This window comes from Saccharothrix sp. AJ9571 (assembly GCF_021725495.1).
GTDB classification, from domain to species: domain Bacteria; phylum Actinomycetota; class Actinomycetes; order Mycobacteriales; family Pseudonocardiaceae; genus Amycolatopsis; species Amycolatopsis magusensis.
On the sequence record NZ_CP091382.1, the window covers coordinates 6,581,731 to 6,693,700 of the forward strand.

The 111,970-nt window shown below is 71.4% G+C and carries 106 protein-coding genes and 1 riboswitch (2 of these 107 running past the window's edge); of the genes, 61 read left to right on the forward strand and 45 right to left on the reverse strand.

Annotation, left to right across the window (positions count from 1 at the left end; all coding sequences use genetic code 11):
• The 6 genes in view from L3Q67_RS30525 to L3Q67_RS30550 are tightly spaced (at most 58 nt apart) and all read left to right on the forward strand, a layout consistent with a single transcriptional unit that may run on beyond the window.
• On the forward strand, positions 1-176 hold the final stretch of the coding sequence (locus L3Q67_RS30525; RefSeq protein WP_499184881.1) for a FecCD family ABC transporter permease. Its footprint begins 826 nt before the window's first position; 176 of the gene's 1,002 nt are visible here — the last part of the coding sequence; its start codon lies beyond the left edge, outside the window; its stop codon occupies positions 174-176.
• Positions 173-1,195: a FecCD family ABC transporter permease gene (locus L3Q67_RS30530; protein ID WP_499184882.1), complete on the forward strand. Its 1,023-nt coding sequence runs from the start codon at positions 173-175 to the stop codon at positions 1,193-1,195. The genes L3Q67_RS30525 and L3Q67_RS30530 overlap by 4 nt, the downstream gene beginning before the upstream one ends.
• Positions 1,192-1,968, forward strand: a complete 777-nt coding sequence (locus L3Q67_RS30535; protein ID WP_499184883.1) for an ABC transporter ATP-binding protein — start codon at positions 1,192-1,194, stop codon at positions 1,966-1,968. Before L3Q67_RS30530 ends, L3Q67_RS30535 begins: the two co-directional genes overlap by 4 nt.
• A gap of 58 nt (positions 1,969-2,026) precedes the next feature.
• On the forward strand, positions 2,027-12,178 hold the full coding sequence (locus tag L3Q67_RS30540; protein WP_499184884.1) for a non-ribosomal peptide synthetase: 10,152 nt from the start codon (positions 2,027-2,029) through the stop codon (positions 12,176-12,178).
• Positions 12,175-13,581, forward strand: a complete 1,407-nt coding sequence (locus L3Q67_RS30545) for an efflux MFS transporter permease (protein WP_499184885.1) — start codon at positions 12,175-12,177, stop codon at positions 13,579-13,581. The genes L3Q67_RS30540 and L3Q67_RS30545 overlap by 4 nt, the downstream gene beginning before the upstream one ends.
• A complete protein-coding gene (locus L3Q67_RS30550; protein ID WP_499184886.1) occupies positions 13,574-14,590 on the forward strand; it encodes a 3-deoxy-7-phosphoheptulonate synthase in 1,017 nt (338 codons plus the stop codon). Before L3Q67_RS30545 ends, L3Q67_RS30550 begins: the two co-directional genes overlap by 8 nt.
• Position 14,591: 1 nt before the next feature.
• Here the strand turns inward: L3Q67_RS30550 and L3Q67_RS30555 are convergent, their stop codons facing one another.
• Positions 14,592-16,313 carry a glycoside hydrolase family 3 protein gene (locus L3Q67_RS30555; RefSeq protein WP_499191681.1) on the reverse strand — a complete coding sequence of 574 codons (1,722 nt, stop codon included), beginning with the start codon at positions 16,311-16,313 and terminating at the stop codon, positions 14,592-14,594.
• 209 nt (positions 16,314-16,522) lie between these two features.
• The gene (locus L3Q67_RS30560) at positions 16,523-16,906 is read right to left on the reverse strand and encodes a tautomerase family protein (protein ID WP_499184887.1); all 384 of its coding nucleotides are present in this window, start codon (positions 16,904-16,906) and stop codon (positions 16,523-16,525) included.
• 125 nt (positions 16,907-17,031) lie between these two features.
• On the opposite strand from L3Q67_RS30560, the gene L3Q67_RS30565 reads away from it, so the two are divergent.
• The 7 genes from L3Q67_RS30565 to L3Q67_RS30595 are packed head-to-tail and all read left to right on the forward strand — an operon-like array spanning position 17,032 to position 23,716.
• Positions 17,032-19,884, forward strand: coding sequence for an AfsR/SARP family transcriptional regulator (locus L3Q67_RS30565; RefSeq protein WP_499184888.1), 2,853 nt, complete (start codon positions 17,032-17,034; stop codon positions 19,882-19,884).
• A 40-nt stretch (positions 19,885-19,924) separates the two neighbouring features.
• Positions 19,925-21,103 (forward strand): WXG100 family type VII secretion target, encoded by a 1,179-nt coding sequence (locus tag L3Q67_RS30570; protein ID WP_499184889.1) that lies wholly within the window; start codon positions 19,925-19,927, stop codon positions 21,101-21,103.
• Positions 21,104-21,129: 26 nt separating this feature from the next.
• Complete coding sequence (locus L3Q67_RS30575; RefSeq protein ID WP_499184890.1) at positions 21,130-21,459, forward strand: hypothetical protein; 330 nt, start codon at positions 21,130-21,132, stop codon at positions 21,457-21,459.
• On the forward strand, positions 21,456-22,244 hold the full coding sequence (locus L3Q67_RS30580; protein WP_499184891.1) for an ESX secretion-associated protein EspG: 789 nt from the start codon (positions 21,456-21,458) through the stop codon (positions 22,242-22,244). Before L3Q67_RS30575 ends, L3Q67_RS30580 begins: the two co-directional genes overlap by 4 nt.
• A gap of 10 nt (positions 22,245-22,254) precedes the next feature.
• On the forward strand, positions 22,255-22,659 hold the full coding sequence (locus tag L3Q67_RS30585) for a YbaB/EbfC family nucleoid-associated protein (protein ID WP_499184892.1): 405 nt from the start codon (positions 22,255-22,257) through the stop codon (positions 22,657-22,659).
• On the forward strand, positions 22,656-22,964 hold the full coding sequence (locus L3Q67_RS30590; RefSeq protein ID WP_499184893.1) for a type VII secretion target: 309 nt from the start codon (positions 22,656-22,658) through the stop codon (positions 22,962-22,964). The genes L3Q67_RS30585 and L3Q67_RS30590 overlap by 4 nt, the downstream gene beginning before the upstream one ends.
• Positions 22,961-23,716: a hypothetical protein gene (locus L3Q67_RS30595; protein ID WP_499184894.1), complete on the forward strand. Its 756-nt coding sequence runs from the start codon at positions 22,961-22,963 to the stop codon at positions 23,714-23,716. The genes L3Q67_RS30590 and L3Q67_RS30595 overlap by 4 nt, the downstream gene beginning before the upstream one ends.
• A 198-nt stretch (positions 23,717-23,914) precedes the next feature.
• Here the strand turns inward: L3Q67_RS30595 and L3Q67_RS30600 are convergent, their stop codons facing one another.
• Positions 23,915-25,060 carry an epoxide hydrolase family protein gene (locus L3Q67_RS30600; RefSeq protein WP_499184895.1) on the reverse strand — a complete coding sequence of 382 codons (1,146 nt, stop codon included), beginning with the start codon at positions 25,058-25,060 and terminating at the stop codon, positions 23,915-23,917.
• A gap of 63 nt (positions 25,061-25,123) precedes the next feature.
• Between L3Q67_RS30600 and L3Q67_RS30605 the strand changes: the two genes are divergently transcribed.
• Positions 25,124-26,095, forward strand: coding sequence for a helix-turn-helix transcriptional regulator (locus L3Q67_RS30605; RefSeq protein ID WP_499184896.1), 972 nt, complete (start codon positions 25,124-25,126; stop codon positions 26,093-26,095).
• Between the two features lie 3 nt (positions 26,096-26,098).
• Here L3Q67_RS30605 and L3Q67_RS30610 read toward each other — a convergent pair whose 3' ends face one another.
• From L3Q67_RS30610 to L3Q67_RS30620, 3 genes are read right to left on the reverse strand one after another with little or no spacing between them, the layout of a single operon-like run.
• The gene (locus L3Q67_RS30610) at positions 26,099-27,001 is read right to left on the reverse strand and encodes an alpha/beta hydrolase family protein (RefSeq protein WP_499184897.1); all 903 of its coding nucleotides are present in this window, start codon (positions 26,999-27,001) and stop codon (positions 26,099-26,101) included.
• A gap of 9 nt (positions 27,002-27,010) precedes the next feature.
• Positions 27,011-27,442, reverse strand: a complete 432-nt coding sequence (locus L3Q67_RS30615) for a DUF3237 domain-containing protein (protein ID WP_499184898.1) — start codon at positions 27,440-27,442, stop codon at positions 27,011-27,013.
• Between the two features lie 6 nt (positions 27,443-27,448).
• On the reverse strand, positions 27,449-28,024 hold the full coding sequence (locus L3Q67_RS30620) for a TetR/AcrR family transcriptional regulator (protein ID WP_499184899.1): 576 nt from the start codon (positions 28,022-28,024) through the stop codon (positions 27,449-27,451).
• A 173-nt stretch (positions 28,025-28,197) separates the two neighbouring features.
• Here L3Q67_RS30620 and L3Q67_RS30625 point away from each other — a divergent pair, with 173 nt between their 5' ends.
• The 7 genes from L3Q67_RS30625 (at position 28,198) to L3Q67_RS30655 (ending at position 34,807) form a co-directional block, all read left to right on the forward strand.
• Complete coding sequence (locus tag L3Q67_RS30625) at positions 28,198-28,719, forward strand: OsmC family protein (RefSeq protein WP_499184900.1); 522 nt, start codon at positions 28,198-28,200, stop codon at positions 28,717-28,719.
• Positions 28,720-28,822: 103 nt separating this feature from the next.
• On the forward strand, positions 28,823-29,788 hold the full coding sequence (locus tag L3Q67_RS30630; protein WP_499184901.1) for a fumarylacetoacetate hydrolase family protein: 966 nt from the start codon (positions 28,823-28,825) through the stop codon (positions 29,786-29,788).
• The gene (locus tag L3Q67_RS30635) at positions 29,785-30,738 is read left to right on the forward strand and encodes a cyclase family protein (protein ID WP_499184902.1); all 954 of its coding nucleotides are present in this window, start codon (positions 29,785-29,787) and stop codon (positions 30,736-30,738) included. The genes L3Q67_RS30630 and L3Q67_RS30635 overlap by 4 nt, the downstream gene beginning before the upstream one ends.
• Before the next feature lie 14 nt (positions 30,739-30,752).
• Positions 30,753-31,877 carry an FAD-dependent oxidoreductase gene (locus L3Q67_RS30640; RefSeq protein WP_499184903.1) on the forward strand — a complete coding sequence of 375 codons (1,125 nt, stop codon included), beginning with the start codon at positions 30,753-30,755 and terminating at the stop codon, positions 31,875-31,877.
• A complete protein-coding gene (locus L3Q67_RS30645; protein ID WP_499184904.1) occupies positions 31,874-32,884 on the forward strand; it encodes an amidohydrolase family protein in 1,011 nt (336 codons plus the stop codon). The genes L3Q67_RS30640 and L3Q67_RS30645 overlap by 4 nt, the downstream gene beginning before the upstream one ends.
• Positions 32,881-33,822: a VOC family protein gene (locus L3Q67_RS30650; RefSeq protein ID WP_499184905.1), complete on the forward strand. Its 942-nt coding sequence runs from the start codon at positions 32,881-32,883 to the stop codon at positions 33,820-33,822. The genes L3Q67_RS30645 and L3Q67_RS30650 overlap by 4 nt, the downstream gene beginning before the upstream one ends.
• 1 nt (position 33,823) lies before the next feature.
• The gene (locus L3Q67_RS30655) at positions 33,824-34,807 is read left to right on the forward strand and encodes a fumarylacetoacetate hydrolase family protein (protein ID WP_499184906.1); all 984 of its coding nucleotides are present in this window, start codon (positions 33,824-33,826) and stop codon (positions 34,805-34,807) included.
• Here the strand turns inward: L3Q67_RS30655 and L3Q67_RS30660 are convergent.
• Entirely contained in the window at positions 34,734-35,597 is an 864-nt protein-coding gene (locus tag L3Q67_RS30660; RefSeq protein ID WP_499184907.1) for an aldo/keto reductase, read from the reverse strand. The genes L3Q67_RS30655 and L3Q67_RS30660 overlap by 74 nt on opposite strands.
• A gap of 102 nt (positions 35,598-35,699) precedes the next feature.
• Here L3Q67_RS30660 and L3Q67_RS30665 point away from each other — a divergent pair, with 102 nt between their 5' ends.
• From L3Q67_RS30665 to L3Q67_RS30675, 3 genes are read left to right on the forward strand one after another with little or no spacing between them, the layout of a single operon-like run.
• Complete coding sequence (locus tag L3Q67_RS30665) at positions 35,700-36,572, forward strand: LysR family transcriptional regulator (protein WP_499184908.1); 873 nt, start codon at positions 35,700-35,702, stop codon at positions 36,570-36,572.
• A gap of 34 nt (positions 36,573-36,606) precedes the next feature.
• Positions 36,607-37,344 (forward strand): hypothetical protein, encoded by a 738-nt coding sequence (locus L3Q67_RS30670; protein WP_499184909.1) that lies wholly within the window; start codon positions 36,607-36,609, stop codon positions 37,342-37,344.
• A complete protein-coding gene (locus tag L3Q67_RS30675; protein WP_499184910.1) occupies positions 37,341-38,570 on the forward strand; it encodes an SGNH/GDSL hydrolase family protein in 1,230 nt (409 codons plus the stop codon). Before L3Q67_RS30670 ends, L3Q67_RS30675 begins: the two co-directional genes overlap by 4 nt.
• 6 nt (positions 38,571-38,576) lie before the next feature.
• Here L3Q67_RS30675 and fadD11 read toward each other — a convergent pair whose 3' ends face one another.
• From fadD11 to L3Q67_RS30705, 6 genes are all read right to left on the reverse strand, one after another.
• Positions 38,577-40,367 (reverse strand): fatty acid--CoA ligase FadD11, encoded by a 1,791-nt coding sequence (gene fadD11, locus L3Q67_RS30680; protein WP_499184911.1) that lies wholly within the window; start codon positions 40,365-40,367, stop codon positions 38,577-38,579.
• Positions 40,364-41,269 carry an SDR family oxidoreductase gene (locus L3Q67_RS30685; protein WP_499184912.1) on the reverse strand — a complete coding sequence of 302 codons (906 nt, stop codon included), beginning with the start codon at positions 41,267-41,269 and terminating at the stop codon, positions 40,364-40,366. The genes fadD11 and L3Q67_RS30685 overlap by 4 nt, the downstream gene beginning before the upstream one ends.
• On the reverse strand, positions 41,266-41,754 hold the full coding sequence (locus L3Q67_RS30690; protein WP_499184913.1) for an SRPBCC family protein: 489 nt from the start codon (positions 41,752-41,754) through the stop codon (positions 41,266-41,268). Before L3Q67_RS30690 ends, L3Q67_RS30685 begins: the two co-directional genes overlap by 4 nt.
• Before the next feature lie 13 nt (positions 41,755-41,767).
• Positions 41,768-42,835 carry a PDR/VanB family oxidoreductase gene (locus L3Q67_RS30695; protein ID WP_499184914.1) on the reverse strand — a complete coding sequence of 356 codons (1,068 nt, stop codon included), beginning with the start codon at positions 42,833-42,835 and terminating at the stop codon, positions 41,768-41,770.
• Positions 42,832-43,746, reverse strand: coding sequence for a metal-dependent hydrolase (locus L3Q67_RS30700; protein WP_499184915.1), 915 nt, complete (start codon positions 43,744-43,746; stop codon positions 42,832-42,834). Before L3Q67_RS30700 ends, L3Q67_RS30695 begins: the two co-directional genes overlap by 4 nt.
• Positions 43,747-43,849: 103 nt before the next feature.
• Positions 43,850-44,500 (reverse strand): TetR/AcrR family transcriptional regulator, encoded by a 651-nt coding sequence (locus L3Q67_RS30705; protein WP_499184916.1) that lies wholly within the window; start codon positions 44,498-44,500, stop codon positions 43,850-43,852.
• A gap of 42 nt (positions 44,501-44,542) precedes the next feature.
• Here L3Q67_RS30705 and L3Q67_RS30710 point away from each other — a divergent pair, with 42 nt between their 5' ends.
• On the forward strand, positions 44,543-45,112 hold the full coding sequence (locus L3Q67_RS30710; protein WP_499184917.1) for a helix-turn-helix transcriptional regulator: 570 nt from the start codon (positions 44,543-44,545) through the stop codon (positions 45,110-45,112).
• 93 nt (positions 45,113-45,205) lie between these two features.
• The gene (locus L3Q67_RS30715) at positions 45,206-46,033 is read left to right on the forward strand and encodes a class I SAM-dependent methyltransferase (RefSeq protein WP_499184918.1); all 828 of its coding nucleotides are present in this window, start codon (positions 45,206-45,208) and stop codon (positions 46,031-46,033) included.
• Here the strand turns inward: L3Q67_RS30715 and L3Q67_RS30720 are convergent.
• Positions 46,030-46,704, reverse strand: coding sequence for a TetR/AcrR family transcriptional regulator (locus L3Q67_RS30720; protein ID WP_499184919.1), 675 nt, complete (start codon positions 46,702-46,704; stop codon positions 46,030-46,032). The genes L3Q67_RS30715 and L3Q67_RS30720 overlap by 4 nt on opposite strands.
• A gap of 167 nt (positions 46,705-46,871) precedes the next feature.
• Between L3Q67_RS30720 and L3Q67_RS30725 the strand changes: the two genes are divergently transcribed.
• From L3Q67_RS30725 to L3Q67_RS30745, 5 genes are read left to right on the forward strand one after another with little or no spacing between them, the layout of a single operon-like run.
• A complete protein-coding gene (locus L3Q67_RS30725; RefSeq protein WP_499184920.1) occupies positions 46,872-48,095 on the forward strand; it encodes an oxygenase MpaB family protein in 1,224 nt (407 codons plus the stop codon).
• A gap of 24 nt (positions 48,096-48,119) precedes the next feature.
• The gene (locus L3Q67_RS30730; RefSeq protein WP_499184921.1) at positions 48,120-49,340 is read left to right on the forward strand and encodes an oxygenase MpaB family protein; all 1,221 of its coding nucleotides are present in this window, start codon (positions 48,120-48,122) and stop codon (positions 49,338-49,340) included.
• 5 nt (positions 49,341-49,345) lie between these two features.
• Complete coding sequence (locus tag L3Q67_RS30735) at positions 49,346-51,616, forward strand: molybdopterin cofactor-binding domain-containing protein (RefSeq protein WP_499191682.1); 2,271 nt, start codon at positions 49,346-49,348, stop codon at positions 51,614-51,616.
• A complete protein-coding gene (locus tag L3Q67_RS30740) occupies positions 51,609-52,085 on the forward strand; it encodes a (2Fe-2S)-binding protein (protein ID WP_499184922.1) in 477 nt (158 codons plus the stop codon). Before L3Q67_RS30735 ends, L3Q67_RS30740 begins: the two co-directional genes overlap by 8 nt.
• Before the next feature lie 23 nt (positions 52,086-52,108).
• Positions 52,109-52,711, forward strand: a complete 603-nt coding sequence (locus L3Q67_RS30745; protein WP_499184923.1) for a class I SAM-dependent methyltransferase — start codon at positions 52,109-52,111, stop codon at positions 52,709-52,711.
• A gap of 29 nt (positions 52,712-52,740) precedes the next feature.
• Here L3Q67_RS30745 and L3Q67_RS30750 read toward each other — a convergent pair whose 3' ends face one another.
• The 6 genes from L3Q67_RS30750 to L3Q67_RS30775 are packed head-to-tail and all read right to left on the reverse strand — an operon-like array spanning position 52,741 to position 60,260.
• The gene (locus L3Q67_RS30750; protein ID WP_499184924.1) at positions 52,741-53,748 is read right to left on the reverse strand and encodes a LacI family DNA-binding transcriptional regulator; all 1,008 of its coding nucleotides are present in this window, start codon (positions 53,746-53,748) and stop codon (positions 52,741-52,743) included.
• Between the two features lie 11 nt (positions 53,749-53,759).
• Positions 53,760-54,770, reverse strand: a complete 1,011-nt coding sequence (locus tag L3Q67_RS30755) for a LacI family DNA-binding transcriptional regulator (protein ID WP_499184925.1) — start codon at positions 54,768-54,770, stop codon at positions 53,760-53,762.
• 14 nt (positions 54,771-54,784) lie between these two features.
• A complete protein-coding gene (locus L3Q67_RS30760) occupies positions 54,785-57,232 on the reverse strand; it encodes a glycoside hydrolase family 2 protein (protein WP_499184926.1) in 2,448 nt (815 codons plus the stop codon).
• Positions 57,233-57,256: 24 nt separating this feature from the next.
• The gene (locus tag L3Q67_RS30765; RefSeq protein WP_499184927.1) at positions 57,257-58,078 is read right to left on the reverse strand and encodes a carbohydrate ABC transporter permease; all 822 of its coding nucleotides are present in this window, start codon (positions 58,076-58,078) and stop codon (positions 57,257-57,259) included.
• Positions 58,075-59,016 carry a carbohydrate ABC transporter permease gene (locus L3Q67_RS30770; protein WP_499184928.1) on the reverse strand — a complete coding sequence of 314 codons (942 nt, stop codon included), beginning with the start codon at positions 59,014-59,016 and terminating at the stop codon, positions 58,075-58,077. Before L3Q67_RS30770 ends, L3Q67_RS30765 begins: the two co-directional genes overlap by 4 nt.
• Positions 58,983-60,260, reverse strand: coding sequence for an ABC transporter substrate-binding protein (locus L3Q67_RS30775; RefSeq protein ID WP_499184929.1), 1,278 nt, complete (start codon positions 60,258-60,260; stop codon positions 58,983-58,985). The genes L3Q67_RS30770 and L3Q67_RS30775 overlap by 34 nt, the downstream gene beginning before the upstream one ends.
• Before the next feature lie 315 nt (positions 60,261-60,575).
• Here L3Q67_RS30775 and L3Q67_RS30780 point away from each other — a divergent pair, with 315 nt between their 5' ends.
• On the forward strand, positions 60,576-61,460 hold the full coding sequence (locus L3Q67_RS30780) for a crotonase/enoyl-CoA hydratase family protein (RefSeq protein WP_499184930.1): 885 nt from the start codon (positions 60,576-60,578) through the stop codon (positions 61,458-61,460).
• A gap of 22 nt (positions 61,461-61,482) precedes the next feature.
• On the opposite strand, the gene L3Q67_RS30785 is transcribed toward L3Q67_RS30780, so the two are convergent.
• From L3Q67_RS30785 to L3Q67_RS30800, 4 genes are read right to left on the reverse strand one after another with little or no spacing between them, the layout of a single operon-like run.
• Complete coding sequence (locus L3Q67_RS30785; RefSeq protein ID WP_499184931.1) at positions 61,483-62,475, reverse strand: alpha/beta hydrolase; 993 nt, start codon at positions 62,473-62,475, stop codon at positions 61,483-61,485.
• 45 nt (positions 62,476-62,520) lie between these two features.
• On the reverse strand, positions 62,521-63,657 hold the full coding sequence (locus L3Q67_RS30790; protein WP_499184932.1) for a mandelate racemase/muconate lactonizing enzyme family protein: 1,137 nt from the start codon (positions 63,655-63,657) through the stop codon (positions 62,521-62,523).
• The gene (locus L3Q67_RS30795; protein WP_499184933.1) at positions 63,654-64,583 is read right to left on the reverse strand and encodes a dihydrodipicolinate synthase family protein; all 930 of its coding nucleotides are present in this window, start codon (positions 64,581-64,583) and stop codon (positions 63,654-63,656) included. Before L3Q67_RS30795 ends, L3Q67_RS30790 begins: the two co-directional genes overlap by 4 nt.
• A 19-nt stretch (positions 64,584-64,602) precedes the next feature.
• The gene (locus tag L3Q67_RS30800; RefSeq protein ID WP_209667566.1) at positions 64,603-65,064 is read right to left on the reverse strand and encodes a MarR family winged helix-turn-helix transcriptional regulator; all 462 of its coding nucleotides are present in this window, start codon (positions 65,062-65,064) and stop codon (positions 64,603-64,605) included.
• Between the two features lie 92 nt (positions 65,065-65,156).
• Between L3Q67_RS30800 and L3Q67_RS30805 the strand changes: the two genes are divergently transcribed.
• Complete coding sequence (locus L3Q67_RS30805) at positions 65,157-65,573, forward strand: RidA family protein (RefSeq protein ID WP_499184934.1); 417 nt, start codon at positions 65,157-65,159, stop codon at positions 65,571-65,573.
• On the opposite strand, the gene L3Q67_RS30810 is transcribed toward L3Q67_RS30805, so the two are convergent.
• Positions 65,570-66,190, reverse strand: coding sequence for a TetR/AcrR family transcriptional regulator (locus tag L3Q67_RS30810; RefSeq protein ID WP_499184935.1), 621 nt, complete (start codon positions 66,188-66,190; stop codon positions 65,570-65,572). The two genes, L3Q67_RS30805 and L3Q67_RS30810, sit on opposite strands and share 4 nt — an antisense overlap.
• 99 nt (positions 66,191-66,289) lie before the next feature.
• On the opposite strand from L3Q67_RS30810, the gene L3Q67_RS30815 reads away from it, so the two are divergent.
• Positions 66,290-67,135, forward strand: a complete 846-nt coding sequence (locus L3Q67_RS30815) for an SGNH/GDSL hydrolase family protein (protein ID WP_499184936.1) — start codon at positions 66,290-66,292, stop codon at positions 67,133-67,135.
• 71 nt (positions 67,136-67,206) lie between these two features.
• Here L3Q67_RS30815 and L3Q67_RS30820 read toward each other — a convergent pair whose 3' ends face one another.
• A complete protein-coding gene (locus tag L3Q67_RS30820; protein ID WP_499184937.1) occupies positions 67,207-67,683 on the reverse strand; it encodes a hypothetical protein in 477 nt (158 codons plus the stop codon).
• Positions 67,684-67,795: 112 nt separating this feature from the next.
• On the reverse strand, positions 67,796-68,359 hold the full coding sequence (locus L3Q67_RS30825) for a TetR/AcrR family transcriptional regulator (RefSeq protein WP_499184938.1): 564 nt from the start codon (positions 68,357-68,359) through the stop codon (positions 67,796-67,798).
• 119 nt (positions 68,360-68,478) lie between these two features.
• Here L3Q67_RS30825 and L3Q67_RS30830 point away from each other — a divergent pair, with 119 nt between their 5' ends.
• Both L3Q67_RS30830 and L3Q67_RS30835 read left to right on the forward strand, forming a co-directional pair.
• Positions 68,479-70,047, forward strand: coding sequence for a GMC family oxidoreductase (locus L3Q67_RS30830; RefSeq protein ID WP_499184939.1), 1,569 nt, complete (start codon positions 68,479-68,481; stop codon positions 70,045-70,047).
• 29 nt (positions 70,048-70,076) lie between these two features.
• Positions 70,077-71,258: an alpha/beta hydrolase family protein gene (locus L3Q67_RS30835; RefSeq protein ID WP_499184940.1), complete on the forward strand. Its 1,182-nt coding sequence runs from the start codon at positions 70,077-70,079 to the stop codon at positions 71,256-71,258.
• Here the strand turns inward: L3Q67_RS30835 and L3Q67_RS30840 are convergent.
• Positions 71,255-71,998: a LysR family substrate-binding domain-containing protein gene (locus L3Q67_RS30840; RefSeq protein WP_499184941.1), complete on the reverse strand. Its 744-nt coding sequence runs from the start codon at positions 71,996-71,998 to the stop codon at positions 71,255-71,257. The genes L3Q67_RS30835 and L3Q67_RS30840 overlap by 4 nt on opposite strands.
• On the opposite strand from L3Q67_RS30840, the gene L3Q67_RS30845 reads away from it, so the two are divergent.
• Positions 71,997-72,371: a DUF5997 family protein gene (locus L3Q67_RS30845; RefSeq protein ID WP_499184942.1), complete on the forward strand. Its 375-nt coding sequence runs from the start codon at positions 71,997-71,999 to the stop codon at positions 72,369-72,371. The genes L3Q67_RS30840 and L3Q67_RS30845 overlap by 2 nt on opposite strands.
• A gap of 301 nt (positions 72,372-72,672) precedes the next feature.
• On the opposite strand, the gene L3Q67_RS30850 is transcribed toward L3Q67_RS30845, so the two are convergent.
• The 4 genes from L3Q67_RS30850 to L3Q67_RS30865 form a co-directional block, all read right to left on the reverse strand.
• A complete protein-coding gene (locus L3Q67_RS30850; RefSeq protein ID WP_499184943.1) occupies positions 72,673-73,965 on the reverse strand; it encodes an IS256 family transposase in 1,293 nt (430 codons plus the stop codon).
• Between the two features lie 332 nt (positions 73,966-74,297).
• Positions 74,298-74,960 (reverse strand): LexA family protein, encoded by a 663-nt coding sequence (lexA, locus tag L3Q67_RS30855; protein WP_499184944.1) that lies wholly within the window; start codon positions 74,958-74,960, stop codon positions 74,298-74,300.
• A complete protein-coding gene (locus L3Q67_RS30860; protein ID WP_499184945.1) occupies positions 74,957-75,400 on the reverse strand; it encodes a PNPOx family protein in 444 nt (147 codons plus the stop codon). Before L3Q67_RS30860 ends, lexA begins: the two co-directional genes overlap by 4 nt.
• Positions 75,401-75,466: 66 nt before the next feature.
• Positions 75,467-76,975 (reverse strand): family 43 glycosylhydrolase, encoded by a 1,509-nt coding sequence (locus tag L3Q67_RS30865; protein ID WP_499184946.1) that lies wholly within the window; start codon positions 76,973-76,975, stop codon positions 75,467-75,469.
• A gap of 100 nt (positions 76,976-77,075) precedes the next feature.
• Positions 77,076-77,262, forward strand: a riboswitch (cobalamin riboswitch).
• Positions 77,263-77,316: 54 nt separating this feature from the next.
• Here L3Q67_RS30865 and L3Q67_RS30870 point away from each other — a divergent pair.
• Together L3Q67_RS30870 and L3Q67_RS30875 are read left to right on the forward strand one after the other, a co-directional pair.
• Entirely contained in the window at positions 77,317-78,306 is a 990-nt protein-coding gene (locus L3Q67_RS30870; RefSeq protein WP_499184947.1) for a TroA family protein, read from the forward strand.
• Entirely contained in the window at positions 78,303-79,355 is a 1,053-nt protein-coding gene (locus L3Q67_RS30875) for a FecCD family ABC transporter permease (protein WP_499184948.1), read from the forward strand. The genes L3Q67_RS30870 and L3Q67_RS30875 overlap by 4 nt, the downstream gene beginning before the upstream one ends.
• On the opposite strand, the gene L3Q67_RS30880 is transcribed toward L3Q67_RS30875, so the two are convergent.
• Complete coding sequence (locus L3Q67_RS30880) at positions 79,352-80,107, reverse strand: class I SAM-dependent methyltransferase (RefSeq protein WP_499184949.1); 756 nt, start codon at positions 80,105-80,107, stop codon at positions 79,352-79,354. The genes L3Q67_RS30875 and L3Q67_RS30880 overlap by 4 nt on opposite strands.
• A 50-nt stretch (positions 80,108-80,157) precedes the next feature.
• On the opposite strand from L3Q67_RS30880, the gene L3Q67_RS30885 reads away from it, so the two are divergent.
• From L3Q67_RS30885 to L3Q67_RS30900, 4 genes are read left to right on the forward strand one after another with little or no spacing between them, the layout of a single operon-like run.
• Positions 80,158-80,757 (forward strand): TetR/AcrR family transcriptional regulator, encoded by a 600-nt coding sequence (locus L3Q67_RS30885; RefSeq protein WP_499184950.1) that lies wholly within the window; start codon positions 80,158-80,160, stop codon positions 80,755-80,757.
• 54 nt (positions 80,758-80,811) lie between these two features.
• Positions 80,812-81,459, forward strand: coding sequence for a CatB-related O-acetyltransferase (locus tag L3Q67_RS30890; protein ID WP_499184951.1), 648 nt, complete (start codon positions 80,812-80,814; stop codon positions 81,457-81,459).
• Between the two features lie 31 nt (positions 81,460-81,490).
• Positions 81,491-82,399 (forward strand): DUF5829 family protein, encoded by a 909-nt coding sequence (locus L3Q67_RS30895; RefSeq protein ID WP_499184952.1) that lies wholly within the window; start codon positions 81,491-81,493, stop codon positions 82,397-82,399.
• Between the two features lie 39 nt (positions 82,400-82,438).
• Positions 82,439-83,359: an NADP-dependent oxidoreductase gene (locus L3Q67_RS30900; RefSeq protein WP_499184953.1), complete on the forward strand. Its 921-nt coding sequence runs from the start codon at positions 82,439-82,441 to the stop codon at positions 83,357-83,359.
• 64 nt (positions 83,360-83,423) lie between these two features.
• On the opposite strand, the gene L3Q67_RS30905 is transcribed toward L3Q67_RS30900, so the two are convergent.
• Together L3Q67_RS30905 and L3Q67_RS30910 are read right to left on the reverse strand one after the other, a co-directional pair.
• Positions 83,424-84,656: a cytochrome P450 family protein gene (locus tag L3Q67_RS30905; RefSeq protein WP_499184954.1), complete on the reverse strand. Its 1,233-nt coding sequence runs from the start codon at positions 84,654-84,656 to the stop codon at positions 83,424-83,426.
• A 43-nt stretch (positions 84,657-84,699) separates the two neighbouring features.
• Entirely contained in the window at positions 84,700-85,116 is a 417-nt protein-coding gene (locus L3Q67_RS30910) for a nuclear transport factor 2 family protein (RefSeq protein ID WP_499184955.1), read from the reverse strand.
• 159 nt (positions 85,117-85,275) lie between these two features.
• On the opposite strand from L3Q67_RS30910, the gene L3Q67_RS30915 reads away from it, so the two are divergent.
• Genes L3Q67_RS30915 through L3Q67_RS30930 form a run of 4 tightly spaced genes read left to right on the forward strand, consistent with a single transcriptional unit; the run spans position 85,276 to position 90,035 of the window.
• Positions 85,276-86,676: a cytochrome P450 gene (locus tag L3Q67_RS30915; RefSeq protein WP_499184956.1), complete on the forward strand. Its 1,401-nt coding sequence runs from the start codon at positions 85,276-85,278 to the stop codon at positions 86,674-86,676.
• A complete protein-coding gene (locus tag L3Q67_RS30920) occupies positions 86,673-87,683 on the forward strand; it encodes an isoprenoid biosynthesis enzyme family protein (RefSeq protein ID WP_499184957.1) in 1,011 nt (336 codons plus the stop codon). Before L3Q67_RS30915 ends, L3Q67_RS30920 begins: the two co-directional genes overlap by 4 nt.
• Positions 87,680-88,720 carry a polyprenyl synthetase family protein gene (locus L3Q67_RS30925; protein ID WP_499184958.1) on the forward strand — a complete coding sequence of 347 codons (1,041 nt, stop codon included), beginning with the start codon at positions 87,680-87,682 and terminating at the stop codon, positions 88,718-88,720. Before L3Q67_RS30920 ends, L3Q67_RS30925 begins: the two co-directional genes overlap by 4 nt.
• Positions 88,721-88,757: 37 nt before the next feature.
• A complete protein-coding gene (locus L3Q67_RS30930; RefSeq protein WP_499184959.1) occupies positions 88,758-90,035 on the forward strand; it encodes a glycosyltransferase family protein in 1,278 nt (425 codons plus the stop codon).
• A gap of 64 nt (positions 90,036-90,099) precedes the next feature.
• On the opposite strand, the gene L3Q67_RS30935 is transcribed toward L3Q67_RS30930, so the two are convergent.
• Entirely contained in the window at positions 90,100-93,015 is a 2,916-nt protein-coding gene (locus L3Q67_RS30935; protein WP_499184960.1) for a CARDB domain-containing protein, read from the reverse strand.
• Between the two features lie 265 nt (positions 93,016-93,280).
• Between L3Q67_RS30935 and L3Q67_RS30940 the strand changes: the two genes are divergently transcribed.
• From L3Q67_RS30940 to L3Q67_RS30955, 4 genes are all read left to right on the forward strand, one after another.
• Positions 93,281-93,463 (forward strand): antitoxin, encoded by a 183-nt coding sequence (locus tag L3Q67_RS30940; protein ID WP_499184961.1) that lies wholly within the window; start codon positions 93,281-93,283, stop codon positions 93,461-93,463.
• Positions 93,464-93,534: 71 nt separating this feature from the next.
• Entirely contained in the window at positions 93,535-93,900 is a 366-nt protein-coding gene (locus L3Q67_RS30945; RefSeq protein ID WP_499184962.1) for a hypothetical protein, read from the forward strand.
• A 161-nt stretch (positions 93,901-94,061) separates the two neighbouring features.
• On the forward strand, positions 94,062-95,492 hold the full coding sequence (locus L3Q67_RS30950; RefSeq protein WP_499184963.1) for an MFS transporter: 1,431 nt from the start codon (positions 94,062-94,064) through the stop codon (positions 95,490-95,492).
• A 60-nt stretch (positions 95,493-95,552) separates the two neighbouring features.
• Positions 95,553-96,392: a hypothetical protein gene (locus L3Q67_RS30955; RefSeq protein ID WP_499184964.1), complete on the forward strand. Its 840-nt coding sequence runs from the start codon at positions 95,553-95,555 to the stop codon at positions 96,390-96,392.
• Here the strand turns inward: L3Q67_RS30955 and L3Q67_RS30960 are convergent.
• The 3 genes from L3Q67_RS30960 to L3Q67_RS30970 are packed head-to-tail and all read right to left on the reverse strand — an operon-like array spanning position 96,389 to position 98,700.
• Positions 96,389-97,039, reverse strand: coding sequence for a response regulator (locus L3Q67_RS30960; RefSeq protein ID WP_395897421.1), 651 nt, complete (start codon positions 97,037-97,039; stop codon positions 96,389-96,391). The genes L3Q67_RS30955 and L3Q67_RS30960 overlap by 4 nt on opposite strands.
• The gene (locus L3Q67_RS30965) at positions 97,039-98,229 is read right to left on the reverse strand and encodes a sensor histidine kinase (protein WP_499184965.1); all 1,191 of its coding nucleotides are present in this window, start codon (positions 98,227-98,229) and stop codon (positions 97,039-97,041) included. The genes L3Q67_RS30960 and L3Q67_RS30965 overlap by 1 nt, the downstream gene beginning before the upstream one ends.
• A gap of 24 nt (positions 98,230-98,253) precedes the next feature.
• On the reverse strand, positions 98,254-98,700 hold the full coding sequence (locus L3Q67_RS30970; RefSeq protein ID WP_499184966.1) for a hypothetical protein: 447 nt from the start codon (positions 98,698-98,700) through the stop codon (positions 98,254-98,256).
• A gap of 152 nt (positions 98,701-98,852) precedes the next feature.
• Here L3Q67_RS30970 and L3Q67_RS30975 point away from each other — a divergent pair, with 152 nt between their 5' ends.
• Both L3Q67_RS30975 and L3Q67_RS30980 read left to right on the forward strand, forming a co-directional pair.
• Positions 98,853-99,800 (forward strand): sigma-70 family RNA polymerase sigma factor, encoded by a 948-nt coding sequence (locus L3Q67_RS30975; protein ID WP_499184967.1) that lies wholly within the window; start codon positions 98,853-98,855, stop codon positions 99,798-99,800.
• 11 nt (positions 99,801-99,811) lie between these two features.
• Positions 99,812-100,318 (forward strand): hypothetical protein, encoded by a 507-nt coding sequence (locus L3Q67_RS30980; protein ID WP_499184968.1) that lies wholly within the window; start codon positions 99,812-99,814, stop codon positions 100,316-100,318.
• 10 nt (positions 100,319-100,328) lie between these two features.
• Here L3Q67_RS30980 and L3Q67_RS30985 read toward each other — a convergent pair whose 3' ends face one another.
• Entirely contained in the window at positions 100,329-101,204 is an 876-nt protein-coding gene (locus tag L3Q67_RS30985; protein WP_499184969.1) for a helix-turn-helix transcriptional regulator, read from the reverse strand.
• A gap of 127 nt (positions 101,205-101,331) precedes the next feature.
• Here L3Q67_RS30985 and L3Q67_RS30990 point away from each other — a divergent pair, with 127 nt between their 5' ends.
• Positions 101,332-102,051 carry a type 1 glutamine amidotransferase domain-containing protein gene (locus L3Q67_RS30990; protein ID WP_499184970.1) on the forward strand — a complete coding sequence of 240 codons (720 nt, stop codon included), beginning with the start codon at positions 101,332-101,334 and terminating at the stop codon, positions 102,049-102,051.
• A 13-nt stretch (positions 102,052-102,064) separates the two neighbouring features.
• Here the strand turns inward: L3Q67_RS30990 and L3Q67_RS30995 are convergent, their stop codons facing one another.
• Positions 102,065-102,754 (reverse strand): TetR/AcrR family transcriptional regulator, encoded by a 690-nt coding sequence (locus tag L3Q67_RS30995; protein ID WP_499184971.1) that lies wholly within the window; start codon positions 102,752-102,754, stop codon positions 102,065-102,067.
• Positions 102,755-102,883: 129 nt separating this feature from the next.
• Here L3Q67_RS30995 and L3Q67_RS31000 point away from each other — a divergent pair, with 129 nt between their 5' ends.
• From L3Q67_RS31000 to L3Q67_RS31020, 5 genes are read left to right on the forward strand one after another with little or no spacing between them, the layout of a single operon-like run.
• Positions 102,884-104,041, forward strand: coding sequence for a lipid-transfer protein (locus L3Q67_RS31000; RefSeq protein ID WP_499191683.1), 1,158 nt, complete (start codon positions 102,884-102,886; stop codon positions 104,039-104,041).
• Between the two features lie 33 nt (positions 104,042-104,074).
• Positions 104,075-104,506, forward strand: coding sequence for an SRPBCC family protein (locus L3Q67_RS31005; protein WP_499184972.1), 432 nt, complete (start codon positions 104,075-104,077; stop codon positions 104,504-104,506).
• Positions 104,506-105,351 carry a hotdog family protein gene (locus L3Q67_RS31010; RefSeq protein WP_499184973.1) on the forward strand — a complete coding sequence of 282 codons (846 nt, stop codon included), beginning with the start codon at positions 104,506-104,508 and terminating at the stop codon, positions 105,349-105,351. Before L3Q67_RS31005 ends, L3Q67_RS31010 begins: the two co-directional genes overlap by 1 nt.
• Before the next feature lie 13 nt (positions 105,352-105,364).
• A complete protein-coding gene (locus L3Q67_RS31015; RefSeq protein WP_499184974.1) occupies positions 105,365-106,243 on the forward strand; it encodes an SDR family oxidoreductase in 879 nt (292 codons plus the stop codon).
• A 14-nt stretch (positions 106,244-106,257) separates the two neighbouring features.
• Positions 106,258-108,456 carry an acyl-CoA dehydrogenase family protein gene (locus L3Q67_RS31020; protein WP_499184975.1) on the forward strand — a complete coding sequence of 733 codons (2,199 nt, stop codon included), beginning with the start codon at positions 106,258-106,260 and terminating at the stop codon, positions 108,454-108,456.
• Between the two features lie 16 nt (positions 108,457-108,472).
• Here L3Q67_RS31020 and L3Q67_RS31025 read toward each other — a convergent pair whose 3' ends face one another.
• Complete coding sequence (locus tag L3Q67_RS31025) at positions 108,473-108,829, reverse strand: STAS domain-containing protein (protein ID WP_499184976.1); 357 nt, start codon at positions 108,827-108,829, stop codon at positions 108,473-108,475.
• A gap of 211 nt (positions 108,830-109,040) precedes the next feature.
• Between L3Q67_RS31025 and L3Q67_RS31030 the strand changes: the two genes are divergently transcribed.
• Positions 109,041-109,343 (forward strand): hypothetical protein, encoded by a 303-nt coding sequence (locus tag L3Q67_RS31030; protein ID WP_209667505.1) that lies wholly within the window; start codon positions 109,041-109,043, stop codon positions 109,341-109,343.
• A 65-nt stretch (positions 109,344-109,408) separates the two neighbouring features.
• Here the strand turns inward: L3Q67_RS31030 and L3Q67_RS31035 are convergent, their stop codons facing one another.
• Entirely contained in the window at positions 109,409-110,569 is a 1,161-nt protein-coding gene (locus tag L3Q67_RS31035; protein WP_499184977.1) for a Rossmann-fold NAD(P)-binding domain-containing protein, read from the reverse strand.
• A gap of 100 nt (positions 110,570-110,669) precedes the next feature.
• On the opposite strand from L3Q67_RS31035, the gene L3Q67_RS31040 reads away from it, so the two are divergent.
• The gene (locus L3Q67_RS31040) at positions 110,670-111,272 is read left to right on the forward strand and encodes a TetR/AcrR family transcriptional regulator (protein WP_499184978.1); all 603 of its coding nucleotides are present in this window, start codon (positions 110,670-110,672) and stop codon (positions 111,270-111,272) included.
• Positions 111,273-111,336: 64 nt separating this feature from the next.
• Here the strand turns inward: L3Q67_RS31040 and L3Q67_RS31045 are convergent, their stop codons facing one another.
• Positions 111,337-111,657, reverse strand: a complete 321-nt coding sequence (locus L3Q67_RS31045; RefSeq protein WP_499184979.1) for an STAS domain-containing protein — start codon at positions 111,655-111,657, stop codon at positions 111,337-111,339.
• Positions 111,658-111,806: 149 nt separating this feature from the next.
• Positions 111,807-111,970: the 3' end of an MFS transporter gene (locus L3Q67_RS31050; protein WP_499184980.1), read on the reverse strand. It continues 1,336 nt past the right edge of the window; only the last 164 of its 1,500 coding nucleotides appear in the window; the start codon falls outside the window, past its right edge — the gene reads right to left on this strand; its stop codon occupies positions 111,807-111,809.

Here is a 111,970-nt window from a genome sequence, read left to right on the forward strand (position 1 = left end):
TGCCCTGGCTGACCGCGTTCTCCGCGGTGCTCGGCCCGATCGTGCTGCTGGTCTCCGACATGGGCTCGCGGGTGCTGCTGCCGACCGGTGAGGTGCCGGTCGCCATCGTCACCGCCTTCGTCGGCGGCCCGGTGCTGATCTGGGCGGTCCGCAGGTACGGGGCGGCGCCGCTGTGACCGCGCTCGTCCTGCGCCGCGGGCGCGTCTCGCTCCGGGTCGACCGCCGGATCCTCGTGCTGACCGCGGTGATGCTGCTGCTCATCGCCGGGCTCGGCCTGCTCGGGCTCTGCTACGGCGCCAACTGGGCCAGCCCGGCGAAGGTTTTCGACGCGTTGAGCGGGGCCAGGGGCGGCGCCAGCGTGGTCATCCGCGACTGGCGGCTGCCGCGCGTGCTTGCCGCGATCGTCTTCGGCGTCGCGCTCGGCGTGGCGGGGGCGATCTTCCAGAACATCACCCGCAACCCGCTGGGCAGCCCCGACGTGATCGGCCTGGACGCCGGTGCCTACACCGGCGCGCTGGTGGCGATCACCGTGCTGTCCGGCTCGCCGGGTCAGTTGGCGATCAGTTCGGTGATCGGCGGGGTGGTCACCGCGGCCGCGGTCTACCTGCTTTCCCTCGGTGGCGGGCTGTCCGGGCTGCGGCTGGTGGTCATCGGTATCGCCATCAACGCCATGCTGACCGCGTTCAACTCGTGGATCGTGCTGCGTGCCGAACTCGAGGTCGCCATCGCCGCGGTCGGGTGGAACGCCGGTTCGCTGAACGGGGTGGGCTGGGACGACCTGCGCCTGCCGTTCTCGATCATCCTCGTGCTGCTGGTGGTGCTGGCCCTGCGTGCGCAGTCGCTGCACCAGGCCTCGCTCGGCAGCTCGATGGCGGTCACCACCGGCGTCGGCCTGGAACGGCTGCGCCTGCAACTGGTGCTGATCGGCGTCGGCTGCACCGCCACGGTCACCGCGGTGGCCGGGCCGATCGCGTTCATCGCGCTGGCCGCGCCGCAGATCGGCAGGCGGCTGGCGCGCGCGCCCGGCGTCCCGCTGCTCCCGGCCGCGCTGACCGGTGCCGTGCTGCTGCTCCTCGCCGACCTGCTGGCGCAGATGCTGCTGGCCCCGGTCGCGCTGCCCGTCGGCGTGATCAGCACCGCGATCGGCGGCTGCTACCTGATCTGGCTGCTCACCAAGGAGGTGCGGCGAGCGTGACCGCGCGCCTGACCGCGAGGGATCTGACCCTCGGCTACGGGGACCGGGTCGTGTCGACCCGGCTTTCCCTCGACGTGCCCGACGGCGCGCTGACCGCGATCGTCGGGCCCAACGCCTGCGGCAAGTCCACGCTGCTGCGGGCCTTCGTCCGGCTGCTGAAGCCCGCCGAGGGCCAGGTGCTGCTCGACGACCGCGAAGTCGGCTCGTACCCGACCAAGGCGCTCGCGCGCTCGCTCGGGTTCCTGCCGCAGGACCCGGTCGCGCCGGAGGACATCCGGGTGCGGCAGCTGGTCGCGCGCGGCCGCTTCCCGCACCAGTCGTTGTTCTCCACCTGGTCGGAACAGGACGCCGAAGCCGTCGCCGAGGCGATGGAGGCGGCCGGGGTCACCGGGCTGGCCGACCGGCCGGTGCAGGAGCTCTCCGGCGGGCAGCGGCAGCGGGTGTGGGTGGCCGTGGTGCTCGCCCAGCAGACGCCCTACCTGCTGCTCGACGAGCCCACCTCGTTCCTCGACATCGCCCACCAGTACCAGCTGCTGGCGCTGCTGGCCGGCCTGCGCGACCAGGGCCGCACGGTGATCGCCGTGCTGCACGACGTCAACCAGGCCTGCCGCTACGCCGATCACCTGATCGCGATGAAGGACGGCCGCGTGGTCGCCGAGGGCGCCCCGCCCGACATCGTGGACGCGGCGCTGCTCAAGGAGGTCTTCGACCTGCCGAGCATCGTGGTGCCCGATCCGGTGACCGGCACGCCGATGGTGGTGCCCGCGCTGTGACAGCCCGCTAGTTGCGCGCGCGGCCCGACCACCCCCGAAATCCCACCAGGAGCGCGAGTTGAGCACTGCCCACGCCGATCCCGAGACCGCCGTCCTCGAGCTGACCAGCGCCCAGCTGGGCATCTGGAACGCGCAGCGGCTGGAACCGGACTCGCCGTACTACCTGGTCGGCGACGTGGTGGAGGTGGACGGGCCGGAGCCGGTCGACGCGCGGCTGATCGCCGAGGCGATCCGCCGCACCACCGAGGAGGCCGAGAGCCTGCGGCTGCGTGTCCTGGACACACCCGACGGGCCGCGGCAGACGATCTCGGCCGAACCCGTGCCGCTGCCCGAAATCGTGGACCTCAGCGGGGAAGGCGATCCGGTCGCCGCGGCGCACGCGTTCGTCGAAGCCGAGCGGCACCGCGCCGCGCTGGCGTGCCGCGAGATGACCGGGCGCCCGCTGTTTTCGCACACGGTCCTCCGGCTCGGCGACCGCCGGGTGTGGTTCACCCAGCTCGGTCACCACCTGGTGTTCGACGGCTACACCGCGGCGATGCTCGCCCGCCGCACCGGCGCGCACTACACCGCGCTGGTGCAGGGGGATCCGCCTCCGCCGCCCGCCTTCGGGCGCTTCGCCGACGTGGTCGAAGCCGACCGGGCTTACCGCGAAAGCGAGCGGGCCGAACAGGACCGGCAGTACTGGCGTGACCGTTTCACGCCACTGCCGGACCTGGACGAAGCGACCACGGCGACCGGGCTGCCGGAGCGGACGGTGACCGCGCGGGCTGTGCTCCCGGCGGCCGACGTGGAGAGGTTGCGCGTGCTCGCCGAACGCGCGGGCACCACCTGGGGCGAGGCGCTGATCGCCGGTTACGCCGCGTTCCTGCACCGCGTGCTCGGCCGCACCGACGTGGTGTTCGCGATGCCGTTGATGTGCCGCACGGGTTCGGCGCTGCGGACCCCGGCCATGGCGGTGAACGTGCTGCCGCTGCGGGTCGAGGTGCGTGGCGCGGACCGTCTCGGCGAGCTGACCGCGCGGATCGCGGGCGCGCTGCGTGAGATGCGCAAGCACCAGCGCTACCGCGGGGAGAACCTGCCGCAGGACCTGGCCGTGCCGGGCGCGGGCGCGCTGCTGCACGGGCGCGGCATCAACCTCAAGGCGTTCGACCTGGCCATCGAGTTCGCCGGTGCCACCGGGGTGATGCGCAACGTCGCGGGCGGCCCGCCGGAGGACATGGGGCTGAGCGTGCTCCCGCACGGCGACGGCGGCCTGCTGCTGGGCTTCGAGGTCGACGCGCGGACCCACGACCAGGCCGGGGTGGAGCGCCAGCTGACCGCGCTGCGGACGCTGCTCACCACGCTGACCGGGCCGGACGAGCCGAGGATCGGCCAGGTCGATCTGGTCGGACCGGCCGAGCGGCAGGAACTGCTCGACGCCTGGACCACCCCCGCGGTGCCCGGTGAACCGCTGGACGTGGCCGGGATGCTGGCCGAGCTGACGACCGTCCACTCCGGACAGACCGCGCTGGTTCACGGCGACGAACGGCTGACCACGGACGATCTGGTTTCGCGTGTGCACCGGCTCGCCAGGGCGTTGCGTGCCAGGGGAGTGGGCACCGACGACGTGGTCGCGCTCGCGCTGCCGCGCTCGGTGGACCTGGTGGTGGCGTTGCTGGCGGTGCTCGACGCCGGAGCCGCCTTCCTGCCGCTGGACACCGAACACCCGCCCGAGCGCCTGCGTGAACTGATCGCCGGGTCCGGGGCCGTGCTCGTGGTGACGAAGGAGTCGTTCGACGACTCCCTCCGGCCGGACGACCCGGAACTGGCTTCGTTCTCCGGCGAACCGCTGTCCGTGCCGAGGCACCCCGACGACCTGGCCTACGTCATCTTCACCTCCGGCTCCACGGGACGGCCGAAGGGCGTGCTCTGCCGCGCGGGCGGGCTGGCGGAACTGGTGCACCGGCACCGGCACACCACCGTCGCCGACGCGGAACGGGCCGCGGGCAGGCGGCTGCGCGTCGCGCACACCTACTCGTTCGCCTTCGACTCCGCGCTGGACCAGTTGCTGTGGTTGCTGTGCGGCCACGAACTGCACCTCTACGGCACCGAGGTGACCAAGGACGCCGACGAACTGCTGGCCGCCTGCGTCCGCGACCGGATCGACGTGCTGGACACCACGCCGTCGATGGCCGCCCCGCTGGTGGATCGCGGGCTGCTGACCCGTCATCCGCTCACCCTGCTGGTGCTGGGCGGGGAGGCGACGCCGCCCGCGTTGTGGCAGCGCGTGGTCGAGTCCGGGGTCACCGCGCGCAACATGTACGGGCCCACGGAGACCACTGTGGACAGTACGAGTGCGCTGATCACCGGTACCGCGCCGACCATCGGGTTCCCGGTGCCCGGCACGCGGATCTGCCTGCTGGACAACGCTTTGCGCCCGGTTCCCGAGGGCGCGGCCGGTGAGTTGTACGTGACCGGCCCGCACCTGGCACGCGGGTACGCGGGCCAGCCGGGGCTCACCGCGGAACGGTTCGTCGCGGATCCGCTGGGTGCTCCTGGCGCCAGGATGTACCGGACGGGTGACCTCGCGCGCTGGTCTCCGGAGCGCGGGCTCGAATACCTCGGACGGCGTGACGGTCAGCTCAAGATCCGGGGCCACCGCGTGGAACTCGGCGAGGCCGAGGCCGCGCTGGGTGCGGTGCCGGGAGTGAGCGCGGCGGCCGCGGCCGTGCACACGTCCCGGCTGATCGGGTACGTCGTGCCCGCCGCCGGTGCCACGATCACCCCGGAGCGGGTGCGCGCGGCGCTCGCCGAACGCCTGCCGGACCACCTGGTGCCCGCGGTCGTCGTGGTGCTGGACGAACTCCCGGTGACGATCAACGGCAAGCTCGACCGCGCCGCCCTGCCCGCCCCACGCGTGACGAGCAGCGGCCGCGCCCCGAGCACCGAACGCGAGCGGCTGCTGTGCGAGACCATCGCCGAGGTGGTCGGCGCGGACAGCGTCGGCGTGGACGACGACTTCTTCGCCCTCGGCGGCGACAGCATCACCGCGATCAGCGTGAGCAGCCGGTTGCGGGCCCGCGGGCTGGAACTGCGGCCCAGGGACCTGCTGGCACGCCGGAGTTTCGCCGCGCTGGCCGCCGCCATTCAGGACCTCGGCGGCACCCCGGAGCAGGTGCCCGACGAGCCGACCGGCCCGGTCCCCGCGCCGCCGATCGTCCGGGCGCTGCTCACCCCGCACCCGGATCTCGCCGCGGTGGCCGGCTACGCCCAGTGGACCGCGCTGCGGCTCGACGACCACCTGGACCTGTCCCGGCTGCACGACGGCCTCCGCACGGTCCTCGACCACCACGACGCACTGCGCTTGAAGGTGGAGCCGGGTGGACAGTTGGTCGTGCGCCCTCGCGGTAGCGCGACCCCGCTCGTGGCCGAGCTCGACGGACCGGCCGAGGTCGCCGAGGTGGCCGCAGAACTGGCCGCCGCGCTCGATCCCGAGGCGGGCGAACTGGTACGCCTGGCCCTGATCCGCACCGGCGCCGGCGAGCCGGACCGGCTGGTCGTCGTGGTGCACCACCTGGTGATGGACGGCGTGTCCTGGCGGGTGCTGCTGCCCGACCTGCACGCCGCTTGCACCGGCGGCACGCTCGAACCGGTGGGCACGTCGTGGCGGCGGCACGCGCTGCTGCTCGCCGAAGAGGGCGAAACCGGGGCCCGCCGGGGCGAACTGGACCACTGGCGCCACACGTTCGACGACTTCCGCCTCGGCGCGCGCCCGCTCGACAAGGCGGTCGACACCGCCGCCACCGCCGAGCGGTCGACCACGATCGCCTCGCCGGAGGTCACCGAAGCGGTGCTGACCACGCTGCCCGCCGCCTACCGGGCGGGTGTCGACGAAGTGCTGCTCACCGCGCTCGTGCTGGCCCTGCGGTCGTGGCGCGAGACCGACTCGCTCACCGTCACCGTGGAGGGCCACGGCCGCGAGCAGGCCGGGACCGACCTCGCCCGCACGGTCGGCTGGTTCACCAGCGAGTACCCGCTGCGCCTGCCCGCCGCCGGTGACCCGGCCACCCTGCTGCGCGCGGTCAAGGAGGCCAAGCGCGCGGTGCCCGGCGGCGGCACCGGCTACGGCGTCCTGCGTCACCTCGACCCGCTCACCTGTGAGGAGTTCGGCGCGACCCCGCCGCCGGACGTGCTGCTCAACTACCTCGGCCGCTTCTCGGCGCCGTCGGGCACGGGCTGGCGCCTGCCCGAGGAGGACGCGTTCTCGGTGGTCGAACCACCGGCGAAGGCACTGGAACAGGTGCTCGCGCTCAACTGCTTCGTGCACGAAGGCGACGAACCTCGGTTGGCCGTCGAATGGACGGCCGCGAGCCGGGTGCTGCCGCGCGCGATCGTGGCCGAATTGCAGCGTGCCTGGGAATCGGCGCTGGTGACCCTGGTCGCGCACGCCGGGCGTGGCGGGCTCACCCCGTCGGACCTGCCGTACGTCCAGCTCGACCAGTCCGCCATCGACGCGCTGGAGCGCCGGGGCCCGGTCGCCGACGTGCTGCCCGCGACCTCGCTGCAGGCCGGGCTTTCGTTCCACACGCTGGTCCGCGGCGAGCAGGACACCGATGTCTACGTCGTGCAGGCGAAAACCCTGCTCGAAGGCGAACTGGACCCGGAGCGGATGCGGGCCGCCGCCGCGGAACTCCTGCGGCGTCACCCCGCGCTGCGCGTCCACCTGCACACCACCGCCGCCGGTGAGGTCGTCCAGGTGGTGCCCGCCGACGTCAGCCTGGACTGGCGGCACGAAGACCTCTCGGCGCGGGCCGACCGCGAGGACCTCCTCGCCGCGCACTGCCGGACCGAACTGGAGCGCCCGTTCGACCCGAACGAGCCACCGCTGATCCGGTTCCTGTTGTGCACCATGGGTTCCGGGGTTCACCGCCTGGTCATCACCAATCACCACGCGCTGCTCGACGGCTGGTCGATGCCGCTGGTCGGGCGCACCCTGCTGGCCACCTACGCCGAACTCGGCGGCGGCCCGGCCGCGCCCGTCGCGCCTTCGCTCGCCGAGTACCACCGCTGGCTGGCTTCGCGCGACCAGGGCGCGGCGCTGGAGACGTGGCGGGACGCACTGTCCGGAGTGGATGAAGGAACCCACCTCGCCCCGGCCGGTGCCGAGTCCACTGTGGATCGGCCGAAACGGGTGCGGATCGGGCTGGGTGAAGAGTTCAGCGAACGGCTGCGGGCGTTCGCGCGGGTCAGGGGTGTCACGCCGACCACGGTGTTCCAGACCGCCTGGGGCGTGCTGCTGGGCAAGCTCACCGGACGGCACGACGTGCTCTTCGGCTGCCCGGTCTCCGGGCGTCCCGCCGAGGTCGACGGGGTGGAGACCACCATCGGCCAGCTGGGCACCACGATCCCGGTGCGCGTTCGGTTCGAGCCGGGCGAGACCGCGGCCGGGCTGCTCGCCAGGGTGCACGAGGACAGCGTCCGGCTCGCCGAGCACCACCACGCCGGGCTGCCGGACATCCAGCGCGCGGCCGGGATCGGCGAACTGTTCGACACCATGCTGGTGATGGAGAACTTCCCGCTCTCCAGCCGGGACCGCACCACCCTGGCACCGGGGCTGGACCTGGTGGGCGTGGACATCACCGACGCGACGCACTACCCGCTGACGGTCATCGTGATCCCCGAAAACGAGATCGTGCTCGGACTCGGTTACCAGCCGCACGCCTTCGACGAGACGACCGTGCAGTCCTATGGCCGCTGGCTGCGGAACCTGCTGCACGAGATCGTCGGCGACCCGGACCGGCCGGTGGGACGGCTGCGGGCGCTCGATGCCGAGGAACACGACCGCATGCTGCGGCTCGGCGAGGGCGACGCGCCCAGGCGTGCCCGCGGCGGCTGCCTCGAGGAGTTCGGCGTGTGGGTGGACCGCACCCCGGACGCGGAAGCGGTGGTCTGCCGCGGCAAGAGCCTGTCCTACCGCGAACTGGACCGCCGGGCGAACCAGCTCGCGCACGCCCTGATCGACCGCGGGGTGCGCCCGCAGGACGCGGTCGCCGTGCTGCTCGACCGGGACGTCGAGATGGTGGTCGCGTTGTTCGGCGTGCTCAAGGCGGGCGCGGTGTACGTGCCGATGGACCCGGACTACCCGGCCGAGCGGCTGGCGTACATGCTCGGCGACATCGCCCCGGCGGCGATGGTCTCCACCGACGAGCACGCGTTCGGCGACCTGCCGGTGGTGGACCCGGCGGCGATCGGACCGTCCACTTGGGACGAAGACCCGGTGCACGCGCGCCGGGACCAGACGCCGGACTCGCTCGCCTACGTCATCTACACCTCCGGCACCACCGGCAAGCCGAAGGGCGTGGCCGTCCCGCACCGCGGCGTGCCGAGCCTGGTGGCGCTGCAGGAGGACGTCGTCGGCATCAACACCGGGATCGGGGCGCAGGAGCGGTACCTGCACTTCGCCTCGACCAGCTTCGACGTGGCGTTCTGGCAGTTCATGCTGCCGCTGCTCTCCGGTGGCACCTCGGTGATCGCGCCCGCCGAGGTGCGCGTGCCCGGCGACGAGTTGCTGGACTACATCGTCGAGCACCGCGTGACCGGGGTGAACCTGCTGCCGTCGTTCCTGGCCGCCATGCCGGACGACCGCACGGTCGACCCGGAGGTGTTCTTCGTGGTCGGCGCCGAACGCCTCGACCCGGAACTGGCACGGCGCTGGGGTGACCGGCGGGCGCTGTTCAACGCCTACGGGCCCACCGAGGTGACGATCAACTCGGTTACCTGGCACTACGACCGCGACGACCCCGGCCCGCTGCCGATCGGCCGCCCGGATCCCGAGGTGCGGGCCTACGTGCTCGACAGCGCCCTGCAGCCGGTCGGCGTCGGGGTCACCGGCGAGCTGTACCTGGCCGGTCCCAAGCTCGCACGCGGCTATGTGAACCGTCCCGGACTGACTGCGGAACGGTTCCTGGCGGATCCGTACGGTTCCCCAGAGGATTCAGCGGCGCGAAGCGCCTCCGTGGGGGGTGGTGGCCGGGCGACGGGCGGGCGTATGTATCGGACCGGGGACCTGGTGCGCTGGCGGCCGGACGGCAATCTGGTGTTCCTCGGCCGCGCCGATCACCAGGTGAAGATCCGCGGCTTCCGGATCGAACTGGGCGAGATCGAGACCGCGCTGTCCAGGCACCCGCAGATCCGTGCGTGCGCGGTGATCGTCCGCGAAGGGCGGCTCGTCGGGTACGTCATCCCCGCCGACGGTGCCCAGCCCGACCCGGCCGAGGTGCGCGAGTTCCTGGGCGCGGAACTGCCCGAGCACATGGTGCCCGCGGCGCTGGTGACCCTGGACCGCCTGCCGCTCGGCCCCAGCGGGAAACTCGACCGGGCCGCGCTGCCCGCTCCCGAAGCCAGGGCGGTCACCCCTGCGCGGGAACCGGCCACCGAGGCGGAATCGGTGCTGCTGCGCGTGTTCCGTGAGGTGCTGGGCACCGACGAGGTCAATCTGGACGACGCGTTCCTCGATGTCGGCGGCGACAGCATCGTGTCGCTGCGCGTGGTTTCGCGGGCCCGGCGCGAGGGTTTGACGCTGACCGCGCGCGATGTCTTCGAGGGCCGGACGGTCGCCGGGATCGCCGCCCGCTGTGGTGGTTCCGCCGGGAAACCCGCCGAGGCACCGGCGGTCGGTGACGCACCGCTCACGCCGATCATGCGTGACCTGCTGCGCCGGAGCCCCGGGGCCGCCGACGGGTTCTGCCAGTGGGTCGAGGTCTGCGTGCCCGCCGGTGGTGACGTGGCGAGCTGGCAGCGGATCTTCGACGCCGTGCTCGCCCGGCACGACGTGCTCCGCGCGCACCTGGTCGAGGACGCGTTGCGCATCCCCGAAGTCGGCGCGGTCACCGGAGCCGACGTGCTCGAACACGTGCGGGCGGGGGAGTCCGGCGACCTGCGTGCGCTGACCGACACGCACATCGCCGAAGCCAGGGCCCGGATGGACCTGCGGACCGGACCACTGCTGCGTGCGGTCTGGATCGACGCGGGACCCGAGCGCCTCGGCAGGCTCGCCCTGGTCGCGCACCACATCGTGGTCGACACGGTGTCGTGGCGGATCCTGCTCGACGACCTCGAGCACCTGCACCGGACCGGCGGGCCACTCGCCCGGCACGGGCAGTCGTTCCTGGGCTGGGCAAGGGAACTGCGGGACGCGGATCGTCGTGCGGAACTGCCGCACTGGCGGGAAATCATCGAAGCCCCCGTCAAGCCGCTGGCGAAAACGCCGCTGGATCCGGCGAGGGACACCGCCGCCACAGCGGTCCACCGGTTGCTCCGACTCGATCCGGAGACCACGCGGGCCGTGCTGACCACGTTGCCGTCGGCGTACCGGACGACACCGGACACGGTGCTGCTGACCGCGCTCGCCGAGGCGGTCGGTGCCTGGCGTGGAGGCGCGCCGGAGGTGGTCGTCGCGCTGGAAAGCCACGGCCGAGCCGGTACGGGAGACCTGTCGCAGACGGTCGGCTGGTTCACCGCCGTGCACCCGGCGCGGATCGCGCTGCCCGGCGGCGGCACCGCGCGGGCGCTGAAGTCGGTGAAGGAACACCTGCGGGCCGCGGGGGACGGCCTCGGCTACGGCATCCTGCGTGACGAACTGCCCGCGGCCGGCCCGGAGATCAGCTGGAACTACCTCGGCCGGTTCCCGGACCGGACCGAGGGGGTGTGGCAGGCGCCGCCCGACGCCGATCCGCTCGGTTCGGGCGGTGGCGGCGACCTGCCGCTGCCGTACGCGCTGATGATCAATGCGCTCGCCCGCGACGAAGCACTGGGCATCCGGTTCACCTGGCCGTCGGCGTTGTTCACCGAAGCCGAGATCGCGGACCTCGCCGAGCACCTGCGCCAAGCGGTGGAACGGATCGCGGGCGATCCGCGGGTGCGCGCCGGCGCCGGGCTGACCCCGTCCGACCTGCCGCTGGTCGAGCTGGACCAGTCCGCCATCGACGCGCTCGAAGCGGAGCACGCGGTGGCCGACGTGCTGCCGCTGACCCCGATGCAGCGGGTGATGCGGGACGAGGCGGCCACCTATCCCGTGCAGGCGGCGTTCTCGCTGTCCGGGCCGCTCGACGTGGACGCGCTGCGGGCCGCCGGGGCGGAACTGCTCCGGCGGCACCCGAACCTGGGCGCGGTGTTCCCGCCCGGACTGGACGTGCAGGTGCTCCCGGCCGATCCGCGGCCGGGGTTCCGCGTGCTCGATGTGTCCTCTTCGGACAGTGTGGCCTGGTTGCTGGACGCCGAGCTGGCCGAGCCGTTCGACCTGGCGGCGGGACCGCCGCTGCGGCTGACCGTGCTCCGGCACGGCCCGCAGCGCCACGAGTTCGTGCTGACCAGCCACCACGTGCTCTCCGACGGCTGGTCCGCGCCGCGCATCCTGACCGAGCTGTTCGCCCTCTACGGCGGGGCTTCGCTGCCGGAGCCCGTGCCGTTCGCCCGGTACCTCGAGTGGCGGGCGAACCGCGACGAGGCGGCGGAACTGCGGGCGTGGCGTGCCGAACTCGACGGCCTGCCCGAGGGCGACTACCTCGTGCACGGGCGGCCCGACACCCGGGGCGCCGGCGAACCCGCGTTGTTCGAAGTCGACGCCTCCGTGGTCGAGGAGCTGACGAAGGCGGGCGCGCGGCGCGGGCTCACCGCCAACACGCTGGTGCAGGGTGCCTGGGCCGCGGTGCTGGCGAACCGTTCCGGCCGCCGTGACGTCTGCTTCGGCGCGATGGTCTCCGGGCGCACCGCCGAGGTGGCGGGCGTGGAGGAGATCATCGGGCTGCTGGCCGGGACGGTGCCGGTGCGCGCCCGCTGGCAGGGCAAGGTCGCCGACGCGCTGGCCGACCTCCAGGCCCGCCAGCAGGCGATGGTCGAGCACCACCACGCCGGCCTTCCCGAACTGGCACGGCTGACCGGGCGCACGCGGTTGTTCGACAGCCTCGTGGTGTTCGAGAACTACCCGGTCGATCCGGCGAAGCTGGCCGAACCCGCGCCGGGCCTGATCGTCACCGGCACGCGGTTCCGCGAGCGGACGCACCACCCGGTCACGCTGACCGTGGTGCCCGCGGAAGGCGGCTGGACCGGCGTGCTCGGCTACCAGGCCGGGGTGTTCGAAGCGGACGAGGTCGCGGCACTGGCGGCGGAACTCGTGCGCGTGCTGCGTGCGCTGCCCGGCCGGTTCGACGCCGACGTGGCGGAGCTGTGGTGAGCACGACGGGATCCCGGCCGGAGGTCGGCGCGGCCCTGTGGCGGACCGCCTTCGTGCTGGTGCTGGGCACGTTCATGGCGACGCTGGACAGCACCATCGTCTCGGTGGGCGTCTCGACGCTGGCCGAGGAGTTCGGCGCGCCGGTCACCGGCATCCAGTGGGTCAGCACGGCCTACCTGCTCGCGGTGGTCGCCGCGGTGCCCGCGTCGGGCTGGCTGGCCGACCGGTTCGGCGGCCGCCGGACCTGGCTGCTCGCGGTGGCCGGGTTCCTGCTCGGCTCCCTGCTGTGCGCGCTGGCGTGGTCGCTGCCGAGCCTGATCGCCTTCCGCGTGCTGCAAGGGCTCGCGGGCGGCCTGCTGCCACCGACCGGGCAGGCGCTGCTCGCCCGGGCCGCCGGGCGTGAGCGCATCGGGCGGGTGATCAGCGTCGTCGGGGTGGTCCCGCTGCTGTCGCCGGTGCTCGGCCCGCTGCTCGGCGGCTCGATCCTGGGCATCGCGGACTGGCCGTGGCTGTTCTACGTCAACCTGCCGATCGGGCTGGTGGCGATCGTGCTCGCCCGGCGGTTCGTGCCCGCGGCGCCGCCCGCGGGGGAGCGGGTCCCGTTCGACTTCCGCGGTGCCGCGCTGCTCTCGCCCGGCCTGGCCGTGCTGGTGTTCGGGCTGACCGGCATCGGTCACGAGCAGGCGGTGCCGACGGTGGTGGCGGTGCTCGCGGTGGCCGCCGGGGTGCTGATGCTCGCGGGCTTCGTCCTGCACGGGCTGCGCACCAGCCGCGTCCCGCTGATCGATCCGCGCCTGTTCACCCGTCCGCCGTTCGGCGTCGCGGCGCTGGCGCTGGTGGTGCTGGGCGCTTCGGTGTTCGGCACCATGTTCCTGCTCCCGCTGTACCTGCAGACCGGTGAAGGGCTTTCGGCCTGGGAAACCGGGCTGCTGCTCGCACCGCAGGGCGCCGGCGCGCTGGCCGGATCGCTGCTGGTGAACCGGCTGGTCGACGCGGTGGCGCCACGCACGCTGGTGCTCACCGGCATCGCGCTGGTCGCCGCGGGCACCGCCGCGTTCACCCAGCTCGGCCCGGGCCTGCCGGACTTCGTGATCGCGCTTTCCCTGCTGGTGCGCGGATTCGGCGCGGCGATGATCGGCGCGCCGGTGATGACCCTGGTCTACCGCCGGATCGCCCCGGCGCACCTGCCCCGCGCGGCCGGGGCGCTCAACCTGCTCAACACCGTCGGCGGCTCGATCGGCACCGCGGCACTGGCCGTGGTGCTGCAAAACCGCCTGACCGCCCGCGGAACCGATCTCCCGGCGGCCTTCGCCGACACCTTCTGGTGGGTGCTCGCCCTGGCGCTTCTCGCCGCGGCCGGTGCCCTCCGCCTTCCCCGAAAGAAGGATGCCCAGGATGCCTGATCAGGACACCCTGCCCACGCCCGCCGAAGTCACCGGTGCCCGCCCGCTGGCGCAGGCCGTCGCCCGGCACCGCGCCACCATCGACGCCGTGCTCGCGCGGCGCGATCCCCGCCTGCTGGTGGTGGCCGGACCGTGCTCGGTGCACGATCCGGCGGCCGCGCTGGACTACGCGCGGCTGCTCGCCGACGCCGCCGAACGGCTTTCCGACGACCTGGTCATCGTCCTGCGCGCCTACCTGGAAAAACCGCGCACGGTGGCGGGCTGGACCGGGCTGCTGCCCGACCCCTCCCTGGACGGCAAGGGCGACATCGGCACCGGCATCCGCCTCGGCCGCTCGTTCCTGCTCGACGCGGCGGGCACCGGGCTGCCGCTGGCGTACGAGTTCGTCGACCCGCTTCTCGCGCACTACGTCGCCGACCTGGTCAGCTGGGCCGCGATCGGCGCTCGCACGGTCGCCAGCCAGCCGCACCGTCACCTGGCCTCGTGGCTGCCGATGCCGGTCGGGATGAAGAACTGCGTCTCCGGGCGGCTCGACACCGCCGTGCAGGCGATCCGCGCCGCCGGGCTGCCGCACACCTTCCCCGGTGTCGCGGCGGACGGGCGGCTGACCACCCTGCGCAGCGCCGGGAACCCCGCCGCCCACTTGGTGCTGCGCGGTGGCCCGGTGCCCAACTTCGACGCCGCGAGCGTGGCCGCCGCACTGTCCACTTTGCACGAAGCGGGCCTGCCGCCGCGCGTGGTGGTCGACGCCTCGCACGGCAACAGCGGCAAGGACCACCACCGCCAGCCCGCGGTCGTCGGCGACCTGGCCACCCAGATCGCCGACGGCAACAACGCGCTGGCGGGCGTGATGCTCGAGTCCTACCTCTCCGACGGCAACCAGCCCGCCACCGGCGGGCGGCTGCGGCCGGACCTCAGCGTCACCGATCCCTGCCTGAGCTGGGACCGCACCCTGCCGCTGCTGGAGACCCTGGCCACCGCCGTGCGACGGCGGCGCCAGGGCTCCTAGTTCACCAGCGCAGGCCGTGCCCGAACGGGTACAGGATCTTCGCCGGGTCGTCCGCGGCCGGGATGTCGACCGGCAGCTTGCCGGTCGGCGAGAGCTTGCCCCGCAGGACCTTGGCCAGCGTCGACATGGACACATCACGCCAGTCGTAGGTGGCCACCCAGGTCGCGGCGTCGGCGAAGGCGGGGTCGTACGGTTCCTGGATGGACACCGCGACCACCGGCTTCCCGGTCGCCTGGATGCTCTTGAGCAGGGACACCTGCGCCGGGCTCGTCCGCAGGCCGTTGGCGAGCACGACGATGGTGTCCGCGCCCTTCGCCGCGGCGACCGCCTTGTCGACGTCGGCCGGGGCCGGGTTCTCGCCGGTGGGCACCGCGGTGCCGTGGAGCTCACCGGCCAGCGAGGTGACCGGATCAGCCGGATAACCCGGGAAGTCGGCCTTGGTCCAGCCGGTGACCAGCACCTTGCCCGGCTTCTTCAGCGGCAGCAGCCCGGCGTCGTCGCGCAGGACCGTGGTGGTCTTGCCGGAGATCTTCGCGATGGTGTCCCGGTGCGCTTTGCTGCCGACGATCTTGCCGACGGCCCGCTCGTCGACCAGCGGCTTGGCCAGGATGCCGCGCTTGAACTTCAGCTTGAGGATCCGCAGCACGCTCTGGTCGATGCGGTCCTCGGTGAGCCGGCCGCTGTGCACCGCGTCCGACACACCCTTGACCGCGGCGCTGAAGTCCGGCGGCAGCAGCATCTGGTCCACGCCGGCTTCGATGGCGAGCACCGGTGCTTCCGCGTCGGGGTACAGCTTGCGGATCGCGTCCATCCGCAGCGCGTCGGTGACGACCACGCCGTCATAGCCCAGTTCCTCACGCAGCAGCCCGGTCATGATCGGCTTGGACAGCGTCGCCGGTGCGCCCGACGGGTCGAGGCTGGGCATGGCGATGTGCGCGCTCATGATCGAGTCCGCGCCCTCGGCGATGGCGGCCTGGAACGGCGGCAGGTCGATCTCGCGCCAGTCGGCCTCGGAGCGGTTGATGATCGGCAGCCCGGTGTGGCTGTCGGTGGCCGCGTCCCCGTGGCCGGGGAAGTGCTTGGCCGAGGTGGAGACCGTCTCGGTACGCCTGCCCGCGTCCTGGTAGCCGTGGACCTCGGCAGCCACCAGTTCGCTGCTCAGCCCCGGGCGCGAGGAGAACGACCGGGTGCCGATCACCGGGTTGAGCGGGTTGGAGTTCACGTCGGCCACCGGGGCGAAGTTCTGGTTGATCCCCATCGCCCGCAGCTCGCGGCCGTTGATCTGGGCGAGCTTCTTCGCGTCCTCGGCGGAGCGGCCCGCGCCGAGTGCCATGCTGCTGGGGTACTCGGTGGCCGGCGCGCTGATCCTGGTGGTCTGCCCGCCTTCCTGGTCGATCGAGACGATCAGCGGGACGCGCGCGCCCGACGAAAGCGCCGCGCGCTGCAGGCCGTTGGAGAGCCGGGCCAGCTGCGCCGGGCCGTCGACGTTGTCCGCGTCGTCGTTGTTGAAGTAGATGACCCCGCCGACGTGGTGCTTGCGCACGACCTCCGCGGGCGTGGCGACGCCGTACATCTTCTGGTTGTTCGCGTGGGCTTCGCCCGCCGACTTGCCGTAGACGGAGACCACGAACAACTGGCCGATCTTCTGCTCCAGCGACATACCGCGCAACGCGCTTTCCGCGCTGACACCGTCTTCCGCCGCGATGGCCGGAATCGCGAGCAGGGTGGCGCCCAGCAGACCGGCGCACGTCGCCGCGAACGCCCGTCTGGTGGTGGAACGACTCCCCGGATGCCCTTCAGGCACGTTGACCTCTTCCTTTTCGGCCGAGGGCACGCCGGAACAGAACCAGGTGCCCCCAGCACATATTGGTCTGGTCCAATTTCGGCAAACTACAACCGGGGCACCCGGGGAGTCAATCGGCCGTGTGCGGATCAGTTCGCGTACTGGGCCTCACCGTGGCCGAGCGACCAGTCGATCGGCTCGTTCTCGGTGAGCGCCACGAACACGTTCCTCGGCTCGGTGCCGGCGTACTTCCCCGCCAGTTCGGCGATCCGGCGGTACAGCGCCTTCTTCTGCGCGGGGGTGCGCCCGGCGCGCAGGGTGATCGAGATGTAGGCGATGCCCTCGTCGCGGTGGATGCCGAGGAAGTCGTCGTAGCGCAGGCGGCCGGTCGTGCCGTCGTGGCTGGTCAGGATCTGGAACAGGTCGTCGGGCGGTACGTCCACGGTCTCCTGGAGGGCTTCGTGCACGGCGCGGCCGAGCGCGTCGAGTCGTTCGGGGGTGGCGTGCAGGGCGTCGATGCGAACCAGTGGCATGCCCGGACCGTACATACCAGTAGGTACAGAAATCAAGGCGGTGAATCCACGGCAGTACCTACCTGGAGTCTGATACCTACGGGGCGTAGGCCATATACTCGGCGCATGCCAACGGTGGGGAGCCGGTGCGCTACCGGGCTGGGCCGGGCCGCCCGGTGACCGGGCTGCGGTTCGCCGTGCTCGGGCCGCTGCGAGCCTGGTACGGCGAAAGGGTTTTGGACCTCGGCCCGGTGCGCCAGCAGGCGCTGCTCGCCGCGTTGCTGCTGCGCCCGGGGGTCACCTTCAGCAAACGCGAACTGCTCGACCGCGTGTGGGGCGACGAACCGCCCGGCACCGGCGTGAAAGTGGTGCCCGGCTACATCTTCCGCCTGCGCCGGTGCCTGCACGCCGCCGGTGTCGACGCAGACGCGGTGATCGCCAGCGACCGCGGCGGCTACCGCTTCGCCGGTGACGGCATTTCGCTGGATGCCTCGCGGTTGGAGGAAATCGCCGCCGGAGGCACCGAAGCCGGGCGCGACGGTGACCTGGCCGCCGCGGTACGGGCGCACGCGGAAGCGCTGGCCCTGTTCGAAGGTGAGCCGCTGGACGGCCTGCCCGGCCCCTTCGCCGAAGGGGAGCGGTGGCGGCTGACCGAACGCCGGATCGTGCTGGCGCAGGAAAAGGTCGACTGGCAGCTGCGGCTCGGCGAGTACCCCGGGGCGATCGCCGAACTGTCCGGCCTGACCGCGGCGCACCCGCGCAACGAAACACTGGCCGCGTTGCTGATGCGTGCCTACTACGCCGGTGGCAGGCGGGCCGAGGCGCTGGAGGTGTTCGGCAGGCTGCGGCACCGGCTGATCGAAGAACTCGGCATGGAGCCGGACACCGAGGTGCAGCAGGTGTACCAGGCGATCCTGCGCGGGGACGACGCGTTGCTCGGCCTGACCGCCCGGCGTGAACCCGCCGACCGCCGCACGCGCGTGGAACTCCCGCTCGACGCCGGGGAACTGGCCGGGAGGGACCGGGAACTCGCTTTGCTCACCGCGCCGGTCGAGCACGAGGCGGTGACCATCGCCGCGGTGGACGGCGTGGCCGGAGCCGGGAAGACCGCGCTGGTGGTCCGGGCCGCGCAGTCGCTGCGCGAGCAGTGCCCCGACGGCTGCCTGTTCGTCGACCTGCACGGGCACAGCGAAGGACAGGCGGCACTGGCGTCGACCCGCGTGCTCCGGCGGTTGCTGCGGGCCATCGGCGAGGACGACAGCCGCACGCTGGACGACCTCGACGAGCTCTCGGCGCACTGGCGGTCGGCGACCGCCGCGCTGCGCCTGGTGCTGGTGCTCGACGACGCCGCCGGTGCCGAACAGGTGCGGCCGCTGCTGCCCGCCGGGCCGGGCAGCCGGGTGCTGGTGACCAGCAGGCGGCGGCTGGCCGGACTGGACGCCGACCGCCGGGTTTCCCTGGGGCCCTTGGATCTCGAGCAGGCGCAGCAGTTGCTGAACCGCATCGTCGGCGGCGCGCGGGCGGGCCGTGAACAGAAGGCGGTGCGCGAGCTGGCCCGGCTCTGCGGCCGGTTGCCGCTCGCCCTGAAGATCGCCGGGGCCCGACTGCAAAACCGTCCGATGTGGACATTCGAGTACCTGGTGTCACGGCTGGCCGACGACGGCAGCAGGCTCGGCGAGCTGACCGCAGAGGACCGCAGCGTGGAGGCCGCGTTCCGGTTGTCCTACGAGCAGCTCGCCCCGTTCGAGCAGCGGGCGTTCCGCATGCTGGGGTTGTCCCCGACCCCGGTGCTGGACCGGCTGGTGCTGGCCGCGCTGCTCGGTGCCCCGGCGGCGGACGCCGAGCACGCGCTGGAAAGCCTGGTGGACACCAGCCTGCTGCAGCAACCGGCACCCGGCCGCTACCGGCTGCACGACCTGGTCGCGGTGTACGCGCGCCGCCTGGCCGCCGAAGAACCCGCCGAAGTCGTCGAAGCCGCCGTGAACGGCGTGTTGAACCTCTACATCGGAGCCGGGCGCCACGCCGGCGATTGCGGCCTCGCGGGTTTGCCCGGCGGCCCGGAGCTGGACGGCGTGCCATTCACCGGCTGGCGGGACGCGACCGCCTGGCTCGACCAGGCCGGTGACCTCAGCGACGTGGTCGCCTACGCGGTGCGCGCGGGGCGGGCCGACCAGGCATGCTGGCTCGCCGAGAGCGCGGTCGACTACCTCATCCGGCTCGCCCGCTACGAGGAGTGCCGCGCGGCGATCCGGCTGGTCCTGCCGCTGGCGAGCGAGGCGCGCGACCGGCGGATGCCGTCCACGGTGCGGCTCCACCTCGGGTACGCGCACGCCATGCCGGGCTACTACGACCAGGCACGCGACTGGTTCACCGAGGCGCTGCGGATCAGCGAGCACACCGGTGACGGCCGCGAACGGGCCAGGGCGGTGGGCTGGCTCGGCACGCTCGACGTGCTGGACGGGCGGTTCGCCGACGCGACGGCCGGGTTGACCGAGGCGATGACCGCGGCCGTCGAGTACGAGGACGACTGGCTGCTGGAGCGGGTCCTGTCCACCCTCGGTTATCTGCACCACCTCAACGGCAGGCACGACGAAGCCCTCGGCTACCTGGCGCGCTCGCGGGTGGTGGCGGAGAAGATCGGCAACCCGGTCGTGGTGGCGAGGACCCTGTGTTACGCGGGCTCGGTCCACCTGGCGATGGGGAACTTCGCCGAGGCGGCGGCCTGCCTGCGGCAGGGCGCCGAAGGGGCGGCGGAGGTCTCGGACCGCATCCTCTACGCCAGCTGCCTGACCCGGCGCGGCACGGCGGAGGAGGAACTGGGCGAGCTGGAGCTGGCACTGGAACTGCACCAGCGGGCGCTCGGCCAGCTCACCGAGCAGACCTACGCCCGGCTGGAGAACGAGATCCGCGACCGCCTCGCGGCCACCCGCCGGGCGGTGGACCTGCGCGAACACCGGGCGCGATCGGCGTTACACCGAAATTTCATCGCCCACCCCTAACTTCTTCTCCCATCAGCACGGTGGGGACGGAAGAAGAAGCATGAGCGACAACTCGGGTGATGACGGCACCCTGATCGACCAGGCCTCGGCCGGGGTGCAGGAGCTGGCGGCCGCCGCCACGGCCGTGCTCGGCGAAGCGGGGCCCGCGGGGGCGCTGGCGCAGCCGGTGGTGGACGCCCTGCGCAACGTGTGGGAGGGCTACTTCGGTTCGCCGATCCCGCCCGATGGCACGAACTGGAACGCCTACACGCACCAAGAGCTGTACGGGATGTTGTGGGACAACGCCGATGTCGGCGAGGTCAGCTCGATGGCGGCCGAGTGGGGGCGGCACGGCAGCGAGCTGACCGAGCACGGCGACGCGTTGCGGGGGCAGCGCGGCACCCTGGAGTCGAACTGGAGCGGTGGCGCGGCGGACTTGGCCGCGAACCGGCTCACGGAACTGGGTGACACGAGCTCGGACATCGGCTCGCGCGCGATCACCGTGCAGGGCGCCACGCAGGACGCCGGTGACGCACTCGCCGTCGCGCGGAACACCATGCCACCGCCCGCCGGCGACCCCCTCGGAGCGGGCCTGGCCGGTGCCGCCGCCGGAGCGGGCGCCGGAGCGGCCATCGGGGCGGTGGTCGGCGCGGGAGCCGGTGGGGTGGGCGCCGGGCCTGGTGCGCTGATGGGCGCGGCGATCGGCGCCGTGGCCGCCGGTGGCGCGAGCTACTTCCTGGCCAGCGCGGCGGCGGCCGAGCAGAAGGCGCAGGCGGTGCACGTGATGCAGCGCTACGAGTCGAGCCTGCTGGACAGCAGCCAGGCGATCACGCCCGGCACGGGCGGAGCCGCCGGGAACGCCGGAGCCGCCGGGCTGGGTAGCAGCACGAGCAGCGGGACGACCGCGGCGGGGTTCACGGGTGCCGGACTGGCGGGTGGCAGCGCGGCCGGCAGCGGCGGCGGGCTGCCGTGGAACCAGCTGGTCGGCTCGGTGCCGGTCGAATCCGGTGCCACCACCGGCGGTGGCGTGCTGGGCCGCGGGACGGCGGGCCGGGGTGGCGCGATGTCCGGGCCGCTGGGCGGCCGCGGCGCGAACTCGAGCGGCATGCTGCCCGGCGGTGCCGGTGGCGGGCGCGGGCAGGGCGCCGAGGACGAGGCGCACACGAACCGCATGCCGACCATCGACCAGCAGCTCTTCGCCGTCGAAGAGCGGACCAGCAGCCCGGTCATCGGGCTGTGAACCCCTCGCGAGAACAGGAGACGACCGTGACTTCCGGGTTCCAGGTCGAGCCGCAGGAACTGACCGCACAGGTGGCCGCGCTCGCCGAGCTCGGCGACCGGACCACCGGCCTGGTGTCCTCGGCGAACCGGCTGGCCGGGCAGCTGCCGCGACTGGGCACCGCGCCGCCGGCGCTGCACCTGGCCAGGCGCCTGCGCGAGGCGGCGGGCGAATCGGGGCTCTCGGGTGCGGTCAGCGCCGCCGACGGCGAGCTGACCGGCTACCACCGGGCGCTGCACGCCACGGTAAACCGGTTCACCGACGCGGAAGCCGACCACACGCGGGCGCTGCGGTCCGCGGAGGGGCCCGGCGCATGACACTGGCCGTCGAAGAACCCACCACCGAGTCCGTCCACTTCGGACTTGTCGAGCTGGACCTGCTGTCCGCGTACGCCGGGGTGTCGCCGCCGTTCCCGTTGCGGGTGCCCTCCTTCGGGCGGATCGCCGGTGAGCGCGAAATCCTGCTCGCCGTGGCCGGGGAGACGCTGTACAGACGCGGCCTGGCCGGGGAGTCCGGGCCGGTGGGCATGGCCGCCGAGGTGGTCACCGCGCTGCGGGAGCACCGCGGCACCGTCGATCTGGTGCTGACCGGCGAGCGGGTGATCGGCGTGGTCGCGCTGGTGTACCGGCAGTCGGTGCTGCTGTGCCGCCAGGTGCTGGACGACGACCCGGCGGGCACGGTCGGCGTGCGGCGGTTCCACGACGCCGCGCTGGCCGCCGAACTGCTGAAGCAGGTGCCCGAGGTGGCGGCGCCGGTGTCGATGCCGATCACGCTGCCCGCCGGTGCGGTGACCGCGGCGGCGCGGTTGCCGGACGAGCCGGGCGAACAGGAGCTGCGGGACCTCTTCCGCGACCACGGCGGTGATCCGGCCGCGCTGGACAGCCTGGTCGGACTGGTGGTGCCGGTGCACGGCCTCGGCCAGCTCGGCGCGACCCGGCGCGGGGTGCGGGCCGGGAACGAACTGTCCTGGTTGGACGGTCCGAGGGGGCGGGTCGTGGTGAACGCCGCCACCGACGGCTGGGTGAGCGTGAACCCGTTGCGGCGGACCGGGGTGCGGTCCGCACTCGAAGAACTGGCGACGATCGCGCGCAGCCCGCGCTGAAGGGAAGTCCATGGATCCGGCACGGTGGCTGGCCGACTACCAGAGCAACCTCGAACGCCTCGACGCCACGGCGCGGGCGGTCGAATCGAACCTGCGGCAGGTCGGCGGCAGCGCGACCTCCCCGCGCGGGGAGGTGTCCGTCGCGGTCGGGGTCAGTGGCGCGCTGGAAGACCTGCGATTGACCGCGGCCGCCCGCGCGCTCGACGCCGACCAGCTCGCGCAGCTCATCCTGGCCACCGCGCGGCAAGCGCAGCGCGTGGCCGGGGCGCAGGTCGTCGAGATCATGACCGAGTACACCGGCGAGGGCCCGGCGCTGGACCTGATCAAGCGGAACCTGGCGGCGGCCGAACCCGCCCCCGCCGCCGTGCCCGACGACGACCACTACTTCTCGAACCCACCGGAGATCTCCCGATGAACAACGTGCTGGTCGATCCCGACCGGATCCGGGCCCACGCCCGGACCACCAGCGGTGTCGCGGCGGAGGTGTCCACCGTCGCGGCCGCGTTGCCGGGCGGCCTGGACAGCGCCGCGCTGGGCACCTTCACCGAGTTCCTCACCGCCGGGCTGCGGGAGGTGCTGGGCCGGACCGCTCAGGCTTTCCACCACGCGTCCGCGACGGTGGAGAGCATGAGCACGCGGCTCGGCCGGGCGGCGGACAGCTACCAGGGTGCCGACGGCGACGGCGGCAGCCGCCTGCGCTCGGCGGAGGCGGACCGGTGACGACGACCGAGGTGCTCGCCGAGCTGAAAACCACCACCGCCGCCGTGGAGAACGGGGACTGGGTGGCCGCCGGGCTCGGGGGCGCGAGCACGGCGCTCGACATCCTCGAGATGACCGGCAGCCCGCTGTCGGCGATCTCGGACGCCGGTTTCGGCTGGGTGCGGGGATTCGTGTCGTTCCTCGAAGAACCGCTCGGCCAGCTCTCCGCCGACCCGGACGCGATTTCCACGAGCTCGCAACGCTTCCAGTCCGCCGCGCAGAGCGTTTCCGCGGCTGCCGGGTCCTACCGCGAGGCGAGCACCGCGGAAACCGCGGACTGGTCGGGTTCCGGCGGCACGGAGTACCGCTCGGCCGCCGCGCAACTCGCCGACGGCCTCGAAGCGGCGGCGCAGGCGAGCACCGCCGCCTCCGGCGCGCTCGCCGGTGCCGGTGAGGTGGTGGCACAGGCCCGCGACATCGTCACGCAGCTGATCGGCGAAGCGGTCGCGCGGATCAACCCGATCGTCATGCAGGCACTGGCCGCCGCCCCGGCCACCGGCGGCGCCAGCATCGCGGCGGCCATCCCGCAGGTCGTGCAGATCGCCGTCGAATACGGCGGGAAGATCGCCGAGAAGATGGGGATCCTGCTGTCCAGCACCGAAAACCTGCTGAAACTGGTCCACGGCGCCGTCGCCGCCCTCGACCTCCTGGACCAAGCCCTCACCGCCCTCCAAAGCGAGCAGCACAACAGCGCCTCCCCGCCAATGCTATGAGTGGGGCATTACTAGCGTTCATTGCAAGTAATGCCCCACTCATAGCATTCAGAAGGCGAAACCCACGCTCAGGAAGCCGAGTTCCACGTTCGGGAGGCTGAAGCCTGCATTCGGGAAGCTGAAGCCTGCATTCGGGAAGCTGAGACCCACTTGGGTGGCCGGGTTTCAGAGTCTGGGGCTTGAGCCGGGGTGGGGCGGTCAGCGGAGTTTGCGGAAGAAGAGGCGGACGTCGTCGATCAGGCTGGCCGGGGCTTCCATGGACAGGAAGTGGCCGCCGTGGTCGAGGGTGGTCCAGTGCACGATGTGGTGGTCGCGTTCGGCCCAGCGGCGGATGGTGACGTCGTGCGCGGACACCAGGACACCGACCGGGACCGGGGACGGGGACGGGGTGCCGCCGGTCCAGTCGGCGGCCGAGGTCTCTTCGTAGTAGATCTGCGCCGCCGAGCCCGCGGTGCCGGTGAACCAGTACAGCGCGATGTTCGCCAGCATCCGGTCCCGGTCCACGCTGTCCTCCGGCATACCGTCCTCCGGCAGCGTCAGCTCCTTGAACTTCTCCACGATCCACGCCAGCTGCCCGGCCGGGGAGTCGTGCAGGCCGTAGGTCACCGTCTGCGGGCGCTTCGAGTTGCACTGCAGGTAACCGTCGTTGAAGTTCTGCATCGACTCCCAGCGTCGCTGGTCGGCCTCCGGCAGCTCGTCGAACTCACCTTCGGCGCCGATCGGGAAGGTGAGCACCGCGTTCAAGTGCACCCCCAGCACGCGCGACGGGTCCTGCTTGCCGATCTCCGGCCCGACCCACGCGCCCGTGTCGTACCCCTGCACGCCATAGCGCTCGTACCCCAGCCGTGCCATCAACCGCACCAGCAGGCCCGCCATCTTCGCGGCGTTCATGCCCGGCCCGGCCAGCGGCGTGGAGAAGCCGAACCCCGGCAGCGACGGGATCACCAGGTGGAAGGCGTCGGCCGGGTCGCCACCGTGGGAGCGCGGGTCGGACAGCGGCCCGAGCACGTCGAGGAAGTCGGTCACCCCGCCCGGCCAGCCGTGCAGCAGGACCAGGGGAGTGGCGCCGGCTTCCGGTGAGCGCACGTGGAGGAAGTGCAGCCGCTGACCCTCGACGGTGGTGACGAACTGCGGGTGCGCGTTGAGCGCGGCTTCCTGCGCCCGCCAGTCGAACTCGGTCCGCCAGTACTCGGCGAGTTCCTGGAGGTAGCCGACCGGCACCCCCCGGCTCCAGCCGACGCCGGGCAGTTCGCCCGGCCACCGGGTGGCGGCCAGCCGCTGGGCGAGGTCGTCGAGCTGGGACTGCGGAATGTGCACGGAAAACGGCTGGATGTCCTGTGTCATGGGAACCACGCTAGGACCCGGTTAGGACAGCTTCGGTCCTAACGATCAGGCAGACTGGAACCCATGCTGGAGACTTCCGCGCGGCTGCTGAAACTCCTCTCCCTGCTGCAGACCCACCGCGACTGGCCGGGCACCGACCTGGCCGAACGGCTCGGCGTCACCACGCGGACCGTCCGGCGCGACGTCGAGCGGCTGCGCGAACTCGGCTACCCGGTCCACGCCCTGCAGGGCACGCCCGGCTACCGGCTGGGCGCGGGTGCCTCCCTGCCGCCGCTGTTGCTCGACGACGAGGAAGCCGTCGCGGTGGCCGTCGGGCTGCGGACCGCCACCGGCAGTTCGGTCGCCGGGATCGAGGAGACGGCGCTGCGGGCGCTCACCAAGCTCGAGCAGGTGCTGCCCTCGCGGTTGCGGCACCGGGTGAACACCCTGCAGACCGCGACCGTGCGCGCCGGGACGGCGCCCGGCCCGCAGGTTTCGGCGGACGCGCTGATGACCATCGCCGACGCCTGCCGACGCCACGAGCGCCTGCGGTTCGACTACACCAGCCCGCGCGGCGGCGCCTCCCGCCGGACCGCGGAGCCCTACAGCCTGGTCAACTTCGGCAGGCACTGGTACCTCGTCGCCTTCGACCTCGACCGCGGCGACTGGCGCACCTTCCGGGTCGACCGGCTGACCCCGCGCCCGCCCGCTGGCCCCCGCTTCACGCCCAGGGAACTGCCCTACGATGACGTGGCCGACTACCTGGCGCGGCAGCTGTCCGCGCGGACTTGGCCCTGCCAGGCGACGGTCACCTTGCACGAGTCCGCCGAGGCCGTGTCGGACCGCGTGTGGCCGGGCATGGGCGCGATCGAGGCCGTCGACGCGCGCAGCTGCCTGCTCCACCTCGGTGCCGAGACGACCGACGACCTGGTCTGGATGATCACTTCGGTGCAGGCCGACTTCACCCTGGTCAGTGGCCCACCGGACCTCCCGGGCGCGTTCCGCCGCCAAGCCACCCGCTGCCTGGCCGCGCTCGGCTCAGCGCCCGAGGTGTGAGCCCTATCGGGAAACGGTGGTGGCGCGGCGCAGGTGCCCGGCGATGAGGTCGTAGGTCTGCCGGGCGAGCCCCGGAGCGTCGCCGAGCATGTCGTAACCGTGGTCCGCGCCGGTGACGTCGTGGTGCCGCACCAGCGCCCCGGCCACGTCGAGCTTGCGGGCGTAGGTGATGGCTTCCGCGCGCAGCCGGTCCAGTTCCGCGGTGATCACCACCGCCGGGGCGATGCCGTCGAGGCCGTCGGCGTTGGCGCCCCAGGCGGGCGAGGCGAGCCGGTGTCCGCGCTCGCCGCGGTCGGGAATGTAGGCGGTGTCGAAGATTTCCCCCATCCACGGCTGGATGACCGCCTTGCGGCCCAGCGGCGAAGGCTTGTCCTTGGCCTGCGTGACCAGGTCCAGCGGCGGGTAGTGCAGCACCTGCAGGGCCAGTGCCGGGCCGCCGGTCTCCCACGCCAGCCGCGCCGCTCCGGCGGCCAGCGCGCCGCCCGCGCTCTGCCCGCCGACGGTGAGCCTGCCGCCGTCCCACTCGCGATCGCTCGACGCCGCCCACTTCAGCACGTCGTGGATCTGCTCCACCGGCACCGGGAAACGGCGTCGCGGGGCGAGCGCGTAGCTGGTGTTGAGCACCACCACACCGGCGTGCGTGGCCAGGTGGCGGCACAGCGCGTCGTCGAAGGCGGGCAGCCCGGTGACGTACCCACCGCCGTGCGCGTTGACGTGGACCGCGGGCGGGCCGTCGGCGGACGGCGGGTGGTAGAGCGTCGCGGCGACCTCACCGTGTCGCGTGGGCACCCGGATTTCCTCGGTGCGCACGGGCAGGACGGCGTGGTACGGGGTCCGGCGGTTCGCGAGCTTCGAAAAGGTGCGCGCGGCGAAGTCGGCGACCGGCGGGAACGAGAGGATCGACATGGTGGGCCTTCAGTTCGCGTGGTGGAACTCGAGTGAGACGCCGACCGGGCGCTGCCCGTCGACGACCGGCGTCAGGGTGCCGACCAGGACGGCGTCGTTGAGCCAGGCGTAGGGCCCGTCCGCCGGAGCTTCGATGCGCGGCGTGGTGATCCCGCGCGGGACGCCGTCGAACTCCAGGGTGCCTTCGTTGGTGATCGTCAGCACGACGCCGTCCTGGGTGCGCACGAGGTAGCGCGCGGACACTTCGGCGACCCCGTCGGGACGCACCAGGTTCCAGTCCGCGCCGAGGGGCAGGACCTCGCCTTCGATGCGCGGGCCTTCCGCGGTGCCGCCGGTGATCGGGATGATCCGCCGGTGCCCGCCGGGCACCGGGCCCGCGTCGACCGGTTCGCCGATCAGCACGGTCAGGCGGGCGATGAGGGTCAGGGTGGGGTCAGGCATCTCGGGTCACCTCGTGAGCAGGTCGGCCGGGGCGGTCAGGCCGAGGCCGCGCCACAGCCGCGCGAGCCGATCGGCGAACTCTTCGGGATCGGGGCGTGCCTCGTCCAGCAGCCAGGCGTTGATGATCGCGCCCATGCCACCGGTGACGAACACGGCGAGGTCGTCCAGGGTCTCCGGCGCGACGTCCACCAGCGTGCCGAGCAGGTGCCGGTTGACCGGGGCGAGCAGGTCGCCCAGCGCGCGGGTGAGCGCGAAGGCGCACGGGCCGGAGAGCATCGCGCGGTAGAACTCCCGGTGCCCGGCGAAGTGCCCGACCGCCGCGAGCAACGCGGAGCGGCCGCCCCCGTCACCGGAACCCACCAGATCCCGCCGGGCCAGGTCGGCCGCCGCCGCGACCAGCACCGCGTCGCGGTTGGCGAAGTGCAGGTACACCGCCTGCCTGCTGAGGTCGGCTGCCTCGGCCAGCTCGGTGATCGGCACGGCGGTGGTGCCGCGTTCGGTGACCAGCCGCACGGCCGCGGCGAACAACGCCGCGCGCGAGCGCGCCACCCGGCGGTCCGGTGGGCGCTCGTCGACGGGCATGGACCGTTTATACACAGCTGTCAAGAACTGGACAAGTGTCAATTTACGCGCGCCCAGGCCCCGAGTGTCCCGAGTGGACGGTTTCCCACAGTGCGGGTGCCGTTGCCCCCGGCCGCCCGCGGCGGTCACCCTCACCGGTGTCGGTAAAAATCCCGAGCCACCCGGAGCCCCGAATGACCGTGGAAGTGCAGCAGCCGCTCAACTCCGTCGACCTCGAAGCCGTCGGCGGCCTCGTCGCCGCGGTTCAGGCCGACCCCGCGAAGGCCAAGACCACCTGGGCCGCGCACGTGGCCTGGGAGGGCGGGTTCCGCTCGGCGGCCAAGGTCCGCGGGTTCGAGCCCACGCCGTCGGACGAGCCGCCCGCGCTCGGTGGTGGTGACAGCGCGGCCAACCCGGTCGAGCAACTGCTGAGCGCGCTGGGCAACTGCCTCGCCGTCGGTTACGCCGCCAACGCGACCGTCGCGGGCATCCAGCTCGACAAGCTGACCGTGGACGTCAAGGGCGATGTGGACCTGCACGTGTTCCTCGGTCTCGCCGAAGGCCACGCGGGTTTCGACTCGATCACCGCGAACGTCCGCATCGACTCGCCCGCCTCGCGGGAGGAACTGGAAGCCTTGCACCAGAAGGTGATCCGCAGTTCGCCGGTCGGGCACACGCTGAACAACGAGGTGCCGGTGAGCGTCGAACTCGGCTGAGGGCCCGCTCATCCAAGGCGTGGATGCCTGCCATCAGAGACATTCATTTCCGTGATCCTCCGGGCTGGGCCACAGTGGGTGCAGACCCCCTGGAGGACAGCTGATGGCAGCACCCGCGTCACCGACCCCGTTCGCGCTCGGCACCTTTTCGGCCGCCGGGGAACCGTTCCCCGGCCTGGTGGTGGGCGACCGCGTGGCCGATCTGAGGCAGGCGCTCGACTGGCGGCCCGCCACCACGCTCGCGGTGCTCGACCGCTGGGCCGAGGCGCTGCCCGAGTTGCGCCAGATCGCCGAGGGCGCGCAGGACTGGACTGATCTCGAAGGCCTGCGGGTGCACGCGCCGATCGCGCCGCGGCAGGTGTTCCAGTCCGGCGCCAACTACCGCCAGCACGTGATCGACCTCGCGGTGGCCCACCGGCAGGCGGACTCCGGCGAGACCGAGGAGCAGGCCCGCGCACGGGTGGCGGAGTTGATGGACCGCCGGGCCCGCGAGGACCAGCCGTACGTGTTCATCGGGCTGCCTTCGGCGATCACCGGTCCGCAGGACGACGTGGTGCTGCCGTCGTGGACCACCCAGCCGGACTGGGAACTGGAACTCGCCGCCGTCGTCGGCAGCCCGGCGTATCGCGTGTCCCCGGAGAACGCGCTGGAGCACGTCGCCGGCTACACGATCGCCAACGACCTCACCGCGCGCGATCTGGTGTTCCGCAAGGACATGCGCGAGATCGGCACCGACTGGCTGCGGGCGAAGAACGCGCCCGGCCTCACCCCGCTCGGCCCGTACCTGGTGCCCGCCGAGTTCGTGCCCGATCCGGGTGAACTGCGGCTGGTCCTCAAGCTCAACGGCGAGACCATGCAAGACGAGTCCACAAAGGACATGATTTTCGACGTAGCCCGCCTGGTCGCCTACGTCTCGCAGACCACCACGCTGCTGCCCGGCGACCTGGTGCTGACCGGTTCCCCGGCGGGCAACGGCATGCACTGGGGCCGGCTGCTGCGCGACGGCGACGTCATGGAGAGCACCATCACCGGCCTCGGGACCCAGCGGACCCGGTGCGTGGCCGGGTGAACCGCGCCGATCCCGAAGGCGCGATCGCCGAGGCGGCCAAGGCCTGCTCGAACTGGGGCCGCTGGGGTCCGGACGACGTGCTGGGCACGCTGAACTTCCTCACCGAGGCCAACCGCCGCGCGGGTGCCGCGCTCATCCGCCGCGGCGCGAGCTTCTCACTGTCGCAGCGGTTCGACATGAACGGGCCGCAGAAGGGCTGGCGGCGCCGGACCAATCCGGTGCACACCATGCTCGATACCGGCACGGACGCCGCCGCCGGGTTGCAGGGTTTCCCGCACGGCATCGGCGGCGCCGACGACGTGATCGCCATGCCCCTGCAGTGCTCGACCCAGTGGGACGGCCTCGGCCACATCTTCGACCACGGCCAGGCGTGGAACGGCCGGGACGCGGCCACCACGGTGACCGCCGAGGGTGACCTGGTCACCGGTATCGAGCACATGGCCGCGCACGTCGCCGGGCGTGCCGTGCTGCTCGACGTGGGCCGCGTCGTCGGCGACGGTGAACTGCCGGACGGTTTCGCCATCACCGAAGCGCACCTCACGGCCACCGCCGAAGCCCACGGCGTCACGGTCGGCCGCGGGGACATCGTGCTGGTCCGCACGGGCCAGCTGACCCGGGCACGGCGTGACGGCTGGGGCGACTACGCCGGCGGGCCCGCGCCCGGCCTGTCGTTCACCACCGCGAACTGGCTGCACCGCACCGAAATCGCCGCGATCGCCACCGACACCTGGGGCTTCGAGGTCCGGCCCAACGAGTTCGACCACGCCTTCCAGCCGCTGCACCAGGTGGTCATCCCGCACCTCGGCCTGCTGGTGGGGGAGATGTGGGACCTCGACGCCCTGGCCGCGGACTGCGCCGCCGACGGGGTGCACGAGTTCTGGCTGACCGCCGCGCCGCTGCCGATCACCGGGGCCGTGGGCTCCCCGGTCAACCCCATCGCCGTCAAGTGACCCCGGGAGCCGAGATGACCCGCACCGTGCTCGTCGTCGGCGGTGGCATCGCCGGGAACGCCCTCACCGTCCTGCTGCGCCGGGCCGGGTTCGCCGTCGACCTGGTCGAGCTGCGCGAAGACTGGAACTCCACCACGGGTTCGGGCATCACCTTGCAGGGCAACGCGTTGCGGGTGCTGCGCGAGGTCGGCGTGCTGGACCCCGTGCTGCGCGACGGGTTCGCCTTCGACGAGCTGAGCCTGCTGAGCCCGGACGGCACGGTGCTGGCCGTCCAGCCGTCCGGGCGCGTCGGCGGCGACGACCTGCCCGCCACGGTCGGCATGCAACGGCCCCGGCTGCAGCAGATCCTCATCGACGCCGTCCGCGCGTCCGGCGCCTTCGTCCGGCTCGGCCTGACCGTCACGGCGTTCGAGCAGGACACCGACAGCGTGCGGGTCACCTTCGGCGACGGCACCACCGGCCGTTACGACCTGGTCGTGGGCGCGGACGGACTGCAGTCGGGGGTGCGGCGGCTCATCGGCATCGACTGCGTACCCGAACCGACCGGCATGGCCATCTGGCGCGCGCCCGTGTCCCGCCCGGCGGGGGTCGAGCACACGCAGATGGTCTACGGCGGCGGGTGCTTCATCGCCGGCTGCTGCCCGACCGGCGAGCGCACCGCGTACGCCTACCTGGTCGAACGCAACCGCGACCGGTCGGCCGTCGATCCCACCGCCTACCACCAGGAAATGCGGCGCCTGGCCGAGAGCTACGGCGGCCCGTGGCCGGAGATCCAGCGCTCGCTCACCGATCCGGCGCTGGTCAACTACACCTGGTTCGAACGGTTGCTGGTCGACGGCCCGTGGCACCGCGGCCGGGTGGTGCTGGCCGGTGACGCCGCGCACGCCTGCCCGCCGACCCTCGCGCAGGGTGCGGCCATGTCGCTGGAGGACGTGCTCGTGCTGACCGAACTGCTGGCGGCAGGCGAGGTCTGGGACGACGGCCTGTTCACCCGGTACCACGACCGCCGCTACCCGCGCGTGCGGGAGATCGTCGACGGATCCGTCCAATTGGGACAGTGGTTGCTCGACGGGGTGCGCGACGCCGACGTGCCCGGGTTGATGGGCCGCGCCGCGGTGATGCTGCGGGAGCTGCCGTGACGATCCCGACCGTGGACGTCCACGCGCACGTCCTGCTGTCCGAAGTGGACCAGCTCGTCGAAGGGCTCCCGGGGCTGGCCGCCGCCCGCGAACTGGACGCCCGCCGTAACGGCGCCGAAGCATCGGCGGTCAACGGCGGGATGATCCGCGAGCGGTTGCCCCTGCTGACCGAGGTGGTGCGACGACTCGCCGCGATGGACACCGAGGGCGTGGACGTGCAGCTGGTCAGCCCGTCGCCGTCGCACTACCACTACTGGGCCGGCGCCGAAGTCGCCCGCGCGGTGTGCGAGACGGCCAACACGGCCGTCGCCAAGCACTGCGCGCACGCCCCCGCCCGCCTGACCGGGCTCGGCCTGGTGCCGTTGCAGCATCCCGGACTGGCCGTCCAGATGCTCGACCACGCGCTGAGCGAAGGACTGGCCGGGGTGGAGATCTCCAGCCACGCCCCCGGCCGGGAACTCTCGGATCCCGCCTACGAGCCGTTCTGGGAGCTGGCCGCGGAAACCGGGGCGATCCTGTTCCTGCACCCGTTCGGCTGCACGCTCGACGAGCGGCTGGACCGCTGGTACCTGTCCAACAGCGTCGGGCAGCCGACGGAGAACGCCGTGGCCCTGTCCCATCTGATCTTCTCCGGCGTGCTGGACCGCCACCCCGGGCTCAAGGTCGTCGCCGCGCACGGCGGCGGCTACCTGCCCACCCACCTCGGGCGGGCGGACCACGCCTGGCGCGTCCGCCCGGACGCGCGGGGCTGCGCGCACGAACCGAGCCACTACCTGCGGCACCTGTGGTTCGACTCGCTGGTGCACGACCCGCACGTGCTGCGCGAACTGGTCCGGGCCGCCGGCGCGGACCGGGTGCTGCTGGGCTCGGACTTCCCGTTCGACATGGGCACCACCGACCCGCTGGCCGCCCTGCGCGCGGCGGAACTGGCCGGGCCCGACTTCCACGCGGTGCGCGGTGGCAACGCCGCCGCCCTGCTCAACCTGTCCGCGAAGGAGCCACGATGACATCACGGCGTCTGCTCACCCACCTCCGCCACGTCGACCTCGCCGTGCCGGACTACGACAAGCAACTGGAGTTCTACTCGGGTGTCTGGGGGCTGACCGAGGTCGCCGGGGACACCGGCCTCAGCTTCCTCGCCGCCGAAGGCTCGCCCGAGCAGTACGTGGTGCGACTGCGCAAGGCCGAGGAGAAGCGGCTGGACCTGGTCGCGTTCGGCGCGGCCACGCGAGAGGACGTCGACGCGCTGGCCGAGCGGCTGATCGCGGACGACGTGAAGCTGATCAGCACCCCGGACGAGCTCGGCACCCTCGGTGGCGGCTACGGCTTCCGGTTCTTCGACGTGGACGGCCGCACGGTGGAGGTCTCGGCCGAGGTGGACACCCGCGAACACCGGCGCATCGAAGAAAAGGAAGCCATCCCGGTCCGCCTTTCCCACGTGGTGCTCAACTCCCCGGACCTCGACAGGACCCGCGCCTGGTACGAGAAGCACCTCGCGTTCGCGCTCTCGGACACGCTGAGCTCACCGCACATGGGCGAGGTCATGCACTTCATGCGGATCAACCCCCAGCACCACAGCCTGGCGCTGGCGAAGGGCCCGCACACCTCGCTGCACCACATCTCGTTCGAGCTGCGCGGGCTCGACGAGTACATGCGCGGCACCGGCAGGCTGCTCCGCGCGGGCGTGCACAAGGTCTGGGGTCCTGGCAGGCACATGGCCGGGGACAACACCTTCTCCTACTTCTTCGACCCGCACGGCAACACCCTCGAATACACCACCGAACTGGAACTGCTCGACGAGGACAGCTGGCACCCGCACGTCTACGACTTCTCCGAGCCCGAGGTGACCGACCAGTGGGGCACGGCCAACCCGATGAGCGAGCTGGTGGCCAAGGAATCGTTCAACGATCCGGACCGCGGCTGCTTCGTCGCGCCCCCGGTGTGACATGCGGTTCGCCACCTACGAAAACCGCGGTCGTGCACAGGCCGGAGTGCTCGGCGACGACGATCGGCTGCACCCGCTCGACGCCGCGTCGCTGATCGAAGTGCTGGACGAGCTGCCCGCGGCCGGAGCCGCGGCGCTGGCGGGCGAACCCGGGCCGCACGTATCCGCGGTCCGCCTGCTCCCGCCGCTGCGGCCACCGTCCATTCGCGACTTCGTCACCTTCGAGGAACACGTCGAAGGCATGCGCGGCGGGGCGGGGGTGCCGGAGCAGTGGTACACCGCGCCGACGTTCTACTTCGGCAACCCGCATTCGGTGCTCGGCCCGCACGACGACGTGCCGATGCCACCGGGGTCGGCGCGGTTCGACTTCGAACTGGAGGTCGCGGCCGTCGTCGGCCGTGAGGGCCGCGACCTGACCCCGGAGCAGGCGGGCGCGCACATCGCGGGCTACACGATCTTCAACGACTGGTCCGCGCGCGACCTGCAGACCGCGGAGATGACCGTCGGGCTCGGGCCGTGCAAGGGCAAGGACACCGCGCTGAGCCTGGGCCCGTGGCTGGTCACCCCCGACGAGCTGGCGCGTTATCGCGAAGACGACGGCCGGTTGCGGCTGGCGCTGACCGCCGAGGTCAACGGCGAGGTTGTCGGCTCGGACCTGCTGTCGAACATGAGCTGGACCTTCGAGGAGATGCTCGCCTACGCCTCACGCGGCACGGTGGTGCGCCCCGGTGACGTGCTCGGTTCGGGCACCTGCGGCAACGGCGGGTGCCTCGCCGAACTGTGGGGCCGGGGCGGCGACCGGCCACCGCTGCGCCCCGGAGACACCGTCCGCCTCACCGTCGAGGGCATCGGGCAGTTGAGCGGCACGGTGGTCCCGGGCGCCGAGGTGCGGCCGCTGCCACCCGCCCGGCTCAGCGGGACGCGTCGAGCGCGGCCAGCTCAGCGGCCGACAGCTCCAGGTGGACCGCGGCTGCCGAACTCCTGATGGTCTCCGGCCGCGACGAGCCGGGGATCGGGATGACCACCGGCGACTTCGCCAGCATCCACGCCAGCGTCACCTGCTGCGGGCTCACCTCGTGCGCCCTGGCCACCTCGGCGAACGGGGCGAACCGCGAGCCCAGTTCGCTCGCCTGGGAACTGCCGCCGAGCGGGCTCCACGGCAGGAACGCGATGCCGAGGTCGGTGCACAGCTCGAGTTCCGGCTCGCTGGACCGGAAGGCGGGCGAGAACTCGTTCTGCACGGCGGCGAGCCGTCCGCCGAGGATCTCGTTCGCCTGCCGGATCTGTTCGGGGTTCGCGTTCGAGATGCCGGCGTAGCGGATCTTGCCCTCGTCGAGCAGGTCGGCCAGCGCGCCGACGGACTCGGCGTACGGAACCGCCGGATCCGGCCGGTGGAACTGGTACAGCCCGAGCGCGTCGGTGCCGAGCCGCTTGAGCGAGGCCTCCGCCGCGCGCTTGAGGTGCGCCGGTGAACCGTCGAGCGCCCAGCTCCCGTCGGCGGGCCGGGTGTGCCCGCCCTTGGTGGCGACCAGGACCGCGGAGGTGTCACCCGGGTAGCTCGCCAGCGCACGGGCGATCAGCGACTCGTTGTGCCCGGGATCGCTCGCGTCCAGGTGGTAGGCGTCCGCGGTGTCGATCAGCGTCACCCCGGCGTCGAGCGCGGCGTGGATGGTGGCCACCGAGCGGTCTTCCGGCGGCCTGCCCTGGACCGACATCGGCATGCCGCCGAGTCCGATGGCGCTGACCTCGATCTCCCCGATGCGGCGCGTCTGCATGCGTGCTCCTCCTTCGTCCGGTGCGCCACCCAGCTAACGCGCCGGGCATTAAGCTGTCCAACAGAAGGAACCGATCCGACTAAGCGGTCTGGGTGATCAATGATGGAGTTGCGGCAGCTCGAGTACTTCATCGCGGTCGCCGAGGAATCGCACTTCACGCGGGCCGCGCAGCGCCTGCACGTCGCGCAGTCCGGGCTGTCGGCCACCATCCGGGCGCTGGAGAAGGAACTCGGCGCGCCGCTGTTCCGCCGCAGCACCCGCCAGGTGCGCCTCACCGGGGAGGGGGAGGCGCTGCTGGTCGAGGCGCGGCGCACGGTGGCCGCGGCCGGTGCCGGACGGGCGGCCGTGGCCGCGGTCCAGGGGCTCGTCCGCGGCAGCCTGGCGCTCGGTTCGCTGCAGTGCCTGCACTCGCTGCACCTGCCCGCCCTGCTCCACGACTTCGTGACCGCGTATCCCGGGGTGGACGTCCGGTTGCAGCACGGCGGGTCGACCGAACTGATCGAGCACGTGCGGGCCGGGCGGCTCGACCTCGCCTTCGTCGCGAAACCGGCCCGCTACCCGGACGAGCTCCGGGTGACCCCGCTCGGCACCGAAGCGCTGGTGCTCGCCTGCGCCCCGGACCACCCGCTGGCCGGGCGCGCGTCGGTCGGGCTCACCGAGTTGGCGGCGGATCGCTTCGTCGACTTCCACCCCGGCTGGGGCACGCGGGACCTCGCGGACACCGTGCTCGCGGAGGCCGGGGTGCACCGGAAGGTCGCGCTCGAGGTCACCGACGTGCATTCGCTGCTGGAACTGGTCAGCTTCGGCCTCGGCGTGGCGCTGGTGCCGGAGAACTTCTCGCACAAGACCGCCGAGGCGCGGTTCCTCCCACTGTCCGGCGAAGTCCCGGCCTGGGAGACGGTTTCGGTGACCACGGAAGCGCCGAGCGCGGCCACGGCCGCCTTGTGCGAGCGGATCGGGGACCATTCGGCCTGATGATCCCCGGGCTCGGTTCCGGCAGACTGGCGCGGTGACCGAAGCCCGCCCCGGCCTGGCGCCGGGTACCCGCAGGCCGTCGGGGACGTTGTTCGCGGCGTTGTACGGCTCGCTGGTGCGGCACCCCGGGCACGATCCCGGCCGGGACGCCTACATCCTCTTCCACGACCGGTCGCTGGCCATGGGCTGGCTGGATGTCCTGTGGGGCATGAACGACGCGGGCGAGGAGCACCCGCTCGCCGCGCCGGGGCTGGCCGGCTGGTTCCAGGTGGGCGTCGAAGCGGAGCCGTTGCCGGTGCAGCCGTTCCTCCGCTGTGCCGGTGACGTCCTGGCACACCTCGGCACGCTCGACCTGGACGCGGTGCAGATCCTGCTGCCGCCCGGAGCCGGGCCGGCGTCCCTCGCGACCGCCGCGTGGTTCGGTGACGCCGGGCCGAGCACACCGGTGCGGGTCACCTTCGACAGCGGCCAGGACCCGTCGGTCCCCGCGACGGCGGCGCGCTTCCGGGAACGGATGGCCGAACAGACCGTGTTCGCCTGCGAGTCCGCCGGTGTTTCGCCCGAGCCGAAGCCGCCGTTCGACGACTCCTTCTGGAACGGCCCGCCACGGCATGCGGCGAGTTTCCACGGCACCCTCGCCGAATGGTCCGTCGACGCCATCGGCTGGCTGGGCGGTTACGCCGCCGGCCTGTGCGCCGCCGCGGGCGTGTCCACCCCCGTGCTGCTCACCGTCAGCAGGCTGGGTCCACAACGGACGAAAGGTACGCGATGAAGCGTTCGAGGAAGATCGCCGTGTTCGGCGCCGCTGTCCTGCTCCTCGCCGGATCGCTGATGGGCTCGGCACCGGCGGCGGAAACGCGGCGATCGCCGTGGTTCACCTCGTGGGCGCAGTCGCAGCAGGCGCCGGCCGCCAAGACGTTGCAGAACCAGTCCGTGCGGATGGTCACGCACCTGAGCCAGGGTGGCGACGCGGTGCGCGTCCGCGTGCAGAACACCTTCGGCAAGACCCCGCTGACCATCGACCGCGCGACCGCGGGCCTGAGCGGACCGGCCGCTTCGGTCACCGGCGTCCGGCCGCTGACCTTCCGTGGTCGGCCCGCGGTCACCATCCCGCCCGGCGGCGAGGTCTGGAGCGACGACACCGATCTGCGCACCCAGCCGGACAGCGACCTCAGCGTCAGCATGTACGTGGCGGGCACGGTCGTCCCCGGCCAGCACGACTCGGCGTTCCGCGAGAACTACCTGACCCCCGCGGGCGCGGGTGACCACACCGCCGATCCCGGCGGCACCGCGTACACCGAAACCGTCACCTCGACCTACCTGGTCAGCGCGGTCGACGTGCGCAACCGCGGCCTGCGCGGCACGATCGTCGCCTACGGCAGTTCGGTGGTCGACGGGGTGGGCAGCACCAACTGCGGGCCCGGCTGCACCGAACTGGGCACCAACCGCCGCTGGACCGACGACCTGGCCCGCCGCACCGGCGAGCTCGCCATCGCGAACGCCGGGATCAGCGGCACCACCAGTTCGAACGCCTGCCCCGGCACCCCGGACCGCGTCGCCGGCCTGGACGCGCTCGCCCGGCTGGACCGCGACGTGCTGGCGCTGCACGGCGTCACCGGCGTCCTCTACTACTACGGCACCAACGACCTGGCCTTCGGCTGCACCGCCGGGCCCATCCTGGACAGCTACCGCCAGGTCTTCCAGCGCCTGCGTGACGCGGGGATCGCGGTGTACGTCACCCCGATCACCCCGCGACCCGGGTACACCGCCCAGCACAACCTCGACCGGCACGAGGTCGGCACCTTCACCCAGCGCTGGAACAACTGCTCCGGCACCTGCGACGGCGTGGCCGACTTCGACCGGGTGCTGAGGGACCCGTTGCAGCCCAACGGGATCCACCCGCCCTACGACAACGGCGACGGGGTGCACGCCAACGCGGCCGGGCAGCAGGCGCTCGCGGACTTCGTCTCCCTGCCGATGCTCACCGGCCGGGGCTGAGCCGGGTCAGCGTGGTTCGTGCACGTCGTCGGGAAGGGGGTCGGCGTAGAGGCGGTCGATCGCCGCGGCGTACTTCGCGGCGATCGGCTTGCGGCGCAGCTTCATCGTCAGGGTCAGTTCGTCGCCGCCGGGTTCCCAGAACACCGGGAGCAGGTGGAAGCGCTTGATCTGCTCGACCCGGGACAGCTTCGCGTTGCCACTGGCCACCGCGGCGGCGACCCGGGTGAGGATCTCCGGATCCCGGGCCAGTTCGGCCTTGCCGCCGTCCGGGGCGAGCGCGGCGGCGACCTCGGGGTCCAGGGTGATCAGCGCGGTGGTGTACGGGCGGTCGTCGCCGATGGCGGCCACCCCGCCGATGAGGGAGGACGCCGCCTTGATCGCGTTCTCGATGTTGGCCGGGGACATGTTCTTGCCCGAGGCGTTGATGATCAGGTCCTTCTTCCGGTCGACGATGGTGAGCACGCCGTCGTCGTCGACGGTCACCACGTCGCCGGTGGCCAGCCAGCCGTCGGCGTCGATCGCCTCGGCGGTCTTGGCCGGTTCACCCCGGTAGCCCTTCATCACCAGCGGCCCGCGCACGAACAGTTCCCCGTCCTCGGCGACCCGCGTCTCCATGCCGGGCAGGATCCGCCCGACGGTACCGAGTTTGGCCGGGTCGGCCGGGAACGTGCTGGCGATGCAGGTCAGCTCCGACATGCCCCAGATCTCGGAGATCGGCAGGCCGAGCGCGGCGAAGAAGGCCAGTGTGCCCCCGGGGATCGGGGCACCGCCGGAGACCGCCCACTTCAGCCCGCCGAAGCCGAGCATGTCCCGCAGGCCGGTGAGCACGGCCGCGTCCGCCTTGGCGTACTCGGCTTCCAGTTCCGGCGGCACGGGCGTGCCCGCACGCAGGTGGGCCAGCCGGCGGTTGCCGACCTCCACCGCCCATTCCAGTTCCTCGCGGCGTTCTTCGTCGGGCTCGTGCGCCACGGCCAGTTCGATCGCGACCTTCAGCTTCTCCCACACGCGCGGGACCGCGCCCCAGATGGTCGGGCGGCAGTCCCGCACGGCCGCGACGATCTGCCGCGGGTCGGTGACCACGGTGATCTGGGTGCCGAAGACGAGTTGGAAGTACAACGCGGTGACGCGGTCGGCGATGTGCGCCGACGGCATGAACGAGGTGATCCGGTCGCCGTACTCGACGGGCAGGACCGCGCTGACCGCGGTGGCCTCGAACAACAGCGCCGCGTGCGTGGACTCGACGCCCTTGGGGTCCCCGGTGGTGCCCGAGGTGTAGATCAGCGTCGCCACGTCCTCGGGCTGGACCGCGCGCCAGGCGGCCTCGAAGTCGAAGTCGGCGGCGCCGAGGTTCTTCAGCTCCGCCAAGGAGATCGTGCCGTCCGGGACTTCGCCGGGCTCGGCGTCGACGACCACGATCCGGTCCACCACACCGGTTCCGCGGACGCGCTCCACGTACTGGGCTTCGCAGACCACGACCCGGGCACCGGCGTTGCCGAGCACGTACCGGATCGCGTCGGGTGCGAGGGTGTTGTAGACGGAGAACGAGGTCGCGCCGGCGTGCAGCGCGCCGACGTCGACCGGGTAGAACTCCGTCCGGTTCGCCATCATCAGCGCGACCGTGTCCCCGCGGCCGACGCCGAGCGCGGCGAAACCGGCGGCGACCTCCCGCACCTGGGCGCGGTACTCGCGCCAGGTCAGGGTCCGCGTGCCGCCGACGGTCCGCACCGCGACGGCGTCCGGGTCGATGGCCGCGACCCGTTGGAACGCCTCGCACAGCGTGGCGGGTGGTGCGCTCACGATCGGCTCCCCCTGGCTTCGAGTTCGCGGATGAGGGTGTGGCACCGGCGGTCGGCGGCGAGGACGCCGTCGGCGACCACGTTCACGAAGCCGCGGAGCAACGCCCAGCCCTGCCACGCGGCCGGGGCCAGCGTACGCCCGGCGCGCCGGGCGATGGCGCCGGCGAGCACCGTGGCCGCCTGTTCCGCGGTGATCCGGCGGCGCAGCGGACGGGGAAGCCGCGCTTCGAGCTCCGCGCCGAGGGCGTCATCGTCCAATGTGGCCTTGGCGAGTCGCGTGTCGACCACGCCGAAGTAGGCGACCCCCGCGCTGGCCCCGAATCCGGCGAGTTCGAGCCGCAGGGCCCGGCCCAGCTGTTCGACCCCCGCCTTGCTGATCATGTAGGAGGCACCGCCGAGGCCGGGCGCGAAGGCGGCCGCCGAGGAGACGACCACGATGTGCCCGCGTCGCGCCACCACCTCGTCGATCGCCGGCCGGACGGTGTTGAACACGCCGGTCAGGTTGATGTCGAGCACCCGGTCGAAGCCGTCCGGGTCGATCTGGCGCAGCGTGGCCGGTGGCGGGGTCACCCCGGCGTTGGCGACCACCACGTCGAGCCCGCCAGCCTCGGCGGTCAGCCGGCGGACGACCGTTTCCATGGCCGTGCGGTCGCGGACGTCGGCGACGAAGGTGTGCACCCGGCTGCCCAGCGTGGTTCCGGCCCGATCGAGCGCGGCCGGGTCGATGTCGGTCAGCGCGACGACGGCACCGCGGCCGTGCAGTTCGCGCGCCAGGGCCAGGCCGATGCCGTCCCCGCCGCCGGTGATCAGCACGACCTTGCCGCGCACGTCGTAGTGGACGCGGCCGGGCAGCGGGACGCCGAGGTCGCGGACGATGCCCGTGGCGGTGGCCAGCGCGCTCATCGGCCGATCGCCTCCGCCAGTCCCTTCGCCCAGCCCGCGGTGACCCGCTGGAACGCCGGGCGGCCCAGGCGCAGCAAGGGCGCGGCCTTCGGCACCGGCTCGACGGCGAAGGTCCAGGTGATCCGGGTGCCTTCGGTCAGAGGGGTGAGCGCCATGTCCTCGGCGAACCGGCGGAAACCCGGCTTGGAGGCGGCTTCGGCGGTGAAGGTCATCCGGCTTTCCTCGTCCCATCGGTAGAAGCGTTCGCGCAGGGTCGCGGCGCGCCCGACCGTGACGGTCCGGGTGGTGCCGACGCCGAACGGCCGCGGAGAGGTCCAGTCCATGCCGGTGATCAGCCGGGACCACGACACCAGCGCGTCGTCGGCGGAGAGGACCCGCCACACCCGCGCGGCGTCCACCGGCACGTCGACGGCCTGGACGAACCGGAACGGGGCCGAGGCGAGGAACTCGTCGCCGGCTTCGGCCAGGGGATACCAGCGTGTCATGGGCCGCCTTCGGTCAGAGGTCGAGCAGCAGGGGACCGCCTGCCGAACGGGAAACGCAGATCAGCATGGACTTCTCGCGCTCACCGTCCGGGAGGACCCGGTCCCGGTGCTCCACGGTCCCGGCCAGCACGGGGGTTGTGCAAGTGCCGCAGAAACCCTGGCGGCAGGAGTAGGCCACCCCGGGCACCGCCCGGCGGATCGCGGTGAGCGCCGACTCGTCCGCCGCGACCGGCACGGTCACCCCGCTGCGGTACAGCCGGATCTCGAACGGCGTGCCGTCGACCACGGGCAGCGGCGAGAACCGTTCGGTGTGCAGGGAGGCGGTCGGGTTGATCTCCCGCACCAGCCCGCGCGCGGTGACCATCAGCGGGGGAGGACCACACAGGTAGATCGCCGCGCCGGGGGCCGCGAGCGGCAGGATGCCGGTGATGTCCGGCGGCCCGGCCTCGTCGTCCGGCCGGATGTCGAGCACGCCGCTGTCGTACCCGGCGAGTTCGCCGAGGAACGGCATGCTCGCCCGCGACCGGCCGAGGTAGACCAGGCGCCACGGAACGCCGCGTTCGTGGCAGGCCCGCACCATCGGCAGGATCGGCGTGATCCCGATGCCACCCGCGACGAACAGGTAGGACGGCGCGCCGACCAGGGTGAAGGCGTTGCGGGGGCCGCGTGCGGTGATCCGGGTACCGGCGCGCAGTTCGTGGACTTCGCGCGAACCGCCCAGCCCGTCGCCGAGCCGCCGGACGGCGATGCGGTAGGCGTGCCGATCGGCGGGATCACCGCACAGCGAGTACTGGCGTTGCCTGCCCGAGGGCAGGAAGATGTCCAGGTGCGCGCCGGGAACCCAGTGGGGGAGCGGCTCGCCGTCCGATTCCAGGGTCAGGCTGACCACGTCCCCGGCCTCCGGCCGGATCTGGCCGATCCGCAGGTCGAGGTCGAACCCCGTGCGGCGCACCGGTTTCGGCCGGGACAGCAGGGGTGCCACCGGCCCGGCGGCGAACACGTGCCGGTAGGCGGCACTGGCGAGCGCCGCCAGGCGCATCGCGCCGGTGGGGGCGTACGCGTCCTTTGTGGACCGGTTCACCGGTCACCGCCGTTGGCCGCCGGTGACCGCGCGAGGTAGCGCAGGGCCTTGTCCATGCTGCCGAGCTGCGACGGGTGGAACCGCGGGTGGAGGTACTTCGGGATCTCGGTGAGGAAGATGGTCGCCGAGGGGATCATCCGCCGCCGGGTCGCGCTCAGCAGCTGCACCGGCCAGAAGCGGCCCTTGTCCGGCGACGGGTCCTTGCGGAACAGCGAACCCGCCGTGGTCAGGAACAACACCGCCAGGGTGAAGCTGGCGACCAGCGCCGTGCGCACCCGCCTGCCGTACCCGCCGTCGACGTACATGAAGGCGTCGAAGGCGACGTTGCGGTGCTCGACCTCTTCGGCGCCGTGCCAGCGGACGAGGTCCAGCATGGTCGGGTGCATGCCCCGCTCGGCCAGCTGGTCGGCGTTGAGCAGCCAGTCGCCCACCACCGCGGTGTAGTGCTCCATCGCGGCGAACAACCCGAGCCGCTCGCACAGCCACGCGTGCTTCGCCCGGCCGGTCAGCCCCCAGTCGCCGAGGACCTTGTCGACCATCCACTCCATCTTGCGGGCCGTCGGCTCGACGTCCAGGCCGAGCTTCGCCAGGTGGTCCCTCGCGCCCTCGTGCGAAGCCGCGTGGGTCGCTTCCTGGCCGATGAAGCCGACGACCTCTTCGTGCAGCCGCCCGTCCTCGATCAGCGGCAGCGCCTCGGCCAGCGCGGCGGACATCGCGCGCTCGCCCTCGGGCAGCACCAGGTGCATCACGTTGATGATGTGCGTGGCCATCGGCTCGCCGGGGATGTAGTGCATCGGCACGCCGTCCCAGGAGAACTCGACGTCACGCGGGGCGATGGCGTGCGCCTGGTCGGTGTACCGGCGCGCCCCGCGCACGTCGACGACCGGTTTTCCGCGGAACAGTCCGAACATCGCTTCGTCCTCACGTTCGCTTGGCGTTGCACGATATTGTTGACAGCGTGCGATGTCAACATCGGCCGATGTCAGTTCACGGGAGGGCGCGCGCGGGAGGTGGTCAGTCCTGGACGGCGGCGGAACTCGCCTGGGCCAGCTGCTCGACGACCTGGGAAACGTGCTCCACGAAGCGGTCGCGGGTGATGGTGACCCGGCCGGCGAGCCAGGCCTGGTAGAGGTAGGCCAGCGCGCCGAACACCGCTTCGGCGTTCAGCTCCAGGTCGTGGTCGTCGGCGGCCTCCCCGCCGAGCACGGGGTTGCGCAGGGCCAGCGCGATCGGCTTGGTGAACTCGCCGACCAGTTCGGCGCCGCGGTTGGCCAGTTCGGGAGCGGCCACCGACTCCACGAACAGCACGCGGCCCCGGCGCGGGTCGGCGGTGACGAACTCGGTGAACGCCGCCACCACCTGCCGGACCAGTGCGGCCGTGTCCGCCGCTTCGGATAGCGCCGCCAGCAGCGCTATCCGCGCCTGCTCGGCCACCGCTTCCAGCACGGCCACCAGGAGTGCCTCGCGATTGGGGAAGCTCTCGTAGAAGTACCGCTCGGTGAGCTTGGCTTCGCGGCACACCCCGCGCATCGTGACCGACGCGGCCCCACCGGAGCCCATCAGCGCGAACCCGGCGTCGATCAGCTGCCTGCGACGGCGTGCCTGCCGCTCGTCCGCGGCCACCCCGCGCCACGGGCGGCTCGAGGCGTCGGGGCTGTCGGTCACCGCCTCATCCTGTCACGGGGCAGCCTGCCTAGGCTGGTGCCGGTGAAGCAAGATGACGGCGGCGACCTCGACAGCCTGGTGCGCCAGCGGATCCGTGCGCTGCGGGTGGCCCAAGGCTGGTCACTGGAGGACTTGGCCGCCCGTGCGCGGATGGGGGCGTCCACGCTCAGCCGCATCGAGACCGGTGGGCGGCGCCTCGCCCTCGATCAGCTCGTCACGCTCGCCCGCGCCCTGGACACCTCGCTCGACCAGCTGGTGGAGACAGCCACGGACGACGTCATCAGCAATCCGACGCACGAGGCGGCGTACGGCCTGATGCGCTGGCCCGTCAAGGCGGATCCGGGGCTCACGGTGGTGCGCCAGCGAATGGTCGACCCACCGCCCGAGAACCTCGCACGCATGCGGGCGCACCCCGGCCGCGAATGGCTCGTGGTCCTGTCGGGTACCGCCGTGCTGCTGCTGGGCGACCGCCGCCTCCGCGTGGAAACCAACCAGGCGGCCGAATTCCCCACGATGCTGCCGCACGCCATCGGCGCCGAGGGTGGCCCGTGCGAGATCCTGGGCATCTTCGACCGTGACGCCCGCCGCGGTCACCAGCAGGGCGACGGCTGAGTTCTTGCGCCTTCGGCACGGTGGCCGGCGATCTTCTTGCGCATCCGGGAAACCGCCGCCCTACCAGGGCCGGGTCCACTTAGCGTGGTCGTCATGGAACACGGAAAACACGACCACGCCGACGTGCTCGACCTGGACGCGGAAGTGCTCGCCGAGCACCTCGCGGCCATCGTCACCTCACTACCGGCCGAGACCGAGCCCCGGCACATCGTGGACCTGGGCTGCGGGACCGGAGCCGGTACCTTCCTCCTGCTCAAGCGCTTCCCCGAAGCGCGGGTGACGGCCGTCGATGCCTCGGTCGTCCACTTGGGACGGCTGGCGGAGAAGGCCGAAGCGGCCGGGGTCGCCGACCGGGTGCACACCGTGCGGGCGGACCTCGACGCGTCCTGGCCCGACCTCGGCACACCCGACCTGGTCTGGGCATCGGCCTCCTTGCACCACATGGCCGACCCCGGCCGTGTGCTGCGGCAGGTCCACGAGATGCTCGCGCCCGGCGGGTTGTTCGCGGTGGTGGAGCTGGCGGACTTCCCGCGGTTCCTGCCCCAGGACGCCCCGGAGGACCGGCCGGGCCTCGAAGACCGCTGCCACGCCGCGATGGCCCACCGCATCGCCGAAGCCGTGCCCCACCGCGGCGCCGACTGGGGCCCGGAACTGGTGGCCGCCGGGTTCACCGTCGAGAGCGAACGCACGATCACCGCGAACCTGCCGGCGAAGCACAACGAGGCCGTCGGGCGTTATGCGCTCGCGGGCCTGAGCCGCGTGCGCCAGGGCGTCGCCCAGGCACTACCGGCCGAGGATCTCGCCGCGCTGGACCGGCTGCTCGACACCAGCGGGCCCCACAGCCTCCTGCGCCGCGACGACCTCGCTGTCCGCGCCGAGCGCACCGTCTGGGCCGCACGCCGGCCGGCGGCGGACCACTAGGTTCGGTCGCCCGGCTCCAGCATCGGCACCAGGAACCGCCGTGCCACCGCGGCGAGCTGTTCGTCGTCGTCGAGGTCGATGACCTGGCTCGGAATGGCCAGGAACGACGCGGAGATCCGCACCATCATCTCGGCGACGACGTCGGCGTCCAGCTCGCTGGACACGGTGCCCGCCCGCTGTTCGTGCCGCAGCTGCCCGGCGACGAACTGCCGCACGGTGCCCAGCGTCCGGCCGCCGTCGTTGATCATCGACGGCACCAGCAGGTCCGGTTCCGCCTCCATCAGCCCGCCGATCAGCGGGTTGCCCCGGATGGCGCGCAGGGAGCTGACGAACCCGAGCACCACCCGGTCGGCGGCGGTCTCGGCCTGCTCGATGTCGATCAGGAACTGGTCGAAGTACCGGCGGAACTCCCGCCGCACCACTTGTTCCACCAGCGCGTCCTTCGTGGTGAACCGCCGGTAGACGGTGATCCGGGAAACCCCGGCCCGGCGAGCCACGTCCTCCATCGTGGAGCGCTGGATGCCCAGCCGGCAGAACTGGTCGTACGCGGCGTCGAGGATGCGCGCGCGGGCTTCGTCCACTTCGTCCGCCCGCCCGACGGCGTCGCTGTAGGCGCGTTCGAGCAGCGACTCCTCACCCGAGCTCAACAGGGCGGACAGCGCAGGTTCCACGGGCTCCTCCAGAGCGCTCGATTCTGCCTCAGCCGCGGACCCGCTGTCACGGAAGGTCTTGTGATAGCCGACACCGTGTGCTCTCATGATACGCAGATTCAGCACTTGTTTCATCGTATCAGGTCTCGGTTTACGGCTCTCGACCTCGAGGAAGAGGAGCGAAGCGAATGGACGGACTGAGCAGGCGCGACATGTTGAGGGCGGGCGGGGCGCTGGGCGCGCTCGGCGCGCTGGGCATCGCGGCCCCCGCGCAGGCCCGCTCGGCGTGGACGTGGTCACCCACCGGTTCGGTGGCCGGCGCCGGGGCCGGTGCCGATCCGCGGTGGGTGTGGGACGAGGAAGCCGACCCGCTGGTCGCGTCCCTGCTCGACCGGGGTGACGTGCCCATGGTCAACAACCTGCTGCGGACCTGGACCAAGAACGGCCAGCCGCTGCCCGCCGGGCTGCCCGCGGACCTGCGGGACTTCATGGAGCGCGCAAGGCAACTGCCCTCGTGGGCCGAGCCGGGCAAGCTGGCCACCGCGGTGGACTTCAACGAGAAGCGGGGGCTCTACCTCGGCCTGCTGTACGGGCTGGCCAGCGGCATGATGAGCACGGTCATCCCGAAGGAAGCCCGCGCGGTCTACTACTCGCAGGGCGGCGCGGACATGAAGGACCGCATCTCCAAGACCGCGAAGCTCGGGTACGACATCGGTTCGCGCGACGCCTACCAGCCCGGCGGCGAGATGGTGGTGACCTGCGTCAAGACCCGGCTGGTGCACGCGGCGGTGCGCCACCTGCTGCCGCAGTCCCCGCACTGGCCCGCGGTCGCCGACGAGGAGATCCCGATCAGCCAGCGGGACATGATGGTCACCTGGCACAGCCTGCCCACCACCGTCATGCGGAAGATGACCGACTGGAAGATCCCGATCCCGCAGCGCGAATCGGTGGCGTTCCTGCATTCCTGGCAGGTGAGCGCGCACATGCTGGGGATCAAGGACGAATACATCCCGGCGACGTGGCAGGAAGCCAACTCGCAGGCCGACGAGGTGCTGGACCCGATTCTGGCACCGACGCCGGAGGGCATCAAGCTGGCGGACATCCTGCTCAACCTCGGGGCCACTGTGGACGGTGGCATCCTCAGCAAGCCCATCCTGGGCGCGGTCACGAGGTTCATGCTCGGCGACCAGATCGCCGGGTGGCTGGACATCGACCGGGAACCGCTCTGGGACTCGCTGCTCGACGTCGCCTGGGAGCCGTTCATCGCCGTGCGCGAAGGACTGCTGCCGTTGCCGCTGGCGCCCAAGGCGTACTGGCTCTTCGACGAGTTCCTGCGCAAGGCGGCGCTGCTGTTCCTGTCCGAAGCGAAGCCGATCAGCATCGAGATCCCGGACACCAACCGTCCTGAGTAGACCGGTTCGAAGAGGAGTCGCAGCATGGCGGGACTGAGCAGGCGCAAGATGCTGGTGTCCGGCGGGGCACTGGGCGCGCTCGGCGCACTGGGCGTGGCCGCACCGGCGCACGCGCGTTCACTGGTGGCGTGGACCTGGGCGCCCAGCGGTTCGATCGCGGGCTCGGGGGCCGGTGCCGATCCGCGGTGGGTGTGGGACGAGGAGGCCGATCCGCTCGTCGCGTCCCTGCTCGATCGCGGTGACGTGCCCCAGGTCAACGCCCTGCTGTGGAACTGGACCCGCAACGACCAGCCGCTGCCCGCCGGGCTGCCGGAGGACCTGCGGGCGTTCATCGAAAAGGCCCGGCAGTTGCCGTCGTGGGCGGATCCGAAGAAGCTGGAAGTCGCGGCGGAGTTCAACAAGTCGCGAGGGCTCTACCTCAACCTGCTCAACGGGGTCGGCGGCGGCATGCTGAGCACCGCGATCCCCCAGGAAGCACGCTCGGTCTACTACTCCAAGGGCGGCGCGGACATGGAGGACCGCGTCGCCAAGACGAGCATCCTCGGGTTCGCCGTCGGGGCGCTGAACGCCTACCGGCCTGGCGGTTCCTGCATCGTCGAGGCGGTGAAGACGCGGCTGGTGCACGCGGCGGTGCGCCACCTGCTGCCGCAGTCTCCACACTGGACCGGGGACGTGCCGATCACCCAGGAGGACATGCTGGTCACCTGGCACACCTTGCCGACCTACGCGATGCGCAAGCTGCTGGAGTGGAAGGTCCCGATGAGCAGCGCGGATCGTGAGGCCTACCTGCACGTCTGGCAGGTGACCGCGCACCTGCTCGGCATCCGGGACGAGTACATCCCGGCCACCTGGGCCGCGGCCAACGCCCAGTCGGACCAGATCCTGCCGCGCAACATGGGCCCGACGCCCGAAGGCGTGGAGCTGACCGACATCCTGCTGGGGCAACTGGCCGAGCAGACCAGCCCGGCCAGCCTCAGCAGGCCGTTGTGCAACGCGCTGGCCCGGTACCTGGCCGGGGACCAGGTGGCCGACTGGGACGGCATCAGGCGCGAACCGGTGTGGGGCCCGCTGATCAGCGCCGCCTGGCCCGCGCTGGTGAAGTTCCGCGAAGGCCTGATCCCGCTGCCGCTGGTGCCCGAAGCGGCGTGGGTGCTCGACGAGGCCGTGCGGAAGTACATCCTCTTCTACCTGACCAAGGGCCAGGAGACGAAGATCGAGATCCCGACGATCAACCGGCCGGCGTGACCGCCGTGCGACCGGGCCTCGGGCGGCGCCGGTTCCTCGGGTACGTGCTGGCGGCGCCGACCCTGGTGACCGCCGCCGGGCTCACCCCGTCGGCGCGGGCCCAGGTGCCTTCGCCGGAACTGACCGAACTGCTCGACCTCAACGACGTGATGACCGCGGCCGCGCTACCGACCTCCGGCCTGATCGCGGTCGAGGTCGGCCAGGACGGCACGGTGTCGTTCGCGTTGCCGCGGGCCGAGGTCGGGCAGGGCATCACCACTTCGACGGCCATGCTGATCGCCGAGGAACTGGCCGTGCCGGTCGGCCGGGTGCGGATCACGCTCGCCGACGCGCGAGCGGAACTGGTGTTCAACCAGCTCACCGGCGGGTCGAACACGACCATCGCGACCTACACCCCGATCCGCGTCGCCGCCGCACTCGCCCGGTCCCGGTTGCTGACGGCCGCCGCCGCCGATTTCGGCGTCGCGGTCACCGGCCTGGCGTTGCGGGACGGGGTGATCAGCGATCGTGCCGGTCGCCGTGCCGATATCGGGACGTTCGCCGTGAAGGCGGCGAGCACGCGGACCGAGCAGATGGCGGTGGAACTCGCTCCACGCGAGAGCTTCACCGTCATCGGCAAGCCGCACAACCGGGTCGACGCGCTGGACGCGGTGACCGGGCGCAAGAAGTTCGCCATGGACCTGGACATCCCGGGAGCGAAGCCGACGATGGTGTGCCGGCCACCGACCATCAACGGCCGGGTCGGCTCGGTGGCCAACCTCGCCGAGGTGCGGGCCATGCCCGGGGTCACCGACGTCGTGGTGATCGCGACCGGAGTGGCCGTGCGTGCCGAGACCTTCGGGCAGTGCATCGACGGCGTGCGCGCGCTGCGGGTGTCGTGGAAGCCCGGGACTGTGGAAGGGAAATCCGACGAAAGCGTGCTCCGGGAGCTGGCGGCCGCCGAACTGCCACTCGGGTTGAAGCCGCCGGTGCCCACCGTGGAGGCGAAGTTCACCTTCTACTTCCGTAGCAACAGCGCGCTGGAACCCAACTGCGCGGTGGCGGACGTGCGGCCCGGCCGGGCGGAGATCTGGTCGTCGCTGAAGTCGCCGATCGTGGCCAAGCAGGTCATCGCCGCGAAGCTCGGGCTGCCGCCGAGCCGGGTCACCGTGCACGTCACCGAAGGCGGCGGGTCGTTCGGGCGCAAGCTCTTCTTCGACGCCGCACTGGAAGCGGCGGAGGTGTCGCAGCGGATCGGCAAGCCGGTCAAGCTGATGTGGCACCGCGCCGACGATTCGCGGCAGGGCCGCACCCACCCGATGGCCACCTCGCGGGTGCGCGCGGCCTACCTCGGCGGGGTGGTGCTCGGCTACGACCAGCGGCACACCAGCGTCGCCACCGATTTCGGGCACGGGCTGGGGGAGGTCTTCACCGCGCTGGCCGCCCGGCTCCCGGTGGGCGACATCGGGTTCTCCGAGACCTTCTTCCAGCTGAGCCAGTCGATGTCGTACCACTTCGGGGCGAGCGGGCGGTTGCTGGCCGAGACCGCCAAGGGGTTCAACACCGGCAGCATGCGCAACGTCTACTCACCCGACGTCACCTGCGCCAGGGAACTCGTCGTCGACCAGCTCGCCGCGAAGATGGGCAAGGACCCCTACCGCTTCCGGCACGACTTCCTGCGTGACGGCCGGTCCCGCGCGGTGCTGGACAAGGTCGCCGAAGCAGGGTCCTGGGGGCGGGCGATGCCGTCCGGTACCGCGCAGGGCATCGCCTTCCACGCCGAGTACAAGTCGGTCAGCGCCGCGCTGGTGGAGCTCGACTGCCGTCCCGAGACGGTGAACCGGCCCATCCGGGACGGGGTCGGCGGACCCCGCGTGACGAAGGTCGTCTTCGCCGTGGACGCCGGCCTCGTGGTCAACCCGCGCGGGCTCGAGGCGCAGGTGATGGGCTGCGTCATGGACGGCATCGCGCTGGCGCTGACCGCGAGCCTGCACCTGCGGGACGGGCACTTCCTCGAAGCCAGCTGGGACAACTACTTCTACACCCGGCAGTGGAACACGCCGCCGGAGCTGACGATCATCGTCATGCCGAGCACTTCGGACGAACCCGGCGGGGCGGGGGAGCTGGGGGTCGCGGCGTCGATGGCCGCGGTCGCCTGCGCGTACGGCCGTGCGACGGGGAAGATGCCGACCGCGTTCCCGATCAACCACGGCACGCTCTCGTTCGAGCCGAAACCGACCATCCCGCCCGTGCCGGCCTCGCCGGTGGACGGCCTGCCGAGGAGAACCGATGCCTGAGCACACGTTCCGCGTCAACGGCACGCTGGTCACCGTCGACGTCGAGGACGACGTGCGCCTGCTGTGGGTGCTGCGGGACGTCCTCGGCATCACCGGGCCGAAGTACGGCTGCGGCATCAACGTGTGCAAGGCGTGCACCAGCCACCTCAACGGCGACGCGGTCAACCCGTGCGCGATCCCGGTCAAGGACCTCGGGCCGTCCGACGAGGTGACCACGATCGAGGGCCTGGCCGCCACGGTCGGCGAGGACCTGCACCCGATGCAGCGGGCTTGGCTCGACCACGACGTCGCCCAGTGCGGTTACTGCCAGCCGGGCCAGATCATGACCGCCGTGGTACTCGCGCGCCGGGCCGCCGCCGAAGGCCGCGACCTCACCGAGGCCGACCTCGACGGCATCCGGAACATCTGCCGCTGCGGCACCTACACCCGGATCCGCGCCGCCATCAAAGCCGGTGCCCAAGCCATGTGAGGCGTTCCGGCTACGGTGAGCCGATGGCGCCGAACGAGTCGAAGCCGTACTGGAACACCAATGTGGCCCGGCACCCGGACATCCTGCGCGCCGTTCCCGTCGGCTGCTCGCACGCGCTGGACGTGGGCTGCGGTGATGGCCTCCTGGCGCGGAAGCTCACCGGCCGGGCGGAGCACGTCACCGGGATCGACACCTCGGCGGAGATGATCGCCCGCGCCCGCGAGCAGTCGAACGCCACCTTCGTCCAGGCCGACTTCCTCACGGCCTGCCTCCCCGAGCCGGGTTACGACTTCATCTGCTCGGTCACCGCCCTCCACCACATGGACTTCGACGCCGCTCTCACGCGCATGCGCGAGCTGCTGACGCCCGGCGGAACGCTCGTCGTGGTGGGCCTCGCCCGCGACTCGACCGCGCTGGACTGGGCGCGGCGGATCGCGACCGCGCCGGCCGTGAAGGTCGTCAAACTGGCGCGCCGAGCCCACGGCCCGGACGGCATGCCGGTCTCCCTGGCGACGATGACCTACGGACAGGTGCGAGCCGCGGCCCAGCGGATCCTGCCGGGCGTGCGGTACCGGTGGCACGTCCTGCGCCGCTACAGCCTGACCTGGACGAAACCGCTCAGCTGAGCGGAAACGCACGGCCGGGCTCCGCTCGCTCAAGCGGGTCCGGTGCTCGAGCGCACCCGGAGTTCCGGGTCGGCGGTTTTGACTTGCGAAGGGCCGTCGCCGGGGTGCAGGAGCAGGGTGACCGCGGCGGCACCGCGTTCGGCGGTCGGGCGGCGCACGGCGGTCAGCGCGGGCCGGACGAGGCGGCACAGGGCCGAGTCGTCCCAGGCCACCACCGAGACCTGGCCCGGCACGTCCAGGCCCAGTTCCCTGGCGACTCCGACGGCGGCCACGGCCATCACATCGTTGTCGAACACCAGCGCGGTGGGCGCCCGCTGCTCGGTCAGCAGCCGCCGGGTGATGCGGCTGGCGGCGTCGTCGGAGTAGTCCGCCGCGGTCAGCACCCGCGCCCGCGGCAGGCCGGTGGTGGCGGCCAGGAAGGCAGCCGTCCGCCGCTGGGTGTGGACGAATTCCTCCGGCCCGGCGACCCGCACGATCTCCCGGTGCCCCAGCGTGGTGAGGTAGTCGACCACGAAAGCCATGGCCTTCTCGTCGTCCGTCCACACGTAGGACAGGCCGAGGTCGGCCTGCGGCTCCCCGAGGATCACCGCCGGCAGGCCGAGGTCGGTAACCAGTTCCACGCGCGGATCGTCCACCAGCAGATCGACCAGGAGGATGCCGTCCACGCGCCGCTCGGCCCACCACCGCCGGTAGATCGCCAGCTGCGCCGGGGCGTTGTCGGTCACCTGGAGCAGCAGCGAGGTCGGCCCGCCGGCGAGCGCGGCCTGGATGCCGGAGATCAGCTGCATGAAGTACGGCTCGATGCCGAGCACCCGCGCCGGGCGGTCCACCACCAGCCCGATGGCGCCCGCCGGACCGCCGGAGAGCACCCGGGCGGCGGTGTTCGGCACCCACCCGAGGGTGGCGGCGATTTCGTGGATGCGGCGGCGGGTGGTCTCCGAGACCCCGCGCTGGTTGTTCAGCGCGTAGGACACGGCCCCGGTGGACACCCCGGCGGCCCGGGCGATGTCGGCGATCGTGGGACGTTTGGCGGGCACCGGCAGTCTCCTCACGGGTGGCGCGGACCAGGCCGGGCGGTGCTGTGCCGGACCACCAGCCGCGGCAGGTGGTCCGCACGGGTGCTCACGGACTGCCCGCCGATGTGGTGGAGCAGCAGGCGCGCGGCGTGCGCCCCGTAGGCGGCCACGTCCCGCGAGACGGCGGTGAGCGCGGGCCGGGCCAGCTCGCACAGCGCGGAGTCGTCCCAGGCGATCAGCGACAGGTCGCCGGGCACGGTCAGCCTGCCGCGTTCGGCGGCCCCCAGCGCGACCACGGCCAGCACGTCGCTGTCGCAGACGACCGCCGTCGGCCGGGGACGCCGGTCGAGCAGCCGCCGGGCCGCCGCCGCGCCCTCGTCCCCGCTGTAGTCGGTGTTGATCACCACGGCGGGCGGCAGGTGGTGGCGCTGCAGGGCGTGCGTCATCGCCGCGGTGCGCGTGGCGGTGTGCCGCAGCCGCGCCGGTCCGGCGATCCGGCCGATCCGCCGGTGCCCCAGCGCCACCAGGTGGTCGACCACGGCGTGCATCGCGGTGGTGTCGTCGCTCCACAGCCCGGGCAGCGGCCCGAGGCCGTCCGGCCCGCCCAGCACCACCGCGGGCAGCCCGCACCGGGCCAGTTCGGTCACCCGCTCGTCGGCGGCGGCCAGGTCGATCACGAGCACCCCGTCCACGTGCATCCGCGTCCACCAGCGCCGGTAGGTGCTGATCTCCTCGCGGTGGTCCCGCACGACCTGCAGTTGCAGCGCCACCCTGCGCTGGGCGAGTTCGGACTCCACTCCGGACACCAGCGACATCAGGAACGGCTCCAGCGCGAGGAACCGGGCCGGGCGGGCGAGCACCAGGCCCACCGCGTCCGCCCGGGTGACCCGGCCCGCGCGCGTCACCCCGTACGGCCGCCAGCCGAGTTCGTCGGCGATGCGCACGATCCGGCGCCGGGTCGACTCGGACACGCCCGTGCGGCCGTTGAGCGCGTAGGACACCGCGCCCTTGGACACGCCCGCTTCCCGGGCGATGTCCGCCATGGTCGGCCGCCGCATCACGGACGGCCGGCCAGGCCGGCCGGGTGGGTGGCCAGGACGTCGTTGACGCACCGCAGGACCGGCCGCGTGGTGAAGGCCGCCGGGTCGACGCCGGGGCCGTGCTGGATCCGGAAGGTCGCCGACCCACCCGGCAGCACGGTCACCATCGCCCGGTCCACCACGGCGTCCGGGGCCACCCGGTCGGCGAACAGGCACAGGTCCCGCAGCAGCGAGCGCGCCCGGACGGTGACCACGGTGCCCTCGTCGCCGACTCGCGCGGTCACGTCGAAGTCGGGTTCGGGGTAGGCCAGCAGGCGATCCTTGGCGAAGAACCACACCGCGCGGATCTCCCCGGCGGTCACCACGACCAGCTCGCACGCCGGATCACCGGCGCTGGACAGGTCCGCCGTGAGATGTCCGATGTGGACAGACCGGGGCGCGGCATCGAAGGGCAAGGCAGTCCGGGCGAGGACTTCACCGCTGAAAGTCATCCGTTCGACCTGTGCCGGGCCGTTCCACGCGGCGTCGGTGTCGTTGAGGACGGCCACGGCGAGGCCGTCCTCGTGCGGCTGGATGGTCAGCCGCCGGTCCTGGTGGGCATCCCTGAGCGCGTACCAGAGGAGCTTGCGGCGCCCGGCGCTGTCGATGGCCGACCAGCTCATCGACGGCCAGCAGTCGTTGAGCTGCCAGACCACCGTGCCGGTGCACCGCGGCCACAGCGAACGGAAGTGCTCGACACCGAGCAGGATCGCGCGTGCCTGGTTGAGCTGCGTGAGGTAGTGCCAGTCGTCGTGGCCGGTGACCGGGCCGAAGTGCTCGACGAGCCCCCGTGCGAGCTTTTCCGCGCCGTTCTCCGCCTTCTGGTGCGTCAGCACGGCGGGGGAGTCCGGTCCGAGTTCTGAGACGGCGAACCCGTCGAGCGCGGTGCGGTGCGCCGGTGGGCCCTGGTAGCCGAATTCCGCGACGAAACGGGGGCGGTAGGTGCGGTAGTCCTCGTAGTCGCGGTCGTTCCAGACGTCCCAGATGTGGATGGGCCCGTGGCCGGGATCGTTGGGGTGGATCGCGGGATCGCCCGAGTACGGACTGCCGGGCCAGTACGGGCGGGCCGGGTCGAGGCGGGCGACCACCTCGGCCAGTGTGCCGAAGTAGAACCCGGCACCCCAGGTGCGTCCGCCGAGGCTGTCCTTCCAGTCCCAGTCCCAGAAACCCCAGATGTTCTCGTTGTTCCCGTTCCACAGCACCAGACTCGGGTGCCAGGCCAGTCGCCGGACGGCGTCCTCGGCCTCGGCGCGCACTTCCCCGGCCAGCGGTTCCTCCTCGGGATAGGCGGCGCAGGCGAACAGGAAGTCCTGCCAGACCAGCAATCCACGCTCGTCGGCGGCGTCGTAGAAGCTGTCGCTCTCATAGATCCCACCGCCCCACACGCGGATCAGGTTGACCCCGGCGGCGCAGGCCTGGTCGAGCCGCTCGGCGTAGCGATCAGGGGTGATCCTGGGGAAGAACACGTCGTCCGGGATCCAGTTCACCCCGCGCACGAGGATCGGCGTTCCGTTGATGCGAAAGGTGAACGGGGTGCCTTCGGCGTCGGGCGTGGTGTCCAGTTCGACACCGCGGATGCCGATCCGCCGCTCCCAGGTGTCCAGCGTTTCTTCGGCCACCTGGAGTTCGACGTGCACTTCGTAGAGCGGTTGCTCGCCGTGCCCGCGAGGCCACCACAGTTCGGGATTTTCGACGGTCAGTTCGAGGAGCGCCTCGCTCTGCCCGGCCGGGATGATCACCGTTCCACTGTTCTCCCGGCCGATCCGGGCGGTGGCGACCAGTTCGTGCGAGCCGGTCCGTTCGACGCCGAGGTGCAGCTTCACCCGGCCGGTGCCGTCGGCGTCCACCGTGACCTCCGGGCGGACTTCGGCCAGCCGGGCGGTGTGCCACCGGTGCACGCCGATCGGGCGCCAGATGCCGCAGGTGGTGTACTGCGGACCCCAGTCCCAGCCGAAGTTGCAGGCCGCCTTCCGGATGAACTGGAAGGGTTCCGGGTAGGGGCCCGGCCGGGCACCGAGTTCGTCGCGCATCCGCTGCGCGTACCGGACCGCCGACCGGAAGGTCACCGCCAGTTCGTTGGCACCGTCCCGCAGGGCTTCGCGCAGGTCGAACCGGTGCGTGCGGTGCATGTTCATCGCCGAGCCGACGGGCTTCCCGTTCAGCGTCAGTTCCGCGATGGTGTCCAGCCCTTCGCACACCAGGTCCACGCGTTCGGCTTCGCCGTCGAGGCTGAATTCGCAGGTGTAGCGCCAATCCGACTCGCCGATCCAGGCGAGTTCGGCTTCGTGGTCACCCACCAGCGGATCCGGGATCAGCCCGGCGGCGAGCAGGTCGGTGTGCACCGTGCCGGGGACCTCGGCGGGGAGCGGGCGGCCGTCGGCGGACTGCACGCGCCAGCCGTGGGCGAGCGGGGTGACGGTTCTCATCACGGGTCCGTTCTTCTAGGTCGGTCACTTGGTCGCGCCCGAGGCGAAGCCCTGGTAGATCCAGCGCTGCAGCAGGAGGAAGACCAGCAGGGTGGGCAGCACGACGATGATCACGCCCGCCGAGATGACCTCCCACTGCGCGCTGAACGGGCCCTTGAAGCGGAACAGCGAGGTGGAGATGACCCCGAGGTCGCGCGAGGGCATGTACAGGAAGGGGATGTAGAACTCGTTGTAGATGGCGATGCCCTTGATGATCACCACGGTGGCGATGGCGGGTTTGAGCATCGGCAGGATGATCCGCCAGTAGATCCCCAGCCGGGACGCGCCGTCGAGGGCGGCGGCTTCGTCCAGTTCCCGCGGGATCGAGCGCATGAACTGGACGAAGATGTAGATCGAGACGATGTCGGTGCCCATGAACAGGGCGATCGCCGCCGCGCGGGTGTCGAACAGCCCGAGCTGGTTGACCACCTGGAAGGTGGCCACCTGCGTGGTCACGCTCGGCACCAGCGTGGCGAACAGGAACGCGGCCAGCACGGTCCGCCGCAGCCGGAAGCTGAAGCGGTCGACCGCGTAGGCGGCCATCGAGCCGATGAGCACGGTGCCGGTCACCGAGGTGACGAGGATGATCAGGGTGTTGACGAAGGCACCCACCATGCCGCCGTCGACCAGCGCGGTGGCGTAGTTGCTCAGGTTGAACCAGTTCTCCGGCGGGGTGAAGGGGCCGCTGCCGCGGAATTCGGCGTCTTCCTTGAGCGAGCCGAGGAAGATCACCACCAGCGGGACGAGCATCACCAGGCTGATCAGGACCAGCGAGGCGTAGGAGAACACCCTTTTCCGCCGGATCACGCGCGCACCTCGTCCTCGGGCACCAGCCGGCGCTGCACCCAGGTCACCAACAGGATCAGCACGAGCAGTACCACGGCCATCGCCGAAGCCAGCCCGACCTTGCCGAACTTGAACGCCAGGTCGATGGTCTGGATGACGAAGGTTTTGCTGCCGTTGGCGCCGCCGGTCATGATGTAGGGGATTTCGAACACCGACAGCGAGCCCGCGATCGCCAGTACCGCGGTGAGGCCGACGATGTTGCGGATGCTGGGCAGGATGATGTGCCGGAACTGCTGCCACCGGTTCGCCCCGTCCAGTTCCGCCGCTTCGTACAAGTGCGGTGAGATCGACTGGATGGCACCGAGGAAGAGCACGAAGTTCAGGCCGAGGTAGCGCCACACCGAAACCCCGGCGAGCGAGTAGTTCACCGTGCCGGGATCGCCGAGCCAGGGGTGGCCGTCGAGCCCGGTGACCGACAGCAGCGCGTCCAGTGTCCCTTCCGGACGGAAGAAGTAGAGGAAGACGAAGCCGATCGCCACGCCGTTGATCAGGTAGGGGAAGAAGATGATGCCCTTGAACAGGTTCGCGAACCGGACCCGGAAGCTGAGCACGGTGGCGAAGTACAGCGCCAGCGCGAGCTGCACGAAGGCCGCGCCGAAGTAGTACAGGCTGACCCCGAGCACGTCGACCAGTTCGGCCCGGCTGACGATCTGCTCGTAGTTCTCCGCGCCGACGAACTCCTGGCGCGGGCTCAGCCCGTCCCAGTCGGTGACGCTGTAGAAGAACATGCTCACCACCGGCACGTAGGTGAACAGGGCGAGCAGGAGCAGCGGTGCCAGGAGGAACAGCCACGGGGTGGCCCCGCCGCGCCGCCGGGTCACGGGCCGCCGCACCGCCGCGGCCTCGCGCCCGGTGATCGTGGCGGTCAGGAGGTCACCTGCGACTTCGCCTCGGACCACCGCTGGTTCAGCTCGCCGAACACGTCCTGTTTGGACTTCCCGTTCGCGCCGCGGGCCGCGTCGATCAGCGTCTGGCGGTACGTCGGCTGGTACAGCCCAATCTCGGCGGTCTTGTCGATCTTCTTGACCAGTGCGTCCTTGCTCCGGTCCAGCTCGAAGTAGGTCACGCCCAGGTTCTCGAAGTCGGTGAGGCTGTCCGGTTCCGGCCCGCCCAGCAGCGGGGTGAACCCGCCCTGCGAGGTGGCGTAGCCGGACTTGTCGGCGAACCAGTCCACCCAGGCCCTGGCGGCGTCCTTGTTCTTCGAGTGCACGCTGACCGCGTTCTTGTAGTCACCGGCGATCGCGGAGTGGAACTTGCCGCCGACCTGGCTGGGGAAGGGGAGGTAGCCGAGGTCCTCCGGGGTGGCCGACAGTTCGCGCACCTGGGTCAGCGCCCAGGAACCGAGCACCATCGTGGCGATCTTGCCCTCCCCGATGGCCTTCTTGGAGGTCTCCCAGTCGGTCGTCGTCGGGTCCTCCTCGGTCAGTTTCCCGGCCACCGCGTCGAAAAGGAGCGTGTCGACGATCTCCTGGGGATCGCCGGGGGTCCAGGGCGCGTCGGAGCCGGCCATCCTCGTGATGACGTCGGGCTGCCCGGCCACCGAGGCGCGGAGGTCCTCCCACTGCGCGAGCGGCCAGCCGTTGCGGTAGTTGGTGTAGAGCGGGGTCGCGTCGGTTTTCTCGCCGATCGCGCGCAGGGCGTCGAGGAACTGCGCGGGCGTGGTCGGCGGTGCGGTGATCCCCGCCTGCTGCCACACCTTCTTGTGGTAGACGAATCCGAAGGCGTTGCCGGTGATGGCGACGCCGTAGGCCTTGCCTTCGAAGGTCTGCTCCGGGATGAACCGGTACTTCTTCTCCAGTTCGGCGGCGTCCCCCAGCGGCTCGAAGTAGGAGGGCAGTTGCTCCGGGGTGATCGACTCGGGGATGAGCAGGACGTCGCCGTAGTCCTGGCTGCTCATCCGGATCTTGACTTCGCCCTCGTAGTCGGTGATCCCCTGGAAGGTGACCTTGACCTCGGGGTGCAGCTTGGCGAACTCCTGCTTGTACTGCTCGAACACGGTGTCGACCAGGTCGGTCCGCTGGGTGAGCACGGTGATCTCGCCGTCGATCCGGCCGTCGGCCCCCGAATCGCTCCCGGCCGAACACCCGGACAGGGCCACGAGACCGGCCGCCGCGAGCACCAGGATCCTGCTTCTGCGCTTCATCGCTTCGCTCCCTCAGTGCCATGGGGGACCTCGGTGTCCCCGTGCCTGGGCGGCGAAAACGCTACGCTCGGCCAAGTTAAGCGGTCAAGCAATCAGGCCGTTTGCCATGCCGCACGATCATCCGTACACGCACGTCATCCCTTGATGAGATCGCCAGACAAGCGCGCTGAACTGGACTTTCACGAGCATGAGCCACCTGAGTGAAGCTTCGACTGTGGTCGGCAGGGCGGAGCTTAACCGCTCAAGCTCCACTGAACTTCTTAAGTTGCTCGGCCAGGGCGCGGGCTTCTGCCCGGTGGTAACTAACCTGCGTCCATGAGCACGAAGACGATCACCCGTGAAGTCAGCGACGGCATCCTCACGATCACGCTGAACCGCCCCGAGCAGTTGAACGCGTTCACCGTGACCATGGCCGAGGAACTCGAGGCCGCGTTCGCCGAGGTCAATGACGACGACGAGGTGCGCGCGGTCATCGTGACCGGGGCGGGACGGGCGTTCTGCGCCGGGATGGACCTGAGTTCCGAGGGCAACGTGTTCGGCCTGGACGGTGACCGCACGCCGGGCTTGGCCGACATGGCCGACCTCGACGACCCCGGACTCGCCCGCATCCGGGACACCGGCGGCCGCGTGACGCTGGCGATCCACGACTGCCGCAAGCCGGTGATCGCCGCGATCAACGGCGCCGCGGTCGGCATCGGCGCGACGATGACGCTGGCCATGGACGCCCGGCTGGCCTCGGCCAAGGCTCGCGTCGGGCTCGTGTTCGGGCGGCTCGGTGTGGTGCCCGAAGCCGCGTCGACCTGGTTCCTGCCGCGCGTGGTCGGCCTGCCCACCGCGCTGGACCTCGCCTACAGCGCCGACATCCTCGACGCGGCCCAGAGCCAGGAGGCCGGGCTCGTGCGGTCGGTGCACGAGCCGGAGGACCTGCTCGACGCGGCCAGGGAACTGGCGGACCGGTGGACCCGCGGCCGGTCGGCGGTGGCGATCGCGCTGACCCGGCAGATGATGCGCCGCAACCCGGCGCGTCCCGGCCCGGAGGACGCCCACCGGGTCGACTCGCTGGCGATGTTCTACACCAGCATCGGCGACGGCACCGAAGGCGTGGCCGCCTTCCGCGAGAAGCGCGATGCCCGGTTCACCAGCCGAGCGTCGGACATGCCGCCGTTCTACGAAGAGTGGCTGGACTCCACCCGCGACTGAGCGCGGACCCACCGCGGTGGGTCTACCCGGTGATCGCCGTCGCGAGTGCCCGCATCGAGCTGTCGCGGAAGGCTTCGACCAGCGGTGCGCCGGGCACCAGCGAGACGGCGCCGTGGTACATGCCGGGGACGACCTCGACCTGGCACGACACCCCGGCTTCCGTCAGCCGGGCGGCGTAGGCGAGGTCTTCGTCGTGGAACAGGTCGAGCTCACCCACGCCGATCCACGCGGGCGGCAGGCCGGACAGGTCGGCGCGCCGGGCGGGCACCGCGTACGGGCGGTCCTCCCCGGCGGCCGAGGGGTGCCCGAGGTAGGCGGCCCAGCCGAACCGGTTCGACGCCGGTGTCCACACCAGAGCGTCCGGTCGCTCGGCCAAGGTGGCCCGGTCGTCCAGCATCGGGTAGATCAGGAGCTGGAAGCTCACCGGGAGGTCGCCGGTGTCGTGCGCGCGCTGGGCGAGCGCGGCGGCCAGGCCACCGCCCGCGCTTTCCCCGCCGACCGCGATCCTGGCCGGGTCGACGCCCAGCTCACCCGCGTGCTCGTGCAGCCAGCGCAACGCGGTGAAGCAGTCGTCCAGCCCGGCCGGGAACGGGTCTTCCGGGGCGAGCCGGTAGTTCACGCTGACCACGGTGATGCCGAGTTCACGCGCGAACCGGCTGCACGCGGTGTGGTCGGTGGCCGCGTCGCCCATCACATACCCGCCGCCGTGGATCCACAGCAGCGCGCCCGAGGGCCGCGTGCGGCCGGGCACGTCGTACACGTAGACCTCGATGCCGCTGGTCAGGAGCCGCCGTTCCACCTCGACCCCGTCGGGGATCGGCGCCGGCGGGATGGGCGCGAGCCGGATGAGGCGCAGCATCGTCCGCGACTTGAGCGCGAGGGGAAGCCGCAGCATCGACGGTCCGCGCAGTTCGGGCGCCACCGCTTCCAGCAGGCGCGCCCGCGCTCGTACCCCGCGTGCCACCGCCGCCGCTCCGGCGGCGAACATCGCGGCCACTACCAGCCTGCTCTTCATCGGCGGTTCTCCTCCGGGGTCGGTGCCCGCCAGGTTAGCCCGCGATCACATCCAGGCGGTCGAACCGTCCGGCCGGATCGGGACCTCCCGGTGCCAGAGCACCCAGTCGTCGGTGCGCAACGCGGATTCGTCGATCTCCACGCCCCAGCCCGGCCTGTCGGGCCGCAGTTCGAGGTGCCCGTCGACCGGTTCGTACGGATCGGGACACCAGCCGACGGCCTCCGGTTTGTATTCCAGGATGCCGAAGTTCACCGTCGCCGCGGCGAAGTGCACGTTCGCCGCGGTGGCCAGCGGGCCGAGCGGGTTGTGCGGCGAAACCGGTACGTAGTGCGCCTCGGCGAGGACGGCGATCTTGGTCATCTGCGTCAGCCCGCCGACCACGCAGATGTCCGGCTGCACGATGTCCGCGCCGCCCGCGGTCAGCAGCGCCAGGAACTCGTTCGGCGTGTACAGCGATTCCCCGGTGGCCAGCGGGACCCGCAGTTCCGCGCGGATCCGGGCCCACGCCGGGATGTGCTCGGGCCGCAGCGGTTCTTCCAGGAACATCGGTTCGTTCGGGGCCAGTGCCGCGCCGAGCGCCACCGCCTGGTGCGGTTCGGACAGGCAGGCGTGCGCGTCGAAAGCGAACTCCCAGTCGTCCGGATGGGTGGCCCGCACGTCGGCGAAGTAGTCGCCGAGCGCCTTCGCCACCAGCCCGAAGCGCGTGCGGTGCGGGTCACGGCGGTAGGGGCTCAGCTTGAACGCGGTGAACCCGCCGCGCTCGTGCAGTTCCGCCGTCCGCTCGCGGAGTTCACCCACGTCCGGCGCCGAATACAGCCCCGCGTACACCCGCACGCGGTCCCGTACCGCGCCACCGAGCAGCCGGTACACCGGCACGCCGAGCGCGTGCCCGGTGATGTCCCACAGCGCGTGGTCGATCGCCGCGATGGCGGCCAGGCCGAGCGCGCCCGGCGGGAACCGGCACGACTGCAGCAGGAACCGGTTGACGAACGCCGGGCGCGTCGCGTCCATGCCGCGGATCTGGCCGAACAGGTAGTCCAGCAGTGGCGGCACGGCCAGGTCGGGGCCGTGGTTGTACACCTCGGCCCAGCCGGCCACGCCCTCGTCGGTGGTGATCTTGACCAGCACCCGCGGCCGGTCGCCGACGCGCTGCAGGAAGGTGTCCAGCCGGTCGATCCTCATGCGACGGTCAGCGCCGGGATTTCGCCCAGCCACGGCGAAATCGCGTCGGCCACCTCGCGGGCGCCTGCCTCGGACAGCACGTGGCTCGGTGGCCGCACCTCGCGGCGGCACAGGCCGCGCTGGTGCATCGCTTCCTTGACCACGGACACGTTGCCGGCCGAGCGGTCGCGGGCGCGCAGCTCCTCGAACGGCCGGATTCGCCGCCACACCGCGGTCGCCGCTTCCCGGTCATCGCGGCGCAGTGCGTCGAGCAGCGCGAGCGAGAGCGCGGGTGCGAGGTTGACCAGTCCGGAGGTGAAGCCACGAGCACCGGCCTGCCAGTACGCGGGCGCGTAGGACTCGGCCAGCCCGGCGATCCACAGTAGACCGTCACCGGCTTCGGCGGCGGTGGTGGCGAAGACGACCGGGTCGGGCACCGAGTACTTGAGCCCGACGACGTTCGGGGCCCGGCGCGCGAGTTCGGCGATGTGCTCGCCGCGGACGGCGGTGGTGCTGAGGTAGGGCAGGACCCCGAGTTCGGGCACCGCGGCCGCCACCGCGGCGTTGTACTCGACCCAGCCCGCCGCGGCCAGGTAGGGGAGCGCCGGCTGGTGGACCATGATCGCGTCGGCCCCGGCGTCACGGGCGAACCGGGCGTCCTCGGCCGCCGTGCCGAGGTCGAACCCGACGCCCGCGACGATCGTGGTGCCCGGCTCGCGGGCCGCGCACACGCTGGTCAGCACGGCACGCCGTTCGGCGGGGGATAGCGCGTAGAACTCGCCGGTGTTCCCGTTGGGCGTCAGCACGCCCACGCCGTGGGCGATCAGCCGGCGGGCCAGCGCGGTGACCAGGCCGTGGTCGATCGCGCCCTCGGCGTCGTAGGGCACCACCGGGATGCCGACCACGGTGGCCAGCCGGTCGGCCAGTCTTGCGGGCAGAGTGCTCACGAAGCGGCCCTCCCAGTGCTCATTCGAGATCGATGGGGCGTACCCGCAGTTTCTCCGCGATGCGGGCCAGTGCCTGCTGATCGGTGGCGGTGAGCGGGTCGAGGACGAACTGGCGCACCGCGCGCACGTGGGTCGGCGCGGCGGCGACCACCACCTCGTAGCCGCTGTCGGTGAGCGCGGCGAGGGTGTACCGGCCGTCGTCGGGATCGGGGGAGCGCTCCACCCAGCCGCGCTGCTCGAACCGCTTGACGACGTTGGAAAGCCGCGAGAGCGAGCCGTTCGCCAGGTAGGCCAGCTCGCTCATCCGCAGGCGGCGCTCGGGCGCCTCCGAGATGTGGCTGAGGGTCAGGTACTCGAACAGGGTCAGGCCGGCGTCGTGCTGCAGCGGCGCTTCGAGCCGTCCGGGCAGCAACAGCACCAGCGAGATCAGTCCGGTCCAGGCCTCCTTCTCGGCCGGGTCCAGCCACAGCGACTCGTCCATGGCGGAACCATACCCACCGGCGATGACTTTACGCTTGAAGTGAATCCGTGCTACGTTGACTTCAACGTTGAAGTCAAACGAGAGGGCGCCCCATGAGTGAGCCGCAGTTCTTCGCCACGCCCGGATACGGCGACACGCAGGTGAAGAACATGCACTACAACCAGGCGCTGCGCGTCGGCGACCGCGTCGAGATCTCCGGGCAGGGCGGGTGGGACGACGAGTTCACCTTCCCGGCCGACCTCGAAGAGGAGATCGTCCGCGCCTTCGACAACGTGGAGCGAACCCTGGCCACGGCAGGCGCGACCTGGCGCGACGTCGTCAGCGTGAACTCCTACCACATCCCCGAGCCCGGAGCCGACTTCATCGGCGACACCCACGGCCGCGTGATGGTGGAGCAGATGCGCGAGCGCATGGGCGACCGCGCGCCGATCTGGACCCAGATCGGGGTGCCCGCGCTGGGCGCGCCGAACATGCGGGTCGAGATCCGGGTCACCGCGCTCGTCGGCTAATCGGAGGCGCTGGTGCGGCGGGCGGCGGACAGCGTGCCGCCCGCCGCACGCAGCAGCAGTTCGCGGAGTTGGGCTTCGCTGATGTCCGGTTTTTCCAGCCACTGCGTCAGAACCGCTTCGATGAAGGCGATCCAGCCGTACACGGCGTGCCGCAGCACCGGGGTTTCGGGCAGCGGCGGCTTGCCGAGTTCGGCGCCCGTCCGCCGCAGTCCTTCGAGCATCATCTCGGCCTGGCGGTCCCGTGCCGCCTGGATGATCGCCCGCAGTTCGGGGTCGGCGCCGGTGTGCTGCGCGAGCAGCAACCGGGTGCTTTCCCCGTATTCCTTGGCCCACGCGATCACCGCGTCCAGCACGGCCGCGGTCCGCTCGCCCGCCGGGAGGGCCGGGTCCGGCACGGTCCGCTCCGCCAGCGCGTCACCGGCGGCGCGCACGATCTCCCGGTACAGCGCCCGTTTTCCGGTGAAGTAGTAGTACAGCAGCCCCTTGGCCAGCCCGGCTTCGGAGGCGATCTCGTCGATCGAGACCGCCTCGTAGCCGCGCTGGGCGAACAACCGCCTCCCGGCCTCGAGCAGCGCGCGCTCGGGATCGGGGTGGCGCCCGCGGGAAGGCCTGGTCACCTGCGCACCCTACCTGGGTTGAATCCCGGTCAAAGTGTTGACCGAGATTCAAACCCGTCAGTAGCGTTCGCGTGACCCACCTCACCCCCGGAGCTGACCATGGTCTCGGAACGACGTCGTTTCGCCCTGCCCGCCGCGGTGGCACTGGCCGCCGCCCTGCTCATCACCTCGGTGGCCTCCGCCGCCGAGCCCACCCGGTACGTCGCACTCGGCGACTCCTTCACCTCCGGCCCGCTGATCCCGAACCAGGTGTCCCTGCCGTGCCTGCGGTCGGACCGCAACTACCCGTCGCTGGTGGCCGCCGGCCTCGGCGTGACCGACTTCACCGACGTCAGCTGCGGCGGGGCGACCACGCGGGACCTGGCCGGGCGCCAGTTCGGCTTCGTCCCACCGCAGTACGACGCGCTCACCGAGGACACGGACCTGGTCACCATGGGCATGGGCGGCAACGACGTCGGCTTCGGGGAGATCGTGGTGACCTGCAGCCTGCTCGCGGTCACGAACCCGGCGGGGGCGCCGTGCGAGAAGCACTACACCGCGGGCGGCACGGACCAGTTGCGCGAGCGGTTCGAACAGTTCGCGCCCACGCTGGGCGCGGCGATCGACGGCATCCGCGCGCGGGCGCCGCAGGCGCGGATCGTGCTCGTCGGCTACCCGGCGATCCTGCCGGAACGCGGCGGCTGCTTCCCGCTGGTGCCGATCGCCGCGGGTGATGTGTCCTATCTGGACGGTGTGGAGCAGGTGCTCAACGAGGTCGTCGCCGAGCAGGCCGAAAGCCACGGGGTGGAGTACGTCGACACCTTCACCCGCGGCCACGACGTGTGCCAGGCGCCGGGCACCAAATGGGTCGAGGGGCTGTTCCCGACCTCGCTGGCCGCGCCGATCCACCCGAACCTGGCGGGCATGAAGGCGAGCGCCGGGGCGGTGCTGGCCCACCTCGGCTGAGGTTCCGGCCGGCTCGCGAAGGGTTGGGGGGCGGATCCCCCGCGAGCCGGCCAGGTTCCCCCGGTGGGGTTTCAGTTACCCCACAGGACCGGTTTCTTGCGGTACTCGTCGCCGTCGTTGAAGGCGGCCATGGCGATGGCGCCGCCGTCCTTGGCGCCGTAGAGCACGCAAGTGTCGAACTTCTGGCCGGGCGTCTTGAACCCGTCCCACGGCGCGTTGACCGAGTCGCAGGTGGCGGTGCCGCCGATCAGCGCCATACCGCCGGACTTGCCGTCGGCCAGGATGCCGCGCAGGGACACCGGCAGCCCGGCCAGATCGTCACCCTTGACGTATTCGACGGAGAACTTGAGGTAGTACGGCGTGACCGCGATGGTGCCGAAGCGTTCCTTGTTGTAGTCCGCCGGGAACACGGCCCGCTCGCCGAACTTCAGCCGAATGCCGGGGCTGGTGTGGCCGTCGGCGGTGTCCCCGGCCCGGCTGCCACACGCGGTGAGCGCCAGGGCGGCGCACCCCGCGGCGATCAGCGGGGCGGTGCGGGCGCGCTTCACTGTGGTGCGTTCTCCTTCGGTGGTTCTTCGGCTGCGCGGTCACGCTAGCGCGGTTTCCCCGCCCGCACTGTCGGTCGTTCGCACCACAATCCACTGTGGACCGCGACGGAGGTCAGGCCCGTGCGTCCTGGAACAGGCCGTCGAGCAGCACCTCGACCAGCCGCCGGGCCGGTTCCGCGCGATCCATCGGCGCCGGGCCCGAGGTGAGCGCCGCTTCGAGCATCTCGAACAGCAGCGCCAGGTCGGCGGGCTGGATGTCGCGGCGCAGCGTGCCCTGGCGCTGGGCCTCGTCGAAGGCGGGCCGCAGCACCGCGATCAGCGCGTGGGTGAACTGGCGCTGGCTGCGTTCGGGCAGTTCCCGGAACAAGCGGACCAGCGGGCGCCGCTCGGCCTGCATGGAGAGCACGGTCTGCAGCAGTTCGCGGAACGACCGGCGCTGCCGCACCACCTTCTTCAGCGCCGCGAGGTGCTCGGCGGCCACCGCCAGGCCGAGCGCCTTGCGGTCGGGGAAGTGGCGGTAGACCGTCGCCCGGCCGAGCCCGGCACGGCGCGCGATCTCGTCCAGCGCCACCACTTCGGCGTTCTCGGTGAACGCCTGGTCGGCCGCGCGCAGGATCGTCTCCCGGTTGCGGCGAGCGTCCACGCGCCGGGGTGCTGCCGGAGGCACGGAGCGCATGGAGTTACAGGCTACTCATGAGTAGTGAGACGGGCAATCCATTCACTCTCTCGCTTAGTCCCCCTACGGTTGCCCTCGGTAATCACCGCTCGCTTCCCTTCCCCCAGGAGGACCCGCCTATGCCTACCGTGAGCCGCCGTTCCGTGCTGGCCGGTGCCGCGGCCGCGACCGGGTTGTCGGTGCTCGGCGCCGGCCGCGCCTCGGCCCGCGTCCCCCTCACCCGCGAGGAGCACCGCGTGGTGATCATCGGCTCGGGGTTCGGCGGCGGGGTCACGGCACTGCGGCTGGCGCAGGCCGGCGTGCCCGTCCTGGTCCTCGAACGCGGGCGCCGCTGGCCCACCGGACCGGACGCCGAGACGTTCCCGCACGCCACCTCCCCGGACAAGCGCATGTTCTGGCTGGGCTCGGCGCCCTCGCTGCCGGGCATCCCGTCCGTGCCGTTCGAGCCGTACACCGGGCTGCTGGAGCAGGTCTCCGGCAAGGGCATGGGCATGATGTGCGCGGCGGGCGTCGGCGGTGGATCGCTGGTGTACCAGGGCATGACGCTGCAGCCGACGGCCGAGCTGTTCAACACGTGCTTCCCCGAGCGGCTGGACTACGCCGAGATGGACCGCGTCTACTACCCGCGCGTCGCGCGGATGCTGCGGGTCCAGACCGCGCCGGACGAGCTGATCGCGAGCAAGACCTACGCCGCCGCCCGGGTTTTCGCCCGCAGCGCCGAGAAAGCCGGCTACGCGGTGTCGAAGATCCCGATGCCGATCGACTGGAACTACGCGCTGCGCGAGCTGGACGGCGAGATGCGACCGTCCTACACGAACGGTGACTGCGCGCTGGGCGTGAACAACGGCGGCAAGCACTCGGTGGACGTGACCTACCTCGCCGCCGCGGAGGCCACCGGGCTCTGCACGGTGGCGACCCAGCACAACGTCACCGACGTGGCCAGGGCGGCGGACGGCCGGTGGGAGATCACCGTCGACCGCATCACTACGCGCGGCACCGTGCTGGAGAAGAAGGTGCTCACCGCGAAGGCGCTCGTGCTGGCGGCGGGCACGGCGAACACCACGCGCCTGCTGATGCGCGCGGCGGCCAAGGGCGGCATCCCCGACCTGCCCGACGGCCTCGGCAGCGGCTGGGGCAGCAACGGTGACCGGATCTACACCTGGACCGACCTCGCCGACGACTTCGGCGCGCCGCAGGGCGGCCCGGTGGTCTACGGCAGCCAGGAGTGGGACGACCCGGCGCTGGCCAACACCGTCATCCAGGCGTCCCTGCCGCCGCTGCCGGACCTGCGGACCACCATGCTCGTCGGCTTCGGCGTCAGCCAGGACCGCGGCCGGTTCGTCTACGACGCGGCCAAGGACGACATCGTCCTGCACTGGCCCGCCGGAGCCGAGCGCGAACTGAGCCGGCGCATCCACGAGCGCATTTCGCGGATCGCCGGTCCGCTGAGCGTGCTCGTGGACACCACCGCGATCGCGCCGACCACCTGGCACCCGCTCGGCGGCGCCGCCATGGAGTCGGTCTGCGACCTGGAAGGCCGCGTGCTCGGGCAGCGCGGGCTCTACGTGCTCGACGGCGCGCTGATGCCCGGCACCACCGCCGCCTGCAACCCGTCGATGACCATCGCCGCGGTGGCCGAACGGGCGCTGGACCGCCTGGTCACCACCGACGTCGACCGCGTTTTCTGAGGTAATCCGGACTCAACGAGGAGTTCTCTATGCACAGCTTCCGCAAGACGTGGCGTGCCTTCGTCGTGGTGGTGATCGCCGCGCTGACGGTGTCCGCCGCACCCGCGCTGGCCGCCGATCCACCGCAGGGCCCGCCGGGCGACGCCTTCTACACCCCGCCCAGCCCGCTGCCCGCGGGCGAGAACGGCGACGTGATCTGGTGGCGGCAGCTGCCGGGGCAGTCCGGCGTCCGCGGTTACCTGGTGCTGTACCGGTCGACCTCGGCCACCGGCACGCCGATCGCGGTGTCGGGGCGGGTGCTGGTGCCGTCGAAGGCGTGGACCGGGAACGGCGAGCGGCCGATCGTCTCGGTGGCCAGCGGCACGCGGGGCATCGGCGATTCGTGCGCGCCGTCGAAGTTCCAGCCGGACTACGAGAAACCCCTGTTCATCGACGCGATGTTGCAGCGGGGCTGGGCCGTGGCCATCACCGACTACGAAGGGCTCGGCACACCCGGCCTGCACACCTACGTGGTCGGGCAGTCCGAAGGCCGGACGGTGATCGACGCCGTCCGCGCGGCCACCCGGCTGCCCGCCGCCGGACTCGAAGCCGGTGGCCCGGTGGCGTTCTCCGGGTACTCGCAGGGCGGCGGGGGAGCGGCGTGGGCCGGGGAACTCGCGCCCGAGTACGCCCCGGAACTCGACGTCGCCGCCATCACCGCGGGCGGCACACCCGCCGACCTCACCGCGGTGTCGCAGTACCTGGACGGCAGCATCGGCTTCGGCTTCCTGCTGCTCTCCGCGCTGGGCCTGGACGCGGCCTACCCGGAACTGGACCTGCCCGCCTACCTCGACGACAAGGGCCGCGAGCTGTACGAAACCCAGCAGGGCGCCTGCGTCGACGCGGTGTTCGGCTACGCCTTCGGGCACATCGCCGACTACACCACCAGGAACCCGCTGACCGAACCGGACTGGCAGGCGCGCCTGGACGAGAACGAGCTCGGCACCAAAGCGCCCGAGGCACCGATCTACCTGTTCCACGGCATCGTCGACGAGATCATCCCGCTGGCCCAGGCCCAGGCGCTGCGCTCGAAGTACTGCGCGGCCGGGGTGGACGTGACCTGGGGGACCTACGTCGGGGAACACGTCACGACGCTGGTGTTCTCCGCCGGGAACGTGCTCGGCTTCCTCGGCGAGCGGTTCGCGGGCAAGCCGGTGAGGAACAACTGCTAGGAGCGGCGGCGGGGCTTCCCACGCTTGGGCTTGGGGGCCCCGCCGGTGCGTTGTTGTGGTGGCTTGGGCTTGCGCTTCACCGGGGCGGGTTCCGGCGCGCGGCCGCGGGTGCTGTTGACCGTCCGGCCGCGCACGATCCCGATGAACTGCTCCATCAGGTCGGTGGTCTCCTCCTCCAGCCACGACAGCGCCACCGGTGACCCGGGGGCGTCGGTCAGCGGCCGGTAGGTGAGGTCACGGCGGTGGTGCAGCCGCGCGAGCGACTGCGGCACGACCAGCAGGCCGACCCCGGCGGCGACCAGTTCGATGGCGTCCGCGGTGGTGGCGGGCCGGTGGGCGGCGAGTTCGCCGGGGGGCCGCGGCCAGTCGAGGGTGTCGTCCAGCGGGTGCAGCAGGACCTCGCCAGCCAGGTCCGCGGTGGACACTTCCTCGGCGGCGGCGGTGAAGTGGTCCTTCGGCACCACGACCACGGTGGTCTCGGTGTAGAGCGGGATCGCGTGCAGGCCGGTGCGGTCGATCGGCAGGCGCAGCAGGGCCGCGTCGGCCTCGCGGTCGCGGACCTTCGCCTCGGCTTCGGCGGGGGTCACCTGGATCAGGTGCAGCGGGGTGCGCGGCAGGCGCTCGGCCCAGATCCGCACCCACTTGCCCGGCGTCACCCCCGGTACGTACGCGAGGCTGAACGATTCGGTCACGGCGGCCAGATTACCGGGCGTGATCGGGCTGGTTACCCTGGACCGCATGACGTCGCACAAGACCTCCCAGACGATGAAGCCCGCGACCGCGGCGAAGAAACTGGGCGTGTACCTCGAAGCCACCCCCGCGCAGTTCCAAGAGGGTGTCGTTTCGCGCGACGAGCTGAACGCCCTGCAGGCCGACCCGCCCGAGTGGCTGCGGGAGCTGCGCCGCAACGGCCCGCACCCCCGCCAGGTCGCCGCCGCGAAACTCGGCATCTCGATCGGCGGCCTCGCCCGCGCCGGCCTCACCGACCCGCTGACCACCGAACAGATCGACGCGCTCAAAGCGGAAAACCCGGAGTGGCTCACGCGCGAACGCGCCATCCAAGCCGAAGCCCGCAAAGAAGCCGCCCGCGCCAAAGAAACCCCCCGCCCCTAACCCCACCCCGGCGAGCCCCACCCCCAAACACCCGAACCCCACACTCGCGCACCCGAGTCCCACGTTCAGGCATCCGAACCTCACACTCAGGCACTCGAGTTCCACACTCGCGGGCGCGAGTTCCACGTTCGCGGGCGCGAGTCCCGCACTCAGGCGGCCGAGTTCCACGTTCGGGCAGCCGAGTTCCCCACTCAGGCACTCGAGTTCCACGTTCGGTGGCCGAGCCCCGCGCTCGGGCACTCGTGTTCGGAATCCAGGGCGCCCGGGTCTATCTCATGATCGGTGTTTCTGGCGTTGTTGATCAGTAGGTCTCGGCTCCCGGCCAGCGGTCACCGAATGTGATGGCGAACGCGTTGAGTACTGGTTTCCAGCGCATCGTCCATCGGGTGCGGCCGGTGCCGGTGGGGTCCAGGCTGCGTGTCACAAGGTACAGGCACTTCATCGCGGCTTGCTCGGTCGGGAAGTGACCACGTGCGCGGATCGCCCGCCGGTAACGTGCGTTCAGGGATTCGATCGCGTTTGTCGAGCAGATCATCCGGCGGATCTCGATGTCGTAGTCGAGGAAGGGGATGAACTCTTCCCAGGCGTTGCGCCAGAGCCTGATCATCGCCCCGTACTTCTTCCTCCATTTCTCGTCGAGTTCGTCCAGTGCAATGAGAGCGGCATCGGGACTAGGTGCGGTGTAGATGGGTTTGATGTCCCGTTTCACCCCGTCCCAATCCTGGCGCGCGACCAACCGGAACGTGTTCCGAATCAGATGAACAACGCAGGTCTGAACAATGGCCTGCGGCCACACGTTCACCACGACCTCGGGCAGGCCCTTCAGGCCGTCGCAGACGAGGAAGAACACGTCGACGACACCGCGGTTCTTCAGGTCGACCAGCACACTCATCCAGAACTTCGCACCCTCCCCGCCGGTGCCCATCCACAGGCCCAGCACGTCCTTATGACCGTCCACGGTGACCCCGATGGCGGCGTAGACGGGCCGGTTGGCGACCTGACCGTCGCGGACCTTGACGTGGATCGCGTCGATGAACACCGCCGCGTACACGGCATCGAGCGGCCGGTTGATCCAGTCGTTCATGTCGGCAACGACCTTGTCGGTGATCCGCGAGATCGTCTCCTTGCTGACCGACGCCCCGTAAATCTCGGCGAAATGCGCGGAAATATCGCCGGTGGTCATCCCCTTCGCATATAACGACAGGACGATCTCATCCACATCCGTGAGCCGCCGTTGCCGCTTCTTCACGATCTGCGGTTCGAACGTGCTCTCCCGATCCCGCGGCACGCTGATCTCCACCTCGCCCGCGGCATCGGAGATGACCGTCTTCGACCTAGTTCCATTCCGCACATTCGTCGATCCGCGCTCCGGCTCGACCCGATTCTTCTCGTGGCCGAGGTGCTCGGTCATCTCCTCGTTGAGCGCGGTCTCCAGCACGTTCTTCGTGAACAACTTCAGCAGACCATCCGGGCCGGTCAACGCCAGCCCCCTGGCCTTGGCCTCAGCCACCATCGCCGCCGCGGCAGCCTGCTCCGGCGACAGCTCCCGCGCCGGCTTCTCACTCTTGCGTGGACTCACAAGGTCCGATGTCATCACTCTCAGTGCCCATCTCGCCGGACCTCAGCCCGGCGTGTCGGGCCGGAAACACCGATTTTGGAACAGTCCCGGGCGCCCGAGTTCTGCGTTCGGGGGCGGGCAATCATGAGGCCAGTCGCCCAGCGGTCGCGCCCGAAAAGTCGAGCCCGCGTGCCGGAACGCAGGACTCGGCTACCTGAACGCAGAACTCGGGTGCGCGAGTGTGGAACTCAGGTGCCTGAACGTGGAACTCGCGCCCGCGAGTGTGGAGTTCGGGTGCCTGAACGTGGAACTCGCGCCGCGAACGTGGGGTTCGGGTGCGTGAGTGTGGGGTTCGCGGGTGGGTGGGGTTAGACGGTGCGTAGGACGGAGACGACTACGCCGAGGATGACGGCGTTGTCTCCGTCCAGGGGTTCGTAGGCCGGGTTCCGGGGTTCCAGGTAGACGTGGCCGTTGCGCCGTCGGTACACCTTCACCGTCGCCTCTTCGTCGATCATGGCGGCGACGATCTGCCCCGAGTGCGCTTCGGGCTGCTGGCGCACCACGACGGTGTCCCCGTCGCAGATGGCGGCGTCGATCATCGAGTCCCCGCGCACCTGCAAGCCGAAGACGGTGCCGCGCCCGGCGAACTGCCGTGGCAGGGTCAGGACGTCGTCGACGTGCTCGTCGGCGGAGATCGGGGTGCCCGCGGCGATGTGGCCGACCACGGGGACGCTCACCGAGTCACCGCCGGCGTCGGGCCGGTGCGTGCCGCGCAGGAACAGGCGCACGTCCATCGGCCGCGACACCGTGCTGCCCCGCCGCAGGAAACCCTTCTCCTCCAGCGCCGCCAGGTGTTTCGACACCGAAGACGAGGACCGCAGGCCCACCGCGTCCCCGATCTCGCGGGTGCTGGGGGAGTACCCGTGCCGGTTCACCCAGTCCTGGATGGTGACCAGGATGCGTTGCTGCCGCTCCGGCAGTGCCGAGGCGTCCAGGTGTTCCAGGTCGTCGAAATCGTGGTAGGCGCTCACCCCGGAATGTTAGAACCCCCTCCACTGTGGACCTGATGCACCCTGCGCACCGCCTCGTACCACCGCGCGCCGACCGGTTCGCCCGCCAGGTTCCAGCTCCACGACACGGTCGGCGTGATCCGCAGGTACACCCCGGGACCGACCATGCCGACCCGTTCCTCCGGCGCCCCGGCGCGCCCGTAGACCCGGATGCCCCGCGCGATGAACGGCTCCCTCGACACCAGGTCGTCGACGACCAGCGCCACCTGGTCCCGCCCGCCCGTGACGTTGCGGACCTTGCGGGTGTGCACGACGGTGGCGCCGCCGCCGATCCAGAACCCCGTGCCGTCGACCTCGAACGCCACCGGCACCACGTCCGGCTGCCCGTCCGCCGAGACGGTGGACAGCCGGGCGAGTGGCTGCGAGCGCAGGTAGGCGAGCTCTTCTTCGCTGAACGCCATCGCGGATGACTCCCTTCGCGCGGAATCTGCACTTCCTACACGAACGGCGCCACCCGCGATCGACACTCAGCCCGCCGGGCGCACCTTGACGTTGTCGAACAACGCCGAAGCGCCGAAGACCCGGACCCCGTTGGAGCCGCTGGTGTGGGTGCTGTCGGTGACGCTGAGCTTCGGCGTGGTCAGGTCGTCGACGAAGACCTGGAGGGAGGAGCCGACCGCGGTCACCCGGAGGTGGTGGGTCTTGCCGATCGCGCCACTCACCGGAGCCGAAGCCAGTTCGGTCCACGAGTTGTCGGCGCGGCCGAGCACGACCTGCCCCGCCGCGGTGATCCCGGCGTAGTAGCCCCGGTAGCTGTCGGTGCCCACCGCGGCGCCGGTCGCCCGGAAGACGACCCCGGCGTCCCCGCGGCTGGAGGTCAGCCGCACGTCGGTGTCCTGCGTGAAGTTCCCGAAGTTGGTGTCCAGCAACGCTTTCCCGCCCGCCGAGCGGTCCGCGCGCAGCTGCCCGGCCTTCGCCGCCCACTGCCCGCCGTAGGTCTTCCAGCCGAAGGTGTTGTCGTCGGCGAAGTTGTCCTCGACCTTCATCGTGATGCGCGCGATGGTGCCGTCGTCGTTGAAGTTCATCCGGTCGTAGGCGAGCTGGCGGTGGTTGCCGTTGGTCTCGCTGAGCGGGCGCCGGTGGTAGACGATGTACCAGATGTCCGTGCCCGGCACGTTGATCACGGAGTTGTGCCCCGAGCCGCGTGCCACCGCGGGGTCCTGCGCGAGCACCTTGTCCAGCTTGGTGAACGGCCCGAGCGGCGAGTCGGCCATGGCGTAGGACACCGAGTAGTTCGGCCCGGTCCAGCCGCCTTCGGACCACATCAGGTAGTACTTGCCGTTCCGCTTGAACATCTGCGAGCCCTCGACGTACTCCGGCGTCGGGGTGATCTCGCGGTAGGTGCTGCCGTCTTCGAAGGTGCCGAGGCTGGTCATGTCCTCGTTCAGCTTGACCACGTTCGCGTGGCCCCAGCCGCCGTAGTACATGTACGCCTGACCGTCGTCGTCGATGAAGACGTCCTGGTCGATGGGCTGCGCGCCGTGGTGGAACGCGTCGATCAGCGGGTGGCCGAGCGCGTCGGAGTACGGGCCTTCCGGCCGGTCGGCGACGGCCACCCCGATGCCGCCGTGCTCCGAGTCGCTCTGGATGTCGTTGGCGGCGAAGTAGAGGTAGTACTTGCCGCCGCGCTCGATCGGGGCCGGCGCCCACACCGCGTACTTCGCCCAGGACACCGATTCGGTGGTCAGCACGTTGCTGTGCTTCGTCCAGTGCACGAGGTCCTTGGACGAGAACGCGTCGAGGTGCGTCTGTTCGGCGTAGACCCGCGAGGTCGTCGGGAAGACCCAGTAGGTGTTGTCGTAGATGGCCACGTCCGGATCGGCGTACCAGCCGTCGACGAACGGATTGCCGGCTTCGGCGGTGCCGTGGTCCGGGACTTGCGCGGCCGAGGCGGGTGCGATCCCCGCCACCATCGCGCCGGAGACGAGCAGAGCGGCGAGTGCCCGAGAAGCGGATCTGAACCGGGAAGCGGTCATCTTTAGGTTGCTCCTGCACCTTATTCAACAACAACGAACAACTTCGGAAAAGATTGCACGACATCCCACAGGCCGGTCAAGGGCCGCCCGGCAGGCCGCGTGATACCTTCCGGGCGCCAGTCGCACCCACGCTCCGGGCGTGGGTCAGGGAATCCGGTGGGAATCCGGAGCTGACGCGCAGCGGTGAGCGGCGACGGGCAGGACAGCGGCCACTGGACTCCGGTCCGGGAAGGCGTTCTGCCCGGACGACCCCGAGTCCGAAGACCTGCTGGCACCCCGGCGCGGCCGGGGCCACCAGACCGCTGGGCTCCGCGTTCGGGCCCTCGACGCAGGGATCGCCCGTGCCCCAGTTCCGCTTCGCCCTGATCGCCGCCGCGCTGCTCCTCACCGCGTGCACGCCGGATCCCGCCGAACCACCCGCCGGCCGGACCGCGGAGAACTGCGGGCACCGGGTGAGCGTGGCCAAGCCACCCGAGCGCGCGGTCGCGCTGAACCAGGGCAGTGCCGAAATCCTGCTTTCGCTGGGGCTGGCCGACCGGATGGCGGGCACGGCCACCTGGACCGACCCGGTGCTTCCCGCGCTGGCCGCCGACAACGCGAAGGTGCCCCGGCTGGCCGAGAACAACCCGTCCTTCGAGGCGGTACTGGCGGTCGAGCCGGACTTCGTGGCGGCCTCGTTCGTCTCCACGCTCGGCCAGGGCGGCGTGGCCACGCGCGAGCAGTTCGAGCAACTCGGCGTGCCGACCTACGTCTCGCCGACCGACTGCCTCAAGGACAACGACGCCGGCGGCGACGGGGTGCGCACCGAAACGCTGACCATGGAGGTCGTCTACACCGAGATCCGCCAGCTGGCGAGCCTGTTCGGGGTGGAACCGCGCGGCGAGCAGCTGATCACGGAGCTGAAGGGGCGGATGGAACGCGCGACCCTGGACGCGCGGAACGTCAGCCTGCTCTACTGGTTCGCCAACGCCGAATCCCCTTACCTGGCCGGGTGCTGCGGGGCGCCGGGCGTCATCACCACCACGCTCGGCGCGCGCAACGTCTTCGACGACACCCACGCGGAATGGCCGCAGATCAACTGGGAGACCGTCGCCGAACGCGATCCGCAGGTGATCGTGCTCGGTGATCTGACGCGCCGCTCGCAGACCGCGGAGACCGGTGAGGCCAAGATCGCCTTCCTCGGATCGCACCCGGTCACCCAGAACCTCGAAGCCGTGAGGAACAAACGTTTCGTGCTGCTCAGCGGGCAGGCGATGAACCCGTCGATCCGGACCGTGGACGGGACCGAGCAGGTCGCGCAGGCGCTGCGGAACTTCGGGCTCACCGGGTGAAGCGGCCGCGCACCGGGTCGCAGGTGGCCTGGTTCTGCGTGGTGGGGCTCGGCGTGCTCGTGCTCTCGATCGCGGTGGTGATCACCATCGGCCCGGCCGGGATCGGCATCGGCGAGGTGTATTCGACCGTGCTGGCGCACCTCGGCCTCGGCGAGCCGGTGCTCGGCCCCTTGCGTGACGGCATCGTGTGGCACCTGCGGCTGCCGCGGGCGCTGCTGGCCGCGGTCTGCGGTGCCGGGCTCGGCGTGTGCGGGGTGGTGATGCAGTCGCTGCTGCGCAATCCGCTGGCGGATCCCTTCGTGCTGGGTGTGTCCTCCGGTGCGTCGACCGGTGCCGTGCTGGTGGTCGTGCTCGGCGTGGGCGGCGGGGTGGTTTCGTTGTCCGCCGGTGCTTTCGCCGGTGCTTTCGCCGGTGCCGCGCTGTCGTTCGCGTCCGTGCTGGTGCTGAGCCGGATGCTCGGCGGGAGTACCGATCGCGTGGTGCTCTCCGGTGTCGCGGCGATGCAGTTGTTCTCCGCGCTCACCTCGTTCGTCGTGCTCACCGCGGCCGACGCCGAGACCACGCGCGGGGTGCTGTTCTGGCTGCTCGGCTCATTCGCCAGCGCATCCTGGACGGAGGTCGCGGTGGGCGCGCTGGTGCTGGCCGTGGCGCTGGGCGTGTGTTTCGGGCACGCCCGTGCGCTGGACGTGTTCGCACTCGGGCAGGACACGGCCGCCGCGCTGGGGGTTTCGGTGGGACGCACGCGGGTCGTGCTGCTGTGCGTCACCGCGTTGCTGACCGCCGCACTGGTCAGCGCGGTGGGCGCGGTCGGCTTCGTCGGGCTGGTGCTGCCGCACGCGGCCCGGGCGCTCGCCGGCCCCGGTCACCTCCGCCTGCTGCCGGTGACCGCGGTGGCGGGCGCGGTGTTCCTGGTCTGGGTGGACACGCTGGCCCGCACCGCGCTCGACCCGCAGGAGGTGCCGGTCGGGGTGGTCACCTCGATCATCGGCGTGCCCGCGTTCGTGGTCATCCTGTACCGGACTTCGCGAACGCGGGCCCGCGTCGGTTAGCGAGCAGCGCGGGAAGCGGTGACGGCCAGGGTGGAGTAGCGCACGGTGAACTCGTCTTCGACCGCCGCGGCGACCTCGTCCAGCACCGCGGCCGCCTGCTCCGGCGGGAGGTGGGTGAACGCACCCGTGGTGGAAGTCAGCGCAAGCCATCCGTCGCGGGTGTAGCGCTGGTCCCACTCGTACCGCCGGTGTTCCGGGGTGGCGAACCCGCCCGCGGCCCGGATGTCGCCTGCGGCCTTGTCGGCCAGTGGCTGGTAGCCGTGGGCCGCCACCTTGCGCAGGTCGAACGGCGGGTCGGGCACCGCGCGTTCGTAGGCTGCCGCGAGGGCGTCGTTCACTTCCGCCGGCGGGACGAAGGCGTGCCAGAACACGGCCAGCGTGCCGCCGGGGCGCAGCACCCGGGCCGCCTTGGCCACCCCCGCGACCGGATCGACCCAGTGCCAGGCCTGGGCCGCGATCACCGCGTCGAACCGCCGCTCGCCGGGTGTCCAGTCCTCGAAGGTCGACACCTCGACTTCGATGCCGGTGCCGCGGGCGAACTGCGCCATCCGTTCGTCCGGTTCGACACCGAGCACGGTGCACCCGGCCGCCTGGAACTGGCGGGCGGCGATCCCGGTGCCGCAACCGACATCGAGCACTTCGCGGCCCGGGCTCCCGGTGACGACGTCCGCCACCAGCGCGCCGGGGTAGACGGGGCGCGTGCGGTCGTAGCGCTCGGCGTCCACGCCGAACGACTCGCCTATAGTGGGCATGCGCCCACCCTAGTGGGCAAGTGCCCACTCAAGCAAGGAGGACCGCTGGGATGCCGACCGGGGTAGCGCTGCGCGCGGTGCGGGCGCAGTTGTTCGAAGCGGCCGACCGGGTGCTCCTGCGCGACGGCCCGAGCGGGCTGACCAGCCGCGCGGTCACCACCGAGGCGGGGTGCGCGAAAGGCGTGCTGCACCGGCACTTCGACGATTTCGACGCCTTCCTCGCCGAGTTCGTGCTGGACCGCGTGCACCGGATGGACGCGCAGACGCAAGCCCTGCGCGAAGCCGTGGGCACCGGTTCCGTGACCGAGAACCTCACCGACGCGCTGATCGCGTTGTTCGGCTCGGTCGCGGTGTCGATCGTCGCCCTGGTGACCTTCCGGGACGAACTGCGGGCGCGCCTGCGTGACACCTGGCCCGCGGGCATCCCGGTGCTGACAGACGCCGTGGGGATGATCGAGACCTACCTCGCCGCCGAACGCGGGCAGAACCGTCTCGCGCCGGAAGCCGCGGTCGAGGGCCTGGCGCCCATGCTGATCGGCTCCGCCCACCTGCTCTTCGCCGACCGGACCGGCCCCGCCCCGGACCGGGACGCCGTCCACGCCATGGTCGCCACTGTCCTCAATGGCCTGTTGCCCGCCGGATCCGGTTGACGCGGCCATTTAGGATCGGGGGACGACATCCCCGACCCGCGAGGAAACCACCGCATGCCCGTGCCCGCCGATCCGACGCTGCTCCACCCGATGCCGGGCCAGGAACGGGTGGTGCTGCTCAAACCGCTGGTGAAATCGCCCTTGATCGAGGTGGGGGAGTTCACCTACTACGACGACCCGGACGAGCCCACCGCGTTCGAGACGCGCAACGTGCTCTACCACTACGGGCCGGAAAAGCTGGTCATCGGCCGGTTCTGCGCGCTGGGCACCGGGGTGCGGTTCATCATGAACGGCGCCAACCACCGGATGGACGGACCGTCCACCTTCCCCTTCCCGATCATGGGTGGTTCGTGGGCGGAGAACTTCGACCTGATCACCGGGCTGCCCGCCCGCGGGGACACCGTGGTCGGCCACGACGTCTGGTTCGGCCACGGCGTGACGGTGATGCCCGGGGTGCGGATCGGGCACGGCGCGATCATCGCCTGGGGTGCCGTGGTCACCTCGGACGTGCCGGACTACGGGATCGCCGGCGGGAACCCGGCGCGGCTCATCCGCACCCGGTACGGCCAGGAGGAGATCGACCGGCTGCTCGCGATCGCCTGGTGGGACTGGCCGCTCGAGCACCTCACCGAGCACGTGCGCACCATCATGTCCGGCACTCTCGAGCAGCTCGAGACGGCGGCTCCAGCGGAAGCCGAGTGATCGTTTTCCGCGTCATCCTATGATCACACCTATGCTGGTTCGCCGGATGACGCGGATTTCCCTGGCCCTCGCCGCAGGCCTCACCATCGGTCTCACCGGGGCTGCCGCGGCGGCCGGGCCGAGTGGGCAGTTGCTGTACTACAACCACGCGTACGGCGTGCTCGACCCCGAGACCGCCGACGCCATCGAGCACTCGGACTACCTCCGGGAGTTCGCGAACTTCGAGGTGCGCACCAGCACCGGGGCCGGCGGGCAGACCTGGACCGGCCGCTACCTGCTGGGCCGCGAGACCTACCTCGAACTGTTCGGCGCCGGTGATCTCCCGGGCCAGGACAGCGAACTCGGCGCCGGCGGCATGGGGATCTCGGCCGAACGGGAAGGCGATCTGGACACCGCGGTGGCGCGGCTGCACGAGCAGGGCGTCACCGAGCCGATCGAGTTCCTCCAGACCCGCGACTTCGGCGACGGCATCCCGGTGCCGTGGTTCGACGCGGTGCTCACCACCGACCAGTACGACCGCTTCGGCGCCTGGGGCATGGAATACCGGCCGGAGTACTTCGCCGATCCGCGCGGCAACACCGAGCCGGCGAACCACCCCGGCGACGTCGGCCGCGAGCGCTACCTGAACGACGGCTACCGCGAGCACCTCATGCGTGACGTCACCGGCGTCCACCTCGCGGTGACCCAGCGCGACCTCGACAACACCGTGCCGCTGCTGCGGGCGGGCGGGTTCACCGTGCTGCCGGTGCCGGGCGGTGTGGTGGCCAAGGGCGGTGGCACCACGCTCCGGTTCGACGCCGTGCCGCTCGCCCAAGCGGGCCTGCGCCAGGTGGAGTTCTCGCTGAACCACCTGGTGGGCTACCGGCACACCGAGCCCATCGGGCGCTCGGAACTGGTGGTCGGCCCCGGCGCCCGCGCGGTGTGGACGTTCACCCGGTAGAACGGAACGCCGCGCCCGGTACCGGGGTTGAATGGCGGCATGAAGGCGATCACCCAGGCCGGATACGGCGGTCCAGACCTGCTCACCCTGTCCGAACACCCCGAGCCGAAGGTCGGCCCCGGTGAGGTGCTGATCGAGGTGCGGGCCGCCGGGGTCAACCCGGTGGACTGGAAGCTGGGCGCCGGTTACCTGGACCCGCTGATGGAGGTCCGGTTCCCGCTGGTGCCCGGCTGGGACGTGGCCGGGGTGGTCGCCGCGCTCGGCCCGGACGTCCCGGAGTTCGCCGTGGGCGACGAGGTGTACGGCTACATCCGCAAGGATTCGGCCCACCTCGGCGCCTACGCCGAGCGCGTCTCGGCCAGCGTGCGGATGCTCGCCCGCAAGCCCGCGTCGCTGAGCTGGGCGCAGACGGCCGGGATGCCGCTGGCCGGGCTGACCTCGCTGCAGTCGATCGACCGGGTCGAGGTCGCCGCCGGGGACACCGTGCTGGTGCACGGCGCGTCCGGGGGAGTGGGCTCGGTCGGGGTGCAGCTCGCCGTCGCGCGCGGCGCCCGGGTGATCGGCACGGCCAGCGAACGCAACCACGAGTTCCTGCGGTCGCTGGGCGCGGAGCCGGTCACCTACGGCGACGGGCTGGCCGACCGGGTGCGGGAGCTCGCGCCGGACGGGGTGGACGTCGTGCTCGACTTCGTCGGTGGTGGCGCGGTGCACGATTCCGCCGGGGTGCACCGGACCCCGGGCCGTCTGGTCTCCGTCGTCGACGATGACGCCATCGAGCTGGGCGGCCAGAAGCTCTGGGCCCGCCCGGACGCGGCGCGCCTCACCGAACTCGCGCGGCTCGCCGACGAAGGCAAGCTGACCGTGCACGTCGAACACGAACTACCGCTGGCCGAAGCCGGGCGCGCGTGGGAACTCAGTCAGGAAGGCCGCACGCGCGGCAAGATCGTGCTCGCCGTCTGAGCGGGGGCCGGCGGCACCGGGCAAGCGGTGCCGCCGGCTTCGCCGTCACGGCCTGGGCACGCGGTCAGGGGCTCAGGAACACCGGCAGGGCCTGCAGCACGCGCACGGTCGGCATGACCCGCCAGTGGAGCTGCTCGGCGGGCACCGCGAGCCGGATGTCACCGCACTGTTCGAGCAGCACGGCGAAGGCGATCTGCGCCTCCATCCGCGCCAGCGGGGCACCGAGGCAGTAGTGGATGCCGCGCGCGAACACCAGGTGCGCGCCGACCTCGCGCCGGACGTCGAACACGTCGGGATCGGTGAACCGCCGCGGGTCGCGGTGCGCGGCGAGGATCGAGCCCATCACCACGTCACCGCGCCGGATCCGCGCACCGCCGAGGGTGAAGTCCTCGGTGGCGAACCGGATCAGGCTCGACGCGAGCGTGGTGTCGTAACGCAGGATCTCCTCGACCGCGCCGGGGATGAGCTCCGGTTCGGCCCGCAGCAGGGCGAGCTGGTCCGGGTGCTTCAGCAGGGTCAGCAGCCCGCCCGCGATCAGGCTCGAGACCGTGTTGAACCCGCCGACGAGCAGCATCAGCGTCATCGCGGCCAGTTCCGTGGCATCGAGGCGGTCATCGCCGCGGCCCTCGGCGATGAAGGCGCTGAGCAGGTCGTCGCCCGGGGTCGCCTGCTTTTCGGCCACCAGTTCGGCGATGTACCCGGACAGCCACGCCATCGCGCCGGGGACCAGTTCCGCCTCGGCCGGGTCGCTGGAGAGCAGCAGGTAGGTGTTGCGCGCGAACAGCCCGCTGTCGGTGATCGGCACCCCGATCAGGCGCATGATCATCTCGATGGTCAGCGGCAGCGACAGGTCCGGCAGGACGTCGGCCCGCCCGCGTGCGGTGGCCTCGCCGACCAGCCGCTCGGCGATGGCCCGCGCCTGCGGGCGCAGCCGCTCGACCTGCCGCGGGGTGAACGCGCCCTGCGCGACCCGGCGCAACCGGGTGTGCTCGGGCGGGTCGACCACGGCGAGGCACTGCCCGAGCCCCATCGCCTCGGCCGCGGCCACCCACGGCACCGCACGCACGTGGTCGGGAGCGTTCGCGGTGTTCATCGACAGCCGCGGCTCGGCGTACATCGCCTGCAGGTCCTCATACCGGGTGACGAGCCACCCCCGCACGCCGTGGTGCACCACGCGCCGGATGCCGTCCTCCTCGCGCACCCTGGCCAGCACCGGATAGGGGTCGTCGATGAATTTTTGACCCAATAGGTCCAGATCCAGTATTCCGCTTTCCCGCGGACGGGTTTCCACGGTCATGGCGCCACCTCCTGTGCTCGCGTCCTGTACGCAGTTGTGGAATTCACGCGGCGATGACGCCGATTTGCTGCAACAACGTGAATACGTCGTAGTAGTCGGTGTGACGAACGATTAGTCCATCCGGGTCGATGTCGAGCACGCTGATCGCGCGCAAATCGATCCGGCTGCCGCGGACCGCGGTCGGCGGCAGGTGCGGGAAATCCCCCGAAAGCACGCCGCGCCCGGTCCAGGTCACCACCACACCGCTTTCGGTCGGCAGTACGCGGTCCACGTCCAGCCGGCTTTCCGGGCTGGCCGCGTCCCAATCGGTGAAGAAGCGCGCCAGTTCGGCGCGGCTGTGGAAAATCCGGTGCAGCGCGACATCTTCGAAGATCAGATCCTCGGTGTAGCAGGCGACGTAGGCGTCCACGTCACGGTTGTTGAATGCGGTGGCCCAGCGCTCGACAAGCTCGATGGTCATGGTTGATCTCCTCGGAATCGAAGGTGAGCCCACAATCGCCCAGCGCGCCGCAGCCGGACAACATCAAAAACGCGAACCGCAAGATTGAAGAATTGCGTCGTTGCCGGGAAAAGTACTGTTCGCCCTGTCCGAACCGAGACCGGATAGGGGCTGGGACAGATGACGGAACAAGTGGTCGGCGAAAGCCGCCCGCGCACCGCGAAGATCGATTCGGCGCGGCCGGTGCCGCGGCCGGTGCTGCGCGACGAACTGCGCAGCACCTTCGCGATGCGGCACGACCAGGTCGGGTTCCTGAACCAGATGATCGACCGGTACGGCGACATCGTGCAGATCCGCGTGCTCGGCATCAAGATGGCGATGCTGAACCACCCGGACTACTTCGAGCACGTGCTCGTGCGCAACCACGAGAACTACAACAAGGACACCTTCCTCTTCCGCGCGATCGCGCCGATCCTGCGCGGCGGGCTGATCGGCAACGTCGGCGGTGAGCCGTGGCGCCACCAGCGCCGGACCATGCAGCCTTCGTTCCACCGCCCGCAGGTGGCCGGGTTCGCGCTCAACATGACCGACGAAACCGCGCAGATGCTGGACCGCTGGGACCACCAGTACGAGCCGTCGGACGTGGTCAACGTGAGCACCGAGCTGGGCCAGCTGGCCATGCGCATCGTGTTCCGCTCGCTGTTCGGGGCGAAGGTCGGCGCCCGCGGCAAGGCGATCGAGGACATGTTCTTCGAGGCCAACCAGATCGCCTGCGCGTTCTTCCGGTTCCCGCTGATCCCGCTGACCTGGCCGACCCCGTCGCACCGCAGGCTGGCGGAGATCATCCGGACGATGGACGGGTTCGTCGCCGACATCATCGCGGACCGGGTGCGCAGCGGCGAGCAGCACGACGACCTGCTCGACGCGATGCTGCACGCCGTCGACGACGTCACCGGCACCGGGCTGTCCGAGCAGCAGCTGCACCGCGAGGTGCTCAACCTGATCATCGGCGGCTACGAGACCACCAGCAACTCCGTGTCCTGGCTGATGCACACCGTCGGCACGCACCCGGAGGTGCAGCGGCGGCTCATCGAGGAGGTGGACACCGTCCTCAATGGACGCGCGCCGACCTTCGACGACGTGCTGAAGCTCAAGTACACCAGGATGATCGTCGACGAGACGCTGCGGCTGTACACGCCGGCGTGGCAGACCATGCGGTCCTCGATCGAGGAGGACGTGATCGGCGGGTTCCACATCCCGGCCCGCTCCGACCTCTACCTCAACATCTACGCCCTGCACCGGCACCCGGAGTTCTGGCCGAACCCGGAGGCGTTCGACCCGGACCGCTTCACCCCCGAGGAGATCGCCAAGCGCCCCAAGCAGGCCTACATCCCGTTCGGCAGCGGGCCGCGCATCTGCATCGGCAAGCACTTCGCGCTGACCGAGCTGGTGATCATCCTGGCGATGATCGCGCAGCGCTACGAGGTGGTCATCCCGCCGGGCTGTGCCAACGTCCAGCCCGAGCCGCTGATCACGCTGCACCCCAAGGGCGGGGTGCACGTCCGGATGGTGCGGCGATGAGCGGCGGCCCGGTGACCACGATGGTCGAGGCGTTCGGCGCCATCGACCCGGAACTGAACCCGCACGCCGACGCCGCGACCGCGCACCTGGACCGGTGGGTGGCCGAGCGCGGGCTGATCGGGCGGACCGCGGCCAGGGAGCGGTTCGACCGGGCCGCGTTCGGCTGGTTCGCCGCGGTCACCTACCCGACCGCGGGCGAGCGCGACCTCGGCCTGGTCGCCGACTGGTTCGCCTGGCTGTTCCTGCTCGACGACCAGCTCGACGACGGCCTGCTCGGGCGCGACCCCGAGCGCACGTACGAGTTCCTCGGCGCGCTCTTCGACGTGCTCGACGGCAAGGGCGCCGACCCGGCGGGCCCGTCGATCGTCACTTCGCTGGCCGACCTCTGGGAGCGCACCACCGAGACGGCGAGCGCGGCCTGGCGCCGCCGGTTCGTCGAGCACGTGGTCGCCGGTGGGCTGGCGGCGGGCTGGGAGTCGGCGAACCGGGTGAGCGGCACGATCCCCGGTGAGGCCGAGTACGTGGAGAAGCGGCGGCACACCGGCGCGATCTACGTGTGCTTCGACCTGATCGAGATCGCCGAGCACCTCGACGTCCCGGCCGCGGTGTACGACAGCGAGCCGTTCGCCGAAGCGGTGCGGGCGGCCTGCGACGTGGTGGGCTGGACGAACGACCTGTACTCCCTGGACAAGGAAACCGCGCTGGGGGAGTACCACAACCTCGTCACCGTGGTGCAGCACGCGCGGGGCATCAGCCAGACCGACGCGATCGGCGTGGTCGCCGGGTTGATCACCACGCGCCTGAACGAATACCTCGCCGTCGAGCCGATGTTGCGCGAGCGGTACGGGGAGTCGGGGATCGAGCCGTACCTGGCCGGGCTGCGGTCGTGGATGCGCGGCAACCTGGACTGGTCGGCGAGCACCCGCCGCTACCGCGAGGCCGCGCAGGATACGCCGAACCCGGCTCGCTACCTGGAATCCGCGCTGATCGATCGGAGTGCGGCATGAGCGCCCCGGCGTACAGCCGCCCGGCACCGGAGAGCAACCAGGGCGTGCTGCTCGCGCGCCGGCTGCTGCCCCCGGTGCTGCGCGAGTGGGTGGACCGCCTCGGCGGGGAACTGGCCACGGTCTGCGGATACCAGCTGGGGTTGTGCGACGACCGGGGCAAGCCGACCGGCGGGGTGGGCGGCAAGCTGCTGCGCCCGGCGTTCACCCTGCTGTGCGGGGCGGCCACCGGCGCCCGGCCCGCCGACGTGGTGCCCTCGGGGGCCGCGATCGAACTGCTGCACAACGCTTCCCTGATCCACGACGACATCATGGACGGCGACCGCGAACGGCGGCACCGGCCCACCGTGTGGGCGCGGTTCGGCGAGGCCACCGCGATCCTGGCGGGCGACGCGCTGATCGCACTCGGCTTCGAGGTGCTCGCCGCCCAGCGCCACGCCGCGACCGCCCGCTCGGTGGAGGTGCTGGCGAAGACCCTGCGGCTGCCCGCGCGCGGGCAGGAACTGGACCTGCGGTTCGAGTCCGAGGCCAGCGTGACCGTGGACGAGTGCCTGACCATGATGACCGGCAAGACCGGCGTGCTGCTCGGCTGCGCCTGCCGCCTCGGTGCCGCCCACTCGGGCGCGCCGGCGGAGTGGGCCGTGCGGTTCGAGCGGTTCGGGGTGCACCTGGGCGTGGCCTTCCAGCTGGCCGACGACCTGCTGGGCATCTGGGGCGATCCGGCGGTCACCGGCAAACCGGTCGGCGCGGATCTGCTGGCGCGCAAGAAAAGCGCGCCGGTGGCCGCCGCGCTCGCGGCGGGCACCACGGGTTCGGCCCGCATCGCCTCGCTCTACGCCCGGCCCGGTCGGCTCACCGATGCCGAAGTCGCTCAGCTGACCGAGCTGATCGAGGAGGCGGGCGGCCGCGACTGGACCGTCGCCGAGGCCGACCGCCAGGTTTCCGCCGCCTGGGACCTGATCGACGGCCTCGACCTCGACGGTCCCGCCCGGTCCAGCCTGGCGACGCTGACCCGCACGCTGCTGAACCGGGACCACTGAACCGGGATCACTGAACCTCCTCGCTGGAAGGAATCCGATGCGGATCCTCATCGTGACCAACGTCTTCCGCTCGCACCTGCTGGCGCAGACGGCGCTGGGCTGGGCGTTGCGCACCGCCGGGCACGAGGTGTTCCTCGCCGGTCCGCCGGACCTCGCCCAGGACATGGCGAACACCGGGCTGCCGGGCGTGACGATCGGCGGGGAGCTGCGGATCGACGAGAAGATGGCCGCGGCCGGGCCGCACTACGCCCAGCTGCCGCCCGCGGACCCGCGCGGGCAGCGGACCGGGCGCTCGGTCCAGACCGACTTCGGCTGGGGTGACCCGCACGCCGAGCTGGCCGACTTCATCGGCGGCACGCGCGCGGCGATGTTCCCCGACGACGCGGTCGAGGACCTGGTGGACCTGGCTCTGCGGTGGCGCCCTGGCCTGGTGATCACCGACCCGACCTGCTTCCCGGCCATGGTCGCGGCCCGGGTCGCCGGTGCGGCCTGCGCGCGGCAGTTGTTCGCCGTGGACCGGATCGGGCAGCTGCGGGAAGCCTGCCGGAACCAGCCGGGCCCGGCCGATCCGTTGCGGGAGTGGCTGGAGCCGGTGCTGGCGCGTCACGGGTTCGGCTTCGACGAGTCGATCGCGGTGGGGCAGTGGACGATCTCCCCGCTGCCTGCCTGGATCCCGCAGTACGCGGGGGTCCACTACGTCCCGATGCGCCGGATCCCGTTCAACGGGCCGTCGCTGGTGCCGGACTGGGTGCTGGACCCGCCCGCCCGGCGCCGGGTGTGCCTGACGCTGGGCCTCGCGCACCGCGAAACCGCGATCGACGGGTCCGCCTCGGTCGGTGAACTGCTGGACGCGGTGGCCGATCTGGACGCCGAGGTGATCGCCACGTTCGACGCCCGGCAGCTCGGGTCGGCGAAGGTGCCGGACAACGTGCGCACGGTCGACTTCGTGCCGTTGAACGCGCTGCTGCCGAGTTGCTCGGCGCTCGTCCACGAAGGCGGCAGCGGTGCCTTCTCCGGCGCGTTGGAGCACGGCGTGCCGCAGATCATCGTGCCGCAGGACTTCACCGTGGAGAAGTGGCTGGGCCCGCTGGCCATCGCGGAGGGCGTCGAAGCCCGCGGCGCCGGGGTCTACGCGGCCAACGCCGGGAAGCTGACCGCGGAGATCCTGCGGCAGAGCCTGAAACTGGTGCTGGAAGACCCGTCCTACGCGGCGAACGCCGCCCGGCTGCGCACCGAAGTCCGCGCGATGCCCACCCCGAACGACCTCGTCCCGGTACTGGAGGAACTGACCGAGGCCCACCGGCCGGGCAGCTGACGCGACACGAATGTGGCTTTGGGAGATTCGGCCCCCAAAGCCACATTCGTGTCCTCTGGTGCGGTTATTGGTTGATCACGAAGGACGAGCCTGGTTCCTTCACGATGTCACCGGTCGCCGAGTTGGTGATCGTCACGCCGGACAGCGTCGCGCTGCCGCGGGCGCCGGCGTGGGCCAGGATGCCCGCGCCGTTGTTCGACTTGTCGATCCGGACGTTCGTGATCGTCACGCCCGGCATCGCGCCGCCGCCGGTCTTGAACTGGATGCCGTCGTAGGTCGAGTCGTGGATTTCCGTGTCGCGGATGGTCGCCCCGGGGATGTCCGGCCCTTGCGCGAACAGCGTGATCGCGCCGAACTCCTGCGCCTCGCCCCAGAAGACCCCGCCACAACGGTAGAGCGCGTTGTTCGCCAGCAGGGTCTGCCCGGAGAACGGCAGCGGGTCGTGGTCGGTGGCCAGCATGATGCCGGGGTAGTTGGCCGTGTCGTGGATCAGGTTGTTCTCGGCCTTGTTCCCGTAGCCGCCGTAGATGGCGATTCCGTTGGCACGCCACGGGAGCTGGATGGTGTTGTTGACGAAGTGGTTGTCGTGCGCCACGTCGGTGGCCTGGTCTTTGACGTACTTGTTGGCCCACACCGCGAGCGAGTCGTCACCGGTGGTGCGGAACGAGGAGTTGAACACCCGGGAGTTGCGCGTGCCGTTGGTGAAGTTGATGCCGTCGGCGTAGGTGTCGCGGATGCGCATGCCGCTGAACTCCAGGCCGTCGGCCGGACCCCACAGCTCGGGGATGTTGCTGTAGTCGCGCCCGACCCAGACCCCGACGTTGGCGTGCTCGATCCAGACGTTCGAGATCTTGGTGCCGGTGCCGAAGCGGCCGTTCAGCCCGACCCCGCCCTCGGCGCCGTCGGGCCCGCCGCGGATGCGGCCGGAGCCGAAGATGGCGATGTCCGAGATCTGCGTGTTGCCGTCGATGTCGAAGCCGAAGTTGCCCTCGTGCGGGTGGTTGATGCCGCCGACGGCCTTGTGCGGTTCCGTGGTGGTGTAGAGCTGCGAATGCCACATCCCGGCGCCGCGGATGGTGACGTCGCTGATGCCCACCTGGTTGTACTGCCCGCGGTCGAACGGGTCGTCGGTGAGGATCTTCTTCTCCTGCCGCCACTGCCCGGCCGGGATCCACACGCAGCCGATGGCGCCGTTCTGGTCGGCGGTCACCGCCGCCTGGATGGCCGCGGTGTCGTCGTTCCCGTCGTCGGGCACCGCGCCGTACTGGGTGATCGAAGTGCACTCGGCCGGTTTGGCGCCGGACGGCGCGACCTGCTCCAGGTCGACCAGGTCGATGATGTAGAACGCGGCGGTGTCCCCGGCGTCGCGCTGCAGCCGGAACTTGGTGCCCGCCGGATAGGTCGACGGCAGGAGCGCGCTCGCCTCGTCGAACAGCCTGCGTGCGTCGGCCTGCGGGGTGTTCGTCAGCGCCTCGGGGCCGTCGGTGTTGCCGTAGAGCCAGCTGTGCTTCGACGAGAGGTTCAGCTTCTGCACGAAGGCGCCGTCGGCGTAGAGGCTGATGGTGGCGTCGATGCCCCCGCCGCCGGGCGCGTCCGGGATCGAATTGCGCACCACGATGGAGTTCGTGGAGTTGACCGAGGTGAACTCCACGAACTGGCCCTGGCTGTTCAGCCGGACCGACTTCCGGCCGGAGGACTCGGTGGCGAAGTTGGTGTGCCCGAACGTCCGCAGTGGATCGGCCTCGAGCAGCGTGCCCTGGTAGGCGCCCGCCTCGGCTTCGTATTCCACGTACGGCACGGCGGCTCCGCGTCCGACGACGATCGCCTGCCCGAAGCTGTTGTTGGTCTCACTGGTCTCGGCGACCAGCCCGGTGGCGTCGGCGGTCGCGGTGATCGTGGCGCCGCCGCCGGTCGCGGTCCACGAGCCGGTGGTGGTCACGGTGGCCGTGGCGCCCGCCGCGAGCTGCGGGGTGGTGGTGTCCAGCGTGGTGCCGCCGACGCCGATCCGGGTGACGGTGCCCGCGGGGACCGCGGTGGTCCCGCGGTTGCGGACCGCCACGGCGAACTTGACCGGCGTGCCCACGGCCGGGTTCGACGGGTTGGCGGTGATGCCGAGGACCTGCAGATCCGGGCCCGGAGCCTGGCCGACGACCAGTGGCGAGGCGGCGGTGAAGGTGTTGTTCCCGTCGTCCCGCTCGGCGATCACGTTGGCCGGGTCGACCACCGCGGCGGCCGGGTAGCTGCCCATCGCCCGCTGGCCCGCGTCCACGGTGACCGTGGCCGAGGCACCGGCGGCGAGCGCGCCCACCGGTGCACTGCCCGCGATCGCGCCGCCCAAACTGAAGTTGACCGTGGTCGCCGCGGCGGGCGCGGTCCCGGTGTTGCGCACCGTCGCGGACAGGGTGACCGCGTCGGTCTCGGAAGGACTGGCGGGCGTCCAGGTCAGCGCGCTGACGGTCAGGTCGGGGTTCGGCGCCGGGGTGCCGAAGACCTGCACCTCACCGATCTGCCCGCCGGGGGCGCCGGTGTTGCCGAAGAACGCGAGCCGCAGATCGGCGGCCCGGCCACTGACCGGGATGGTCACCGAGTTCTGGTTCGACGACGGGCTGAAGGCGTAATCGGCGCGTGGGCGGAGTGAGGTGAAGCCGGTGCCGGACTGGTTGCGGCCGAGCACCTCGATGCTCTGCGTCCTCGGCCCCCAGATCGGATCAGGGTTGAGCTTGACCACGACGGAGGAAAGGTCGGCGTTGGCGCCGAGCTTCGTGGTGAGCGTCGCGGGGAAGCCGGCGGACTCCCAGTAGCTGCCGATGTTGCCGTCGGTGGCGTTCGGACCGACGAACGAGAACACCGACGACGAGGCTTCGACCGGTTTCCCGGCGGCGAGATCGGTGTCCGCGGGCGCGGACCGGGCGGTGGCGGGCAGGCCGGTGGCGATCAGGCAGGCGGCGAGGAAGCCGCCGGCGAGCTTTTTCCGGTGCATGGGGACCTCTGTTCGGTGGGTGACAGAGCGATCAGCCGCCCCAACCCCGAGAGCTCCATCTCCCGGTTATTTCATGATCTTGTTGACTTTTTGCGAGGCAGCAGTCAAATGTTTCAGGACAGTGACGCTTTCGTCAACACCCGGTCGCTCGGGCGCCGGTTCACGCCTTCAGGGGAGTCGGCGCCGGCCCGGTTTGGGCCCGGACCCGCGGCGGCAACCCTGGGCGACCGGCTGGACACGACCAGCCATTGCCCGAGGAGTGACGATGAGTTTGTTCGACAAGGCCAAGGACGCCATCAGCAAGAACCCGGAGCAGGCCGAGAAGGGCGTCGACAAGGCCGCCGACGCGGCCAAGTCGAAGTTCGGCGACCACGCCGACAAGGTCGACCAGGCCTCGGCCAAGGCGAAGGACCACCTGCGCAAGGACGGCCGGCCCGAAGGCCTCTGAGTCCCCGCGATTCCCGCCTCACCCCGCCGCGGCCCCGGTTAGCATGGCGCATGGTTTCCGGCAGCCAGCCAGTGCGAGCACGGCTCCTGTGGCCGCGGCGGGGTCTGGTGCTGGCGGGCCTGCTCACCGCGGCCTGGGCGGTGACGCGGGTGGCGCTGCAACTGAGCGGGCACGAGGACCTGGTCGTGGCCGAGAGCGACCGGCACGGCTACGTGGCGATCTTCTCGCTGGTGCTGGTGCCGTTCCTGCTGGTCGCGGTGGTGACGCTGGTGGCCGACACGGTCGAACTGTGGCGCCACGGCCGATCGCGACGCGTCGGCTCCGGGGTGGCGCTGCTGCTTTCCGCGCCGCTGGCCGGGGAACTGGTCCTCGTCGCCGCCGTGCTCGGCGCCTGCCTCATCGCGACGGCTCTCGTCGTGCGTTCCCGGGGTGCCTGAGCGCGCACCCCGGTGCCCTTTCAGTCCACTGTGGATAGCGACGGGGCCTTCGGGTAATTGCCTGGACCGGCACCGCGGGGTCGGCGTATACACTGATCGGGCTGGCCGCATCGTGGCGTTCTGGCTCCCGCGTATCCCGACTCCCTGCGAGGTGCTTTCCCATGCCCGGCCCCACGACCGCCACGGTCGAACGCGACGCCGTCGCGCCCGCGCGGTCCGGTCTGCTGATCAGCGTGATGGTCATCGCCGCGTTCGTGATGATCCTGAACGAGACGATCCTGAGCGTCGCCCTGCGCGACCTGACCGTCGACCTCGGTGTCTCCACCACCACCGTGCAGTGGCTGACCAGCGGCTTCCTGCTGACGATGGCGGTGGTCATCCCGACCACGGGTTTCCTGCTCGAACGCTTCACCCCGCGCCAGGTGCTGCTGGCCTCGCTGAGCCTGTTCAGCGCGGGCACGCTGCTCAGCGGGCTGGCGCCCGGTTTCGAGGTGCTGCTGGCCGGGCGGGTGGTGCAGGCCTGCGGCACGGCGATGATGCTGCCGCTGCTGATGACCTCGGTGATGCGCCTGGTGCCGCCGGAACGCCGGGGCGCGACGATGGGCACGATCACCATCGTCATCGCCGTGGCCCCGGCGATCGGGCCGACCGTCGGCGGCGCGGTGCTCTCCGCGCTGGACTGGCGGTGGATGTTCTGGATCGTGCTGCCGCTGGCGGTGGCGGCGCTGGTCATCGGGGCGATCTGGTTCCGCCTCGACGGTGAACCGCGCAAGGTGCCGCTGGACGTGGCCTCGGTGCTGCTGTCCGCGGTCGGGTTCGGTGGTGTGCTCTACGGGCTGGCCTCGTTCGGCGAGGGTGGCGGGGAACACCCGGTGCCGCCGTGGGCCCCGATCGTCGTGGGCGTGGTCGCGCTGGTGGTGTTCACCTGGCGCCAGACGCGGTTGCAGCGCGAGAACCGGGCGCTGCTCGACCTGCGCCCGTTCACCCACCGCAGTTTCGTGGTGGCGCTCCTGCTCACCGCGTTGCTGTTCGTGTGCCTGATCGGCGTCGCCTCGATCATGCTGCCGCTCTACCTGCAGACCGTGTTGCACACCAGCACCTTCGTCAGCGGGCTGGCCGTGCTGCCCGGCGGGCTGGTGCTCGGGCTGCTGGGCCGTCCGGTCGGGGCGCTGTACGACCGCTTCGGCGCGCGGCCGCTGGTGATCCCGGGCGCGGCGGCGATGGCGGCGGCGTTGTGGCTCTTCGTCACCCTCGGGCCGAGCGCGCCACTGGGCGCGGTCATCGCCATCAACGTGCTGCTGATGGGCGGGCTCGGGTTCATGATGACGCCGCTGATGGCCGAGTCGCTCGGCGTGCTGCCCGATCACCTGCATTCCCACGGCAGCGCCATCCTCGCCACGCTGCAACAGGTCGCGGGGGCGTTCGGCACGGCGGTCTTCGTCAGCGTGGCCACGCTCGGCAGCACCGGCTCGGGCACCGGCCCGGACGCCGCGGGCCTGCGCACCGCGTTCCTCGTGGCCGGGGTCGTCGGGGTGCTGGCGCTGATCACCTCGCTGTTCGTGCGGCCGGCTCCCGGCGCGGCCAAGGGATAAGGCCGCCCGATTCCACGCAGCGGCCGGGATTGTGCCCCTCGCCCGACCTAGGGTGACGGGGTGCGCTTCCTCCGTGGTTTTGCCGCTGCCTGCGCCGCTTTGCTGCTCGTCACCGGTGAGGCGTCGGCAGGCTCGCCGCCTGCCGTCCAGGCGTGGAACCCGCCGAGCCACCTCGTCCAGCCGCTCGGCGAGGTGTGGCAGCACGTCGAGAGCACGTATCCCGATCTGCACGGGTTCCGCAACTACGGCTGGGACCAGATCATGGCCAACGGCGGCTACGTCAACTACTGCGTGCGCTGGGATTCGACGGCACCGGTGTCCGCGGCGCTGCGGGACCGGATCCACGCCTCGCTGTCGCGGCAGTTCACTAAGTGGATGGCCGCGTTGCTGGACAACGGGCAGGGCTGGGAGTCCTGGCCGTATGAGACGGTGCCGGTCAAGGTCGTCGGCTGGGCGGTGCGCGACCGCTCGACCCTGCAGTGGACGGACGACTCCGTCGACGTCTACGTCAACGACATCAACGAAAACGCGCCCCAATGCGCTGCGGACTGCGGCCGGTTCTTCCACCAGGATGGCGACTACTCCCGTTGTCCCGGTGGAGCGGCCCGGCACTACGACATGTCGCTCTGGCTCACCGCCGGAATGGGCGGTGGGGCCGGTGGTGACTGGGGCCAGCGCGTGGGCAGCGAGTACTTCGTCGGCAACCTCGACAGCGAGAACATCCACATCTACCTGCACGAGGTCGGGCACACCTTCGGCCTGGACGACTTCTACGACTGGACTCCGTCCGGCGTCTGCTGCTTCCTGATGAAAGCGGGCAGTGCCGCCGAAATCACCGAGTTCGACAAGTGGATGTTCCGCGACTGGTGGCGCCACCTCAAACCCCGCTACGGCCTCTAGCGGAGCAGGCCCCGTTGCCACGCCCAGATGGCGACTTCGGTGCGGTTGCGGACTTCGAGCTTGCCCTGCGCGCTCGCCAGGTGGGTTTTCACCGTGGACAGCGAAATGCCGAGGTCGTCGGCGATCTCGGCGTTGGTCCGGCCGCGGGCGACCGCGAGCACCACGTCGGATTCGCGGGCGGTCAGCGGGGTCGGCACCGGCTGGGCCCGGCGCCGCACGGTTTCGGTGAACCGGGCCAGCAGGCGCACGGTCACCGCCGGGGAGACCATCGCCTCGCCGTTGGCCGCCGAGCGCACCGCCTCCACCAGCAACCGGGGCCCGGCGTCCTTGAGCAGGAACCCGCAGGCACCGCCGAGCAGTGCGGCGTAGACGTTCTCGTCGGCGTCGTAGGTGGTCACCACGACCACCCGCAGCGGATCGGCCACCCCGGGACCCGCCAGTTGCTCGGTGGCCCGCAGTCCGTCCACTTTGGGCATCCGGATGTCCATCAGCGTGACGTCGGGCCGCAGTCGCCGCGCCAGGCGGACCGCGGCCTCGCCGTCGGCGGCTTCGGCGATCACTTCGATGTCCGGCGCGGCGTCCAGCACCAGCCGGAAACCGGTGCGCACCAGTGTCTGGTCGTCGGCGACGAGTACCCGGATGGTCATCAGATCCCTTGGGAGAGCGAGCTGAACGGAAGTTCTTCGGCGCCGAGGGGCAGACGGGCGGTGACCAGCCAGCGCCGATCCGGTTCCGCTCCGGCGGCCAGGCTCCCACCGAGCATGGTGATCCGCTCGGTCATGCCGATGATGCCGAACCCGCCGGGGGAGGGGCCGGGTGGGGCGGGCACGCCGTTGTTGCGCACTTCGAGCACGAGTTCGTCGGCTTCGGTGCGTGCGGACACGGAGACTTCGGTGGCGTCCGGGGCGTGCCTGCGGACGTTGGTCAGCGCTTCGAGCACCACGCGGTGCACGGTCGCGGCCAGCTGCGGCGGGATTGCGAGCTGGTCCAGTTCTTCGGCGATGTCCACGCGGACGCTCCCGGCGGCGGCACGCACGGCGTCACCGAGGCCCGTGCCCGGGGGCGGCGGGACGTGCTCGGTGTCCCGCAACATGCCGACGAGTCGCCGCGCCGCGGTCAGCGCTTCACCGCCCGCCTCTTCGATTTCCCGGTACACCTCGGCGTGGTTCTGCCCTCCGGAGCCCGCTTCGGTGATCGCGCGAGCGGCCTGCACCCGCACCACGATCCCGCTGACGTGGTGCGACACCAGGTCGTGCAGTTCCCTGGCCAGCTGGAGGCGTTCGTGGGCGCGGACCCGGTCCAGCACCGCGCGCTGGCGGCCGTCGGCGTCGCGCAGGATCAGCCCGACGCCGAGGCACCCGCCCCAGTAGGCCGCGGCCGCCACCGCGAGCAGCGCTTCGGTGGTGTCGAAGCCGTAGCGCAGCAGGGGAGCGGCGATCATCACCACGCCCAGCGCGAGCGTCAGCGCGACCGCGTGCATCGGAGCGAGCCGGCGGCAGGCGGCGGCGGTGAGCACCCCGGCGGCCACGGTCTCGGTGAGCATCGGCTGGGCGCCGCCCGGCCCGATGAGCACCGCGACGATCGTGCTGATCGCCGAGAGCGCGGCGACGGCGCCGCCGAGCACGCCGACGTGACGGGGGAACCGCCGCCGCAGCACGCCCAGCACCGCCATGGCCGAACCCGCGGGGGCCAGGAATCCGGCCAGTGCCCCGGTCCAGCCGCTGCCGGGACCGGGGAACCGCAGCGCCAGCACGAAATCGGCGGCCGTGGCCGCGACCAGCGCCGCGATCTCGGTGACGAGCACCCCCCGCCGGGCCGCGGTTCCCGCTCTGCGCATGACGGGCATCATCCAGCAGCGGGCTCAGCCCGCACGCCCAACCCCGGCGATGTAGGCGTTGGACGGCGGCAGGTAGCTCAGCACCATCGCGACCACGGCCACTCCGCAGCTGAGGTAGCCCGCCCACGACGTCTCGCCGGTGAACAGCGACGCGGCCTGCAGCAGGGTGAGCACGGTGAGCGCCACCCGCGCCCAGTTGCGGCCGGCCTTCAGCTTGAACGACAACCACAGGTAACCGATGACCAGCACCGCCACCACGGCGAGCGCGAATCCTTGCGCCAGCATCACGGCCTGGTCGAGCCGTTCGCCGTTCAGCGTGGGATCGGAGTTCCGCAGGGTCGTCGCGAGTTCGTCCCGCGCGCCCAGGATCAGCAGCCCGCTGGCGATCGCGGTGACGGTGGAGAGCAGGAAGCCGAAGAACGCGAGGACAACGGTGATCGGCGGGGTCGCCCGCCTCGTTTCGGTAGTCATGCCCGGAATCTAGGACCGCCACGCGGGACGCCGCAGGGCGAAGACGCCCGGACTCGTACTTTCGGCCGAGGCGGGACGCGTGCAACCTTTCCGGCGGCCGGGCGCATCAAGGGGGTGTCGGGCGAAGAACGAGCGGAAGTGGGGTGGCGCTGATGGGCGCGGCGCCGGTGGACGCGGGGTTCACCGAATTCGTCAGTACGCGGGTGCCCTGGTTGCGCAAGGTCGCCTACCTGCTCTGCGGGGACTGGCACCGGGCCGACGACCTGGTCCAGACCGCGATCACCAGGCTCTACACGCACTGGCACCGCGCGGCCATGGCCGACAACCTGGACGGCTACGCGCGCCGGACGCTGGTCAACGCCTTCCTGTCCGAGCAGCGGACGTCGTGGCGCCGGCTGGTCGACCTGCGGGGCACCGACCGCGAGCAGCCCGTGCCGGACACGGACCGGGAGGCCGCGCTGGACCTGCGGGCCGCGCTGGACCGGCTGCCACCGCGTCAGCGGGCGACCGTGGTGCTGCGGTACTACGCCGATCTGCCGGTGGCGGAGGTGCCAGGACCTGGGCTGTTCCGAGGGCACGGTCAAGAGCCAGACCGCGAGAGCCGTCGACGCGTTGCGCCTGCTGCTGCCCGCCGAGCCGATCGCCACCCAGGAGGGATGACCATGAGCGAGCACGAACTCACCCTGAAGCTGACCGAACTCGCCGAGGCGCCCGCGCCGCCGGGTGCGCACGTACGTGGTGATCGCCGGGTGTGTCACGGCCGTGGTCGCCGGCGGGGTGGTCGCGGTGTCGGTCCCCGGTGCGCCCGTGCCCGAGGACCGGGTCGCCGGACCGGCACCGGCACCGCCGCCGGCGCTCCCGCCGGTCGATCCGGCGGTGCACCCGCTGGTGGCCAAGGCGGGTTTCGGCTGGTTGCCGGAAGGGATCTTCGGGGTGGAGTACAGCGTGGGCGAGTACGGCACGTCCTCCCTCGCCATCGGACGCGGGGAGAACCCGGCGATGATCTGGCTGACCCTGCACGACCAGGAACCGCCGCTGGACCGCAGCAAGCGAGTGGGGCCGGACGCGACCCGGGTGCCGGTGCGGGTCGCGGGCCGTGACGGGTACTGGGGTGAGCCGCAGCAGTGCCGACCCGCTCAACGGCGGGGACAGTTTCCTGCGCTGGCCGGTCGGGGACGGCCGCTGGCTCGACATCCACGCCTACTACCTCGACGTGCGGGACCCGGAACAGGTGCTGCTGCGGGTGGCCGACGGGGTGACGGTGGGGGACCGGGCGGTGGCGGTGCCGGTGCGCATCAGCGCGCTGCCGGAGAACTTCGAGCTCGCGGACGCGACGCTGGCGCGGCGCCCCGACCGCGGTGGCGGCCCGTGGGAGCTGGATCTGCGGTACTCGGTGAACGGCGCGAACGTGTCCATCAAGGTGACCACGGCGGGCGGGCGCCCGCCCAAACAGGACGACCCGGTCTGCACCGAGGACAAGGGGCTCACCGCGTGCGTCACCGTCGACCGCCCGGTGGCCGCCGATCTCGGCGCGATCGGCGGCGCGGAAGGCCTGCTGGATCGGATGACCCTGCTCGGACCCGACGAGAGCGCCTGGAGCACCAGGATGATCGGCTGAGGCACCCCGGTCACCGCGCTGGCCGGGTGCCTCCACTGTCCACACCGGACGCGGTCCAGCCGGCGAGCAGATCCATGGCCTGCCGTGACGGGGAACCGGCCTCAGTGGTGTAGAGGAACAGGGTGGTGTCGGGATCACCGGGCGGGGTCAGGGTTTCGTAGTCGACGGTCAGCTCCCCGACGAGGGGGTGGCGCAGCCGTTTCGCGCCGTGGGTGCGCTGGTGGACCCGGTGCTCTTCCCACCACCGCCGGAATTCGGGGCTGCGCTCGCCCAGTTCCGCGATCAGTTCGGCGGTGGCGCGGTCACCGGGGTCGCGGCCCGCTTCGAACCGGAGGCTCTCGACCGCGGCCCTGGCCTGGTCCGGCCAGTCGGCGAACAGCGACCGGGCGTCCTCGTCGAGGAACATCCAGCGCGCGTAGTTGCGCTGGGTCGCCGGCATCCGGTCGAAGTCGGTGAACAGCGCCTTCGCCATCCGGTTCGAGGCCAGGACGTCGGTGCGGCGGCCCAGGATGAGCGCCGGTTCGCCGTCGAGGGCGTCGAGGAGCTGATAGAGCCCGGGACGCACGCGCTGCACACCCCGGGCTCCGCGCCGAGCCCGCGCCGCCGCCAGGCCGATGAGGTCCTCCAGGTGGGCGCGTCCTGCGTCGTCGAGCCCGAGGGCGCGGCCGATCGCCTGCAGCACGGCGGCGGAGGGCATGATGCGCCGCCCCTGTTCGAGCCGGGCGTAGTAGTCGGTGGACACCCCGGCCAGCCGCGCGACCTCTTCCCGGCGCAGGCCGGGCACGCGGCGCACCCGGCCGTCCGGGGGGAGTCCCGCCCGCGCCGGGTCGACCTGGGCACGCGCCCGCCGCAGGAAATCGGCGAGTTCCCGGTTGGTGTCGGCCATGGCGCCCATTGTCCCCGAAGCCGGTCACCGGTACCTGGACCTCCGAGTCCTAGGTTGCCGCGTCCGAGGTCCTGCAGGGCGCGAGACGAGCCTCCGCGAGGGCTTCCGGAGGACCACGCTGGACCTCGTGGAACACTCCGGAAAGGACAACTCCGTGCGCAAGATCCTGATCGTCATGTCCGCCGCCGATACCTGGGAGCGGACCGACGGCTCGTCCTACCCGACCGGGTACTGGGCCGAGGAACTCGCCGCCCCGCACCAGAAGTTCGTCGAGGCCGGGTTCACCGTCGACTTCGCCTCACCCGGCGGCGTGCTGCAGCCGCTCGACCGGCACAGCGCCGACCCGGCGGTCGCCGGAGCGGACTGCGGTCGCTACGTCGAGCACGCCGAGAAGGCGCTGCGGGAATTCGGGCCCCTGCTCAAGCTCGGCGAAATCGACATCGACGACTACGCCGCGGTGGTGCTGCTCGGCGGGCACGGCCCGGTGGTCGACCTCCACCAGGATGCCGACCTCGGCCGCCTGCTCACCGCGGCGGACGCGGCGGGCAAGCCCATCGGCGCGGTCTGCCACGGCCCGGCGGCGCTGCTGTCCGCTGTGGACTCCGAAGGCCGGTGGCTGTTCGCCGGGCGGGAGATGGCGGCGTTCACCGACGAGGAGGAGCGGTTGTTCGGCACCGCGGAAGGCGCGCCGTGGCTGCTCGCCGGCCGGCTGCGGGAGTGGGGTGCCAAGCACTCCGGTGGACCGGCCTACCAGCCGTTCACCCTTCGCGACGGGAACCTGTTCACCGGGCAGAACCCCGCGTCGAGCGCGCCGATGGCCGAAGCCGTGATCGCCGCGGTCGGCTGAGCGCCCCGGCCGGTCAGCCGAGCATCTCGCTGACCGGCCGGTCCGGGTCCAGCTCGACCCCGGAGGCCCGCAGGTTGCTGTCGAGGATCGCCCAGGTCGAGCGGGTGAGGAACTCGGTGAACTCGGTGGTGCTCAGCGTGGCCCGCTTGTCGGCGAGCCAGCGGTTGACCGCCGCGTCGACGAACCCGACAATGCCGAAGGCGATCGACGCGGCGAGGCCGGTGTCCTTCCCGGCGGGGGTGAGCGCGGCGGCGAACAGGTCGGCTGCCTGGTGAGCGATCGCCGCCTTCGTGCCGACGACCACGCCCGAACCCCCGCCGGCGGGGCGCGCCCCGGTGCCGAGGAAGGCGTGCAGCCGGGGGTGCCGCTCGATCCAGCCGAGGTAGGTGGTGACCGCGCGGCGGATCGCCTGGGTGGCGGTGCCGTCCGGGCGCAGGGTGGGTGCGAGCTCGGCCATCAGCGACTCGACGATCCGGGTGCGGATCTGCTCGTCGAGGTCCGCGCGGTCCTTGAAGTGGCGGTAGACCACCGAGCGCGGCACGCCCACCTGTTCGGCGATCTGCTTGACCCCGACGCCGGGTCCCTCCCGCTCGATCGCGCCGACCGCGGCGTCCAGCACCTCCAGCCTGCGCTGTGCCTTGTGCGCGTCCCAGCGGGTCGACCGCCCGTCGACCCCGTCCGGGGTGTTCGCGGATTCGAGCATCTCCGCAGCGTACTTCTCGCGAGTTGCCTGCGACACCTTGTCGCAGGCAATTATCTGCGGCATGCTGTCGCAGTAACTTCGAGCGAGGAGGCGCCGGTGGGCGGCAGGGCGTATGTGATCGGCGTCGGCATGACCAAGTTCGAGAAACCGGGCAGCCGGGACTGGGACTACCCGGACATGGCGCGGGAGGCGGGCACGAACGCGCTGGCCGACGCCGGGATCGACTACGAGCGCGTCGAACAGGCGTACGTGGGCTACGTCTACGGCGAGTCGACCTCCGGGCAGCGCGCGGTCTACGAACTCGGGCTGACCGGCATCCCGGTGGTCAACGTGAACAACAACTGCTCGACCGGCTCGACGGCGTTGTTCCTGGCCGTCCAGGCGGTGCGCAGCGGCAGCGCCGAGTGCGCGCTCGCGCTCGGCTTCGAGAAGATGCAGCCCGGCTCACTGGGGTCCACCTACGAGGACCGCGAGCAGCCGATGATGAAGCACCTGCTGGCGCTGGCCGAACTGCAGGAGTTCGCGATGCCGCCCGCGCCCTACATGTTCGGCGCCGCGGGCCGCGAGCACAGGGAGAAGTACGGCACCACCGCCGAGCAGTTCGCCAAGATCGCGGTGAAGAACCACCGGCACTCGGTGAACAACCCGTACGCGCAGTTCCGCGACGAGTACACACTGGACGAGATCCTCGCCGCGAAGACGATCTACGACCCGCTGACGAAACTGCAGTGCTCGCCGACCTCCGACGGGTCCGGCGCCGCGATCATCGCCAGCGAGTCGTTCGTGGAGGCACACGGGCTGGCCGCGCAGGCGATCGAGATCGCCGGGCAGGCCATGGTGACCGACCTGCGCAGCACCTTCGAAGACAAGAGCGCGATCAGCCTGGTGGGCGCGAAGATGACCAGCGCCGCGGCGAACCGGGTGTACGAGCAGGCGGGCATCGGCCCCGAGGACGTCGACGTCATCGAACTGCACGATTGCTTCTCCACCAACGAGTTGCTCACCTACGAAGCACTCGGCCTGTGCGCCGAAGGCGAGGGCGGCAAGCTCGTCGACGCCGGCGACACCACCTATGGCGGCCGCTGGGTGGTCAACCCCTCCGGCGGGCTCATCTCGAAGGGGCACCCGCTCGGCGCCACCGGGCTGGCGCAGTGCGCCGAACTGACCTGGCAGCTGCGCGGCACGGCCGGTGCGCGCCAGGTCGAGGGCGCCGGGATCGCCCTCCAGCACAACATCGGCCTCGGCGGCGCCGCAGTGGTGACCGCCTACCGCCCGGCGGACCGCTGAGCCGCCGGGAAGAACCGAAGGAGAGAAACGACGATGACCAAGGTCAACGTGTCCGTGGAACTGCCGTGCACCCCGGAGAAGGCGTGGGCGACGGTGTCCGACCTCAGCCGCTTCGAGGAGTGGCTGACCATCCACCAGAAGTGGAGCGGTGAGCTCCCGGCGGAGATCCGGCAGGGCAGCAAGGTCACCGAGGTGGTCTCGGTGATGGGCATGGCCAATAAGATCGAGTGGACCGTCGAGGAGTACGACGCGCCGAACTCGCTGAAGATCAGCGGGACCGGGATGGCCGGGGTGAAGGTGTCGTTCACGCTGACCGTGCAGCCCAAGGGCGACGGCAGCGAGGCCGACATCGACGCCGAGTTCACCGGGCAGATGATCGTCGGCCCGATCGGCGCGGCGGTGGGCAAGAGCACCAAGGGCGAACTGGAGCAGTCCGTGGCGAAACTCGCCGAACTGGTGAGCTGATGACCGCCCCGCGGTTCGACCCGGCCGGGATCGGGGTGTGGACCGAGCCCGCCACCTTCGAGGTCACCGCCGAGCGGATCAGCCAGTACGCCGAAGCGACCAACGACCCGATCGCGCGGCACCGGGACGGCTCCGTGGCGCCGCCGGTGTTCGCGATCGTGCCGGTGTTCGACTCGCTGGTGCCCGCGGCGTTGTCGGTGGCGCCGGTCGACCTGCTTTCCCGGCTGCTGCACGGGGAACAGGACTTCCGGTTCCACCGGCCGATCCGGCCCGGCGACGTGCTGACCTCGCGGGCCAGGCCGATCGGCTTCACCGGCAGGCCGAACGGCACCGCCGTCGCCGTGCGCACCGAAACCCGGGACGCGCACGGCGAATTGGTCAACGAGCAGTGGATGACGGCGTTCTTCCGCAAGGCCGACGCCGGTACCTCGGTCGGTGAGGCGGCGCCGCCGCACCGGTTCGACGAGTCGCTGCGGGAAACCGAGCCGGTCGCCGAAGTCGTCGCGCACGTCGACGAGGACCAGACCCTCCGCTACGGGCCCGCCGCGGGCGACCCGATGCCCATCCACCTCGACGACGAGCTGGCCAGGATGTCCGGGCTGCCCGGGATCATCGCGCACGGCTTGTGCACGATGGCCTTCACCTCGTGGGCGGTGCTCACCGAGCTCGCCGAGTCCGATGTGGACAGACTGCGGCGGCTGGCGGTGCGGTTCGCCAAGCCGGTGCGGCCCGGGCAGGACCTGACCACCCGGATCTGGCGGGCGGGCAGCGGTTCCTGGGCTTATGAGACCACAGTGGACGGTGAGCCGGTCGTCAAGGACGGCCTGGCCGAGCTGAACCGCTAGAAGGGAACGGGACATGGGAGTACTCGACGGGCGGGTGGCGGTGGTCACCGGCGCGGGACGCGGGATCGGCCGGGAGCACGCCCTGCTCTTCGCCGCGGAAGGCGCTTCGGTGGTGGTCAACGACCTCGGCGGCGCCAACGACGGCAGCGGTTCGGACGCCGGGCCCGCGCAGCAGGTCGTGGACGAGATCACCGCCACGGGCGGCCGGGCGGTGGCCAGCACGGACGACGTGGCCGACTGGGACGGTGCGAAGGCGCTGATCGACACCGCGGTCGAGCGGTTCGGCGGGCTCGACGTGCTGGTCAACAACGCGGGCATCCTGCGGGACGCGTTCCTCGCCGGAATGGACGAGGCGCACTGGGACGCGGTGATCTCGGTGCACCTCAAGGGCCACTTCGCGCCGTTGCGCCACGCCGCGGCGTACTGGAAGGCCAGGGCCAAGGCGGGGGAGCCGGTGACCGCCTCGGTGATCAACACCGCGTCGGCGTCCGGCACCTTCATGCCCAACGCGGGCCAGGCGAACTACGGCGCGGCGAAGGCGGGCATCGCGGCGCTGACCCTGGTCGCCGCGCAGGAACTCGAGCGGTACGGGGTGCGGGTGAACGCCATCGCGCCGGTCGCGCGCACCCGGCTGACGCTGGCCACGCCCGGCATGGGGGCGCTGTTCGCCCAAGAGGTGCCCGAGGGCGAGTTCGACGCCTTCAGCCCGGCCAACATCGCGCCGCTGGTGGCCTACCTCGGCACGGAGAAGTGCCCGTTCACCGGGCGCGTGTTCGCCGTGCAGGGCGGCGCGATCTTCGAACTGGAGGGCTGGCGCGGCGGGCGCACGGTGGAGACCGACGGCCCGTGGACGGTGTCCGGCATCGACGAGAAACTGGCCGACTGGGCCTGAAACGGAGCACGATCATGACCGGTTACCAGCTCGGTCTCGGCCTGACCGAGGAGCACACCGCGCTCGCCGACTCGGTCCGCCGGTTCACCGAGCGGCACCTCACCCCGGCCGTGCTCCGCGCCGCCGTGGACGCGAAAGCCGAGAGCCTGCCGCCGTTCTGGGCCGAACTGGCCGGGCAGGGACTGCTCGGGCTGCACGTGCCCGAGGAACACGGCGGCCAGGGCGCGGGCCTGCTTGAGCTGGCGGTCGCGCTGGAGGCGCTCGGGCGGGCCGCGCACCCCGGACCGTTGTTGCCGACGACGCTGGCCTCCGCCCTCCTGGTCGCCGCCGACGCCAAGGTGGGCGCCGAGTTGCTGCCCGGCCTCGCCGACGGGTCCCGCGTGGGCGCGGTCGGCCTGGCCGATCCCTTGTCAGGGGTGGATTCCGGGGACGGGGTGACGGTGTCCGGGGAGACCGTCGGCGTGCTCGGAGGAGCGGTGGCCGACGTTCTGCTGCTACCCGCCCGGATCGGCGACGACCTGCGCTGGGTCGTGCTGGACCGGGAGGAACTGACCGTCCGCGAGCAGGACAGCCTGGACGTGGTGCGCCGCAGCGCGCAGGTCGAGGCGGACGGCGTGGTGGTGCCCGCCGGGCGGGTGCTGGACGCGCTCACCGCCGAACGGGTCCGGTCCATCGCCGCCGTGCTCCTCGGTGCCGACGCGGTCGGGGTCGCCTCCTGGTGCACGAGCACGGCTGCCGAGTACGCCGCGGTGCGGGTCCAGTTCGGCAGGCCGATCGGGCAGTTCCAGGGGGTCAAGCACAAGTGCGCCGGGATGGGCATCGAGTTGGAACGCGCCAGGGCCGCGGTGTGGGACGCGGCCAGGGCACTCGACGCCGGTGAGGAAACCGCCGGCTTCGCCGCCGCGGTGGCCGCCGTCGTCGCCCCGGACGCCGCCGTGCGCTGCGGTGCCGACTGCATCCAGGTGCTCGGCGGCATCGGGTTCACCTGGGAACATGACGCGCACCTGTACTACCGGCGTGCGCTGACCCTGCGTGCCCTGCTCGGCCGCAGTACCGAGTGGACGGAGGCGGTGGCCCGGCGGGCACTGGACGGCGTCGCCCGCGCCCCCCGGATCGACCTGCCCGAGGGCAGTGAGCGGATCCGGGCGGGGGTCCGCCGGGAACTGGCCGGGATCGCCGCGCTCTCCCCGGACGACCAGCTGGTCGCGCTCGGCGACGGCGGGTGGGTGCAGCCGTACCTGCCGCGCCCGTACGGCCGGGGCGCCGATCCGCTGGAGCAGGTGGTGATCAGCGAGGAGATCAAGCATGCCGGGATCCAGCTGCCCGAACTGCTGATGGGCGGCTGGGCGGTCCCGCCCATCGTCGCCTACGGCACCGAGGAGCAGAAGCAGCGCGTGGTCGTGCCCACGCTGCGCGGTGAAGTCGTGTGGTGCCAGCTGTTCTCCGAACCCGGCGCGGGTTCCGACCTCGCCTCGCTGAGCACCAGGGCCGAACGCGCCGACGGTGGCTGGAAGATCAACGGGCAGAAGATCTGGACCACCGTGGCGCAGTTCTCGCAGTGGGCGATGCTGATCGCCCGCACCGACCCGGACGCGCCCAAGCACCGGGGGATCACCTACTTCATCCTGGACATGACCACGCCCGGGGTGGCCGTCCGGCCGCTGCGCGAGGCGACCGGCTCGGCGTTGTTCAACGAAGTGTTCCTGGACGACGTGTTCATCCCCGACGATTGCGTGGTCGGCGAGGTGAACGACGGCTGGACCGTCGCGCGGGCCACGCTGTCCAGCGAACGGGTCGCACTGGGCCGCGGCAACGCCTCCTACCCGACGCTGGCGGACCTGCTGCGCTTCGCCGGCGGCCGGGACCTGGACGCGGTCGCCCGCCACCGCGTCGGCGAGTTCGTCTGCGAGAACCAGGTGCTCGACCTGCTCGGCGCCCGCACGGTGCTCAAGCAGCTCTCCGGTGCCGATGTCAGTACCACCTCCAGCGTCAGCAAGTTCCTCAGCATGCGGTTCGGCCAGCAGATCGCCGAGTTCTGCCTCGCCGAACTGGGGGTGGCCGGAGCCGTGCCGGTGCGGGGCGAACCCAGCGACCGGTGGATGGAGCAGGTGCTCGCCTGCCGCGCGATGACCATCTACGGCGGGACGACCGAGGTGCAGCTCAACGTGATCGGGGAGCGGATGCTGGGCCTTCCCCGTGATGTGGACAGCTGAGTCCAGGCCGGTCGGATCACCGCGCCCGGACGGCTTCGCCCCGGGTGCCGAAGATCGGGAAAACGCTGTCGAGGCGGGTCAACCGCAACGGGTGCAGCACGGCGTACTGATCGGCGACGAGCCGCACCCCGGCCGGTTCGGCGCGCTGCTGGAAGCCGGTGAGCACGGCCAGGCCGGAGGAACCGAGGAACGGCACCGCGGTGAGGTCGATGACCACCGCTTCCGGTTCGTCCTCCAGCACACCCCGCAGGGCCTCCGCCAAATCGGGAGCCGTCGCTATGTCGATTTCACCGGCCACGGTGACCACGGTGACCGTGCCGATCCGCTCCACGACCGTCCGCAGCGGTCGGTCGTCGTGCGCCGGCGAATCCATGGGGCAAGTTTGCCCGGCGGGCCCGGTGTGCTCAAGCCACGTGCGGTATCCGCGGCGATTGTCCGTTTGCCGGTGGCCGCACGGGGTAGTCCGATTGTGGTTGCGTGAGGCGATTGGGAGGGCCGTGGCTATGCGTTTGTGCGCGTTCAGCGTGGCTGGTGGCACTGGGTCGCGACGCGGTCGGGAGGCCGTCGGGAGAGTCCGCGAAGCGGTGCGTGACGTGATGCGGGGTTGCCGGGAAGCGGTGGTGGTGGATGCCGTGCTGCTGGCCGACGAACTGGTCACCGACGTGCTCCGCGCGGGCAGCGGATTGCGTGGTGTGTGGCTCACCCGTGAGAACGATCAGGGCCAGCTGTCGATCGAGGTGGACTACCTCACCGATGCCGCCTCCACGGCTTCCCGCCCCGACGAAGAGGCTTGGGTCGGCCGATGGCTGCTGGAACGCCTCGCCGGCGTCTGGGGCGTCCGCGCCACCGGCCCGGTCCACACCACCTGGGCCCGCCTGCGCTGGTAGTCCGCGTTTGTCCACTGTGTACTAGGCCCGCGCGGGACCGGTGGACTGCCCAGGGCGAGAATGTCTCAGCGGTTCGCGCGCTCGATCGACCGCCGGATCAGGCCGCTGACGCCGGGCAGCCGGATGGCCCGCATCATCACCTCGCGCCCCCAGATCTCCGCCTTCCCGGATGGCGCGAACTGGCTGATGCCCTTGCGGGCCAACGCCTGCCGCTTGGTGACCTCGGGCCGCAGGCTCGCTTCCCACTCGGCCAGCGCCGCCGGGACGTCGGTGTGCTGGTCCAAAAAGGACCCGAGGCGATCGGCGCCCGCGAGGGCGAGTGCGGCGCCGTAGCCGGCGAACAACGTGACACACCAGGCCGAATCGCCCAGCAGCACGACCCGGCCGCGGCTCCACTTCTCCTGCACCACCTGGCACACGGAATCGAAGTAGGCGCCCGCCGGGGCGGCTTCGAGCTGCAGGAGGGCGTCCGGCACGCCGCCGCCCAGATCGCCGAAGGCCCGCGAAAGCGCGGCTACCGGTCCCAGTGCGAGTTCGGCCTCGGGGTCGTCGGTGCGGTAGGTGAAGAAGGCCGACGACCGGTCCGGGCCCAGGTTGATCACCGCCGCCGTCCGCCCCACGCCGATGAACGTGGTGCCCGCGCCTTCCGGCACGTCCGCCGGGACCCGGTCGAGCGGGAAGGCCCCGACCATGTGCCGAAGGTCCACCCGGGAATCCGTGTCGAAGAGGAGCCCGCGGACCCCGGAATGCAGCCCGTCCGCGCCGACAAGCAGGTCGGCGCGCTCGGAAGTGCCGTCGCTGAGCGAAATCCGCACCTCGTCGTCGTCCTGGGTGAATTCCCGGACCGTGGTGCCGAACCGGATTTCGACGGCCGAACGGACCTCCTCGTACAACACGGACTCCAGGTCACCGCGGAACACCGTGAGCATCCGCGGCCCCACCGCCGCCTGCGCGACCGCCGCCGGAACGGTGAACTTCTCGCGTCCGTCGGCCTTGACCAGTATCGAGGTGAACGCCCCCAGATCGCGGGCCGCCAGCGCCGGCAGCAGCCCCAGTTCTTCCGCCGCGTCGTAGCCGACGCCGAGGAGGTTCACCATGTACCCGCTGCTGCGGCGCCCCGGTGCTCGCTCCACCACGAGCACGTCCCGGCCCGCCCGGTGCAGCCGCAATGCCGCCGCCAGCCCGGCGATCCCCGCGCCGACGACCACCACTCGCCCGTTTCCCACCACTGTTCTCCTGCACGCCGATCTGGAATGAGCAAGTGCTCAAACACAGTATGAGCACTTGCTCATTCTTCGCGCAACCCCCGGCGGTAGACTCGGCCGCGTGCCCCGAGGTGTCGCGATTCCCGAGGTCCGGCAGCAACTGTTCGCCGCGGTCGAGCAGGTGGTGGTCCGCGACGGCCCCGGGAAGCTCAGCGGCCGGGCGATCACCGGTGAGGCCGGCGTCGCGACCGGCCTGCTGTACGCGCACTTCACCGACTTCGACGACTTCCTGGCCGCCTACGCCGTCGACCGCAGCTTCCTGATTTCCGCCGCCGCGGCCACACTCCCCGAGCGGGCGGGCACCGGCAGCATCACCGCGAACCTCGGCGACGCCCTGCTGTCCACCCCGCCCACGACGCTGTTGACGCTGACCAGGCTCATCGTGTCCCGGCCGCAGTTGCCCGGCCTCGTCCGTGCGGTCCTCGGTGACCGGACGGCCGGACTGGAAGCCGTCGAAAAGGCGGTCGCCGCTTACCTCGCCGAAGAACAGCGGCTCGGCAGGCTCGCCGCAGCTGTTGACCCCGCCGCGCTGGCGCTCGCGCTCGTCGGGGTGCTCCAGCGCGTCACCCTCACCGGCGCTCCCGAAGACGAGGTCCGGGCAAGCGTGAAGTCGGTGATCACCGCTCTGCTCACCTCGCTCGGCGGGGGCGTCCAGCCGCGCTGAGCCGCCCCCGGGCGGAAGGCGTGCCGGTGTCGCTGCGCCCCCGCACACACCTGTCAGTGAAAGCTCAGGGCGCGTCCACGATGGTGAAGACCCGGTCGAGTCCGGTGAGGCGGATCGGGTTGAGCACCACGCGCGTGGTGCAGACCAGCCGGAGCTGCTGCCCGTCGCGGTGGCACTGGCTGGCGATCTCCACCAGCGCGGCGAGACCCGCCGAGTTCAGGAAGGTGACCTTCGTCAGGTCGACGACCAGGTCGAGGTCCTCCCCGGCTTCTCTCGCGGCCGTCACCGACTCCTTGAGTCTCACCACGGTTCTGGTGTCGATCTCGCCTTCCACGGTGACGACGAGCTTGGCCGGGGTGTGCTTCCATCGCACCGCGAGACTCACGATCGCTCCTGTACCTCGATGACATCGGTCAACACCGAGGGTAACCGAGCTCGAACGTGCGGTGCCGGATGTGTGACGACCGGACGACTGGCCGGGCCCGCCGGTCGTGAGGACCGGCGGGCTGTGGTCGGTGAGGTCGGCGCGGGTCACTACGACTGGGCACTGACCAGTTCGCGTTCCGGCTTGCGGCGCAGGGCGGTCATGCCGACCACGGCGAACGCCACCACGATGACCGCGCTGATCGCGGCAACCAGGTGCACGCCGCTGGTGAACGCCTCCCGTGCACCGGCCAGCAGCGACTCCTGGCCGAGCG

Coding starts and splice junctions, on each gene's coding strand:
- L3Q67_RS30880 (WP_499184949.1), bottom strand. CDS start 80,107: ATGCCCACTATAGGCGAGTCGTTCGGCGTGGACGCCGAGCGCTACGAC.
- L3Q67_RS30610 (WP_499184897.1), bottom strand. CDS start 27,001: ATGTCGATCCTCTCGTTCCCGCCGGTCGCCGACTTCGCCGCGCGCACC.
- L3Q67_RS30715 (WP_499184918.1), top strand. CDS start 45,206: ATGGAACACGGAAAACACGACCACGCCGACGTGCTCGACCTGGACGCG.
- L3Q67_RS30640 (WP_499184903.1), top strand. CDS start 30,753: ATGACCCGCACCGTGCTCGTCGTCGGCGGTGGCATCGCCGGGAACGCC.
- L3Q67_RS30920 (WP_499184957.1), top strand. CDS start 86,673: ATGAGCGGCGGCCCGGTGACCACGATGGTCGAGGCGTTCGGCGCCATC.
- L3Q67_RS30570 (WP_499184889.1), top strand. CDS start 19,925: ATGAGCGACAACTCGGGTGATGACGGCACCCTGATCGACCAGGCCTCG.
- L3Q67_RS31020 (WP_499184975.1), top strand. CDS start 106,258: ATGACCGGTTACCAGCTCGGTCTCGGCCTGACCGAGGAGCACACCGCG.
- L3Q67_RS30675 (WP_499184910.1), top strand. CDS start 37,341: ATGAAGCGTTCGAGGAAGATCGCCGTGTTCGGCGCCGCTGTCCTGCTC.
- L3Q67_RS30905 (WP_499184954.1), bottom strand. CDS start 84,656: ATGACCGTGGAAACCCGTCCGCGGGAAAGCGGAATACTGGATCTGGAC.
- L3Q67_RS30915 (WP_499184956.1), top strand. CDS start 85,276: ATGACGGAACAAGTGGTCGGCGAAAGCCGCCCGCGCACCGCGAAGATC.
- L3Q67_RS30580 (WP_499184891.1), top strand. CDS start 21,456: ATGACACTGGCCGTCGAAGAACCCACCACCGAGTCCGTCCACTTCGGA.
- L3Q67_RS30725 (WP_499184920.1), top strand. CDS start 46,872: ATGGACGGACTGAGCAGGCGCGACATGTTGAGGGCGGGCGGGGCGCTG.
- L3Q67_RS30895 (WP_499184952.1), top strand. CDS start 81,491: ATGCTGGTTCGCCGGATGACGCGGATTTCCCTGGCCCTCGCCGCAGGC.
- L3Q67_RS30700 (WP_499184915.1), bottom strand. CDS start 43,746: ATGTTCGGACTGTTCCGCGGAAAACCGGTCGTCGACGTGCGCGGGGCG.
- L3Q67_RS30950 (WP_499184963.1), top strand. CDS start 94,062: ATGCCCGGCCCCACGACCGCCACGGTCGAACGCGACGCCGTCGCGCCC.
- L3Q67_RS30840 (WP_499184941.1), bottom strand. CDS start 71,998: ATGCGGTCCAGGGTAACCAGCCCGATCACGCCCGGTAATCTGGCCGCC.
- L3Q67_RS31005 (WP_499184972.1), top strand. CDS start 104,075: ATGACCAAGGTCAACGTGTCCGTGGAACTGCCGTGCACCCCGGAGAAG.
- L3Q67_RS30860 (WP_499184945.1), bottom strand. CDS start 75,400: ATGGCGTTCAGCGAAGAAGAGCTCGCCTACCTGCGCTCGCAGCCACTC.
- L3Q67_RS30865 (WP_499184946.1), bottom strand. CDS start 76,975: ATGACCGCTTCCCGGTTCAGATCCGCTTCTCGGGCACTCGCCGCTCTG.
- L3Q67_RS31025 (WP_499184976.1), bottom strand. CDS start 108,829: ATGGATTCGCCGGCGCACGACGACCGACCGCTGCGGACGGTCGTGGAG.
- L3Q67_RS30780 (WP_499184930.1), top strand. CDS start 60,576: ATGAGCACGAAGACGATCACCCGTGAAGTCAGCGACGGCATCCTCACG.
- L3Q67_RS30655 (WP_499184906.1), top strand. CDS start 33,824: ATGCGGTTCGCCACCTACGAAAACCGCGGTCGTGCACAGGCCGGAGTG.
- L3Q67_RS31000 (WP_499191683.1), top strand. CDS start 102,884: ATGACCAAGTTCGAGAAACCGGGCAGCCGGGACTGGGACTACCCGGAC.
- L3Q67_RS30790 (WP_499184932.1), bottom strand. CDS start 63,657: ATGAGGATCGACCGGCTGGACACCTTCCTGCAGCGCGTCGGCGACCGG.
- L3Q67_RS30940 (WP_499184961.1), top strand. CDS start 93,281: ATGAGTTTGTTCGACAAGGCCAAGGACGCCATCAGCAAGAACCCGGAG.
- L3Q67_RS30660 (WP_499184907.1), bottom strand. CDS start 35,597: ATGCAGACGCGCCGCATCGGGGAGATCGAGGTCAGCGCCATCGGACTC.
- L3Q67_RS30805 (WP_499184934.1), top strand. CDS start 65,157: ATGAGTGAGCCGCAGTTCTTCGCCACGCCCGGATACGGCGACACGCAG.
- L3Q67_RS31010 (WP_499184973.1), top strand. CDS start 104,506: ATGACCGCCCCGCGGTTCGACCCGGCCGGGATCGGGGTGTGGACCGAG.
- L3Q67_RS30925 (WP_499184958.1), top strand. CDS start 87,680: ATGAGCGCCCCGGCGTACAGCCGCCCGGCACCGGAGAGCAACCAGGGC.
- L3Q67_RS30845 (WP_499184942.1), top strand. CDS start 71,997: ATGACGTCGCACAAGACCTCCCAGACGATGAAGCCCGCGACCGCGGCG.
- L3Q67_RS30850 (WP_499184943.1), bottom strand. CDS start 73,965: ATGACATCGGACCTTGTGAGTCCACGCAAGAGTGAGAAGCCGGCGCGG.
- L3Q67_RS30825 (WP_499184938.1), bottom strand. CDS start 68,359: ATGCGCTCCGTGCCTCCGGCAGCACCCCGGCGCGTGGACGCTCGCCGC.
- L3Q67_RS30745 (WP_499184923.1), top strand. CDS start 52,109: ATGGCGCCGAACGAGTCGAAGCCGTACTGGAACACCAATGTGGCCCGG.
- L3Q67_RS30650 (WP_499184905.1), top strand. CDS start 32,881: ATGACATCACGGCGTCTGCTCACCCACCTCCGCCACGTCGACCTCGCC.
- L3Q67_RS30885 (WP_499184950.1), top strand. CDS start 80,158: ATGCCGACCGGGGTAGCGCTGCGCGCGGTGCGGGCGCAGTTGTTCGAA.
- L3Q67_RS30975 (WP_499184967.1), top strand. CDS start 98,853: ATGGGCGCGGCGCCGGTGGACGCGGGGTTCACCGAATTCGTCAGTACG.
- L3Q67_RS30995 (WP_499184971.1), bottom strand. CDS start 102,754: ATGCTCGAATCCGCGAACACCCCGGACGGGGTCGACGGGCGGTCGACC.
- L3Q67_RS30625 (WP_499184900.1), top strand. CDS start 28,198: ATGACCGTGGAAGTGCAGCAGCCGCTCAACTCCGTCGACCTCGAAGCC.
- L3Q67_RS30890 (WP_499184951.1), top strand. CDS start 80,812: ATGCCCGTGCCCGCCGATCCGACGCTGCTCCACCCGATGCCGGGCCAG.
- L3Q67_RS30960 (WP_395897421.1), bottom strand. CDS start 97,039: ATGACCATCCGGGTACTCGTCGCCGACGACCAGACACTGGTGCGCACC.
- L3Q67_RS30910 (WP_499184955.1), bottom strand. CDS start 85,116: ATGACCATCGAGCTTGTCGAGCGCTGGGCCACCGCATTCAACAACCGT.
- L3Q67_RS30600 (WP_499184895.1), bottom strand. CDS start 25,060: ATGACACAGGACATCCAGCCGTTTTCCGTGCACATTCCGCAGTCCCAG.
- L3Q67_RS30615 (WP_499184898.1), bottom strand. CDS start 27,442: ATGCCTGACCCCACCCTGACCCTCATCGCCCGCCTGACCGTGCTGATC.
- L3Q67_RS30685 (WP_499184912.1), bottom strand. CDS start 41,269: ATGAGCGCGCTGGCCACCGCCACGGGCATCGTCCGCGACCTCGGCGTC.
- L3Q67_RS30560 (WP_499184887.1), bottom strand. CDS start 16,906: ATGCCACTGGTTCGCATCGACGCCCTGCACGCCACCCCCGAACGACTC.
- L3Q67_RS30665 (WP_499184908.1), top strand. CDS start 35,700: ATGGAGTTGCGGCAGCTCGAGTACTTCATCGCGGTCGCCGAGGAATCG.
- L3Q67_RS30550 (WP_499184886.1), top strand. CDS start 13,574: ATGCCTGATCAGGACACCCTGCCCACGCCCGCCGAAGTCACCGGTGCC.
- L3Q67_RS30830 (WP_499184939.1), top strand. CDS start 68,479: ATGCCTACCGTGAGCCGCCGTTCCGTGCTGGCCGGTGCCGCGGCCGCG.
- L3Q67_RS30835 (WP_499184940.1), top strand. CDS start 70,077: ATGCACAGCTTCCGCAAGACGTGGCGTGCCTTCGTCGTGGTGGTGATC.
- L3Q67_RS30590 (WP_499184893.1), top strand. CDS start 22,656: ATGAACAACGTGCTGGTCGATCCCGACCGGATCCGGGCCCACGCCCGG.
- L3Q67_RS30630 (WP_499184901.1), top strand. CDS start 28,823: ATGGCAGCACCCGCGTCACCGACCCCGTTCGCGCTCGGCACCTTTTCG.
- L3Q67_RS30755 (WP_499184925.1), bottom strand. CDS start 54,770: ATGGCGGACATCGCCCGGGAAGCGGGCGTGTCCAAGGGCGCGGTGTCC.
- L3Q67_RS30740 (WP_499184922.1), top strand. CDS start 51,609: ATGCCTGAGCACACGTTCCGCGTCAACGGCACGCTGGTCACCGTCGAC.
- L3Q67_RS30985 (WP_499184969.1), bottom strand. CDS start 101,204: ATGGCCGACACCAACCGGGAACTCGCCGATTTCCTGCGGCGGGCGCGT.
- L3Q67_RS30730 (WP_499184921.1), top strand. CDS start 48,120: ATGGCGGGACTGAGCAGGCGCAAGATGCTGGTGTCCGGCGGGGCACTG.
- L3Q67_RS30965 (WP_499184965.1), bottom strand. CDS start 98,229: ATGCGCAGAGCGGGAACCGCGGCCCGGCGGGGGGTGCTCGTCACCGAG.
- L3Q67_RS30585 (WP_499184892.1), top strand. CDS start 22,255: ATGGATCCGGCACGGTGGCTGGCCGACTACCAGAGCAACCTCGAACGC.
- L3Q67_RS30815 (WP_499184936.1), top strand. CDS start 66,290: ATGGTCTCGGAACGACGTCGTTTCGCCCTGCCCGCCGCGGTGGCACTG.
- L3Q67_RS30800 (WP_209667566.1), bottom strand. CDS start 65,064: ATGGACGAGTCGCTGTGGCTGGACCCGGCCGAGAAGGAGGCCTGGACC.
- L3Q67_RS30620 (WP_499184899.1), bottom strand. CDS start 28,024: ATGCCCGTCGACGAGCGCCCACCGGACCGCCGGGTGGCGCGCTCGCGC.
- L3Q67_RS30605 (WP_499184896.1), top strand. CDS start 25,124: ATGCTGGAGACTTCCGCGCGGCTGCTGAAACTCCTCTCCCTGCTGCAG.
- L3Q67_RS30690 (WP_499184913.1), bottom strand. CDS start 41,754: ATGACACGCTGGTATCCCCTGGCCGAAGCCGGCGACGAGTTCCTCGCC.
- L3Q67_RS30775 (WP_499184929.1), bottom strand. CDS start 60,260: ATGAAGCGCAGAAGCAGGATCCTGGTGCTCGCGGCGGCCGGTCTCGTG.
- L3Q67_RS30970 (WP_499184966.1), bottom strand. CDS start 98,700: ATGACTACCGAAACGAGGCGGGCGACCCCGCCGATCACCGTTGTCCTC.
- L3Q67_RS30930 (WP_499184959.1), top strand. CDS start 88,758: ATGCGGATCCTCATCGTGACCAACGTCTTCCGCTCGCACCTGCTGGCG.
- L3Q67_RS30785 (WP_499184931.1), bottom strand. CDS start 62,475: ATGAAGAGCAGGCTGGTAGTGGCCGCGATGTTCGCCGCCGGAGCGGCG.
- L3Q67_RS30935 (WP_499184960.1), bottom strand. CDS start 93,015: ATGCACCGGAAAAAGCTCGCCGGCGGCTTCCTCGCCGCCTGCCTGATC.
- L3Q67_RS31015 (WP_499184974.1), top strand. CDS start 105,365: ATGGGAGTACTCGACGGGCGGGTGGCGGTGGTCACCGGCGCGGGACGC.
- L3Q67_RS30900 (WP_499184953.1), top strand. CDS start 82,439: ATGAAGGCGATCACCCAGGCCGGATACGGCGGTCCAGACCTGCTCACC.
- L3Q67_RS30760 (WP_499184926.1), bottom strand. CDS start 57,232: ATGAGAACCGTCACCCCGCTCGCCCACGGCTGGCGCGTGCAGTCCGCC.